This window comes from Njordella aestuarii, from assembly GCF_056494165.1.
In genome coordinates this window covers 3,632,127-3,747,469 of the sequence record NZ_CM151397.1, presented here as the reverse complement: position 1 = coordinate 3,747,469, position 115,343 = coordinate 3,632,127, and the positions used below count along the sequence as shown (strand labels likewise).

Here is a 115,343-nt window from a genome sequence, read left to right as displayed (position 1 = left end):
GACTTTGAGCAATCCTCGCGTTGTGGACCAACCTTACAACAACATGCCCTTTTGGAAGCAGATGAGTTTGCAAGCAACTTTTCATGGATATGTTGAGGCAATTTCACGCCATGAGATCTGGCCCAAGCCAACTTTTCGTTCGCAGTGAAACAACAGCAGTTCAGCCAACAGTTCTCAGCGCTCCCACATCCGCAATGGTGGGTGGCACATGGATACGCATCATCGACTGACGATTCTGGCGGGAAGTATGTACGCGGATACCCAATGGTCGCGAGTAGAAACGCAACCAAGCAAACGAAAACGATCCGACGTCGGACACGCGTCTGCTTTTTTGAATAATTGTGGAAAAATCTATGTGAGTCCATGGAGGCACACTGCCTGCGACTCGTCCCTCGTCAATGATGATGCTACGCGGCAAAGATTTTATGTCAAGCGTGTGATCGCCAAAAGTGTATAGTCATCAATGTCGCACCTGTTGACACAGATATTGTGTATATGGACTTGCGTTTGTCCGGGCTCTTACCGATTGAGTCCACTACTGCCACATGCGACTTAAGGTTCTGAATAGTTCAATCAAAAGTCGACCCCTTCAATATACTGACCCGTTTCCAATATTACTGTGCGGCTGGGACCAGAGCTCCAAGCAAATCGGTGCGCCATTGCTTGTTCTCGAGATCGAAGGCGCCGAAACCGGCTCCGAATTCCCAATAGGCCCAGCTCATACCTAGGGACTCGCAAGTTCGAGCAACGGTTTCTGTCCACTTCACTCGGCTTGCTTGCGGAGCCATGCTGTAGGCGCCAAACTCGCCAACATAGATTGGTACGTTACGCTGCTTGCCCCAGTCCGCCGCGTCTTGAAGCTCTTTCTTGACCTTCGCAATCTCTTCCTCACTGCCGAACTCGCGATCGCGAATCGCTCGCACTTCCGGGTTGCTCCACGAAGCTCCCTGGTGCGTAAACTCGTGAGGATTATACATGTGCACGGTTACGATCAAATGTTTGTCGTCTGGCAACTCGAGCTTTGGAAGAGCCCAGATTCCATTCCAGAACGGAGGGCCAATGATCACCGGCCGAGTAGGATTTGTTTCGCGCACCGCCGCTAGGCCAACTCTCAACACGTTATTCCATTTATCATTTAAGGCTTCGTGCGGTTCGTTGTTAAGCTCAAAATACAGAAACTCGCCGCGGTCTTTATAGCGATTTGCAATCTGCTTCCAGAGTGCTTCGAATCGATCGACATGTTGGTCCGGCTCAGTGTCCAAGCCATCGTAATGATGAATGTTTAACACTACGTTTAGCCCAACTTTTTCCGCTTGATCGACGAAAGCGTCGACACGTTTCGCAAAGCTCTCTTCGATGGTATAAGGTGCCAAGTTTCCTGCGTAGTCCGACCACTTAACTGGCAGTCGGATTGAATCAAAGCCTGCGGATTTTATTGTTGCGAGATGGTCGGTTTGAATGTCGACTCCCCACGTCTGATCGCGTGGCACTTCGAGGAAGTTCCCCAAATTGATACCCCGGCCCAAGCGTTTGTTTGCTTCAAACATGTCCGCCTCAGTTCGGGATTCCGACGCCTGAGCTAGCACATCGGTGGCATGGAGGCCGACCAATGCTAGAGAGGCAAACAAAAGTGTGATGTAGATTTTCATTTCAGACAATTCAGCGTTAGGAGTAATTTATTTGAGAGCCGCGTTGGCGGTGTGGGTGCACGCATGTGCCGGCCAACTGCTACAATCATGTCGCTCAAAGACGACTTCGCTGCTCTCATTTTAGCCGAATTTGGAAAATTGTAATGCCACGTTGGTGTCCGCTGAAAATACTGGCCATTGCGATCTTTGTGGTTGCCTGCATTGGCAACCCGTCTGTCACAACAGTGATCATGGAGATCCGTCCTTTCAATAGCTCGCTCTTAGTTGGTTTCTTTTGCGTGGGTTTTCTCGTCTGCGAGATTGCGCTATTGGGATTCCTGCTGACCTTTTGGAAGGTACATTTTTTCCAACGGTTGGCCACGGTTGTTGTAATGCTCGGTGCCGCCATCAGTCTTTGGATCTATTCGCTGACAGACTATGGTAGTGAATCCATTCCGGTGCAAGTTCTTTTAATTTTGTATAGCATTGCCTTCGTGGGTATTGCGTTACAATGGGCTGCGCTCAAAATGGCTAGTCGAGTTTACCGAAAGCTAATTACGCGTACAAGAAGTGCTGGATCTCTACGGCCTAACGAAAGTGAATCGCTTGAGAGAGTTGCCGACCCTTCACCGCCAGCATCGGAACGTCGCTTCGGTATTGGGTTTTTACTTGCGCTCGTTACTTCATTTGCATTCTTAGCAATGCTTCATAAACAGTTTGAAATTGACAGACTGGAAGTTGCAGGCGTGGGTGAAACCATCCGGATCATTGCTCTCGCATTTTGTCATACGATCATTTCGGTCTACGCCTTTACATCAATCTTTATGGCCGCCGGTGTCAAAAATCCAAGGTGGTGGTTCATGTGGCAGATAGTAGGTACCATTTCGCTCGCGATCATTTTTTACAGTGTTGCAGCCACGCTGCTCGGCAGATGGTTCCATGATGGAGAAACCGCGAAGTTATTTGTTTCTTACTATGCGGGTGTCATCCTCTCCGGTTGGATGGCTTGCGCATTACTGATTTTGAGCGGCTTTAGCATTGCGCCCGAAACGCCCGCAACTGGAGTGTTGCGTGAATCGGACGATTCGCTTCCAAACAAAGATGTCGTTTGGTAAATGTCCCTTGCAGCAACCCGAGGTTCCGCTTCAAAGGCATTCAGTGAAGCAACGCAGCGGTGTCTAAGCGATGCCGTGCCACTTTGGACTACTCTTTTTGCTCGATTTGAAACAAACGGCGTAGGGCTAATACAAGGTCCGAGCCATTGCCTCGCTCAGTCTCCTGGCGAAGAGATTGTAATGGAGTGTTCAGTAGCTTATTGACCAAGCGGTCCATTGACAAACTAATTTCCGCTTCGACCTCAGGTGGCACCTTGTGCTGGGCAAGGCGGTTGGTCAGCCGCGTTAGTTCCGTGGATTTGATTGAATCAGAAAGCTCGCGCAACGCTTTGATGGTTGGGGCAGTGTGCCAGAAATTGCTGTCGGAAATGAAGCGGGTGGTCTCCTCGGCTATAATGGCTTTAGCTTTAGGGAATTGTTTTTGTCGGAAACTCATGTTGCGTTCGCACACCGCTTGTAGATCGTCAACGGAATAAACATAAACATTGGGAAGCTCGCCAATTGTTGTCTCAAAATCACGTGGGACGGCTAGATCCAGGATCAGCTGAGCGCTTTGTTTGCGACGCTTGGCGAGGATTTCACGATATACAACTTCCGTGACGATCGGAACCGTGGCCGAAGTTGTGCTCACAATAAGATCCGCTTCGCGAAGTTCTCCGTATAAGTGTTCCCATGCGACAGCTTCCAGATTCAAGCTGCCCCCAAAATCGATATTCAGCTCGCCGGCCAACGTGCAGGCATGCTCAAAGGAGCGATTGATGAGCCGAACTTGTTTCGCTCCCGCTGCCTGTAGGTAACGTAAAGTTTCGGTGCCCATTTCGCCGCTGCCGATAACTAAGATTCGTTTGTCGTCGAAATGCTCAAAGAAATCTCCCGCCACTTCGCTGATCGCGACACTAGGGATCGATACGCGTTTTGAGTGCACTTCGGTCTCGTTGGCGACTCGTTTGGCAACGTGGCTGGCCCGCTGAAAAACGGCGTGGACGATCGGACCGGCAGTATTGATATGCCGTGCTGCTTCGTAGGCGTCCTTGACCTGCGACAAAATTTGGGATTCTCCAACCACTAGGCTGTCCAGCGAACATGCGACTGTAAATAGGTGCTCCACTGCGCGTTCATCCGCGCAGCCTACAACATGGGACAAGTATTCTTCGGAAGGTAAAGCGTGAAAATCGAAAACGAAATCACGAAGCTGCTCGACGGTTGGCAAGTCGGCGTCGTGTGTTGCGGCCGCGTATAACTCGACACGATTGCAAGTGCTCAACAATGCGAATTCGGCATCGGCATATTTCGCCCGAAGTGCTCGCAATGCGGCCTCGACCTGGTTAGGCATGAAGGCAATCTTTTCCCGCAGTTGCACCGGAGTACGGTGATGGCTGCAACCGATCATCCGAAATTTCATAGCGGCCGCCCTTCCGTAACGACTGCCGCGGGCTCAACTGGCGAGACGGCGCTTTGGCTGTCGGAGTCGCGTCCATGACTGTTCAGCAGGACTACCGAAATCGCGATAACGGTTGCGAAGAAGCTGACCATATTTAGAAGCACAGCTTTGGAACCTCCGCGTTTGGATGCATTCGATTCTATTACTAATGCGACAAGCATCCAAACCAAAAGGCCGCAGCTGACGACGATCCCAGGTTCAACCCATGACACCGATCGCAACGTCGCTGCGTTCATGATGACGCCTCCGATTAAACCCGTTGCAATGCAGGCGGTCGAAGCGATCAGGCAAGATCGACCAGTGCTGTCAAGGTATTCTAAGGAAGGCAAACGTATAGGACCGCCGATGCCGCGCTTCATTTTTAGGCGATACTGCTGCCAGATTCGCATGATCGCAACGACGAAACCAAGGCTCACAGACACGACAGCAGCGCTCAAGCCACCTCCATGAATGTAACCCCATAAACTATTAAAGTTGTCACCTCGTTCAAACGGTCTGCCGCTGCGCATCAGCATGGCTGCCAAGATGATACTGATAACAATCGGGAGCAGAAAAATCCCGAAGATGCTATTGGGGCGTCGAATGATCAGTATCAAATACGCCAGCGCCAATCCGAACGCAGCAATCTGGCTCCAGTCGAAAAATGTTGCCGGAATGCTCCAGTGGCCTTGTTCGATATAAGTTAGCCGTGCACGATCAAATAGAAACAACGCGTGCGTAAGTACTGCAACTGTTGTGCAAACGATCAACAATGCCGCGCGCCACGGAAGCCTAAACCACAGTCGCGATAGTTCGAAAGCCCACAACGTGAGATAGCTAAGCAAAAAACAGCCGATAGTTACGCCGGTCATGGGTTTCTTTTCATTCGATATTCCATTAATTGCTCACGCTGAAACGTTGTGCGAACCTCTTATTATGATCGCCAACTGCGATTTCAGCAAACCCGCACACAAGTTCGATGTACTAACGCTTTATCCAGGCATTAATCCAGTAGCCCGAGCGACGCGCACCTTGCCGCCAAGGAATTGTCCTGTAACAAAATACCGAAATCTTAACCCGCATGCGTCAGCGAGGAATAGCACTTCACCCGCAAAAAAACCTCGCTAGCGCAATTCGGGTTGTGATGTCCGCTTGCTCCGAAGGCGGAAGTTATTGCGGTACAATTCCAAGGGTATTAAGCGCCACGTCCGCTGGTGTCGATTCCTTCGAACAAGGTCGAGCCGATGCGAATAATCGTTGCGCCATTAGCAATTGCGATCTTAAAATCGCCGCTCATACCCATCGAAAGTTCATCAAGGGGATGAGAATCATCGGAAAATTTGAGTCGAAGGTCTTTTTGCAACTCCCTAAGCGTAGAAAACTGAACCGCCGTTTGCGATTCATCTGCCAATTCGCTTGCCATGCCCATCAACCCGCAGATGCGAATCCCCGGCAACTGTTGACACTGCTGAATCAAATCTGCAACTTGCCCGATCGCTGTGCCCGTTTTTGCCTCTTCGCCCGAAATGTTGACTTCGATCAAGCAATCCAGAGTGCGGCTTTGGGCGATCAGCGTTTGCGATATCGATTCTGCCAACCGCACTGAATCCAGCGAATGGAGCACAGTGATCAGCGGCACTGTACGAGCTACCTTGTTGCGTTGTAAATGGCCTATCATGTGCCAACGCAAATCGGCAGCTTGAACCGTTGCGTGCTTTTTCCAGAGCACTTGCGGCCGCGATTCTCCGAGTTCCACACAGCCAGCGTCGACCAAAAGTTGAGTGGTTGCTGCATCGACATATTTGGTGACTCCCACAATACGGACAGAGTCCACGGGCCGGTTGGCTAACGCACATGCATCGCCGACTGACTGTTGAATCGCTAGCCAGTTTTGTTTGATCTTGCGGGCGGTATCGATTGTTTCACTGTCGAGCATCGTAAAGATCGCAATGTTTTTTGGGTTGAAAATCACGGACAACCGGTAGTGTACCAATTATGGTAAAAAGGGCGTTAAGCTCGTCGAAGTGAAAACGAGTTTACGCTTGTACGCGTTCCTCTCCTAGTTCAAAAGCTAATCGTCCAAGAGCTACTCGCCCCATGTCTTCACAATTTTCCGGTCAGGCTTTCACTGTTTTCCTTCGCGGGTTGCTCCTATGTGCAGCCGTGAATCTACTCGCAAGCACATTCAGCCCCAGATGTGTTCTTGCACAAGTACCAGAAGTTGCAAGCAGCACTCTGGATGAAGGTACAACGAGCGACAGTTCCGACTCGATAACAACTGCAAATACAGCCGAGAGTCTGACGGATGTGGAGCAAGCTGCAACGACCGCTGCAGGTGCGTCGCCAAACTCAACGTCGGTGGCACCGGTCAAAGAAATCATGTACTTACCGCTCGTTGCTATGGCAGCCGGAGTTCTAACTGTCCTCATTCTGATGTTAGGTTTGCGATGCAATCCATTTCTCGCGTTGATAGCCGCCGCGCTGGTGGTCGCTGTTATAGCCGGTATCGGCGGGCTAGATCCGATGAAAGATATTAGTTCCGCGTTAGGGAGCACCGCGGGAAGTATCGCCATCTTGATAGCCATGGCTTCGATCGTCGGAAAATGCATGCTGGATAACGGTTCGGCTGACGCGATCGTTAGTGCTGCCGTGAAAATCTCTGGTGAGAAACGGGCTCCGGTCGCGTTGATGGGCAGCGGCTTTTTGCTGTCGATCCCCGTGTTCTTTGATACAGTTTTCTATCTGTTGGTCCCTCTTGCCCGCTCGCTGTATCAGAAGACAAAACAGAATTACTTGCTATACGTCATGGCAATCGCTTGCGGTGGTGCAATCACCCACACCCTTGTCCCACCAACTCCTGGTCCCCTTTTGGTAGCGGCCACGTTGGGTGCAGATGTTGGCTATGTTATGATTATTGGCATATTGGTAGCGATACCAGCGGCCTTTTCAGGCTTGGCATTTTGTTATCTGATGAACCGTGTTCTTTCGATACCGATGCGCCCCGTTGCTGGCGTTAAGGCTGATTCGCCTGCGAATGATATCGCTGACAGTCAGGCAAGCGAACTTCCAGTTCGGAGTGTACCGTTGTGGTTGGCGCTTGCTCCTGTACTATTGCCAGTTCTGATGATAAGCCTCAGCACTGTAGCGACGACAGTTGCGGACGGGGAAGATCGAGCCAGAATTTTACCCAGTGATATCCTCAACGAAGCAGCATTCGATTCGCTGTTTTCTAATGTCGAGGATTCGTCGCGCACGCCAGAGGGGCGAATTGTCGCCAGTGGAAAACTTTCGGATCAGGAGCGGCAAGCACTCCAGTCGCCAGAAACCGCTCTGGAAACTCGGGTGCAAGCTCTCAATCGCGTCCTGTTAGATCCTAAACTATTTGTTCCTGCCGCATTCCGTGACGTCGAAGTCTCCGAAGCTTTACGCGGAAAATTACTCGCAGATCAGTTGAAGACGAAACCAGTCGACATGCGCCGTATGAATCGCGAACTTTTGGAAGCAACCTATCCAACCATAATTGACAAGCACGATTGGAACAGCAACGCTCGTATTTGGAGCGATCGACTGTCGGGCTTGGGAAACGCGAGCCTGGCTCTTTCGATTTCGGCACTCATCTCCATCGTAACACTCTCGTGGGCAAAACGTCGTTCGCTACGTGCTCTGGGTGGTGACATAGAGGAAGCTTTAATGAGCGGCGGATTAATCATCTTGATCACAGCAGCCGGCGGTGCTTTCGGCGAAATGTTAAAGCGAGCTCAGATCAGCGAAGCGATCCAGGGCATGATCGATTTGCAAGGACAAAGCGGTTATGCCGTGTTGCTGTTAGGATTTTCAATCGCAGCTCTGCTCAAAGTTGCCCAGGGCAGCAGTACCGTTGCGATGATTATCGGCGCTAGTATGGTGGCGGCGATGGTAAACGTCGAGCAATTGCCTTATCACGCCGGTTATCTTGTGACCGCGATCGGTGGCGGATCGTTGATTGGAAGTTGGATGAACGATAGTGGCTTTTGGGTCTATGGTAAGATGAGCGGCCTGACCGAGTCGGAGTCGCTGAAGACCTGGACGCCGCTTTTGTGTGTTCTGGGAACAACTTCGCTGCTCGCTAGCTTGCTTTTTGCAACAATCTTGCCGCTGAAGTAGTGATCTAATTGCTGTTACACAGCGCGAGCCGTTCGCTCACGGTCGCGACTGCCACGTGTTGAGTCGACGTCATGGTCCTCGGCTACGAATTGCTAGGGCACGCTAGTTGCACAAAGGTTGTGGGAATACATTTCCAACACTCTAGCTAAAGGAACACAACCAATGGCAAAACAACCACTCGCCGGCAAAAAAATCGCATTCCTCGCAACGGACGGCTTTGAACAAGTCGAATTGACTGAACCGTGGAAGGCAGCAAAGGATGCCGGAGCCGAAACCCATCTAGTTTCGCCTAAGTCAGGCAAAATCCAGGGCATGAACCACGACGAAAAAGCCGATCAGTTCAAAGTCGACAAGTCGATCGATGAAGTGAACGCAAGCTCGTACGACGCACTTGTGCTACCAGGCGGCGTAGCTAATCCAGACTCATTAAGAACCTGCGAAAAAGCCGTCCAATTTACACGCGACTTCTTTGAGCAACACAAGCCCGTTGCTGCTATTTGTCACGGTCTATGGACCCTGGTCGAAGCTGATGTGCTGCGTCATCGTGAAGTTACTTCCTGGCCGAGTTTGAAGACTGATATCGTGAATGCAGGCGGAAAATGGGTCGATCAGGAAGTCGTCTGCGATAACGGTCTTGTCACCAGTAGGAATCCGGATGATCTTCCGGCGTTCTGCAAGAAATTGGTTGAGGAAGTCGCTGAAGGTACGCATGTCGGCCAAAAGGCATAACGAGGGAGTGCGCTCGTAGTCTAGCGATTTACTGAATGATCATCCTTGGGACCCAAATAAGATAACCGTCATGTTGAAGGACGTTTGCCGACTCACAGCCATTCTCGGTGGCACAGCGTTCGCCACTGCCTTCACGGCGAAATATTTACTACGCCAGAAGCGGTGGTTCGATTGGAAGGGCAAACGTGTTATCGTCACGGGCGGGTCCCGAGGTCTTGGACTGGAAATAGCCAGAGCGTTGGTCGATCAGGGCGCAACAGTAGCCATATGTGCTCGTTCGAAAGAAGACTTAGATGTTGCCGAACGAGAATTGTCGGATCGCGATGCACACGTGCTTGCCTCGACTTGCGATGTGCGCGACAGAAATGCTGTTGAGGCCTTCGTAGGCAAAGTTGCGGAAGCATTCGGCGGTGTAGACGTACTGATCAATAACGCTGGCATCATCGACGTAGGCCCCTGGGAATCGATGTCACAGGATGATTTCAAATCGACGTCGAACACAAACTGTTGGGCTTGTCTCTCGACAATTTCCGCCGTTGTGCCGCTCATGCGTCGGCAAGGATGGGGGCGAATTCTCAATATAAGCTCGATTGGCGGTCAGCTTTCTGTTCCGCACATGGTTCCGTACTCGACATCGAAGTTCGCGCTAGTCGGGCTATCGACCGGCCTGCGTGCAGAGCTTGCGAAAGAAAACATTTTAGTCGTGACTGCTTGTCCTGGCTTAATGCGAACCGGAAGTCCGCGGAATGCTACGTTTCGAGGCGACACTGAAAAAGAATATGCTTGGTTTAGCATCAGCGATTCGCTGCCTATCTTATCGATTGACTCGACTACCGCCGCGCGAAAGCTTCTGCGAGGCTGTCAAGGCGGTGAACCGCTAATCTCTTTATCGGGGCCATTTAATTTGCCGAACACACTGAGTCGGCTTGCTCCGGGACTCTCGATCGAAGCAATGTCTGCTATCAATCGATTTTTGCCCGACAATCGGAATTTGAGGCAGCGCAAGGCGAAAGGCTTTGAAAGTCAGTCAACTTTGTCGCCCTCATTTTTGACCGCACTGGGCGATGCTGCAGCGGTACGCAACAACGAAATATAGCACGGATCGAGTCTGGCTCAACAAAATGTTTGGGCGCGATAATGACGTTTTGGTTTTAGACTCAGGTCAGCCGCGGAAGATCGTTTCAAGTTCCGAGATTGTCTCCTGCCAAGTGTCACCGGCCTTTTCGAAATCTACTTCCATGAGTTTTAAGGATTCCGCATCCTCAAAATGGTCTGACAGCTTCGCCGCGGGCCACAAATTGAACTGTGCAGCAGCGCCCATTGTCAGTCGACTGGCTGTTTCTTTGCTAAACAAATGATTGGCCAAGTTTCTTGCGGCCACGGGATGCGGGCTATCCTTAAGGATCGCTACAGTGCTTGGAATGAGAAGTGTTCCGACGCCCTTCTCTGCTTGATCGGGAAAAACGATTGCAACATGTCCGCCATTGTCGCGCTCAATAAGTGCATCGTCCGTATCGGTCAGTCCCCACGTTAGGTCGCCGCGACTTACGGCTTGAGCAATCTGCTTGTTGCCTGAGAGAACAATGGCGTTTTCTTTGACTTTGACAATCCAGTCACGATAGCTGGCGTTATTCTGACTCTTGAGCACTGCCATATGAGTCGAAGTTGTCCCAAACAGCGGTGATGCAATGCCGCACTGACCTTTCCACTGTGGATCCGCAAGATCCTCGACCTTGGTCGGCCACTTCAGCTCGTCTGCAAGCTTGTCGGTATTAACGAGCAAGACACGAGCACGAGCCGTGATGGGAGCCCAAGTACCATCACTAGCAGTTAAGTGACGCCGGAAGCCGTCCGGAAAATCGTAAGCATGTTTTTGCAGCAACCCTAGCTTTTGCAGCCTGATGGTCTGGAGCACTTCACCATTCCAAAATACGTCGCAACGAGGTGTTTCCGCCTCGGCCACAATTCGATTGGCAAGTCCAACTGCCTTTGTCGATTCGACGTCGAACTGCGCGGCGACTTCAATGGGCGCGTTGTTTCGCTCGTACGCATCGAGAATAGGTGAAGCGAACTCGCGATCAACCGAGCAGTAAATGACAACCTGCTCCTCACTACGCTTAATGCACCCGAGGCTTTGGGCAAACGCGATAAACGCAAAAAGTGTGAAGCTATTTCGAATTGCAGATTTGATCGACGGCATTGTCATGGGCTTTGAAGTAATAAGCGCGAAAGATGTCAACGCAATCTTAACCATTCATCAATTGCTGCACAAACCTATTCATCGAACTTGTTTTTGGCGTCGCTGATGAGCGGGCTGAAGCAACGGCGCCGAATTCGAAATGGATGAATATGAACGCACTCGCGAGATAAAATGCCGTGTAAACGGCGCGTCGCTGGGTTTGCTTTTTAGAGTCTGCTAATACCATTGGTAGGTGTATGTTTGCATTACATGCAACGCTTGTTTTCGCTGGGCGGGGCTATCAACATAGGGCTGCAGTTTACCCATATTTACTTCCGCCAGCGAAGCGAACTGCGATTCGGCTAGCTGAAAATCTGAACAATGTTCACCTTTTACGTGGCTACGAATGCTGGCGTGTGCGGCGAGCAACGCGCGAACGCCGTTGCGAATACGGCTGTCTTCATGATCAATTAAGGCGAACAAAGGCAACATTCCATCAACGCCAAACACTTGTTCGGAAATCTGAACTGACGGAGGCAATTTGCCAGACTTAACTAGGTGGGCATTATAACGATTCGCAATCCAGTCGACCGGCAAAATTGCATATAGAGCCAACGCGAAACTTGCCGCCCAAAGCTGGTGATTTACCAACCATCCGAAGTTCTTTGCGACCGCGATCTTGTAGACGACTAAACTGAATCCTGCGGCAACGGTGGCAACGCCAATCATGCCGACAATCCTCATGTGCGTCAGACCATTAAATCCTACATAAATCGCAAGTCGATTCAGTGCAGCCAGCGCTAGTAAAAAATTTAAACCTGACCAAATCCACGCTGGCAAACGAAGCGTTTGGATGCGATGGTCAGCCAGCATAGGAGCAGAAAAGAGGGCGGAAAGCACAATCGTTGCAATTGCCAGAGCAGCCGTCAGCCAAAACGCACCCTCGTGCGCATACCCCGCATAGTAAAAGCCGACTGGGAATTCACGAAACCACATCGTGCTGAACTCAAACAGCAAGTACGCTGCAAAAAGTACAACGACCGACCAGAGCGTGGCTCGCGCCGGAGCAAACAGGGGGTGCAAATCTGAATATCGCGTAACCGAAGAACTGGTGACGTCTGGGGAATCGACTTTCCGGAACAACATCGGAAGCAAAAGGCCTAAACCGACAAATGCGCTGAATGCAATAAAGCATAATTCGCTGAATCTGACTTCAGCTATGTAGCTTTGCACCCTCGTACTCCAGTCACTATAAATCACCCGGAGATTGGGGTTGGCTAACACAAAGAAGGTTCCGAACAGAATAATCGCTACCACGGGGGAGAATATGAGCAGGAAACGTTCCCAGCCTCGGCTATTGATCTTGCCCTTCACCGATTCAGCTTCATTCCGAAGAAGGTTTGACTGCTGATATTCTACTAACTTTTGTAGAGGTCCCATGGCGATGCGAACCGGTACAAAAAGCGCCTGCGGAACGGTATTTGGCAAATTGTGCCACATGGCAATATACGTCCAGAGTACCGCTGGAGTGATCAACATTAACAATGGCGTTCCGTGCCACATCATTTTGACGGCACAAAGCATGATTGCTGCCACGAGAAAGGAAGTCCACAGATAGCCCCGAGAGAGTCTTGATTTCCCTAGTAGCAAAACGAGCGGTAAGAGTAGAGTCAGGATAGCTGCCGAAAACCACCCAGCGAAGCGGTAGATCAGGAGGTCACAAGCAACCGTCCAAATAACAATGGCTACGCTCAAGCGAATGCGAGTTAGCGTCGCAACGCCCGAGGTTACATTTAGACTATTTTCTCCATGTGGCTCAATGGGCAACTCCGCAGAATTTAGCTCACTTGATGCGCTCGACATATTGGATCGACTCACATTTTATTAGGGGATGCAAGGTGATGTGAACACTACCAGAGAAAAGAGTCGCTACTATGCGAGCGCGTAAGCCGAGGAGATACAACGCTGCCCGCAATTTTACGCTAGCTACGTGCCTACGGTTTACCAGATTTCTGTCGACCACCCAATTTGCCAAGAATGTGGTTGTTCACTTGGTTGTAAGGTATTCCACGGAGAAGAACTGACAGAGCACTGCACATCTGACAACTCCAAGAGTCCTCTAATCGTGCGAACCGTCAGGACTCAAGCAATTGCGGGCGTGAATCGAGGAATTTAATCGCAGATGCTAGGCTCTGCACTCTACATTGTCCGATGATGAAAGCAGGACTCCGAACGGCTTGGCTGCGATTTAGCCCCGCAGTCAGTAATCGGTGACCGGTTGAAAATGGGTGAGGGTGGTCTATGACGGACCGCCCTTTTTTATTTTCTAACCAGTTCAGCTAAGTTCGTTGGCAGTGAACTTCGCACACCAAGGGATGCGCACCCGGCCAAGTTAGTGAATGCGACGAGGCGAAAGAGAACAGAAATCGCCGCGAGCTACTTTCGATTTATGGATGTCGCTGGGGACTCGGCAAAACGCCAGAGGCTCGGTTCAGCAGTACCGGTTACGGCTTGCAACCACTTGCGCTGCGGTGGTGGTTCGCCAAGTTCAATAAGTGCACGGATGTCTTTCATCAGGTTCGACTGGCTGCCGTAGTACGAATGACCAAGCATGCTGGTGTCCAACTCGGAAACATCTACGCTGTCGATACCCAAGAAAGTCGGCATGCCTTCAAAAGTCAAACCCAATCGTTTGTAACCATGGACCGCCATTGACGCAAGAAGTGCCCGATCGCCCTTTGAAGTATACAATGTCACTCGACTAGCCGCTTGCTGGATAGCGGGCTTGTAACGTGATTGAAACTGAGCAAGATCGACATCGGGGGCTGCCATGATGACCTGCCCGAGCATCGGCTGCATCGTGGGATATCGTAGAGAAAGCCTTTCGGCCGCTCCAAGCAAAACACGATTCCCCATACTGTGAACGATTACGTGGATTTGTTCCGTCTTTGTGCGTTCATGCAGGTCCAAAACCAATTGCTCCAAATGCAATACACTCCAATCAACAGTGCCTTCGTCGGTGGTATACCCCGTCACAGTTCCAACGGATGGCCAAGAGTACAGCATGGGAACGCCATCGTATTCGAGGTCAGAAGTAAGTTGCGCCGTGCGAAGCAACGCGTCTTCGAATCGGACGTTGTAGCCATGAATGAACAGCATGATGGATTTCTCGGCCGCTTCAGTGATACTTGAATCAACCGAAGCAAAGAATTCATCGCTATTGAGCTTCGTAACGGTACGAATCATAACATGTTTGTCAGGCGACTCTTTGAATTCGAATTTCAGCAAGCTCGGTCGTTCCACTTTGCCCACTGTGTGCGTCGGCGGCAGTGTAACTCTTGCCCGGCCAAAGTTTAGGATTTCGGAACTGTCAGAAGCTAGGTTTCGCTCGCCGCCATAAAAGACACCACCGAGGGCGGTGAGTTGAGTCGCTTGATGATGACGCGCAACAACTTTCAATCCCATCAAACTACATAGAACGACGCAGCCAATCGTTGCTAGTCCCCAGAGCCACTTTATCCGGGATGTCATTAAGCCACCAACGGCAACGAGTGTTCCGAAGAGAATGATGACACTGGGTACAAGGTGGGACCACCAGAACGCTAACGAACTCGGATCGATCATGCGCCGGTCGGTTGCGTAGTAAACGTCGACTTTAGTACGATCGACTGGAGACGAGGCTACGGACGTGTTAGGTAAAGAAAGGGAATCTTCAGATTCGCTCGAGTACGTATCAGTATTGGACGTTGGCTCCGATTCAAATTGATCAGTTATTCTAGCAGATGACGGGATACTTGGTTGCACTCCTGGAGCAAAGCCGAGGTCCGAAGGTGAGCTCTGAGGCAATGCTGACGACGCTGTTTCGTCGCTGATGTTACGATGAACGATAGACGGAAATTCGTGGGCGGACTTCGGGAACTCCGTTGCAATCGGAGGTGCAACTGGAGTCGATGCGTACGGCTCAGGTGTAGACTGTACAGAACTATCGGTGGCGAACGGCACGACCATGCCACCAACCGCGGCGGTGCCAGCGGCGGCGGCCACCCAAATCAAAGACACTCGGCCAACCCTGCTGGCAATGCTAGCCTTTCGGGGGTGAGTCGGCTGATGCAAAGCCAAGCTATTTGAGATCCTTCTCATAGCAACTGTCATTTCCGCACAAGTAATCGTGGACTGCGACTGCAGGAAGCGCAGACTGTATCGATTATGTCGGTTATGGCGGCCGGTTTAGATCAACCTTGATCGAAAATTATCCAAATTATTAAACTATTTGGAGTGACGTGTTGTGGCATTCGAACCGTCCGGCCACGCCGCGATACTTGCGAAGAAGTAGCGTGATTTGCAAAAGGTTTCCCATAAGAGGCCGGGTGGGAGATGGCCTCTCAGACGTGTAACATCGCGAACTGGCAGTCTGCTGGCTTCGATATGAAGCCAGCCAAACGAAGCAGTTACCGTGCATAAAGATTAGGATGAGAGGCTGGCTTCGTTAACAACTTCTGCGATCTTCGAAAGCTTCTCGTCCGTCAACTCTTCTTCGTTCAACGTCTCTTTCAAAAGCGCCAACGCGTTATCGTATCCAAGTGCTTTTGCCCAAGTGCACAGAGTACCGTACGAGGCGATCTCGTAGTGCTCCACCTTTTGTGCGCATGCGATAAGAATCGCATCCATCACCTCCGGCGTAGCATCTTCGCTCATCATCTCTTCGGCTTCTACGATCAGCCCTTTCATCGCTTCGCATGTTTTCGCGCGAGCAGCCTTGCCTGTGTCTTCGAATGCTTTTGTGACTCGTTCCACTTGTTCTTCAGTTTCTTCCAAGTGTGCTTTGAAGGCGGCAGCAAGTTGCTCGTTGGTCGCCTTCTTTGCCATTTTCGGCAACGCTTTCAATAACTGTTTTTCGGCACTCAAGATGTCACGAAGTTCATCGTAAAACAAGTCAGCAAGTGATTCTAAAGCCATTTTCATCATCCTCATGTCATGAGTTTCGCAGTATGAAGCGAACTAAAGGTCGTTCGCATGTCGTCGCTGTCATAATGCGAACCCCATGCCAAGTTTCAGGATGGTCGATAAATGCACGCTTAACTTTAGAGGCCCTGCGATGCGACTTACCGCGAGTGGCCGAGCATGCTTAACGCAGGCTTGAACTAGATTAGAGTGCGCCGCCGCATAGCCGCATCCTGCGTTGGATACTTGTATTCGGCAACAGCAACAAACTGGCCATGTGGCTGGTCGTATGCAAAGACTTCCCCGGTTTCGATTTCGTACACCCAACCGTGTAAATGGAGATCGCCGCGCTTGATTCGCGATGCAACTGATGGAAGAGTCTCGAGGTTTTCGAGCTGCACGAGTACGTTTTCCTCAATAGCGGCTTGTAGCAGGAGTTCTCCATCCAAGTGACTATAGTTGTCCTTCATGATGCGACGAGTAGTTTCGGCGTGTTGCAGCCACGAGCAGACCGCTGGGAGTCCTTCGACATACTCTTTTTCCAACACACCCTTCATCGCTCCGCAATGCGAATGCCCGCAGATAATGATGTCGCGAACGCCCAGGCCTGCGACTGCGAATTCGATAGTAGCCGCTTCGCCCCCCGTGCCTGCACCATGCGGTGGCACGATGTTGCCAGCGTTCCGGAGGATAAATAATTCACCTGGGTTTGCTTGCGTAATCAAGCAAGGGTCAATCCTCGAATCAGAGCAGGTTATGAACAGCGTTTCTGGTTTTTGTCCTTTGGCCAACTCTTTAAAAAGTCCTTCCAGTGGTCGGAACTCGTCGTTACGAAAAGAGTGTATCCCATGGATCAATTTCTGCATCTGAACTGTGCCTTTTAAAAAACGGTGGAACGCATTGTTTATTCGTTATGATCATAGAATAAAAGTGTCGTTCAGAAACCCACGCTGCTGAATCTACCAATGCGCGGACAATGCCTGTTTCCTCTGGGTATTCTCAGTTGCTCCTGATGTTTACTTGACCAGGTATCCCGTAAGCTTTAGAGGTAGAGTCCAGCACAAGCACCCAGTCGAGAAGTTCGCCATGCGTCGGCGTGCGAAAAGTATGTTTCCCTTTTCGCTCCAACGGTTCGTCTAGCTTTGTGGCAACTCCGGTGCGTGGGTCGAACCACCAAGCGACGATCGATGGTCCCACTAGACTCTCTAAATCGATTATTACTGCTCTTCCAACGGGGCAATATACAAACGCATAGGTTCTAGCTGTATCGCGCGTTGCGACAAAGGCCCGTGTACCGGTGCCCGGGATCGATGTTGGAATGTTAGTATTCGCGACGACGTCGTCTGCTGGAATTCGGTCGAGGTAAGGACGTGAGAGCACTAGATTTTTGCAGTGCTGCATTTGGGCTGCACCCGGTTGGTCGATGGCTTCGTTCCAGGGCATCAATGGATTATTGATTGGGTCTTTGTTCGAGCTGTACATTTGCCAAATTGAGTGATGCCCATAGGTATGCCCACAAGCTCCGCTGAACACGTTCCAGTAAAGCGGACGACGCACATCGGCAGACACCGAATGGCCGAAGATACTCGCCTTAAACGCAATGGGATGGTCTTCGTAGATAGGCTCGCCGTCCAGTACAGGTTTAATCGGCGTCAAGTTGAAGTCGTTCCGAGTATTCGAATAGACGTTAGTGAATTCGAGCGAGTGCCCGTTCTGGCGCATATTAAAGTTAAGCCAGTCGGCGTTGTGAAAATCTTTGGATGAACCGGAGCCGCCGCGCGGATGGAAAGTGATCAGGTGTTTCCCTTCGTCGCCTTCACGCAGGCCTGCCGCCATTGCTTCAATTATCTGCCTCTGGTTGTCGGTGTCGACTGTGCGGTCGCCACCCAGAATCCAGATTAGGCCCTTGTCACGGTAACGAGCGCCTAACCACTTCGCATATTTTCTAGCATTCTCAGCGTCGAAAAGTACTTTGCCCTCGTGCGTTTCTTCGTGCCAGTACGATCCCCAGGTTGGTAAAAATCCCACATACATACCACGCTTGTTGGCCTCATCGACGATCCAATCAACGTGGTCCCAGTAATCATTGTCGGGCCCATCCTTGATTGCTATTTCGGTCGGATTGAGATTCTTGAACGGCAGATGTCCATAGGCATTGGGGGCAGCGGGGCCATTCAACTCGGCAATGGCGACGGCTTGAATGACATTGAATCCGAGCCTCTGTCGCTGATCGAGATAATGCGTCGCGTCTTCGCGATTGAGTCGATGGAACAGCTCCCAAGCGGTATCGCCTAACCAGAAGAATGGCTCGTTGGCCTCAGTTACAAGAAAGCGATTGTTGTCACTAACCTTTAGCTGCGGCAAATCTGCAGCGCATGCGGCCGTACCAATGATCCAAACTGCTAACAAAAATAAGACGCGCATGAGTTTAAGCTCCGGTTGAAAATTCGAAGTAAGAGAAACGAAATTGTTGGCTATCTGCTTAGCAAAAATTGACGGCCATAGTTCAAGTGTTCACGCATCAGAAATGACACGTCTTTGTGCGAAGGATCGATGATCGCTGCAACCATTTCGTAGTGGTCCTGGTAACTTTTTGAAAGTCTGCCAGGAACAAGTCGATTGATCCTCAAGATTGAGCGATGGAGTCTGTCAAAGCAACGTTCTAGCCACTGAATGATTTCTTGATTATCCAGAATCTGGGCGAGGAGTCGATGAAATGCGACGTCAAGATATGTCGCTGCAATGGCATCCTCATTTTTGACCGCCTTCAACTGGTCGGCTAGATTCTCTTTAAGTTGCTTACGTTCTTCGGTGGTGAGGCCGCGAGTTGCCAGTTGCGAGATTGCAAAAGGTTCTACCGCCAGTCTTACATCAAACAGTTCACCGATCTCGCGTGCAGAAAGCTCGCGTACCAGAATGCCGCGCTGCGGTGCAACTGTAACCAAGCCTTGACGCTCGAGGTTCTCGAGGGCTACGCGAATCGGAGTTTTGCTCATCCCCAGTCGGCTGGCTAGTTGTCTTTCAGACAGGGCTGACTGCGGTGGAAATACGCCCGTCTGAATCAGTTCTTTGACGCGTTCGTAAGCTTGCTCCTTCAGCAGTACTCGATCAAGCTCCTGCGCAGTTTGCACAATGGATTGAGTCGGAGTGCGGGCGCGTTTGGCTGGCATGGGCTGCGTTCCAAGGCGAATTAAAATTCATAACGCGTCACAGCGGACCGTTGCAGTTTATCTGAGATCTCAGTAAGATGTCAACTAGTTTGCCAAGTTTTCCACAACGCTTTTCGGCTCTGTGTAATTGAAGATGAAGAACACAAGACTTGCTATTGTTGGGGCCGGATTTTGGGCGCGGTATCAGGTGTCAGCTTGGACGGAAGTTCCGGGATGCGAAATTGTTGCGATTGCGGACGAGGACTTTGCGAGAGCAAAAAGTCTGGCGGCGCTGATTGGAATTCCTAAGGTCTTTGACGACGCAGAGCTCATGCTTCGCGAGTTGAAACCGGACTTGGTCGATATCATCACCACCTTGGAGTCGCACGAGTCCTTGGTCAAGCTGGCGGCTAAATATGGCGTTTCTTCGATTTGTCAAAAGCCATTCGCGCCTAGCGTGGAGATTGCGCGGAGTATGCAAGAAAGCTGCGCCCGAGCTGGCGTCTCTTTAGCGATTCATGAAAACTTTCGTTGGCAGCGACCGATCCGAGCTCTTGCGGCCGTCCTCGAATCGAACGTAATTGGTGATGTCTTCCGTGCTCGGATTGATTACTGCAACAGCTTTCCGGTTTTCGACAACCAACCAAATCTCAAATCGCTCGACAATTTTATCATCGCCGATATGGGTAGCCACATTTATGATATCGCTCGGTTCCTCTTTGGCGAATACCAGTCGATTTTTTGTACGGCCTATTCAACGAGGAAAGACATTCGTGGTGAAGATGTGGCGACGAGCATGCTGCTGGCGGATTCGGGTGCGACGGTACTTTGTAATATGAGCTACGGTAGTAAGCTTGAGCATGATCGGTTTCCTGAAACGATCGTTTCCGTGGAAGGCACGAAGGGCAGCGTACTCCTAGATTATGATTACTGGTTGAGTACCACGACCGAGCAAGAGACGGTGCGACGAAGAATCCAGCCCGACTATTACTCGTGGGCCGATTCTCGTTATGAAGTCGTGCATAGTAGCATGGTTGCGTGCAACAGCAATATACTGCAAGCCTTTCAACGCAACATCTTGGCGGAAACACATGGGTTGGATAACATCAAGACGATGCAAATGATCGACGCTGCGTATCAATCGGTGCGTTCCAGGCAGCTTGTGCCACTAAGCTAAGTTTGCGTGATTGTCGCCAACGCCTGAGGTCGTCTAGGCCGTCGATTCACAAAATCGATCATGCGATTTTGCTAGATTCATCGCGCTCAGTTGCTCTTTCTATGCGCATCTGATATACCAAACAGTCAAGAGTCCAACAGTCCTTTTAGGTTCTATTGCAATGTCAGAAACTATCTTTACACGCATCATCAATCGGCAGATACCCGCTGAAATAGTCTATGAAGATGACAAAGCTCTTGCGTTTCATGATATCTCTGCCAAAGCTCCGGTGCATGTTTTGGTAATTCCAAAGAAGCCAATAAAGTCGCTTGCCGATGCAGACGAGGATGACACGCAGCTATTGGGGCATCTACAAATTGTCGTGGCTTTGGTTGCTCGTAAGTTGGGGATTGCGGAAACTGGTTATCGCGTCGTCACCAATATCGGAACCGACGGAGGGCAATCCGTGCCGCATTTGCACTACCATGTGTTAGGTGGCCGAGTGCTTGATTGGCCTCCTGGCTAATGGGACGGTTTCGCAGTGTGTTCTCGGGAATTTTATGGCTACCAAGCACAGACGAAGTTGGCAGCTCGTGCATGGTTTGGCTGAGGGTGCTGAGGTTTTGACAAAATGATTGAATAGACGGCTAGGCCGCAGCGCGTTAAGCTACTCCCACTGGTCGGAGTAACATGTCCAGCAGCGAACGATTATCGATGATGCAGGCTTCTGGCTGCCGCTTGCGGTTTGCAACGATAGGGTCGGCTGCTAGAACGATTGACTAGAAGGTCTTAATGGCCGGCACTTCTGCCTTTAGATATTGCCGAGATTTTGCCCTGCCCCACGCAGAACTATTCGTTGCGCATACTAATTCATGGCAAATTCTGATTCGTCGCTTGTCGATCCAATGCTGCGGGATAGCCCACTGTCGCAGCCTGACCCTCATCAGTCTTCGGCTATTCGAATCGCCGGTATCTACTTGATTGCGGGGATTTGCTGGATCGGGTTGTCCGATCTGGTTTTGACTTTGACTGGAGGCTTAACATCCACCGGTGTGCTTGTGTCGGTGATCAAAGGAGCGATCTTCGTCGCGTTGTCAACGGTCATGGTATTTTGGCTATGTCAACGAGAGTATAGAAACGCCGCGCGATCCACTTCGCTTCTTCGAGCTGTCGTTGAAGGGACGACAGACGCCGTGTTTGTGAAGGATCGCGACGGTCGGTATGTGCTCGTTAATTCCGCGAGTGCAAAGTGCATGGGCCGGTCAGTTGCTAACGTGCTCGGGCGCGATGACAGCGAGTTGTTCGATGGAACCGACGCAGAACGGCTGATGGCAAATGACCGTGATATCATGGCCGGGGGTAAGGTTGTCACTCTCGAAGAGACTATTAGGTTTGCAGGAGGCCTTCAAACGTACGAGGCCACCAAGGCTCCGTACTATGACGCCACAGGAGCGGTGGCTGGATTGATCGGCGTCAGTCGCAACATTACGGAGCGAAAGCAATTTGAGGCTGCCTTGCGTGAAACCGATACGAGGCTTCGCGAGGCACAAAGGATCGCTCGACTAGGCAGCTGGAGTTGGGAGCCGCCGACAAACCGAGTGTGGTGGTCAGATGCCGAATTCGAATTGTTTGGTGTCGACCCCATCGCGGTTCAGCCAAGTTTCGAATCGTTTCTGGAATTATTGCATCCAGAGGACCGCTCAATTGCAATTGCTCGAGTCAAAGCCATGTGGGAAGGTGCCAACGAATTTGCTGACGACTTGCGAGTCGTCCGGGCGGATGGTTCGAGCATGTGGATACACAGTCAAGCTCGTGCAACGCGAGATTCAACAGGGGCTTTGATTCGAGTCGAAGGAACTGACCAGGACATTACGTTACAAATATTAGCGCAGGAAAAAGCGCGGGAGAGTGAGCGGCGCCTGCAGGCGGCCGTGGAAGTCGCAGTTCTTGGCGTCATTGTCATCGATTACGAAGAGCAAACGGCTGAGTTTTCACGTCGGGCAGCCGAACAGTTCGGATTCTCGCCCAATACGAGAGTGAGTCGCCAAGAACTTAGGTCCCGTTGTCATGAAGGGGATCAGGAGCAGCTTGCCAAGGCGATTGAAGTTGCACTAAATCCTGCAGGCTCGGGTGAGGCTGCTTTTGAACACCGCATAGTGCGACCCGACGAGACCATCCGCTGGCTGAACGTACGCATCCAAGTCTCATTCGTCGATGGGCGTCCGGCGGCGGCTGTTGTGGTTACCGCGGACGTGACCGAACGGAGAAACGCTGAGGCGCGTCTTCGCGAGCAAGAGATGTTAGTGCGCGAGGCGGCGGAGCTTGCGAAGGTCGGAGGGTGGGGATTTGACCCGGTAACCTTGCAGCCTGACTGGACTCCCGCGGTGGCCCAAATGTATGGCCTAGATCCCGACTCGCCACCACCGCTTACTCTTGCACTTGATTTCTTCAGCTGCGAACAAAGGGCGGCGCTTGAGGAGGCGCTAGCAGCTGCAATACGAGATGGGATCCCTCATGACATGGAGTTGCACCTAACTGCGGCTAATGGGGAGCAACGCTGGGTTCGGACTATTTGCCGTCCGATCGTCGAAAATGACAGAGTCGTTCGCGTTCGGGGATCGCTCCAAGATATCACCGAGCGAAAACGAGCGGAAGCAGAACTGCGGGCAAGTGAAGAGCGGTACCGACTGCTATTCGATTCGAATCCTCACCCGATGTGGGTATATGATGTGGATACTCTAAAGTTTCTGGCGGTGAACGACACTGCAGTGCTCGCATATGGTTATACACGCGACGAATTTCTTGCGATGACCATCCGCGATATACGACCGGCTGATGAAGTCGAAGAGTTAGAGCTAGTAGTCGGACGTGCTCAGCGCGGCTTAAGTCGATCGCAGCAGTTTAAACACTGTCGCAAAGATGGAACGGTGTTTGACGTGGAAGTTTCCAGCTATGACCTGCCCGATGATCAGGGGCATTCGCGTCTGGTACTGGCGCTCGATATTACTGACCGCAAACGGGCGGAAGCGGAACTCTTTGCAAGTGAACGACGACTCCGATTAGCGCTTGAAGCGGCGGGCGCAATCGCGTTCGTATGGGAGATTCCTACAGACTCAGTGACCAGATATTACAGCACCGAGTCGGCTTTGCCTATCACGGTCGAGCGGGTTGGAAATCTCGACGAGGTACGCGCACGAGTTCACCCCGATGATCTGCAACAGTTTAACGCAAGGCTTTCGCAATGCCTTACAGATGGCTCAGATTACAAGAACGAGTATCGTGTCGTGAGGTACGACAATACTATAGCCTGTCTAGAAGACTATGGGTTCCTTGACCGGGCTGCCGATGGATCACCGCTTTTTCTAACAGGCATGGTATTGGATGTCACTGAGCGGGTTAAAGCCACAGAAGCACTGCGACTGAGCGAGGCTCGGTATCGTCAATTGGTCGATATGTTGCCGACCGCAATCTTTGTTTATGCTGAAAACGCGATCATGTACGGAAACCCAGCGTTTGAAAGGCTGATGGGGACTGAGAGGCCAGATGATTTGATGGGACGCAGCCCTTTCGATATATTCCATGCGACTTCCAACGATAGTTTGCGTCGATGGCAGGAAGAGATGGCGCGCACTGGTACAGTGCTCCAGGGTTGTGAAATGTTGGGATTGCGATGCGACGGTCGTTCTGTGCCTTTACACGTGGTTGGCTCTCGAGTTGAAGGGTACGGGCAGCCAGCAACTCTGGTTGCACTATCGGACCTGACTGAGCGCGAGCGTTCTGCCGCACTGCTAAGGTCTGTCGTCGACAGCGTAGGCGACGCCATCCTTACGATCGATGCGCAAGGCGTAGTGACATCTGCCAGTGGAGCAATTGAGCGACTTTTTGGCTATATCGAGTCGGATCTGTTGGGCCAGAACATGCGAGTCCTAATGCCTGAAACGCATCTTGGGCAAAGCGAACATTTTTTAGCCGACTATCTTCAAACAAATGCTCCTAAAGTCACAGGTGTCGGTCGTGAGGTTGAGTGCCGGCGAATCGACGGAACCGCCTTTCCAGCAGAGCTTACGATCACAGAGTTCTTACGTGACGGTGTGCGGGAGTTTACTGGAGTGCTTCGGGATATTACCGCGCGGCGACAACTGGAAGAGCAGTTTAGGCAATCGCAAAAGATGGAAGCCGTGGGACGTTTGGCTGGTGGAGTCGCACACGATTTCAACAACTTGCTGACCGTGATCAACGGGTACGCCGAGCTTGTTCTCGCAAGCCTGTCGCCAGACGACAAGACGCGCGTGCCGCTAGCTGCAATTCACGATGCTGGTGAACGGGCCTCTCGGGTAACAAACCAACTTCTGGCACTTAGCCGCCGATCGATGGTCGAGCCGCGTCTAGTCGACTTAAACGAGCTCGTGGCGGAATCGGCCAATCTGTTCCGAAGATTGATCGGTGAGGACATTGCTTTGATAGTCTTGAGTGCCTCGTCTCCGGTGCGCGTCGTGCTCGACCCCGGGCAGCTTGAGCAAGTACTAATGAACTTGGTCGTAAACGCGCGCGACGCTATGCCGACCGGAGGACGGCTGACTATTGAGACATGCGAAGTAGAACATGATCCGACATTGGATCGTGCTTTTCCGGATTTGTCGCCTGGGCGATACGCGTCATTGCGAGTCACAGATACAGGATGTGGCATGAGAGGAGATGTAAAGGACAAGATTTTCGAGCCGTTTTTTTCCACTAAGGGCGTTGGCAAGGGAACGGGGCTTGGGCTGGCAGTTGTGCACGGTGTCGTCAAACAGTCTGGCGGGGCGATCACTGTCGAGTCCACTGTTGATCTTGGGACGTCTTTCAAAGTCCTTCTCCCGTCTGCGACTAATTTGACGAATGAGAGTGCGATCGAGGAAAACAACGCGGCTACCTTTGGTGGCGAAACAGTCCTGATTGTTGAAGATGAGGCTTCAGTGCGAGCTCTTGTTAAGCTTGTGTTGGAAGGGCACGGCTACACCGTTCTCACCGCGGCGGGAGGCTTGGAAGCGCTTGACGGTCTTCGACGATGCTCAAGTCGAGTCGATCTGCTGGTGACCGATGTCATTATGCCCGGAATGAGCGGGCGCGAGCTAGCCGAGATTGCTAGATATGAACGTCCTGGGTTGCGCGTGCTATACATGAGTGGGTACACCGATGACGCGTTAGACCGGCACGGTTTGCAAGGTACGACCGACCAATTCATTCAGAAACCGTTCACGCCGCAGGGGCTGGCCGGCCAAGTCCGCGCAATCCTCGACCAAACCTAATAAAGCAATTGCTGAGCAATCGAATCGCGCTCCGAAGAGCATACTCAAGCCTAGTAAAGCGACGTTATATTACCAATAGATTTTTGCGGTTGAAATCGCTAAGATGGGTCGCATGGACCGATTTCTTTGCCTAATTTTGATTCCGATTTTTGTGCTAGGTAATGCTGTACCTCGCTTACACACGGGCTGTGGTCTAGTTGAATCGCCAGGGGAAGAAGTGCAACCCCATGTACACTTAAACTCTCATCACCACGATCATGATCACCATGGCCACTCGCACCATGGCCACTCGCACCATGGCCAAACGTATCGTGGCCACGCTCACTTGGTTGTCGATGACGAACAAGCGGAGAGGGTACTTGTCTGTGCAACGACAGACCACGACGCGGACGCAATTTATTTGACTTCCGTTTCGTACTCGATGTCGGTCGTTTCTCATCTGAGTCTGGTTCCCGGGCAAGTGGTCAGTTGGCAAGTGGTTTCTTCACTTTCCAACCTACGAAGTGAACTTCAGTATGCCGCTGGCGTTCCGCCGGACAAGCATGCCTCGCTTCCGATTTTTCTTCTCACTGCTGCGCTTCGGTTGTAGCGAGTTTCTGCGCGTTTCTCTCAAGCGCCGAATACCCTTCTGCATTTGTTGCTCGATCGTGTAACAATATTTTTGTTCGCGACCGAAAAGTCTCTTTTGCATTGGTTAGACAGGCTGAGATCTTGCGCGCAAGCCAGAAACAACGCGTATCCTTTGGGTATCTAATGTAGGGAGCAAAAAGAGTGAATCGAACTGGAAATTTGCTGACGTTCTGCGCGGTTGTCGCCATTATTGGCGCAGTTTGGGTCTATCGCGCCAATATCTCTGTTGAACAGACAGGCAACGCATCGTCCGAAGACGAACCAAGTTCTACCTCTTCGGAACCATCAAATGTACTTGAGATTAGCAGTCAGGCTCGCAAGAATTTGAATGTAGTTACTTTGCCCGTGCGACCTCAGACTTATTGGAGATCGGTGGCGATTCCAGGCGCAATTGCCGATCGGCCTGGAATGTCGGACCGCGCCGTAACGTCGCCTGCGGTCGGAGTTGTAACTGCGATTCACGCTTTCCCGGGGGACACACTGCCCTCCGGAAATCCGCTGATTACGTTACGTCTATTTAGCGAATATCTCCAAAATACGCAGACGGCTTTATTCAAAGCCAGTCAAGAAATGGCGATTATTCAGGAGCAGATTGATAGGCTTTCCAGTTTGGTCACTTCCGGTGCGGTTTCGCAAACGCGGTTAATCGAATTGAAAGCCGATATGAGCAGACAGCGAGCAAGCATCCAGTCGGCGCGGCAGGACCTCCTTACGCGCGGATTACTTCCAGAACAAATCGAGCGCGTAGAACGCGACGGAGAGTTTGTCTCGACGATCGACATTGCCGTTCCACCCGTTTTGAATAGAAATAAACCCGATCAAAATTCAACCGACCTGGACCTACAACAAACCAACTCGGGTGCAGACGCAAGGTACGAAGTACAAGAGTTGAGTGTCGAGATGGGGCAGCAAGTCCAGGCAGGACAACTGCTTGCCAAATTAGCGAATCATCAGTCGCTATACATCGTCGGTCATGCTTTCAAGAAGGAAGCAGCCTTTTTAGAAGCAAGCGTCAAAGAGCATCGACCTGTTAAGATCGAGTTTGCGGATGACAATGAAAAGACTTGGGGTGACATCAATCAAACCTTTCATGTTCGATATCTCGCCAATTCCATTGACCCTAACAGTCGTACGTTCGATTTTTTCGTGCCTCTAAGCAATCAGTCGCATGCGTATGAAAAAGACGGAACGCGATTTTTTGTCTGGCGATTTAGACCCGGTCAACGGGTAAGGATTCACGTTCCCGTAGAAATGTTCGAGAACGTTTTTGTGCTGCCTTCGGAGGCAGTCGTGCGGCAAGGTCCAGAGGCCTACGTCTTTCGTCAAAATGGCGACTTATTCAAACGTTTCTCTGTGCATGTGGTGCATGAAGATCGGCTGGAAACTGTGATCGCCAACGATGGTAGTATTCCGAACGGAAGCTATCTGGCACAAAATGCAGCGGCGTCATTAAATCGTGTATTAAAAGCACAAGCGGCAAGCGGTGTTCAGCCGGGCTTTCACGTACACGCCGATGGAACTGTGCACGCGGCTCATTAATGCACTCACCGGTCGATTTGCAGACCCTCGAGCTTCATTGACGTCCGACCAGCACTCTCAAATTAAAAACAATATCGCTGATGCTAAATTCGATCATTAAGTTTTCACTTCGCTACCGTACGTTGGTAGTCATTCTTAGTTTGGTCGTCTTGATCTACGGATCGTACATTGGTGCGCAGATGCCAATCGACGTATTTCCTGATCTCGACCGTCCCCGTGTGGCAATAGTTACCGAAGCACCTGGTTTGGCGACCGAGGAAGTTGAAACTTTGGTCAGCCATCAAATTGAGATCGCAATGATGGGATCGAGCGGCGTACAAGCTGTTCGCAGTCAATCGACGGCTGGCCTTTCCGTGATTTATATCGAGTTTAACTGGTCCACCGAAATACGCGCCGCACGTCAGATCGTTCAAGAACGCCTAAATATACTCGAGGGCGTTTTGCCAACGGGGATTCGTCCGCAGATGACGCCGCCTTCCTCAATTATGGGGCAGATTGTTGTAGCGGGAATCTATCGACGACGCGGTCCGAATGATGGGCAACTCGCACAGGTTGGTAATACCAACATGATGGCCGAGCTTGTTGAAGATGCGAGCGACGCACCGCAAATTAAAGTTTGGTTGCCAGTAAATCGACACGATGTCGGTACGTGGCGTCCCGTGGAAACCACGAGCGTTCAATGGACGAGTAACTCGCTTGAAGACGATCAAGAAGAAGTTCTACATGGGACTGCAGCAATCGATATTCGTGGACGAATATACGAATCAATCTTCTATACGGAAGTAAAACAGCAGCTTGAACTTCGATCGATCTCCGACTGGATAGTTCGACCGCGTTTGTTAAAAGTACACGGCGTTGCCGAAGTATTTATGTTGGGAGGCAACCGCAAGCAATATCAGATCTTGATCGATCCGACCGCACTGATTGAATACGATGTCACATTACAAGACGTTGAACTTGCGATGCGGATGAGCAATATCAACACGAGCGGTGGCTTTGCAGTTACTGGCGAGACGGAAAGGCCGATCCGAATTCTTGGCCGGTTGGGGCCAGAGTCACGCGACGTGATCAACGATCTCAAAAAGGTACCAATCGGCAAGAATCCTACGCGATCGGTACTTCTGGAGCAAGTCGCTAGCGTGACGGAAGGCTCTCAGTTCAAACGTGGCGATGGCAGCATCAATGGTCAGCAAGGCGTCGTGTTTACGATTGTCAAGCAACCTCAAACTGATACGCGGGAGTTGACCGAAAACGTTGCCAAGGCGTTCCGCGAAGTTGAAGCCTCATTACCTGCGGATGTTGTGATTAACAGCGAACTTTTCCGACTCAAGAACTTTATTGACCGCGGCATATTTAACGTGGCTGAAGCGCTCGTGATTGGTGCTGGGTTAGTCATAGTGGTGTTATTCCTGTTTTTGCTAAATTTTCGCACCACATTTATAACGCTTACGGCGATTCCGTTATCTCTCGTCTTGACCACGCTCGTGTTCCGAATGATTGGCTGGCTAAGTAACAGTGAGCTTTCAATCAACGTGATGACGCTAGGTGGAATTGCTGTCGCGATGGGCGAATTGGTCGATGACGCGATTGTCGATGTGGAAAATATTTTTCGCCGACTACAACAGAACAATGCTCTGCCGGCGGAGCATCGTTCTTCGTCAATTTTAGTCGTGTTTGAAGCAAGTCGTGAGATCCGCACTTCGATTGTCTTCGGCACTATAGTCGTAATACTTTCGTTCATCCCTTTGTTCGCTTTGACCGGAGTTGAAGGTAGGCTCTTTACTCCGCTTGCGTTTGCATACATCGTAGCGATTCTCGCATCTTTCATTGTGTCCATAACTGTTACGCCTGTGTTGTCGTACTACCTCTTGCCTGCGTCGAATGCGACGCATCGTACAGGGGACAGTTTCGTACTGAACGGCTTAAAGAGGCTATTCGCACCATTTGTCAAATTCAGTATGCGCATGCCTGTCGCACTACTTTGCCTGACATGGATTAGTGTGGGGATTGCAGGTTGGCAAATGTCGAGACTTGGTCGAAACTTTCTGCCACCTTTCGACGAAGGAAGTGTCCAAGTCAATGTAACGCTGCCGCCCGGATCTTCTCTTGACGCATCAAATCAAGTATCGAGCACGATCGACTCCATTTTCCTTTCCATGCAAAAGACGCCTGACAATCCTGCCGGGGAGATTCTGTACTTCGTTCGCCGAACTGGTCGTGCTGAAATGGACGAGCATGCATCACCAGTCAATGTAGGCGAGTATATCCTCAGTATGAATTCAGAATCGGAGGTTGATCGTGACGATACAATTCGCCGCTTAAGAGAGAAAATCAGCAACGAAGCGCCGGGAGTTGATATCGAGGTAGAACAACCACTTGCGCACTTGATCAGTCACATGATCTCGGGCGTTTATGCTCAGATCGCAATCAAGATTTATGGGGACGATCTTGACACGCTGCAACAGGTTTCGGCGAGAGTGAAAGACATTATCCAAGATGTTCCGGGGATTACTCCACCGATTGTTGAACCAATTCAAACGTCACCGGAACTGCATATCAAGTTGCGAACAGAGGATTTGGCACTTTATGGGCTGACGAGGGCATATGGAGCAAACGTCCTGCAAACTGCATTGCAAGGCGAAGTGGTTTCTCAAGTGTTGGAAGGGCAGCGGCGTTTCGATCTGTTAATACGGCTGGAAGAGCAGTATCGCACGGACTATGCAAATCTCAACAGGCTACGCATCGATCTGCCACACTTGCAGGGGGAGCCCGAGCGTGGGCAAATTGAATTGCGCGACGTGGCGGATGTAATCGAAGGCACTGGCCCGAATTCGGTAAATCGCGAAAACGCGCGGCGAAGAATTGTTATAAGATGCAACACAGAAGGTCGTGATTTAGCCGGCGCTGTAAATGACATAATGCGAGTCGTCGAAAATGAAGTTGAACTTCCAGTTGGGTACTTCATCGAGTATGGCGGTCAGTTTGAAAGTCAGCAGCGAGCCACGAGGCTGCTTATACTGTTAACAGGTGTTTCCGTTGTGGGAATGTTCGTAGCGCTGCTGATTTTATTTCCGTCAGTGCGTATAGTGTTGCAAATCCTAAACGCTTTACCTACTGCGTTTATTGGCGGTGTTGTTGCGCTCGTGGTTACCGACCAGACGCTAACAGTTGCGAGCCTTGTGGGTTTCATTTCGCTCGGTGGCATCGCTGTGCGAAATGGTATCTTGTTGGTAACGCACTACTTCTACCTCATGAAAGTAGAGGACGAAGATTTTACGAAATCGATGATACTTCGCGGGAGCATGGAACGCCTCGCACCAGTACTCATGACCGCTCTGACGGCTGGTATTGGATTGATACCGCTTGTAATTGGAGGCGAGGCGCCCGGACGAGAAATCTTATACCCTGTCGCAACAGTTATTCTGGGCGGTTTAGTTACGTCTACATTTTGTGAATTCCTGATTCACCCTGGTATGTTTTGGAAATTCAGCGGTCAAGACGCCAAGCGTTTGGCGGTCGCTGAGGATATAGACCTTTTTGGAGGAAAATGACGATGAAATGTTGGAACTCTACTTTGCTATTGGGATGCGCTTTAATGGCTAGCGGATGCAATAGATCTAGCGAGCCGACACCTGCGAATACCGCAGTATCGACAGCCGAAACCGGCAGTAATCGCAGCGATCTAGACCACAACACAGCCGATGCAGCTCATGATCATAGTGTTGCTGGGCATTCACATGGGGCGGGGCCGCACGGCGGGACGATCGCGGACTGGGGCGGAGGCAAGTATCATATCGAATTCGTTGTTGACCATGAGACGCAACAAGCGACCACCTACGTCTTAGGAAGCGACGAAAAGACACCTTCACCAGTTGGCGCTGAGAGTATTGAGCTCAGCATCAGCAATCCAGAGATGCTGATCACATTACAAGCGGCACCGCAAGAGAACGATCCACAAGGGACTGCATCGCGATTTATCGGTACGCATGAGAAACTGGGTATTGTGCAAGAGTACTCCGGAACTATTACGGGTCTAATTGACGGTACTCCGTACTCTGGTGATTTCGCTGAAGAAGCCCACAGTAGTCATACTCACTAGTGGTGCGTCAACGTTAGAAGTTAGGTTTAGTAGTTTTGGTGCGCGGGCGTCTCGCCCTTTTGCAACCCCACATCTCTTTTGACCCCTACGAACTTGTTTCGTGAGTGAATAAGTTTGGCAAGCTAGAAACCGAAGCTCACCCAATCCAGCGCGTTTAACTTGGAAGGTTGCGCAATTGCATCTAGCTTGCCAAACTCGGCTTCATGCCAGACGAGCTGGCAGGGGAGCAATACTTGATGACTTGTGAGGTTAAAAAAGGCGCCCCGCTCGCATTTGACAAAAAGCTTGGTTAACTGAAAAGCTGGTAACCAAACGACATGATGACCGATTGCGAAGTTGTTTGTCGCTATCGAAAATGGAAAAACGCTGGTGAGAGGGTTTGATTTAATGTTGAGTCGAGTACAACCGACTCTTCGATACGTAATCTCTAATGCCATGCACCGTGATTTGAGAGTAGTGAAAAACCAAGCGAGGTCGATAAATAGATGGCGAAAGAAGAAAACCATATCCAAAATGTCGTGGCTGGGACTTGTCTTGGTGCAATAATCGGTGCAGGGATTGGTCTCGGAGTTTGCGTTTTCTGGTTCGATGATCCACCGTTCTTCGCCGGTGACACGATCTTAATCGGTGCGGTCGTCTGCGGTGTGCTCGGGTTCTTTCTTGGCGAAGGTTTCATTGAATGGTTAAAAGATAATTGGTGGCATTTTTGGTGATTGCCAGCAGTGCGATCAACGAACTCTTAGTTATCGGAAGGTTAACCTGGGTTCAAGCTAACGCCGGAGCGAGGAAACAAGATTTATCACAACAAAAGCTTTGGCATTAGTCGCGGTATCGAAAGCATATTCGGCCATTGCGAAACTTTGGAAATGTCAGGGTGAAACTTGGTATCAAGTATGGGAACGGATGAAAAGCGCAATCGCGTTATACTTATTCACGGATTTGCGACACCTTCTTTCTCGATGGCACTTTTGGCATGGCGTTTACGCAAGAAAGGGCACCAAACGATCTGCTGGAATTATCCATCGTTCCGGCTGCCCATCGGCGAAATTTCAGAACGATTCATCGATTTCATTGATCACGAGCTCAAGCATAGCGAGACGGTTAGTGTCGTTGCCCACAGTCTTGGGACAGCAGTTCTGCGGGCGTCACTGACTCATGTTGAAGCGTCTCGATTCTCGCGTGTGATATTCCTCGCGCCGCCCATCATCGGAACTCCGCTGGCGGATTATGCGCCCAAGCTTCTCTACAAACTTATGCCGCCGCTGCGACAACTGGTTCGCGACAGAGATGGGTATGTTGCGAATCTGTCGATGGACTTTGAAGAGCTCGGAATCATCGCTGGTCGACTGGACTTGCACGTACCGCTCGCATGTACACGTTGCAACAGTGCTAGCGACCGTGTCGAAGTGTGGCATACTCACAATTCGTTGCTGTTTTCGCGAGCCGTTGCAAAACTGGCCGACCAGTTTTTGACTTCGGGAACTTTTGGAGCGGAGAAATCCGGCGAGTAGCTTTACGACCGTTGCCGATTGGCTGAACTCCGCTTAATTCGGTGTCTGTAAACAAGTGCCAGGGCCACGGAGGCAAACAAGGAAACACTCTTCGGTTCCGGAACGGCAACGCTATTGAGTATTCCAACTCCATTGCCCATCCCTAGCCGAAAGTCAAAGCCACCGCTACCGTTGGTTAGCCAATTATCTCTGATTGGATTTCCTTGACTATCATTGAAAGAGCCATCACCAGGTATATCTACCAGCCTTAGGAACTGAGTATTGTTCAAATCGCGCAGACCGTTGAGCACGAGTGGATCAGCGGTAAGGTCGTTTAGATCGAACGGCGTGCCGAAGCCTGAAGCAGGTTGTACGCTCAAAGTAGTTGCTTGGCCTTATCTCAATTGACCTTGAACTCGTAGCCGTTTGATGTCATTGACAAAAGTCAGCGCTGACCGCGCAAGGCGAGAGATGCGACCGCTGCTCTACGGACAGGCTCCTGGTCAGATTGTGATAACTGCTCAAGCGTAGCATCGATGGCGGGTGAGTCCTTAGAGGAAAGTCCAAGAAATTCGAGTGCAAGAACAGCAACGTCCATCTCAGTCGCTTTTGCCAATTCAATAAGTTGGGGTAAGGAAGTATCACTGGGTTCGACCTTGCGAAAAGTGCGTAACGATCGATTGACTCGATCCTTCATTTCCGGTTTCTTTACAAGCGAAATGACTTGAGGCAACAATGTCACGGCATCCTTTCCCATGCGGCTAATTACGCGCAGTCCTTCGGAGCAAAACGCTTCGTCGCCAGAGAGTAGAGCTTTCGTCAAATACGGTTCCAGAGTGACAAAATCTTGCTCAATGGAAGCGATGGCAGCGAGTGACGCAGAGCGGACGGCTGAGTCGGGATCATCAAGGCTGGGAATCAGCGAGTTTAAAGCGGGTTTTGCGGCAGAACGCATTTGCATTATTGCATTGATCGAAGCGACCCTTATTTCCGCTGACGGGTCATCCAACATTCGCTGAAGTACTGGAAGGGAACTTGCCGATCGTGGACCATGGCTGGCTATAAACGCCGCCGCGGCCAATCGAACGTTGCTTGGTTCATCGTGCAAGTAGTTCGATATTACATCAATGGCAGGCACCGAAATTGGTCCGAGTGTTTGCAGAAGGTTAATTGTGTGCAACTGCACGTTATCGTCCGAGTCTGCAGTCATAGATACAAGTAGATCAACCAATTGGTCATTGCGTGCAGAAACTTGAAACAGTGTAGTCGCAGTTCTGTGACGTACTTCCGGCGATGGATGATTTATTAACGTTCGCAATGAATCTACCGTGTTTTTTGCATGAGGCCCAAGTCGCCCGAGCGCAGTCAACGCATCAAGTTGAACGGAAGCGTCGCCATCCATCACAGTAACAGAAAGTGCCGCGATAGATTCGGCTTTAACCGGAACGACGTCGCCTAACGCTAAAGCTGCTGCGGAACGTACATTGGGATTCTCCGCTTGCGTTGCAGCGATCAGTTGTTCTGTAACCGTGGGACCAATTCGAGCGAGTGAAGCGCCGAGTATATCGAGATGCCGGCGGTCACGTTCGACTACGCTTAACAATTCGGGCAAAACACTCGCTCCAAGCGTTGTCAAAAGGGTCGCGCAGTCTTTTACCACGCCACGATCAGAAGACTCGAGGAGCTCTAAAAGTTGGGGGCGTATTGCATGCACTACGGCGGGACGCTGTAAAACCGTGTCGATCACAGCGTGGCGCACGGCGTCATTTTCATGAGCGACTGATGCAAGATAGATCAAATAGAGCTGTTCTTCTTTCAAGTCACAGCGCGATACTAACTTGACCGCGGCGCTTCGTAGCTCGATTTCCCCTGAGTCGGTAGCTTCAATTACCAATATTTGAAGTGGAGCGGGCAAAGTATCCCAGGAAGAAGCGGCACGAAGGATTCCGACTTGTACCCTGGCGCTTTCACTTAAATATTTACTGGCTAGGATCGATGCTGTACTTGGACCAATCAATCCTAGAGCCAGTGACGCTTCCTCTCGGACAAGCTTGTTTTCATCAGCGAGCATGTTTGCAAGTCGCTCGATCACTTTGGGGGACTCGCACCGCATGAGGCCCAGAGCCATGGCGGCATAGGCCCTCACATGTTCTTTTTCATTGTCAAGTATCTCCGCAAGTCCCAGTTCTGAAGGCTGACCGATTTCGGCTAAAAGCATGGCGATGCGATAATCTTGGTGCTGCTCTTCTTTGCCCGCCTCCACCTTCTTGTCTTTTAGGCAGTTTAAGAGAACCTGCGTCGCAGGTTCAGCTTCGGACTTGAGGGGTTGCAGAGCTTCCAGTAGAGTCAATCTGACTTGGCTGTCTTTTTCTTGATCGAGTGACTCGATAATGGAAGGGAGCGACGCTCGCTTTTGTTCAAGGTCCGATCGCAAAATTGTTTCTGCAGCCAGACGACGAACTTCTACTGCTTCGTCGAAAAGTTCTTGATCGAAAGGCTCAACGCCATATGCGTGTTGCGTAGTGAGTGTAGTGCAAAAAAATAAGATTGCAGCTAACGGGTATTTTGCTGGAGCGAATAGATTTAGATTCAGACTAACCATTCAGTAGTAGCCCCGGTAATGGTTCCGTACTATCGCCAAACTGGTCAATCTTCACACCCGCAACCTGTAGCATCGAGAGCAAGAGATTGGACATGGGCGTCTCTTCGCGGTGCTTTAGAAATTGCCCAGACTTCAAGTTGCCACCGCCTTTACCTAATAAAATTACTGGCAAATTGATGTGGTCGTGTCGATCGCCGTCACTAATGCCGCTGCCGAACATAACCATAGAATTGTCAAGTAGGGAAGAACCATCTTCTTCCTCGACAAGCATCATTTTTTCGATCATGTAGGCCAAAAGCGAGATGTGGTAGCGATCGATTTCGCGAAGTTTTCGATTTCTCTCGAGGTCGCCCCCATGGTGGGACAACTCATGATGACCGTCGGTAAACCCGAGCCAGGGATAGTTTCGATCCGTCGCTTCTTTGGTCACCATAAACGATGCTACGCGAGTCGCATCCGTCTGGAACGCGAGCACCATAAGGTCCGCCATCAGGTGCAAGTGGTCGTGAAAGTCTTCTGGGATTCCTGCAGGCCTGTCTAGTTCGACGCCCGTCACGTCCAGGTCTGGTGTGGAGGACTGTATACGTCGTTCAATTTCACGCACACTTGTCATATATTGATCGATTTTGAGTTTGTCTTGTGCGCTGGAGCGACTCGTTAGGCGACGAGCGTCCTCCATAACATAATCCAAAATGCTTTTGCGATAAAAGTCTCGGTCGCCGAGCGTTTCCTGCATCAGGTTCGATTGCTTGTTCGTGAACAATCGATCGAATACGAGCTTGGGATTTATTTCGTAGGGGGCTGGGGAATTGGCGTTGCGCCACGAAATATGTGTCTTATAAGTTCCGCTGAATCCAAATGCGTTGCCCGAGCGCGCCGCTTCGCAACCTAGTTCTATGCTTGAGAGTCGTGTGGCATTTCCAAGATGTTGAGCGTAAACTTGATCCGCTGACTGACCAACACGAACGTTGTCCTGAGTGCGGTACGCTTGCGCACCGGTCAAGAAGCTCGCAGCACCCTGCCCGTGGCCACAGCCGTCAACGTCACCGTTAATCCTAGCACGATTATGAGTGAGCCCCGAAAAACAGTTTAGATACTCACGTGCGAATGACAGTGGCCTTAATGTGTCGGGAAGATCGATAAGAGAACCTTCGCGTTCAGGGAACCAAGTCGGCAAATGAACACCATTGGGTACATACCAACAGCACATGCGAACTGGCGGTTTCACGTTGGCTGGCGTCGATGCTCGTGCAACGCCGCTCGAACTTTCCAGCCAAGGAAGTGCGACAGCTGCTCCAAGTCCTTGAAGCAGCGTTCGACGAGAAAAACTTGTTTCCATGAGTACCCCTTGAAGGTCGGACTTTTGCCAAAGCACTTTGATTATAGATTATTGTTGACTCGCTGCGTGCGCCGAAGTTCCTCGCGATTGAAACGTTCTACTGTGGACGATTCCGAAGATGAGGCTCTGAAAACGGTAATCATCAAGTTCCCATTTTTTTCGGATCTCTTCCACTGTACTGATGTCCTGCAGTTCTAGTCCGCGACCGAGGGAGTAAGTCATAAGATTCTTAATGATCGACCGACCGAATCGTTTCCGGCCAATATCAGTCAGCTTTTGTTTGAAGCTCTTCCCGTCCTCGAAAGCAATTCCCCCGGGAAACTCACCTGAAGCATCGATGGGGAATTGAGAATCGATCGTTCTCCATTGTCCGACCGCATTGTAGTTTTCTAATGCAAATCCAATGGGATCCATTTGTGAATGGCAGGAGGCGCAGGCGGGATTCTCTCGATGTTGGACGAGTCGTTCTCGAAGCGACGCTTCCTCGCTTGCACTGCTACTTTCGTCAAGCGTTTCCACCAGCGGCGGTGGCGGCGGAGGCGGCGTACCGAGGATCTGCTGCAAGACCCATTTCCCGCGTTTCACTGGGGAAGTTCGATTTGGATTGGATGTGACCGTCAGCACGCTGGCATGCGTGAGGACTCCTCCGCGCTGGCCATTGGAAACAGCAACCTTTACAAATTCTTCCCCACTGAAATTGTCAAATCCGTAGTGTGTGGCAAGCAATCGATTTACAAAAGTGTAGTCTGAATCAATGAACTCGAGCGCACTGCGGTTGTTCTGCAAGACATACGCAAAGTACAATTCGGACTCTCTTCGCATAGACTCGCGGAGTTCATCGTTGAAGCTCGGGAACAATTCCTGATCAGGTGAAACTTCGTCGAGCCGACGCAACTGAAGCCATTGTCCGCAGAAAGATTCGACGAAAGAACTGCTTCTGGGATCCTGGATCATCCGCGCGAGTTGTTCATCAAGGTTCTTTCGGAGATTCTCTTCGTCAGCCAAACGACTAAGTTCATCATCTGGCATGGTACTCCACAGGAAGTACGAGAGACGAGTAGCTAATTCGTGCTCACTGAGCAGATCTCCGGCGAGATCTCGATTGTTTTCATGTATAAACAAGAACTGCGGCGAGACCAACACCGCTGTAAGCACTAGCTGCATTGCATGTTGAAAACTCTCACCTTTGGTAACGGCGATGCGATAGATACTCATCAGCCGATCGATCTCTTCATCCAATGGTGGTTTGCGGAACGCACGCCGGAGGAGCAATCGCAGATTGTCTTCTGCAGCCATCTCCCGAGATTGATCGGTTAGGTAGTTAGCGGCTGCGAACGGCAGATCGGCGAGGCTTGGACCAAGGGCCGCGTTCTCGTTTGTCACAGGACCGCGCACCACCATTGAATCGACATGAAGACCAAAGCTATTGCCGTAGCGTTGGTCGCCGCTGACTGCCCTCGTCGAAGCTTCGGCATTTTCTGCAGCTCCGAACTCGCTGAGCACTCGGACCGTAACCTTGGTGTCTCCGTTCATTACGGAGATCCAGAATCTATAGACAACTGTTTCGTCTTGGACACGAATCGCAGCGACATTGCGGCGATCCTGCCCGAAACTGATTTCCAACAGTGGCGGCGTGACCGTTTCTGCAATGCCGACACGGACCAAGCTGAACTCGGTTAAATACAACCCCGGTGCAAGCGTGTGGTCGAATTCAACCGGCGCTTCCTTAGAAAGTGGGTACGTCTTTAACCCAATCAGCTCGATCGGTGGAAAGCCTTCTGCATCAGGTGTCCATATTGCTGCTTTCGCCGCTTGTTCGGCCGCAGACAGCAGCTTTTCAAAATGAACAGGCGATGTACTCAAGACTGTGCCAATATTATCGAAACCGTATCCAATCTCATCCGGCGGAAATTCTTTGGCTAGATCGATGTCGATGTTTAGCAAGTCTCGGATCGTGTTGTTGTATTCTGTTCGATTCAGTCGACGTGCGACCGGGGCTGTCGGTTGGCGATCCTGCTGCGAGAGAGACTGAACAAAATCGGTTTCAATCCAGTCAACGATGGCTTCAGTTTCTGAGATGTTTGGCTGCGGTGCATCTGGAGGCGGCATGCTTCGGGACTCTAAAACATCAAGGGCTTTGACCCAAAGTTCCCCGGCTTGCAAAGCTTCTTGTTCACTGGAATATGAATCGAGCGAGATACCCGCTTCTTCGCTGCCTTGCGAATGACATTCGATACAGTACTTCTGCAAGAAAGGACGCACGTCGGCTGCAAATCGGTCCGCAGCTTCATCGGCACGTGCATTACTAAAAGAAAGGACGCACGGCAGGATGGTGCAAGCGATTGCGGAGGGGAGCCATGGGTGCCAAGCCATTGTCTAGTTCTTTCAGGAGGGAAGCACAGTCGGTTTTTTCTAAACACCTTAGTTGTGCAAAAGGTGCGAATCGCTTCGAAACCGGTGTACTGTTGTGCCTTTGCGCCCTTGGATCAAGGGGCTTGGGCGCAGTCGGGGGATGTTGCGTCGTTTGGCTAGCTGCACATGATTTGCAAATAGCGATTGACTTGATGCTTGCTAGCGGATTCCGGTCTCGTTATGTCGAGGCCAATCACGCTCGGCTACTTTAGCGAAATGGCTAGCCTACCAAGGGTGGGAATTGGGAAGTTTGTCGTCTGGGGGAGCGTCACTGAGTATAAGGTTTCTCCGTCGAGTTGCAAAACTTAAAGTTTGAGCTTTTTGAACTGGCCGAGTTGCTAAAAGGATTGTGTATTTCTAGACTTGAGCCACAAGGTAGCTGGAAACTTGGGCATCGGATGGTTAGAAGTGACAGTTCTATGCTTTTGACGCATGGGGTGGTTGTTCTTCCTGCGCAGTTGGATGTTTTGTAATAAAAATCATGAATTCAAAACTAACTCACAAAGTTCATGGTCCAAGTTTTGTTGAGCTTAGGCGAGCGAGGGGTTGGTCGCAGGAGGAGTTGAGCCGGCGGGCGGGCTATTCGGAGCGAGTAATCCGCAAGGCGGAAGCGGGGGGAACGCTGCGGACAAGTACATTATTGAACATCTGCGAAGCGTTCTCGGAAGCTCAAGGATCGGTGACGATTGAAAACTTGACCTGTTCCATCGTGACCGTTGCCAAGTCGGTTGTCGAAGCTTACGACAATCATGGCCGTGAAATGTTAAAGTACTGCGGAGCCGATTTGACGGAAGACTTCGTTTATACAATTCATGCAGACCCGACTCGGGTGCCTTATGGTGGAAGTTGGCATGGTCTCACGGGCATGCAACGGATGCTCGACATATTTTTTGACATGTTTACGCGTCGCCCCGGCACTTTGGATGTTGCGTATTTAGTCGGCACGAATCGAGTTCACGCCCGATTTTTAGATCAAGCGATGTTCAAAGGCGAAGAAACTCCTCCCATTATCATCAACTTGCACTTAGAGTTTCGCGGCATGAAGGTATGCAAAATGGACAACGAATTCGACTCCGACCTTACCGTCAACACTCTTACGAAGATCGAAAACGCCACCTGAAAAGGTGTCAGGACTCGTTTTCACATCCTGTCGCACTCTGTTAGCCGTAAACTTAAGTTAGGTGCCTAAAAGTGCCTTCGTTGGTTCGAATATTTTCATACGCGATGCGATGCCGGCGTTTTGTGAGGCGCGTCAAGCCGTAGACGTTTGGTTGGTGCAGGCGTGAGTCGACGCGATTCGCTTGTGACTAACTGAGAAATAGACTCGTAATATTCGCACCAGGGAAGACTTCGTCGCATACCCGGCGAAATTCCACCCCCGCCGACGACAACTCGAACGCCCTCTGGCAGTTCCGCTTTTAACACATGATGTGACTCGAGAGCTGATTCGACGTCATTCACGTGAGTATGTGTTACCCAAACGAACTGAACTTTGAAATCTCTCGCAGCTTGTGCCAAAGACTCCGGTGGCAGGGAACTGCCGAAGTCTAGAGATCGCAACCCGGCGATTGCGAGACACAACGATACTAATTTTGACGAGAGAGATTCGCTGTTGGGCGCAAGGGCACAGCCGACTGCGATTATCGGTGCATTCTCTTCTTCAGTTTTAAAATGTGCGCGAAGCGTGTCGATAGCGCTGAGCGCCGTGTTCGTGCAAAGATGCTCTTGGTAGATTTCGATTTTATCGTCTCGCCATTTTTGCCCCAACCGCCACAAGGCTGGTATCAAATTCTCCTCAAGTGCTGCAATTAGCTCGAACGGCGTTTTAGAAGAGCGACTAAATAGCTTGGCAATCTCGAATGGCCTGTCTTGCAACATAAGGTCGTAAATTGCATCTGCGCTAATGTTCGACTTAAGCGCTGACCGTGGACTGGAGCTTTCTTGAGTTCGAAGAATCTTGGGGGCAAGTCGGTCAAGATCCATTCGCTCGATACGTCGATGTCCGCCAGGCGTTCGTACTATGGGAATTGATGCGGTATCGCACAGTCGTTTTAAAGTCGACGAGCTTACACCCATTAAGTCCGCAGCCTCTTGTACCGTCAGAAAGGTTTGTCTCATACGTTTGAGCTGTCTGCTACCGACGTGCGGCCTGTCGAAGAATTGAACGAAATAATCAGCATCGTTGTTTTAGTTTTAATGCATGTTATCAAGCAAATCGGCGGTCGACCCACACGGCTCTAGATAGGTATTCAACGATTGCGCGATTCAGCATTCTTTGCAGTTATTGCAGCAGCAGCATACTCACCAGCCAGATTGCCAGAGATCGCCCTACTATCATCACAACGCATCCTGACGGTCTTGAACGGTTTACAAACTGTTGAACTCATTGAATCGTTCAATTCCATGATGTGCGAAGCTTGAAATCCGTCAAGCTGATCGAGTGTCATACGATTGCACTCAATTTATTTTGCTCGAATCCCAATCCCAACGCATATATCTTGGCCAATCCAAAAACTTAACGCAAATGCTACGTCCGATTGTTTGAGCTCAACAAGATGACTATTGAAGATGACGAACTACTGAAAGAATTTGTGATCGAATCCCAGGAGCATCTCGCAAGTGTGGAGACTCAGCTTCTGGAGCTCGAATCCGAGACCGAAGGTGTGGACGTTGGAAAAGTCAACAATGTCTTCAGAGCAATACATTCAATCAAGGGTGTCGCTGGATTTCTTAATCTAAAGACGCTCGAGAGTCTAGCGCACCGCGAAGAAGAAGTACTCAACAAATTACGCAACAGCGAAGTGCGACCGACAAGTGAAGTTATCAATACGCTTTTGCGAGCGTCGGACTGCTTGAAGAGTTTGCTCGATACAATTGAGACATCGAACGAGCAAGATGTTTCCAAGCATATTCAAGCACTTGAGAGGTTGATGATCAACCCGACAAACTTGTTCAAAGGCTATAGCACGCCGCTCGTCCCCGATTTAAGTTCGCCGGGACTTGTGGCCGACCTTGAAGAAATGCAGGAAGGTGAGTCGCAAGACAAGACTCTTTCCGCTGACGTGCTTCGTGACTTCATGATCGAAAGTCATGACAATTTACAACAGTTCGAATCCTATCTCGTTGCTCTTGAGCAGCGGCCGCGCGATGTAGACCTGCTGAATTCAATCTTTCGGTCGGTTCACACGTTGAAAGGATCCTCGGGATTCTTGGGATTTGCAAAGCTTGAAGCGATCACGCATGCGGCGGAAAATTTGCTGAGTGAGCTTCGCACTGGTAGTCGAGTTCTGGATGCAGAAATTACGACGGCGCTGTTCAGCACCGGTGATCTCGTGCGTAAGCATCTTGAAAACATCGAAAAATGCCAGACCGAAGGCAGCTTTGAAGCTGACGAGTTGATCCGACTATTGACCACCCTACAAGTTACTCCAGCCGCTTCCCAAACGCAAAAGACTGAATCGGACATTCAAATGTTGGCTACGGAACAGGCACCTACGATTGTGGACGAAGTCCCGTTTTTGGCGCCGTCAACGCAAGAGGGTGCACCAGTGGAAGTGCAAAAACAGAATCCTGCACAGGAAGCATCCACCGTAGTTGGTGCTGCTGAGAGTACGATACGCGTCGACGTTGCTCTTCTTGACAAGCTTATGAACCGCGTCGGCGAGCTTGTGCTTGCACGCAATCAAATTCTTCAATGTTCAAACACGCTAGCGGACAACGATCTTCAGAGCGCTACGCAACATTTGAACCTCATTACAACGGAATTGCAGGAAGGAGTCATGAAGACTCGCATGCAACCAATTGGTAATGTTTGGAGTAAGTTTCCGAGGTTAGTGCGTGACCTTGCGACTATTTGCGGCAAGAAGGTTCGCATCGAAATGGAAGGTAAAGAAACGGAGCTTGATAAGACCATTATTGAGGCTATCAAAGACCCGCTGACTCACCTAGTCCGTAACAATGTCGACCATGGAATCGAGTCGCCGGAAGTTCGAATCGCCAATGGAAAGGACGCAGAAGGTTGCTTATCCTTGCGTGCCTACCATGAAGGTGGCCAGGTAAACATTGAAATTTCTGATGATGGAGGCGGGTTGAACTTGCCGGTCATCAAGCGGAAGGCATTAGAGAAAGGGCTGATCACGGCGGAGCAAGCGTCGCGAATGCAAGATGGTGATGCGGCTCAGTTGATCTTCCTTCCGGGATTTTCGACGGCAGAAAAGGTCTCCAATGTTTCTGGACGAGGCGTCGGGATGGATGTCGTCAAGACAAACATTGAGAAGATCGGAGGTACAGTCGACATAACGACGCGATCGGGCGAAGGCACATCGATCAAGATTAAGATTCCCTTAACTCTTGCCATAATTCCTGCGCTCATTATCTCCAACCACGGGAATCGATTTGCAATACCGCAGGTCAACCTATTAGAGCTCGTGCGCATTGAAACAACAGATGAAAAGCCTGGGATTGAATGGGTCCAGGGCGCTCCAGTGTATCGCCTACGGGGCCGTCTACTTCCGCTGGTTTACTTGAGCAAGATTCTAAAATCCAAACATCCTTCCGAAGCGATCGAAGGCAGCATGAACATTGTCGTGTTACGTGTTGACGACGGCCAGTTCGGATTGGTTGTTGATCGGATTCTGGATACAGAAGAAATCGTTGTAAAGCCAATGGCAAAACAGTTGAAGGGTGTTCCTGTTTTCGCGGGGGCAACGATCATGGGCGATGGAAAAGTCGCTCTGATTCTAGATGTTCTTGGACTAGCAAATAGTTCGCAGGTTGTGTCCAAAGATCGCAATCGATCGCTGATTGATTCCAGCGGTCGCAAAAAAGAAAGCAGTGGCTTTATCCAACAGCTACTCGTCTTGGGAGTTGGGTTGCAGCATCGACTGGCGTTACCGATATCGCAAGTTGCGAGGCTCGAACAGATACCCATTAAGACGATCGAATTCACGAATAAGCGAGAAGTTGTTCAGTATCGCGGACAGATTCTTCCGCTGGTTCGTCTCGCAGATGTCTTTGGCATAGAGGAAGAAGAGGTGCCGCCTCCTGTCGAATCATCGTTTGAAATGGAATTTGGCGATCCACTCGCGTTTGGAGAACCAATTGAAGAACTTGAGCCGTCACTCAACATCGTCGTATATGTCGAAGACGACCACAGCTACGGACTAGTAGTTTCGCGCGTTATAGATATCGTCGAAACCGAAGTTGCCGTATCGACCGAGGGGCAATGTGACGGACTGATAGGTTCCGCGATCATTCATGATCGAGTAACTGATTTGGTCGACCTACCAGCAATTATCAAGCAGCGTCGATTCAATTCCGAACATACCAAACAATCTACGTTATAGAGGAGTTCTCCATTTTGGATACTACACGACAGGTTTGTACGTTCTATCTCGATGACCAGATGTATGGCGTTGATGTTCAGTCCGTACAAGAAGTGATTCGCTACCAAGAGATGACGGAGATCCCTCTGGCGCATGAAGCAGTTGTTGGACTCATCAATCTTCGCGGCCAAATCGTTACTGCGATTGACATTCGTAAGCGGCTATGCCTTCCAGAACCGCCTGAGTCTCAGTTGCCGATGAATGTTGTGGTGCGGAGCGACGACGGTGTAATCAGCCTTTTGGTTGATCAGATTGGCGACGTGCAAGAAATTGATCCAGAGAATCTGGAACCGCCCCCGAGGAATCTTCTCAACGGCTCTCGCGAGATGATCCTTGGTGCGTACAAGCTAGCTGATCGACTGATCCTCATTTTAAATACGGAGCATGCGTTGAATGTGAATTAACAAGTGCTCGCTGATTCATCTACCAAAAAACAACAACCATTTCTCGTACAATTCAATAGTCACAAACTCCTGATTCCGATAGGCAAAAACAATGGCAACTGCAACACAAACCAAAAAACCCGCTTCCAAGACTGTGGCGAAAAAAGTAACGGCGACTACTAAGGCACCTGTAGTACGCAAGAACAACGACGCGGAGCTTGAGAGTTTCAAAGCCCAGATCGATAAACTCAACGAAGAACGTGAAGCGATGCTCGCGGAGATCAACGAGCTGCGCGTGCGAGTTGATATCGTCAACTTAACAAGCATCGTTTCAGAATCAGATCTCAAGGGCGACATTGTTTCGATCAACGACAAATTCGTCGAGATATCGAAGTACAGTCGCGAAGAACTGATCGGCGCACCTCACAGTACGACTCGTCACCCAGACATGCCGAAGGAAGTGTTCAAAGAGTTGTGGTCGACGATCGGTCGTGGTAAGACGTTTCGAGGTGTGATCAAAAACCGAGCCAAAGACGGAACTCCGTACTACGTCGACGCTGTTATCGCACCTGTAATGGGACCCAATAACAAGCCTCTGAAGTATATCGGAGTTAGGTATGATATTACCGACGCAGAAATCGAACGCCAGAATGCCAAGGGAATTCTATCAGCAATTGACAATTCGTTTGCCTACAGCGAATTTGATGTTAAGGGCAACATTCTTACGGCGAACGAGAATTTCCTCAAAGTAATGGGCTACAGCCTAACCGATCTTGTCGGAAAGCATCATCGGGTGCTCGTCGAAAATTCATACGCGAACTCCAATGCTTACCTTGAATTTTGGAACGATCTTAACGCAGGACTAAGCAAATCATCTGTATTCAAACAGATCGCGAAAGATGGTCGCGAAGTATGGACACAGTCAGTTTACGCGGCCGTCAAAGACGAAATGGGACGTGTGGTGAAGATCGTTGCAATCGCGACTGATATTACTGCAGATCGTTTACAATCTGCTGACTTTGAAGGACAGCTTGCTGCAGTCAGTAAATCGCAGGCAATCGCGGAGTACTCGCTTGATGGCACAGTGTTGAAATCGAATGATAACTTCATCGATACGCTGGGCTACTCTTTCGAAGAGATTAAAGGCCGTAACCACAGTATGTTTGTCGACGAGGCCGAACGTCAAAGCCCAGTCTATCGCGAGTTTTGGGCAAAGCTTAAAAAAGGCGAGTTCGTATCTGCCGAGTACAAACGAGTGGGCAAGGGTGGCAAAGAAGTCTATCTGCAGTCATCATACAATCCGATTCTGGATCTCAATGGCAATCCGTTCAAGATTGTTGAGTTCGCCACTGATTTGACTGAGCAAGTTGCTTCTCGCAATGAAATGCGGAAAAAAGTCGACTATCTTCTAGAACTCGCTTCCAAAGGCGACTTGACTCAAAACATCGAAGCAACTGGAGATGATGCGATCAGTCAGATTTGTCGCGGGTTAGGCGAATTCTTTGGCGAACTTCGCAAAACCATCTCGTCGATGGCTGACAACGCGGCGGCTCTATCTGGTGCATCGGAAGAACTTTCGTCGGTTAGTTGTCAGATGAGCTTGAATGCAGAAGAAACTTCGGCGCAAGCCAACGTTGTTTCTGCTGCTTCGGAGCAAGTGAGCCAGAACGTCAAGACGGTTGCTACAGGCGTCGACGAACTGAATGCAGCAATTCGCGAGATCGCTATGAACGCTGGCGAAGCAGCCAAGGTGTCTCAACAAGCTGTTTCAATCGCGGCAACTACCAACCAAACCATTTCGAAGCTCGGTCAAAGCAGTTGCGAAATTGGTAAGGTTGTTAAGGTAATCACGTCGATCGCGGAGCAAACGAATCTACTAGCTCTTAACGCTACAATCGAAGCGGCGCGAGCCGGTGAAGCTGGTAAGGGGTTCGCTGTGGTTGCCAACGAAGTCAAAGAACTTGCCAAAGAAACTGCGAAGGCAACGGAGGATATTAGCAAGAAGATCGATACGATCCAAAGCGATACTCGCGGTGCAATCCATGCCATTCGGGAAATCAGTGATGTGATCACCTCGATCAATGACATCTCGAATACTATCGCAAGTGCAGTTGAAGAGCAAACAGCGACTGCGAACGAGATGGGACGCAACGTAGCCGAAGCGGCTAAGGGCACCGTCGAAATTGCTCAGAACGTAGCGAATGTTGCTGTTGCGGCTGACAGTACGACTCAGGGTGCAAACAATACACAGCAAGCTGCCGCGGAACTGGCTCGTATGGCCACGGAGCTACAATGCTTGGTTTCCCGCTTTACGTACTAAACTTAGGTTGACCAAAGTTAGCCCGAGAATGTAAATCAATAGAACGGTCGTCAAGTATATCGCTTGACGGCCGTTCTTGCATTTACTGAAGGTGCACTTGAGCAACTTCCGACTGGTCCGTCAATCAATCTCTACGATTTTGGCGGCGCGGTTGGTTTTTCTTTTGCGCGTACTCGGCGACGTCTTTCGCTGCTTTAGTTTCTGTGCCAGCTTCTTCGAGAAATCCCAGGTCTCGAATCCAGTTGATATAAGTTTCCGGCCAAGTACCAAATGGAATACCGTTTCTTGCACCGATAGAACCGCCGTGACCTCCTCTTGCGTAAATATGCATTTCCAAGTTTGGTACGCCTGCTTTCAACATTGGATTAAAATAGTCCGCAGCCCAAATGGCGTGCACGCGATCGTCGGCTCCGGCGCAGACAAGATAAGAAGGCGGCACATTCTCTGGGATCTTTGTCTCGGGCGCTTTCGTAAATGGTGTTGGACCAGGGTAAACCAAACCTACAAAATCTGGGCGAGCTGACACTTCACGAAGTGGGTCGGCTTCGTCCTTATTATCGTTCTGGAATCCATCAAAAAATAATGCTGCAGGTGCGACAAGCTCCGCTCCGGCGGAAAACCCAAGTGCTCCAATTCGATTTGGATCCAGTTTCCACTCGGCTGCACGTGATCGCACTATACGGATCGCTTGAAACATATCATCAACGGCATCTTTCGTTGGCTCGTAGCCATCAACGCGCAATCGATTGCGAAGAACAACGGTAGAGATACCTTGCTTTGCAAAAAACGGAATCATATCGTATCCCTCGGGGCCGACCCAAAGAATGTTGTGTCCGCCGCCAGGAGCAACAATTACGACAGTACCGTTCTGTTCACGATTGTCGGCTAAATGCACTTCAATCGACGGGTTGTGGATGTTGATTGTCGTTAAAAGTTTAGTCGCGTCGGCGTTGGTCGAGTTGTATCTTTCCGCCTCATGAATCCGGTCCTTGTTCAATTTGGACGAATCGGGTGCATATAATGGCAATACAATGCCGCCATCGACTGCAGGTTGCGGAACAAAAGGACCATCGACAGTACTTCGTTCGGTTTCTTGCGCGTGGCAAGCGACCCCGCTTAAGAGAAGTAAGATGCTGGCGATTTGGTAGAAGTGAGATGAACGTCGAAGCATGTGGAAGGATTCCTTTTCGGGAGTCTGTTTTGAGGATTCAGTGGCGGGGAGCTAAGATTGTAATCAACTTTTGATCCTTGCGTGACTTGGCTACGGTCGCCCACTACCCCGGCTAGCCATTAAAATAGTACTTTGGACAAGTGAAAGTTCCGTGGAAGCTTTGGAAGCCCACTGGCTCGAGCGGTAGACTTGGGTTCAAATTTGCAGACACATTGTTATCTAATTGAGAGGTTGATTATGCGTTATCTATGCAGTTTATTGTTCGTATTTTCGCTGGTCGGTAATTTATCGGCTGAAGTCCAAACAAAGTCAGTCACGTATCAGGACGGTGATGTCCAGTTGGTAGGCTTCGTCGCTTGGGATGACACTAAAGCATCGTTGGACGGTGCTCGAAAAGCCCCAGGGATACTGATCGTGCATCAGTGGCTAGGTCTCACGGATTATGAAAAGAGCAGAGCCCAGCAGCTTGCTTCCCTTGGTTATGTAGCCTTTGCCCTCGACATTTACGGCGAAGGCAACAAGCCGGCGAGTGTTCAAACGGCCGGCGCAGTTGCTGGAAAATTTAAAGCAGATCGAGACCTTTTCCGACGACGACTGAATCTTGGGCTCGAACAGTTAAAATCGCTCAATGCCGTTAACTCGACGAAGGTGGCGGCGATCGGTTACTGTTTCGGAGGTACGGGTGCTATTGAGCTAGCGAGGTCTGGCGCTGACATCCGCGGCCTTGTAAGCTTTCACGGTGGACTAGATTCGCCAAATCCAAACGACGGCAAGAACATTCAAGCGAAGATCTTAGTTTGCCATGGAGCTGATGATCCATTTATGACCGCGGCTGATATTGACGCCTTCAAGGGCGAGCTGAATGAAGCTGGAGTCGATTGGCAGATGATCTATTACGCCAATGCAGTGCATTCCTTCACGCAGCCAATGGCTGGCAATGACAACTCTAGAGGCGCGGCTTATAACGAACTGGCGGACAAGAGGTCATGGGAAGCAATGCGAGTGTTTTTCGACGAGATTTTCGCCGAGTAAACTTCAGTTCACGTCGCAGTGCATACTTGTTAGCAGCCTGATAGGTAAACTTACTGGCTGCCGAGCTTTTGCGAGACAAGTGACAAGATTGAATCCGCCGAACTCATTTCGCCGACAGCAGTGGAGCTAGGGAAAAGAAGCTTCGGGATTGCACCGGAGCCAGCACGGCTATAAAGTTGGACATTCTTTTCGATGTATTTGCTCGGCAAGCCGCTTTGTAGTTGTTTCTGCAATTCCTCTTCACCAACCAGGCGTGCAGCTTCTTCTCTTGCCGCAGTTGCGTCTGTGCTATGCTCGAATAGCCAGTCATGAAAAGAGGTGAACTTACCTGAATCAATTCGCCAAACAGCAATTGCTAGTTCAGCGAGTTCGCAGGCTTGACTATGCTGCGCAGCGTTTGATTTAACAGTCGAGTTGCATTTCGAGTTCATGGGAACCGGCAGTGCAACGACTGCAAGTTTGCCGCCGCTTCGCTTCATCGCTTCCTTCAGCGCCACGTGGGTCTTTTGGCAATGTGGACAAGTGTAGTCGTACAGCTCCGCTATGATCTGCTCCGCTTCAGGATCTCCAACTACGGGCCATTTGGAAGGCTCAAGCTGCAGGCTATTCAGAACAGTGATCGTGCGGGGTTGATCATTCTCGGCTGCGACCTCATCGGCTGCCGTTGCCGAAGCGTCGCTGACTTGTGAGTTGATCAGCATTTGCGGCGAGATTAACGTAATCGCAGCGATTTGCCAGTTTGAATCAGATAGTACGGCGGCGGTTGGCGGTTCGAACAGATTGTCTGATTCGTCATTGGAAATCTCAGCATCATCCGACTCTGGTGCGCCGAAGAGAAAAGGTTCAGACTCTGGGCTATCTAGTTGTGTATGCGTTGAAGATGGCACATCGTAATCGATAACTTCGAAGCTAGCGGGTTCGGGCGCCAAAATCTGCGCAGTTGCTAGACCAGATGTTAGGACTACTGCTGCTGAGGCAAGTGTAATAAATCGAACCAACGAGAGTTTCTCGGTCGAGAGCATCGTGGCGGCAAAACCAAGTCCGCATGCGTGCGCGACCAGGCAATAGGGGCATAAGTGTTCGAGCCAGAAAACTTGCAAGGAGATAAACCAAAGAGCAGCTAGTCCCGCGCAGAACGAAGCACCGATTAGGAGGTTGTTTCGGAACCGAATAGCCATGCTGTTGGAACTTGGTAATGCAAGAGCGAGAAGCACAGTCGCGTAGAGGGCGATGGACAGAATACTGACAGGCACCCCGAGGATGCTTGAGAATTTACTGTTAAGAACATGCCCGCAATCAAAAACATCACCTCCGCATCCGGCAACCTTGGATGAGGTCAAACTGGCCCACGCAAGGTATCCGCTAACGCTCAACGCAACAATACTTAGCAGTGCGACGATCCAATTTCTATCAATTTGACCGAAAAAGGTGCGGGACCTCGAGTGGACGTCCGCAGTTCTCGCGCCGGCCGACTTGCCCAGCGTGATTGAGTGAGTGTTCAAGTAGGCTGAGTTGTGCGTGTGAGACATCGAATGTCCTTTTAAAAAGGGAAGCGGTTACATCATGCCGCTGAGCAATCCTCATGCCATGCTCCATTTGGATGAATGTTATTATCCGTATCTCGATTGCAGTCGCCCTTACGTGAGTAGGCGGCGTCCGGCCGATCTTGTCGTGCACTGCTTCCTTTTGCACGGCGGAAATCGCAACAAGGGCTCTTTGTTCATTGGTAACACGTGTTAAGTTAAAAGGACAAACAAACTAGGTACTTTGTTCGTTAACGCTTGTCTTGGGAAAGAATCAATATGTCGGAATCCATCAAATCGCTCATCAGCACGGGCACCAAGCTATATCTTGATTCGGTCAAGCCGGAGCTTGTCAAACAAAACATTGAGTGGGGGGCGGTAGGTGCGACTAGCAATCCAATCATCATTTCAGAGCTTATCAAAGGTGGAGCTTATGATGATGAGATTCAGGCGATGATTAGCGAAGGTAAGTCCGATTACGAGATCTGCTGGGCGGTCAACGACAAGATCGTATCATCGGCGCAAGATGCTTTTTTGCCGATTTGGAAGAAGACCAAAGGCAATGCAGGTTGGGTGAGTTTTGAGATCGATCCAATCTTGGAAGATGTCGAAAATGAAATCGATCACAACAAGCGTGTTTCCGAATACGTCCGCTTAGGAAGTCAGTGGTCGGAAAAGCAGGAGAATCGGATGATCAAAATTCCTGCAACACCAGCAGGTATTGAAGCGCTTGAGCATCTTGCTCAACAAGGCGTTACGCTGAATGTGACATTGATCTTTACGCAAAGCCAGTATGAAGCAGCTCGCGACAGCGTTTGGCGTGGAGCACAGCGTGCCGAGAATACCGACAACTTCAAGAGCGTGTACAGTATCTTTGTGTCACGAATTGACCAATATACTGCCAAGCATTGTGCGGGTTTAAGTGAAGAAGCGCAGGGAATGTATGGAATCCTCAACGCCAAGCGTCTCTTTGCGATGAATGAAGAGTTTTGGAGCCAGCATAAGCTGCCGTTGGAACAAGAAATTATTTTCGCAAGCACAGGAACCAAAGATCCCAAAGATCCACCTTGGAAGTACGTTGACGCCCTGGCCGGTGATGGCATCCAGACGAACCCTCCGGCCACTAACGAGGCGATTGCAGAGAGTGGCCGCAAGTTCGAAAGTCGCGTTCGTGAGCTGCCATCAAAAGCGATTCAAGAGGAACTAGATGCGGCAATTAACGTGCAACACTTGGAAGAAACGCTGATGTCGGAGGGACTTGAAAAGTTTGCGACACCGCAGAAAAAACTACTTGAGGCTGTCGCCAAGGCTCGTGGGGAACTGCAAGCTCGCTAGGCTTCTGCCGATAGCATTTCGAAGACCAGCGGGACCTGTTTGGTGGCAGGTCCTATGTAGTGCTCGTCAAATGCTGAACTAATCTGAGTCTGTTCGGCGTTGATTTCAATGCGTCGACAGTCGGGGCGTGTTTCTGAAACAAAACCGGCAGCGGGATAAACATTCCCCGAAGTTCCGATCGCCACAAACACATCGCACGCTCGGATTTTGGATATGATGCGGTTCATATGAAGTGGCATTTCGCCGAACCACACGATGTTGGGGCGAAGTCGACCTTTTGACAGAGGATCTTCGGGATGAGGCGTATACTCGTCAATGTCACCGTGCCATGCGTAGGTTTTGCCCGTGTCCAAGCAACGCGCCGAGAGTAGTTCGCCATGCATATGCAAAATCTGCCTACTGCCAGCTCGCTCGTGTAAGTTGTCTACGTTTTGTGTGACCAACAAGAAGTCCGTTGGGAAACGATGTTCAAACACGGCGATGGAGATGTGAGCTGAATTCGGCGCGATCGATGCCTCTTGCAACTGCCGCCTTCGCTGGTTGTAAAAATCGTATACCAGCCTTGGGTTTCGCTCGAACGCTTCCGGGCTACAAACGTCTTCAACACGATGGCCTTCCCATAGACCGTCAGCGTCACGGAAAGTCTTCAAACCGCTTTCTGCGCTCACCCCGGCACCGGTCAAAACGACAATCTTCATCTTACTCCCGCGTTTCTTCTTGAGCGTGTTTCGAAAGATTTTCGTCGATGATCTTTCCCCAAATTGCGTAACCCTCTGCATTCAAGTGGAGCAGATCCTCTTGGAAATATTTTGAAATCGGTAATCCCTTTTCGTCGAAATAGCGGTCTCGAGTCGGGATGAAATGTGTGTTAGTTAGTTCTTTCGTGAGGGAAGCGATGCCGTCATTCGCCTTAGCGATTGTTTCCCAAACCGAGAATCTTTTGGGAGTCGGCGTGATCTCAATGAAAAAGATCGGTGCAGTTGGAATCGCGATCCGAATCCTTTCAACTACATAGCGTGAAATTCGGACAACTTCTTCTGGTTCTTTATCCTTTTCGTCGTCTCCCGAGATATCGTTTGCAACAAAAATGACCACTGCTTGCGGGTCGTGTCCAGCTATCAGGCGATCAATGTAGACAGCCAAGTCGCTGAAACGAGCTCCTCCATAACCTCTTCGGACCGGTTTGTGATTGGGCAGATCTTTTTCGATTGAATCCCAAAGTCGAATGCTTGAAGAACCAAGAAAGAGTACATGTTCTTGCGTTGCGACTTGATCGTTGTTCTGGGCTTCTAGCTTCGCAATGTCAGGCTCCCACTTAGTCGCTTCGTCCCGATAAGCGGCGATTGGATCAGCTTGCAGTTGAGCGACGAAGAGCAGTGTTGCGAGAGCTTTTAGTAGCACGATGACCTCTTGAGGCAGGTTCGTTGAAAGAAACTTGGTTGAGCAGGTAGTTCAATTCTGGATAAGCTAGTTTAATCGAAGCCGGTGAAGGGATCGACCCGGAGGAACCAGAATGATTACTCTCGTTTCCAGCCCAGACTCGTTCCCAGGCTCCGCCAGGGAACGCACTGTCTTCGAGGCTCTGCCTCTCTTTTGGCATAAGGGTTAACCGAGCACATGCGCAGGCAGAGCCTGCAGTGCAGTGGGTTACCAGGCAGAGCCTGGTAACCAGTATTTTCACTCGTGCGGAGCTCGGACTCGTTCCCAGGTTCCGCCTGGGAACGCACTGTCTTCGAGGCTCAGCCTCTCTTCAGGTACAACGGTTAACGGAGCAAATGCGCAGGCAGAGCCTGCAGTGCAGTGGGTTACCAGGCAGAGCCTGGTAACCAGTATTTTCACTCGTGCGGAGCTCGGACTCGTTCCCAGGTTCCGCCTGGGAACGCACTGTCTTCGAGGCTCAGCCTCTCTTTTGGCATAACGGTTAACCGAGTAAAGTCGAGCTGCCGAAGTACTAGAATGTATCTTCGCTGATTGTAAGTTCAGCAAGGTGCGGTAAAACATTGCACAAAGCAACTGGCGGATTTCCGTACGGTGATTGTCTACCTTGGAAACAACTAAATGGCATCCCTATCCAAAGTACTACTTTTCAAACGCAATGTTGCCTCGGATGTAGACGACACTCGTTTGCGCCGCGTGTTGGGACCCGTCCAGCTAACGCTGCTAGGGATTGGGGCCATCATCGGCACGGGAATCTTTGTGCTGACAGGTACTGCGGCTGTTGGATCCGCTGGTCATCCCGGGGCGGGGCCTGCAATTGTTCTGTCTTTCATCATAACGGCGATTGCCTGTGGTCTAGCTGCCGTTTGCTATGCCGAATTTGCATCGATGGTTCCTGTGTCTGGCAGTGCTTACGCTTATGCATATGCATCGTTCGGCGAAATATTTGCTTGGATCATTGGTTGGGACTTGGTGCTCGAATATGCCGTTGGTAACGTAGCAGTTGCGATTGGCTGGGCAGATTATATGCAGACGTTATTACATTACATTGGCGTAGAGTTTCCGGCTTGGCTGTCGATCGATCCGATGAGTGTTCGTCACATCTTAGCGGAACAAGCGACTCATACAGCGGCGCAAGTTGAACTTGCTAAAGCCGCAGTGGCCTCGGCACCACATCTTGGAATACCGATCATTTTTAATCTGCCAGCGTTCTTAGTGGTATTCATCATCACAGTCCTCCTCATGATAGGTGTGAAGGAATCCGCTACAGTCAACGGAATCTTGGTCGCACTTAAAATAGCTTTGATTGGAATGTTTCTTTATTTCGGGCTCAAGCATGTGGACTTTGATACTCACTGGCAAGACTTTGCACCAAATGGAGTCAAAGGAGTCCTCACTGGATCGGCCTTAATCTTTTTCGCTTACATCGGTTTTGATGCCGTATCGACGACTTCTGAAGAGTGCAAGAACCCGCAACGAGATGTGCCAATTGGAATGTTTGCTTCGCTCGCGATTTGTAGCATCTTATACGTCGCTGTAGCCGCAGTCTTAACTGGAATGGTTCCATTGCAGATGCTTGATAACGCAAGTCCGGTTGCTGAGGCGTTGAAGGCCGTAGGAGAACATCGAGTAGCCCTGATACTTTCGTTGGGCGCCGTGCTGTCGATGTTCAGTGTATTACTGGTTCTTCAGTTTGCTCAAAGTCGCATTTTATACGCTATGAGTCGCGATGGTCTGCTTCCGAAGTTTCTGAGTTCGACTCATTCGCGGTTCTCGACTCCAATATGGGCCACGATTGTGACTGGATTGATGGTGGGCATTCCGGCTGCGTTTATAGACATCGCTTTGGCCGCAGAGCTAACTAGCATCGGAACGCTATTCGCTTTTGCGTTAGTCGCGGGCGGCATTTTGATTTTGCGAGTGGAACAGCCAGGGATTGAGCGAAAATTTCGCGTGCCGTTCGCTTACTTTGTGTGCCCAGCATGCATCATCATGTGTGTCGGCCTGATGCTGCAGCTTCCAGCTGCAACGTGGTGGCGATTCGTTGTCTGGATGGCTGTTGGCATGTTCTTGTACTTTGGTTTTGTTATTCCTCGTCGTATGGCAGCGTAATTTTATGGACGTTGGTTTTCCCGCTCTTGAAAAACCGCTTGATATGCTCGTTGTTGCCCCGCATCCCGACGATGCTGAACTCGGCATGGGCGGAACTATAGTTAAAATGTTGCGTGCTGGATGGCGAGTTGGAATTCTTGATCTGACTACGGGCGAACCAACGCCACATGGAACGCCAGAGCTTCGCATTGAGGAAACTCAACGAGCGACCGAGCACCTGCAACTGACGTGGCGACATAACGCTGGCATGCGCAATCGGTTTCTAGAGCCTACTTTAGACAACCGCGCGGTCCTAGCTAATATTTTTCGAGCAGTCAGACCGCGATGGTTGTTTGCTCCGTACTGGGAAGATGCCCATCCGGATCATCTTGCAGCAACGCAGCTGGTGGATGGCGCGAGATTTTGGTCTAAGTTGAGCAAGAGTGAATTGCTCGGTGAGCCCTTTCATCCAGAACGTATCTTCAACTACTATTGTGTGCATCTGAAGCTAACGCCACAGCCGGCATTTATTGTCGACATTACAGCGGAATGGGAAGTAAAGAAGGCGTCGATCGCAGCCTATCAAAGCCAGTTCGTGGCAGGTCGTAGTCAAGAGTGGCCGACCTTTCTGGACCGAATGGAGCACGAATCGCTCTACTGGGGGAAAGCGATCGGCAAGACTTACGGCGAACCGTTCACATCTCGCGAACCTATCGGCCTTATGGATCTCCAGTCTCTGATCTAGCGCACTTCATTTTAACGCGCCGATTTGAATAACCTGTATGGTGCTTTTAGAGCGGAAAAACGCCGAAGACGACGCAGGCGATAGTCATAACGACGGAAGCGAAAAACAAGTAAGGTATCGTAAATCGCTGATGCTGCCAAAGTTCGATTCCGGAGAGACCGACGAGCAGAAATGTGGCTGGCGTCAACGGGCTGACTGGAAAACCGGTGGTCATTTGTCCTAGCAAAGCACCTTGAGCAATCTGCGTGGCTGGCACTTGCGACTCAACGCCAATGCTTGTTAAGACTGGGAGTACGCCAAAGTAGAATGAGTCAGGGTCAAATACGAGGCTCATCGGCATCGATAAGATACCAAGAGTGAACGGCAAATGTGCCACTGCATTTTGTGGGAACAACGTGACTGCCGCCTGGGACATGGCGTTGAGCATGCCAGTTTCATTGAGTATACCAGTGAACGATCCAGCAGCGAAAAGGATGCTTGCCATCAGTAGAGCCGTTTTCGAATGAGCCTCGATAACGGCTTTTTGGTTCTGAACTGTCGGGTAGTTTATAAGCAGTGCGATCGCCGTACCCAGCATGAAGGCAACGGCTGGGTGAGCATAGCCGCTGATCAATGCCGTCAATAAGACTAATGTGATAGCTGCATTGAGCACGACGAGCTTAGGACGACGTAAGAATTTTTGTCTTTCATCAAGCGAAGGCAAGTGAGCAGTTACCTCGATGGGCGCGAGCGCCGCTCCGTCAAACTTCAGTCGTTTCTCCTCTCTCCTGCCGAGCCAGAATGCGACTCCGCCCACGTAGATTAAGCCGACCCCTAGGACCGGCAGCAACGGCATGAAGATTTCAGCTACCGGAACTTTCAAAGCCGCCGCGGCGCGAATCGTAGGCCCGCCCCACGGCAACATATTCATTACACCTGCAGCCAATGAAACCACGCAGGCTAGAACACGAATATCCATGCCCAAGCGTTTGTAAAGTGGTAACATGATCGGGACGGTCGTCAAAAACGTGGTAGCCCCCGATCCGTCTAACATTGTCAACGCCGTAAGTACAGCAGTGCCTAACGTTATACGGGATGGTGAGGTGCCGACAGCCTTGAGGACGCGATGAACGATCGGATCGAACATGCCTGCATCGGTCATAATTCCGAAATATAGTATCGCGAACATGAACATCGCAGCAAAAGGTGCAATGTCCTTTACTCCCTTAAGAACGAAGTCTGTTGTCTGCAAGCCAAAACCAGCAACGAGAGATGCGACCACTGGAACAGAAATCAATGCGACCAACGGCGACATCCTATTGGTAAGGATGAGCAGTAAAAGAGCGGCAATTGTCGTTAAGCCTAACGCAGCAAGCATATGATTAAGCCTGTCGGTCTGTGTTAATTAAACTACGGAGTTCGGTCGGCACTTCAATTTCCGCATCTAACATCAGAAACGATAAGCACTTACCGTGTGTATCCAGCCCCAATGATTCGTTGACGCCTCCATCTAACGCGCCGTCAATTACGAAGTTTAGAGCATGAAGCTTAGTGAGTACGAATCGTTGGACACGAGCGGGCTTCCGATAGCTGAAGATCTCCGCGACTCGGTCAACGGTTAACTGTTCGACGAGCACTGGAAAGAATTCTTCTCGGTAAGCAATAACACTTATATTGGCCGTGTCACCTTTATCACCCGACCGTCCGTGTGCTAATGCGTGAATTTTGACACGAGTCTTAAGTTCAGTCATAAAGCTACTCCAAAAAGCCAAAGGACGACGAAACTTTGTCTCGCGGCACAAGGCACGAAACGGAATGAAGTCTCGACCGAATCGCAGTCCGAACGCCTCCGCCGCCGGCGGGTCCACACGTGTAAAGGGCGGTGACCTCACGGAGCATTTGTTCGACGGTCGATCGATCAGCATGGCTGCCTGCTATACGGAGGCGGACATCGTTCGAGGTGATTTGTGATTTATGTGTTTGAGCGCGATTCTTGTCGTCCCCAAACACGCTGATAACTCCAATAAGGTCGAAGCGTAGCTCGAGTTCGCTGCCTACTCGACGTTGGACAATGTCGGCCGCCAACCTAGCACGCATCTCAGCGTTGGGGCCTGCGAACGAGATTTCTCCTTCCCCCAGCCATCCTCCGTTGTAACACACTAGTGCCTTTAAAGTGTCCGTGCGAGGATGGCCTTCGACGTCATGTAGAGCAACACGATTCTCTCCAAGCTGCGTCACATACGCCTGAGAAATATCTGCAACGACGTCCGGAGTAACGTAGGCCGCCGGATCATGAACTTCGTACAACAATTGCTCTTTTACAGTGCGCAACGAGACTTCGCCTCCGGTTCCATCGGGTTTTGTAATTATTGTGGTTCCGTCTGAATCGATTTCGGCTATGGGATAGCCGACAGCGTGTAAATCGGTAACAGTTTTAAAGGGTGGGTCGGCAAAGTAACCGCCTGTCACTTGAGCACCACATTCGAGCAAATGTCCAGCCATGGTTGCACGCGCTAACCTTTGCCAGTCGTTTTGCGACCAGTCAAAGTGAGCGAACGCTGGCCCCAGAACCAGCGATGGGTCCGCAACTCTGCCAGCAACGACGACTTGTGCACCTGCACGCAGCGCGTCGGCAATGGATTCGGCACCCAGATATACATTTGCACTCACAAGATCACTGGGGTCTATTTCTTCGTCGATGAATTCGTTCAAGATCTTTCTGCCTCGCGGATCAGAAAAATCATCACCGTGAATGATGGCGATTCGCAATGGTTGTAGACCTAACTCATGTGCAATCGATTGAATTTTTACAGCAGCGGCCGTTGGGTTGGCGGCACCAAAATTACTAACGATAGGAATCGAATGCTCAGTGGTTCTTTTAAGAATAGGTCGGACCATCGGATCGAGAAGTGGCGCGTAGCCTTTGGTGGCGTCGTTGCGACGGTCTAGTTGCGACAATGCGAGAGTACGTTCAGCTAGCATTTCGAAGACAAGAACACCAGACTCACCACTCTTGATCATCGTTTCGACGATCGGACCTGCGCTATCGGTCCGGTCTTGCCCGAAGCCAGCGGCACATCCGACAAGAAGCTTCTTCTTCATATGTTCGTCTTTCGATAAAGTCACTGTATTTCGGCAAACAAGCGTGAGTGCACGCGTTGTCGAAGCGTTCGTCTGAAAGGACTTGTGATATTGGATTCGAGGTAAAATGAGAGGGTTAAACGGATGCTCGAAGTTTTCGGCGCATTATTTTGTTCGACTCCGTTCTAGGTAAAGAAGAGACTATTCGAATTTCTGATATGTGAAAAAGCGGATTTAGCTGGGAGCTGATCATCTTCTGTAGAACAGGTTTGAGAGACTCAGCGGTATCATCTACCCCGGATTTCAGTACCAGGAAAAGAATTAACCGAGAAGGGCCGCCTTCCGGTGGACTGCAAGCAATCGCGGCGCTTTCCATAACGCCGGTCAATCGATTCACGACTCGTTCAATCTCAGCACAACCGACTTTTATACCGCCTAGGTTCATGGTGTCATCGCTACGGCCCACTACCCGGAAATAGCCGTTTGTCATTCTGCAAAGTTCATCGCCGTGCTGCCGCAGACGGACGCCTTTTTCGTCGACAACGCCTCTGCCAAAGTATATGTCAGCATGATCGCGATTGAGCAAACGCGAAGAAAGTCCGATTGATGCACCACGAAGGAACACCTCACCTTGCTCTGCTGGTTTATCGTCATCGCCGATCAACAGCAAATCAATTCCGAGGGCCGGCGTGCTGAACGTTGACGGAATGCAGGGCTGGACAACTGTTCCTGTTACATATCCGCCACCTATCTCTGTCCCACCACAATACTCAATGACCGGTCGGTATTTTGCAAGGTGCATTAGATAGACCATGTCTTCGGGGTTCGAACACTCTCCGGTAGAACTAAACGCATTAATACCCGACCAATCAAACTGGCGCATGCAGTCACGCTGACGCCACGATCTCACAAGGCTTGGTACCACGCCCAGCATAGTCACGCGTGCATTCTGGACGAAGCGGCCAAAGTTTTCATCCGTGGGCGCTTGTGGGTATGTAGCTATTGTGCAGCGATTAATCAGAGAGGCAAAAATCAACCACGGTCCCATCATCCAGCCGAGACTCGTTGGCCAGCAGGTGACGTCTCCGGGTTGCAGATTATGATGAAAGTAGGCATCCATCGCACACTTGATTGGTGTCGTGTGATCCCATGGGATGGCTTTAGGTTCGGCAGTTGTTCCGGAAGAAAACAAGATCTGAATTGTATCGTCTGGTTTGCGTGCCGCGTATCGCAACTCCGAATTGTTCGAGAGAAAGGTCGACAACTCTTCGTCGCCTGCTCGCAGGTTTACTGACGAATGGTTAGTAACCACAATCGCTCGAGCACAGTCAAAAGTTAAGATCTTTTCGTATACTGGCATTCGTTTGCTTCCCCATTCAACGAAGTCTTGAACGAAGACGCGTCGGACGTTAGCAATTTGAAATCGCAATTCGATTTCTTGCGACGCAAAGCTATCTGCAACCGATACAACGACGCAACCAGCGGCTATGATTCCGAGATATATTGCGATGGCAGTCGGTGTCATTGGCATCACAATGCCGATAGCATCACCTGGTTCAGTACCGCTTTCGATTAACCCATTGGCAACTCGGGCAGAGATCCGGCGAAGTGTCTCATAAGTGACTTCTTCATAGCCGAAATCGCCTTCTTTCGGGATGAAATTTCTGATCGCAATGCGATGATCGAACAGCGAATCGAAGCAACTCTCAACGATATTCAGTCGAGCACCGACCAACCACGACGGACTGACCGAGAAGATGTCGTCAACTATGCTTTCGTAGCGCGTATCGAAACGAATATTAAGTGTTCGGATTACATGACGCCAGAACGATTCGCGATCTTCAATAGACCAGCGGTGGAAATCGGCATAACTTGCGAGACCAAGCTCTTTCTGACTGCGTGCGATATTGCTTTGGTCAACGGAGATTGGGCTAGGAGTCCAGATAGGTTGGTCGAGCGATGTTGAGAGTTGGAAGCATCGACGGTACAACTCGAGATGGAGCTTGAAATCATGCTTAGGCGTTAGCACGTGTTGTGATAGTTTAGTCCAAGTTCGAACTGCATCTTCGTGAGTCTGGATTATTACGAGCGAGTTCACAACTTGGGCGGCTTCCGTCTCAAGTGTGCCACCATCGATAAGTTTCTGCGTTACTTCTGTTGTTTCCATTATTCGCGCCTCTGTTGCTATTGAACTAGCTATTGTTCACTAGCTCAATTGCCATTGCTACCGCTTCACCACCACCGATGCAGAGTGCTGCTACGCCGACTTTCGCGTTACGTAATCGCATTGCGTTGACAAGCGTAACCAAGAGTCGGGTACCGCTTGCTCCAATTGGATGTCCAAGTGCGATCGCGCCGCCGTTAACGTTAAGCCTTTCATGCGGTATCGAAAGTTCTCGCATCGCAGCGATAGGAACGCAAGCGAACGCTTCGTTGATCTCAAACAAATCAATGTCATTTACTGAAAGCGAGAGCTGCTTCAAAAGTTGTTGGATCGCCGCAATAGGGGCCAGAGTGAACCATTCAGGCTCTTGAGCAACCGATGTGTGACCAAGGATCTTCGCGACGCAAGTTGCACTGGTTTCTCTAGCTGCTGATTCGGACATCAGGACGACGGCGGCTGCCCCATCATTAATCGATGAAGCGTTTCCGGCTGTGATTGTACCTTCAGCTTCGAAAGCAGGCCGTAGTTGTCTGAGTTTAACTTCGTCAAAGCGCTCCGGCTCTTCATCTTTGCTGAGCGATGTGCCGTTTTTGCCTTTCGCTTCGACAATGACAAGTTCATCTTCAAATTGCCCTGAAGCAGTCGCCTCTCTGGCGCGACGGTAGCTTTCAACCGCGAAATCGTCTTGCAGAGCTCGGCTCAGACCATATCTTGAAGCGCATCGCTCAGCAAAAATGCCCATATGCGTCTGGTCAAAGGCATCGGTCAGACCATCGCGTAATATTGAGTCTGTCAACTGCACGTGCCCGAGGCTTTGGCCAGTTCTCATGGAATCGGAAATAAAGGGAGCGCGGCTCATACATTCCATGCCTCCGGCAACAACAACGTTCGCATCACCGCATCGGATTGCCTGATCGCCCAGCATCACGGCTTTAAGCCCCGAACCGCAGACTTTGTTGATGGTTGTCGCGCTTACATGCGTCCCAAGTCCAGCGCCGAACGAAGCTTGCCGAGCAGGGTTCTGTCCTAAGCCTGCGGACAGAACATTTCCCATCAGCACCTCGTCGACAGCGTCGAGCGGAATCTGTGATCTAGTCAAGGCTGCTGCGATCGCAAGACTTCCTAATTCGACGGCGGGAATCGATGCGAGCGAACCTCGAAAACGTCCGATGGGAGTGCGTGCTGCGCTGGCGATAAATACTGTTGAGCTCATGAATGAAAATTTTGATTAACTGGCGGGTACTTAGACTTCAATGTTCAGTGTGGTGTGAGTTGGCTAGACAATCCAATTGCCTTTGCTCGTCGAAATGTTACTGTCCCTTAGTTGCGTAGGGTGCATTGCGCTGGTAGGAACTTATGTATCACGATAAACGTGCATGTCTGAATTGTTGGTTATGCGGAAGGTGTCCAATGTACCGATCGACTTTGGCTTGGGTAAGCGGTGTCTATGTACTTCTTGTTTTTTGTACTTCGGTGCAAGCGGAAGTTACGAGTATTCAGATCGATTCGCGAGAAAGTCCGACCTTTGAAGGCAGGTCGTTTGGAGAAGCCGGAACTTATGAAAAAGTTATTGGACGTGCATTCGGTGAGCTTGATCCTTTCGACTCGCGAAACGCCATTATCCATGACCTTGAACTTGCGCCGCGAAATGAACGTGGAAGAGTCGAGTACGTTGCAACCTTTACAATGATCAAGCCGGTCGATATGAGCAGATCGAGCGGTGTGCTCGTATACTCTGTCCCAAACCGTGGCAACCATCTGATGGCTCAAGCGTTGCAAGGCGGAGATCCCGGCGATGGGTTCCTTTATAACCGAGGTCACTCGATTCTTTACAGTGGTTGGCAAGGAGACTTGCCAGCACGTCCCGGATCCGAAACCATCACTGTTCCAGTCGCAAAAAACGAGGACGGTTCTGCGATCACCGGTAAAGTCCTGCATCGTTTTTTCGATCATGCTCGGAATGCAAAGTCGTTGGTAATTCCCAGCGTCTATCCACCTTTTTCGCTGGATACGAGACAAGCTTTGCTGACGCGACGTACTAGCGACGATAGTGCTGTGGTGCCAATATCGCCTGACGACTGGGCTTTTGCAAACTGCGATTCTGAGCCATTTCCGGGAGTTCCCGATCCAACGCGGATCTCCATTCGTGGTGGAATTGACGAGACGCAGCTTTACGAAATCGTTTATACCGCTAAGGACCCACTTGTGTTGGGGATCGGTCTTGCAGCGACACGCGATATCGTTTCGCATTTTCGGTACGGTCGAGCCGAGGCTGAGAATCTGCTCGAGAATCGAGTCACCCATGTGATTGCGCAGGGGATTTCGCAGGCAGGTAACTTCATCAAAACTTTTCTGCATTTGGGATTCAATGAGGACGAATCGAGCCGCATTGTTTGGGACGGCGCAAACCCTCATATTGCAGCTAGGCAGTTGCCGATCAACTTTCGTTTCGCTCGACCTGGAGGAGCGGCGTCGATGTACGAACCAGGTAGCGAAGGCGTTCTCTGGTGGGGGAACTATAGCGACAGCGTACGCGGTTTGAAAACTGGGAGTCTGCTCGATCGTTGCAATCAGGCCAACGTTTGTCCGAAGGTGTTTGAGACCTATGGAAGCGCAGAATACTGGGGGCTTCGCATGTCGCCTGGAATTGTGGGTACCGAGGCCGATGAAGATATCCCTTTGCCGGATGCCGTTCGACGCTATTACTTTCCGGGGACAACGCACGGTGGAGGTCGTGGTGGCTTTGATTTGGAGTTGAGTCGCAATCGGACGTTTCAACTGCCTGGCAACCAGAATCCGCAAACAGAAACGATGCGAGCTCTCTTCGACGCGCTTGTAGCATGGACTGTTCGTGGAGAAGAGCCGCCGGAGAGCCGTTACCCATTGCTCTCTATTGGCGACCTCGTCGGTCCGAATGCAGAGTCGATGGGATTCCCGCTGATCCCAGGCTGGCCCTTGCCAAACAATTTGTTGAATCAGTTTCTCGACTACGACTTTGGACCAAAATTCGATGCAAATACAATGAAAGGCGAGCTTCAAGTACCGCCAACTATTCGTCGCATCATCCCCGGCTTGGCTCCACGTGTCGATCGCGATGGCAATGAAATCGGAGGTGTTCCCTCGGTGCAACACTTGGTCCCGCTTGGAACGTACCTTGGATGGAATGTTAAAGAAGGAGGTTACTACCACAATCGCGCAAGCGGATTTTTCGGCGGCTTTATACCATTTGCCGAGACGAAAAAAGAGCGAGAAGAACGGCAGGATCCAAGGCTCTCGTTGGCAGAACGTTACGAAAATCATGCAGGCTTTGTCGATCGTGTTCGAATGGCTGCGACCAAATTGGTCAACGAGGGATTTTTGCTCGAAGACGACGCCGAACGGATTGTTCAAGAGGCCGACGCAAGTTCGATCCTGTCCAATTAGGCAGTGAGGGATAGCTTGGTACCAGAATTTTGTTAGGGGTGGCTTCGCCATTTGGCTAAGTGCCTGATGGCTTGTGCCGACCTTCGACCTAGTTTGCATCATTTGTTAGATACCGATCCGCGGTGCCTGCGACGTGACCACGTGGATGCGCCACAGGCTTGTAGCTTTCAGGATTCTCTGGAGCACCGTCGGTATAGTGTGAGAACAAAGGATAGGGGTAGAGAGGTCGTTGTGCACGAACTCCTTTGCTAGGATCGCGAGCGTCATTGAAGCTGGTCGCTATAATCTGCTCAGGTGCTACGCCTTGTTCGACCCAAGCCATGAGGGCGGCAAGCAAATCATGTTCAGGATCAATCGGATGATGCTCATCTAGATTCTGGCCGATCACACTTGGTCCGTCTGATCCGTTAACATGTGAAAGTCCAGGGACGACGAAAAAGCGGAAGAACTTCTGAGCTTCTTCGAGACTTCCGCATCGATCGATAACTCGATCGTAGTAGTGTATGGCATCTTGATAAGGAGTTATGCAATCGGCGGTACCAGCAAACATGATGATCTTCAGATCACGTTGTTGTGCGCGAATGAGGTCAGCTTCAACTGCGTTAAGTTGGTTCGCGAGAATTTGATTGACGCGGTCAAGCCCCTTATCGAGTTCAAAATTGAATGCGTCAAATTCATCGGCTAATGCCCAACGGAAGATGTAAGTGCTTCGTGGCTCCGTCGGTACCGAATTGATCGGCATATTGAGTTCGCTTCCAAGCGGAAGTCCTGTATAAATTCTCTCGCCGGTCGTTGGGTTGAGCGGTCCAGCGTAAAATTGCTTCAGGACGTCAATTTGATCGGACGTGATTTTTACCGAAGATTCTGCCTTTGCCAGCAGGGCATCCAATTCAAAATCGATAATGCGCGGGTCTGTCAAAAAATTGTCGGTCGGAGCTCCACCATCTTGCCCGACATGCGCCGCAATAATCTCTTTATGCAGCAACTCAATTTTATCTCGGGGGATTGCGCCCGAAGGTGTTGTTTGTAAAGTGAGCCAGTTATGAAAGAACATCGCGTGCAAGTGGGTACGGTTATTGCCTGGTGCTCCTGCGACGACACCATCGTAGTCTTCGGGGTAACGTTGGACTTCCATCAACGCCTGATGGCCGCCTGTGGAGTTACCTAAGAAGTATGCGTGCTCTGGAGACGCACCATAGTAGGCTTCGATGACCTGCTTGGAGACTCGCGTCATTTCGTGTGTAGCACGATTCCCCCAGTCAATTGCTTTCTCGAGATTTCCGACTGGTCCTTCACCGCGCGGGGACGTACCTAAATCCGTATTCGCAGTTGCGAAGCCGCGCTTCAGTCCGTTAGCCAGTGAACCATAGACAATGCTGCCCGCCGATCCACCGTTACCAGTACCCAGCATTCGCCGATTCCATGCATCAGGTTCTGGCAACCAGATTTCGATCTTGATATCGGAACTTGGTGATGGTGACAGCGTAGCCGCAACGCGACAATAATTCGGCAGATCGGGTGCACCTGCCCTTCTGCCACCGGCACCGCTGCCATCTGAAACGAAATTGATCGTTGTAAACTGGACCGATGGCAGATCGAGCTGTCGAATACGCTCGATCCGCTGTTCTACCGATTGAACTATCGCCCGCTCCTGCGCATAACCGTTTCGAGCAGGAACATTCAACAGAACTAAAACTGCTGACAGCAAAGAGCAGACTTTGTTTATCGTCATCGTTCTGAAAGTACGTTCCGGGGATAGTTCAAGGTTAGCTATGCACAATCAAGGAACTTCGTCGAACACTACTCTTGATAAAGGTGTGTCTCAAAGAAAGCCTTCATTTTCGCTGCGTAAGGGACACCGTACTCTGCGAAAGTTGCTTTGACTCGATCGTTAGGTTTCCAGTCAAAGAAAGCGTGCCCTGCCCCTTCGATCTGATCATAGACGACGGTCTGTCCCTTTTCTTGCAAAGCAGTAACGTACGATGAGACCGCTTCATCGCTGATTAAGTTGTCGAGAGTTCCGCGAGTAAGGTATTGCGGAACGGATCGCTTGGAAGCTTCGGGAATATGGCTCTGCGGAGCAGTGGCACCGGCCGCATCTTCCGACATGCCTCGTTGAAACCCACCCAATGACTGAGTTGAAAAGACGCCGTAACTAGGAGCTGCGGCTTTAATGGCTGCGAGCATTTCATCACGTACGTTCTCGGCAGTCTTTGATTTTGGCAGATAAGTTGGTTTGAACTCGTAGACTCCTTCTGTTTCTCCAAAGCCGCCAGAGCCGATCTTTTCAGTTAGCATGGCTGCGGATGCTGAAAGATGACCTCCCGCGCTATCGCCGGTAACTCCGATGCGACTTGCATCACCACCGTAATCTTTTGCATGTTCCATAATGTGTGCGATTGCGCCGAAAACATCTTCGATCAAGTTTGCCATCGAGTTTGGTTTTTCATCTCCATCTCCATTTCCGACCCATCGATAGTCGATGCTGCACACGACAAACTTACCACCCTTCGTAAGCTCTCGAGCAAGGCCACGCATGATGTCTTCATCGTTGCTCGACCAGCCACCGCCGTGGATGATGACGATGATCGGAAGATTGGAAGCGTTCTTTGGCGAGTAAGCGTCGTACTTCAACTCTTTCGCACCAGGTTTCGCATATACGATGTTATGCTTGACGGTCAGATGATCGACCTCTTCGGATTTGATAAACGAAGCACCAATACTCTTATCCTTGTCGATGGTGATCTTTGCTTCGGGAGTCAACGATTCATGGAACATCGAGCCCCAGCGGCCAGGAATTGCGTAGTAAACCGAGTCGACAGCATAGCCCGCTTCAGGTTTGGCACGGGCCGTTACAACGGTCCCTTCTTCGTACTTTCCATCTTCTGGTAATGCAGGATCAAGTTCAATTGCTCCATTTACGATAGGATCTAGCTTGACGGTAAACGATTTTTCTTGGGCCATAGAAATGCCGGTTGATAATGAACTAGAGGCTGCGATTGCCGCCACAGTAAAAATTCGAGAGAACTTCATTTGCAGATTTTCCTTTTTCAAGATTTGATAAATCGAAACACTGATGGTAATCCGAACAAAGCGATGTTTGTTCGCGGGAAGCTGACATAACTCGCTAGTCGTTCCACCTGCCCCATACTTTGTCCGCCTAAATTTTAGGCAGAGAACGTTACGCAAACCTGCGAAGTAGCTGTAGAGGCTGACTTCCACACGCTTCGCTCTCAAGGCCAGCCAAACGGTCTGATTACGTACGGCTGAAATTACGCATACGTACTATTTCAATAGTCGGCTATGTGAAAGTCAAGGCGGGAGAAGTTAGTTTTATCCGATTGAAGCGGGTTTGTGTTGTGAATGAGAATTCGTTTTTGATAAGCAACTTCCGGTTTAAGTCCATCGCGCCCAGCGAGTTTGTTAAAATGGAGGCGTCTTGGGGCTGGAAGATAGTGCGACAACTTCAACGAAAAGCTGTTTCAGATGGAAAGCGGGCCGCGATTTATTACGATCATGCTTATACTGCACTGCGTGGTAATGCCTCGCTTGGGCTTGTCGCAAGACTCTATCGAACTCAGTTCGGAAATCGAGGCGACTCCGCAGACGATCGACGAATTCCTGCTTTTCTTTCCAGAGAAGTACCCATCGGGGAATTGGCAACCCAAGGCTCTAGATTTTCGCGACGTCTATTTCACCGCTGAAGACAACACCAAACTACATGGTTGGTTCTGTCCGAGCAGCGATCCGCGGGGAGTACTTTTAGTTTCGCATGGGAACGCTGGTCATGTCGCCAGCCGCGCGGGTTGGTTGAGTTACCTGCAGCAACAAGCAAAACTGACGGTATTCATCTTCGATTACCGTGGCTATGGACGGAGCGAGGGAACGCCAACGGTGGAAGGAGTCTTACAGGACGCACGAGCCGCACGAGCAAAATTGCGTGAACTAGCGAATGTCAAAGATTCCGAAATGCTCTTGATGGGAGAGTCGCTCGGAGGCGCAATCGCCGTACAGTTAGCATCTGAGTCTGCGCCCCGAGGACTGATCCTGCAGAGCACTTTTTCGTCGCTGCGCGATATCGCAGACGTTCACTTCCCCAAGGTCTCTTGGTTGGTAGCAAAAGACAAGCTCGAATCGACTCGACTGATCGCACGATATCGCGGTCCTCTGCTGCAAAGTCACGGCGGTAGTGATGGCACTATTCCGATGTCGCTCGGTAAAAAGCTTTTCGCTGCCGCTAACGAGCCGAAGCAGTTTTTTACGCTTGAGAATTCTGACCACAACGATTGGATAACTAGCGAATACTTGAGAGTATTCAACGACTTTATTGACAATGTTCCTCGAGGAAAATAGTCGCCTTTCGCATCGCAAAAGTGCGCCGCCTGCAACACATTTTTGCAGAGCAAAAGACGACTATGATAATTGTCGCAAAGACGGTTACTCTGTTGTCTCGCGAGTACCGGTAAACTCGGTAGCATTCTCTTGATCACCGAGCGAAGTCGTAATGGTGCCTGAAAGTTCATCGCCCTTCAAATTCGCTGTATAGCTGATAGGAAACTCTCCCTGGTCGGAATTGAAGACTACTTTAAAGTGCATCGCCCCATCCTTCAGTTCAATGTCTTTGAGCTCTGAATCTCCGAAGAAACCGCTGTGATAGACGCCTTTCGCCTTATCGTTTTCGACCGTCAAATCGAATTTTGATTCCATCTTGTCGCCATTAGGGCCTTCGAAGGCAATTTTCCATTTTCCTGCGTATGCTTCGAGCGCAACGCTGCGTTTAGGATTCCATTCGAATTCTTGTGGGCCGTTGCCGAACTCCATTTCTTGCTTGCCGGAAATCGTGTCGCCTTCAATTTTGCCAGTGAAATGAACGACAAATTCATTCTCGTTGAATTTCCGAGTGACTTGGAAAGAGATCTTGTCGCCGTCAAGTTTCCCTTCTTCAATTTCTACCGGATCGTTTGCACCCGGGAACGCTGACCCTTCTGGCCATTTGCTTTCGAAAGTTCCTGTCAATTTATCGCCTTCCAGCTTTAACTTGACAGACAATTGCACGGTCCCATTGTCGTTGTCACGTTGCCATTTCCATGTGCCAGAGGGATCAGCTTTTTTGGACTCAGCAGCCTTTGGTGTTTCTGTAGCCTTCGGCGTGTCAGCGGCCTCCTGAGCAAACGATGTTGTGCAAGTAGCAATTGTCAGAGCTAGCGAGAGAATTAGTCGCTTCATGTTCGTTTCCACCTTTGAATAAGAGAAAAGGACCAACGATACCACTGGGAGTCGGCCGAACGATTTATGCAGATCGCGCAGCGCTTTCTTTCGTCTTTGCGATAGCGATCGAGCCCGAGCGGTAAAGATACGGAAGGAATATTATATCACCTGGATATCCACAATGTGCGGCCTGCTAAAAAAGTTGATCGACTATTGAATACTTCGCCGTGGTAAAGTGTGCGGCGCTGTTTTCTAATCGTTACAATGAGTGCTAAGATCGCGCGCACAAAAAGTGCTCCGATCCGCTTTTCAAGGCAAATCTCACGCAGGCGAAATCATGTTGAAGATTCTGAAGGCAGGGCTGCTACTCACAACTCTAACTTTATTGGGTTGTGATTCTGGCAGCGGTGTGAACAAGGCTTCGGGTATCGTGTCTGATCGCGCAAGCTCCAGCGCGTATGGCGGTGCCAGCGGTGGCTATGGTTCCGGTTATGGAGCTGGCGAGAGTGGCTACGGCAGTGCAACGCCGCCAGCAGAGGCTTCGAATCCACCCGGCAGGTTTACTCAGGTGCAAAGTGATGCTGTTGAGGCTACTCGCGACCAATCAAAGCCCGCTGCAAATCGAAAGCTAATCTACAATACGACACTACGTTTAGTTGTTGAGCGGTTGGACGATTCGTTGGAAGAACTGACGGGAATTTTGAATCGTAGCGGCGGATTCGTCGCTTCGAATGATCAAGATAACGCGGTTCAATCGACTCGCCATGGAACGTGGGTCATACGCGTTCCAGTTGATACATACAGCGAGGTTTTGCAAGAAGTCAAGTCATTGGGACACATCGAAAAGATCGCAGAGAAGACGCAAGATGTCACCGACGAATTTGTAGACATTGAAGCAAGGCTAGTGAACTCACGGAAGCTTGAGGAACGGATCATTGCATTACTTGAAGATCGCAGTGGAAAACTTTCTGACATCCTCGAAATCGAACGCGAGCTTGCACGCGTGCGAGAAACGATCGAACGAATCGAAGGTCAACTACGTCTTTTGGGCAATAAGACATCTTTGGCAACCATCACGATTTTTCTTCGCGAACAGAAGGAGTTTGTGCCGCCCGAACCAGTTACGTACGCCAGCATGACTTCGGCAGCTTGGGGGAATTCGATCCAAAACGTGAAAACATTCCTAACAAACGTATCAGTAGGTGTGATATCATTCCTGCCGTGGCTCGTAGTGATCGGTCCGTTATGCTTTGTGACGTGGATCGTATATCGAATTGTCCGCCGACGAGCCTATAGGAGGTATAAGCAAGCGTCCATGCCGGCCTAGCTCTCCTCGTTATTTGGTCTCATTACGATTGCATGAGGTTCATCAACCATGTTTACTCGCTCATCATCTTTACCTGTCGTTGTCGCGGTCGTCGGTTTCCTGGCAAATGTCGTCGCATCTCAAGAGTCCTGATTCGACGATGGAACTATTTACGAGACACGTAAGATTCGCATCCTCGACGAAGATCAAAACCCATCGCTCGCGAGTGGTTCGCTCGCATTTCTCAGAACGAGGGAGCCGAAGCTCGCGCACGAATTCCAGTGCTTTTACTTCTATTGTTGACGATGCACTAATTGCTCTTTTTGTTCTCCTGCGCAAAATCTAGTATCTCGCCGGTTAGTTTCAACTGGTCGCCGGAGTCTTCCAGTGCAAAGTAATGGACTCGCTCTGTTTCGCGGTTCGGCTGGTGAATTACAAGCACTAGTTGTTCCGAGAACGTTTTAAAGATCATGCCGTGGCCGCCGTCCTTTTTGAATAGCGGCTCTTGAATCTGCTCCCAAGGTCCGTTGATCTTACCGGTGGTTGAAACCGCCTGTCCCACTGCATATTTCTGTTCGCCATAGCTGGACCAGATCATCAAAAGCTTGTCAGTTTTGGTCCGAAATAAAAAGCATCCGTCTGTTATGTAGGCATGATAGCGCTTACCTTGATACTTTTCGCCAATGTCGCCACGGCAGCGAACCCAGTCTGCTTCAGAAGCGTGGAAGAGTGTCTTGGTTTGTCCAACAGCTTTAGAAAGATCGTTGGTCAACTGCACAAGTTCCATCGATCCGTCGGTTATTTGAATCCATTCATGACAGAAGACCATCCATGGCGTATCGTCTTCCAACCAAAAAGTACCATCGAGCGACATCCAGGACTCGGGAGTTTGTGGCTCGTTGGCAAACGTTTGAAAAGGCCCGACGGGGCTATCAGCAACCAAAATCTGTGTCCCGCGTTTTACATTCGGTGGCCGTCCAACGGGTGTTTCTAAAGGCTTGTCCGAAGTGAAGGTAACGAACATATAGTACTTGTCGCGATACTTATGAACCTCTGGAGCCCAAACGGCTTGGTCGGCCCAGAAGTTCTCAGGCAACTCGAACGCGTTCATTGGACCTGTCCACATCTCCAGATCTTTGCTCGAGTAAACGTCGACGCCTTGTTGTTCGACGCCCAACTTAAGAGCTTCAGTTGTGTAGCGATTCGCCGTCGAGACGTACAAGTAATAGGTTTGCGACTGCTCGTCGGCCAAAATGTACGGGTCGCGAACCCGTATCTGACTTCGATGCTGAGTTGTGAGTTGCTCGTCTGCGCAAGCTGTGATCGAAGCGGAGACCAAGCAAAGCAATACGCAGACGCGGAAAAAAGCGACGCTCATGAACAAGTCGTTTCAGAATAAGCTGTGAATTCGTGACGTGCGATTCAAATATAGATTAGTACTTCGAAACGCATGTCTAAATTTTAGTCGTCGCAAGCACTCCTTTCAACGATACTGGTATTGGAGTGAAGCAGACTGCAGTGCACGAAATTATGCTTGATGAAAATCCATACGCTTCGGCAAAATCACCTCACCTGGGGATGCGTGCACGAAAACGCACTATCAGCAATTTCCGCAATCGTGGCCGTGTTTGCGATGCACACGTCGAACCTTGGAGAGTCTGCAATTCGATTCGTGTCCACCGATGTTCCGTCTGTAACGTACAGTTGTGGATGGAGACAAGTACTTTCATTTCGGTTATCTGTACGTCTTTGCCGCTTGTCTTGATCAGCGTCTGGTATCTTGCCCTCCCACGGAATACAATCTTGCTCTGTTGTGCGTTAATAGGAATGGGTTTTCCTTTTTAAAATTTTGCGTTCGCATTCTGTTCGGTCACACTGTCGCAAGGGGTCCACAAGCGACTGGGAAACTGGACACTGCGACCGATCAGCGCGAATTGAGCACGTACAAACCGATGGATCTAGGCCGCTTTCCGATGGGAACGTGGCTGAACACCGCTCGATTATCGATATCCTTTGCCAACGTTGTATAGAAACTGCGACAACTTTAATGGCCACCGAAACGCGCGAAGATTTAAACGTAAGTGTTGTGAAAACACGAACGTCATTTCACGTGGCTGCTTTTTTGCTAGGTGTTTTCTTCGTCGCAATGGGTCTGTATCAGTTGCTTGGCGATGCGGAAGATTGGTTCAACTTCGGGTTTGCAATAGTAATTACTCTTACTGGTCTGAAATTCGTGTTCTCGGCGTTTTCTGAGCAGTGGAACTCACCCTTCGCATGGACGAGAACCAAAAAGGTCATACAAGCGCCTGCACGATTTCTTTTCGTTGAACCGGTTTCTTTCGGGATCGCGGAAACGGAAAAGGCTCGTTCGTCCTATTCGCAAAAATTGGTTGTTAATCCATATTTGCCGCCAAGAATTCCAAGAACTACACCGGAGGAGCAACTACTTCCAACGCTGGAGTTGACGCTTGAAACATTGACTCAAAAATTCCTCGATGGTGAGCCCTTCATTCACTACGGCGTTGTGTTCTTCCTCGAAGCGAATGACGAGCATGCGATTCACGCTGCTCTTCCGCTCCCGTCTTCATCAGACCTGCTGGTGGAACGAAATACGAACGAAGCATGTCGTGTCCTGCCAGAGTTTTTGAGTACCCTACCAAATGTAATTTCAGCGGTAAATGGTCGGAATCTCGTTGTTCGGATGATTCTATCATATGATCACTTTAGAGATGACGTCTGCACTCGCGTCGTCGTCCCATGGTCTACAATTCACGCTAGCGATGCTCAACCCCCTAATGAACCGAAGCAGTAGTAGCTGGGTGACCCGCCAAAATGAACATTAAGACTCACAACTCGGTTATTACAACTACGTTCTGTCCGTAAATGAATATCTCGCGCCGTCAACAACTTTTTGATGCATACGACGCCGACCAACTCGCGACGGTTGTAGCCTTGGCAGATCTCGTACTTATTTCAAACGAAGACGATGCCCCGGTGCTGGTGCGTGTTGGTACAGTTCAAGCGGCCTTAGCTCAATACGAGAACGCTTACGATCTTTTGAAAAGAGCGCTGCGTCACACACCCGATGACAAAAAATACTTCGTACTTACACTTCTTGGTGATCTTTGCAAGAGTCGGGGTGAATTGACCTCTGCATGTCAGTACTACGAAGACGCATCTCGTCTCAGACCCGATGATGCCACATACCACATTTATCGCGGCGCGGTGTTGGCTCGGTTGGGTCGTCTTTCCGACGCTGAGGCCGCACACCGAACAGCAACAAAATGCAAAGACGGCTGCATTGACGAAGCATTCCACAACCTCGGCCTGATTCTGCGGTCGCAGAGACGTTTGGCCGAAGCTCGACACTGCTTTGAACAAGCGCTCGCGCTCGACGCTGAATATCAGGACGCAAGAGACGCGCTGCAAGACGTGACTAAAGCACTCGATATCCTTAACAAAAATGCCCCCGAACGAGGCATTGGGCATTGAGCGAAGAACAATTCCTGTTCAGATTATCATTGGCGATTCAAGCATAATTGGTAGCGATACAAAATCGTTTATTACCCTTTGCCGATCAAAATACTTCTTCTCAGGAGGCCTTCGGCTACCTTGTCTTAGGATTACACTTTTTGCGACTTGCTGATTTTACAAGCAATCTGAACATCGCTGGCTCTGGCGAATCAGATATCATGGTCCACGGTCTCATGTTCGGGCTTACATTAATTGGCATCGGATTGGCCGCGAAACTTCGCTTGCTTTTCAACCGCACACTTGTCGTTCCGGAATGATGGAAGAACTGTTATTGATGAAATAACTGAACCATTGCATAGTAAACGAGACCGTCGGGGTACGAAGCGTTGCACAGAATTTCGACATGGTGCACTTTGGAAATAGAACTACTTGGCGGCGTCTAGGTGATTGAAAGCGATCTCTGCTAAACACAACGGAAACATCATTACCATGACGACCACTCGAATATCCTTGGCTAATCTGCGAGTCCCGGCGACGAGGGAAGAATCGCTCGGTCTTGCGCTCGACACAATTTGCAGTGCGGCGACTGGCGGAGCAAGCATCATTTGTTTTCCGGAGTGTTACGTGCCCGGCTACCGCATCGGAACTACACTTCAACCTCCGGACCAAGACTGGCTCGACATTGCATGGTCGCAAATCGATGCTCATGCCGTCAAGCATTCGATAACGGTCGTCCTCGGTACTGAGAGACTTGTTGATGGCATTTTACGAATAACAGCCCGTGTCACAAACTCCGACGGTAGTCTCGCCGGCTTTCAAGACAAGGTGCAGCTCGATCCATCGGAAGAATCCATCTACCGTGCTGGCTCAACACGGAAAATCTTTCAGTGCGGTGATTTTAAGTTTGGTGTCGTAATCTGTCATGAAGGCTGGCGATATCCAGAAACAACACGATGGGCGGTCCGAAACGGTGCCAACGTCGTTTTTCATCCACACTTTGAAATTGTCGAAGATGCTGCCTATATGCCGATGAGCTTTGCTGATCCAAGTAATTCATTTCACGAAAAGGCCATGCTCTGTCGCGCTGCAGAAAACACTTGCTACTTTGCCTCTGTGAATTGTGCACTCAAAGGCAGCAGCACAACTTCCGCTGTTGCCGATCCCGATGGCAAGCTAGTAGCACATCAACCCTATGGTAAAGAAGGCATCCTTTACGCGGATATCCAGGTCGATAGGGCAACAGGCTTTCTTGCCAAACGTCTGTTAGCCGAACCTGGGATTTGAAGCCGCTACGCGATCAATGGCGTAGAACAACGTTTTGGCCACGAGGCGCCGATAACCACCGACGATGCCGTTACCGTCGAACGAGACAATGATGAAATGATAAGATCGACCATGAGAACAGAATCAGCTGCTCCAAATAGTCCCCAAAGTGCGGCTTCTGCCGTTTTAACTACAAAATAGGTCAATGCCATTAGTTCATCTAGCTGATAAATCGGCCATTAGAACTTGTTTAGATGAATTCGGAACCATGGACGAGCCGCCAGAAAACAACGTAGAAAAATTGAAAGCATACTGGGATAAGTGCGACGTGCGTGGCTTGATGATTGAACAAGCGGAGTGCTTCCGCAACCGTTGCGTAATATCGTTTGGTGAATATCTTCTGCTCTGCGATGGCGTCTCCGATTATGAATCCGATGTACAGACACTTCCTACTGCTTTGTTGGAGACGAGCATTGTTTGGGACGAAGGTCGAGCGAAACTGCGATTTACAACGCTGAACGGTGACTATTACATTTCCTGTGGCAAGGTGCGACTATTCGACAGCAAAAACAAGACCTTGGTGGTCGGGTAAGAAGACCAGGGTAGACTAGCCGCATCTTGTGTGTTAATTGACATCGATGGAAACTGGAATTGATTTGGAGTGGCGATAGATTCGAGCATGCCTGCAATTCTGCTTGATGATTCGTTATCCGGACTGCATTTTTTAATTTGCGGTGAGCACGATTTCCTTGTGCGTCTCAGATCGCCACCAGTCCGCGGAAAGAACTGAAGTTCATCTGACAATAGAAGGTCTATACTTACACCTTCTTTCTTGCCTGTTGAGCGGACGCAGGTTCATTGCCCATATGTGGCAAACGAGAAAGGAGGTCGACAATGTCGACTCACAGTTTACCGGACCGCCCTCACCTAGATCATCTCAAGCAACAGGCTAAGTTGTTGCTGAAGGAAGCCAAGGCGGGTGAAAAGTCTGCCTGCGAGCGTATCGCAGCGAAACAGTCTAGCAATTCAGCAGAGTTCAATCTAGCGACAGCGCAGCATGCAATTGCTCGCGAGTACGGATTTGAATCTTGGCCAAAACTCAAGTTCCACATCTAGTTGAGGAGCAAAGATCTGGCGGAAAAAACCGCCATGTTCTTAGAAGTTGCCTGGCACCGGGGCGATCGAGCTCGCGCTCAAACGATCGTGACCGACGAACCGACCGTCACTCGAACCTCACTGTACGCGGTCGCTGCTTTTGGAGATGTTGAATTTCTTCCCCTGCGGCATACCCGAGTTCGACAGCATTTTAAGTAGAGCCATTAACGGATGAATACCAGTATTCAGCACGTGTCTAAATCTCTTTAATCCGTGCTGGCTCCTTCATCCTTTGTGCAATCCTGAATAAAGTGCCAGATGACTCGTAGAACGTCTGGCGCTAGATTTGAAAGATCTATAACTGGGTGCAACTTTCTTTGTTCATCGCAGTCATGTATCTTTGTAGTTTGGCGGAGTGACTTTTCGGAAAACTCGAGTTTGCTTTTGGATACTGGAAAACACAATGACAAAAGTGTTACTACTTTCCGCGTTGCTTAACTTTAGCATCTGCACAGTCTTGAAAGCTGAAACCCAGTTGCCGCCGGTGCGAGTATTTATTCTTGCAGGCCAATCGAACATGGAAGGTCATGCACATATCGATACGTTCGACTACATAGGTGACGATCCAAAGACTGCACCCATGCTCGAACAAATGCGACGTGAGGATGGGAAGTCGACAGTCTGCGACGGTGCGTGGATCTCATATCTTACTGCGGGTGAAAAAGACAATTCCATCGTCGCGGGCAAGCTCACCGCTGGTTATGGATCACTTTGGGGTGTTTCTCCCGGCATGCTGGGAGAAAAAATTGGACCGGAGTTTACTTTCGGCCTGACCATGGACGCCAAGTTTGATGAGCCAGTGCTGATCATCAAAACAGCCTGGGGAGGCAAGAGTCTACATACCGATTTCCGATCGCCAAGCGCGGGAGAGTATCAACTTAGTTCTTTTCAGAAGGAGTACTATCCCAAGCAAGAAGGTCATGGCATCCCAGAAAACTTCGAACAGTGGAAGGTTGAAAAGGCTGAAACAACGGGCGTTTACTATCGATTGATGATCGAGCATGTAAAGAAAGTTTTGGCAGATCCTAAACAGGTGATCCCGAGTTACAACGCCGACCGGGGTTATGAACTTGCCGGCTTTGTGTGGTTTCAGGGATTTAACGATATGGTCGATGGTCATGTTTACCCTGACGATACCTCGCCCGACCGCTTCGCACTCTACTCAGAGTTGCTATCACATCTCATTCGCGATGTACGCAAAGACATTGCCGCTCCCAACCTTCCATTTGTAATTGGTGTGATGGGAGTTGGGGGGCTTAACAACAGTTCTACCGATATGTTAGCTTTCCGAAAGGCAATGGCTGCACCTGCAAATATGCCAGAATTCCGCGGCAATGTACTCGCTGTCGAAACGGCGCCGTTCTGGTCGAATGAACTTGGAAACATTGATGAGAAGCGCGAGAAGATCGCTCAGATGCAATACTTCCTGGATTCAAAGCACGAGGGGCACCCGAATGCAGATGGAAGCATGACAGAGCGGCAGAAGGGTGAATACCTGAAGCAGTACGAAGCGGAACTCATATCGCCCACGGAAGTAAGACTCTGGCAACGCGGCGCGTCCAACGCAGGTTATCACTACCTTGGTTGCGCGAAGACCTTTGCATCGATGGGCAAAGCGTTTGCTGAGGCCAATCTTCAAATGCTGAACCGATAGAAAACTATTTTCAACATCGAAGGACCAGAAATATGGTTGTCCGTCTACGCGCGCTTGGATTCGCAATTCTCTCGCTCCTATGCTTTGGAGGTCCACTTCTGGCACAGGTGCACTATTTCGATAGTTTCAGTCCTTGGGCTCAGCGAGCCGACTCGGGGCCGGACTCCGAAGTGCCTGGCTGGTACCTCAACCTTGGCCTCACCGGTCTGCGAGCAGAACTGGTTGAAGAAGAGCCGAAGTCGTTGTTGATACGGTATGTCTTTCCTCATTCTCCAGCCAGCCATCACATCCAGGCGGACGACTTAATCATCGGCGCAGGCGGGCAGTTGTTCAAGGAGCCTCATCGCAATGGCTACGGTGAAAGTGTGTTTGGTGCCGACGGCCCGGTGTTGGAAATGGCGAATGAGCTTGAGCAATGCCAGAGCAGTGATGGCGACGGAAAACTGTTGCTCACCATTCGTCGTGGAGCAGAAACAAAAAACGTGGTGCTCGACATTAGTAAAGGGTACGGAGCTTATTCTGCAACGTATCCTACTGATTGTTCGAAATCAGACAAGATTCTCTCTGAACTGTTGGAATACATCATCAAGCAGCAGTCAGAAGACGGGTCGTTTGGTGATCCAGTGCACAACACGTTTGCACCTCTAGCGTTACTTGCGAGTGGAGAGAAGAGGTACATGTCGGCCGTGAAACGCAATGTCCAGTTCCATTGTCGTGAGACGGTGTCAAAGGACAAGGATCGATACGGGCTAGTGAATTGGAAATACATGAGCGCGGCGATCGTCGTCAGCGAATATTACTTGGCGACAGGGGAAAAATGGGTGCTAGCAGAACTGCAGGAGGTTCATGATCAGCTTGCAAAGGCTCAGTATCTACACATGTCCCAGATCAATCCAAAGGCGAAAGACTCGCACCCAGACTCATATCCGACCGGCCCTGAAAGTTCTCACGGCGGCTGGGGGCATAATCCAGGCTTTGAGGGTTATGGCCCCATCGCGATGCTAACTGGCCAAGGTGCGATTGCTTATTCGCTGCTGCAACGCTGTGGTATCGAAGTCGATCGCGAAAAGCACGAGGCCGCCTATAAATTCCTGCGCAAAGGAACCGGTCAAAACGGATATGTCTGGTACGGCGACTCTGTTGGTGGGCCGCCCGACGGTTGGGCCGACATGGGGCGCACCGGTGCTGCCGGCATAGCCAACTTTCTCAGTCCTTTCGACGACCCGATCTACCGTGAGCGTTCCATGCTCCACGCGAAGGTGATTGGCGAGCATCCACAGAGCTTCCCCGATACTCATGGCTCGCCACCAATGGGCATGGCGTATACGGCTCTAGCCGCAAACATCGATCCTGTGAGCTTTCGCAAGCTAATGGATGCGAATCAATGGTGGTTCACGATGTCACAATGCACCGATGGGACGTTCTATTATCAGCCCAATCGCGACAACGCCGGCTACGATTCCGATGCTCGTAAAACCGCCTCGTGTGTTGTCGCATTTATCTTTGCAATTCCCAAACAGAGTCTGGTGATCACGGGAAAAGAGCCCCGACTTCCTGCAAAGCGGTGAGTTTCACTGCCACTGTACCGTCGGATCGTCGCCTACTATCGGTTGATCTTCTATCGCGTGAAGACTCATGACGGAATTAGAAGTAGGGCCTTCACGGTGCACACCTGTCAATCTTTTTGTTTTGCTGACGGGCTAATCGAAGTTTTCACGCCTAATAGATGCCCTTCTTATTCTCGCTTGGCGAAACATCGCCTTGGCAATTTGGTCTATCATGCATCATGCCTCACCGACGGTACTCGCCTGAATACCAGACAAACTACGATCGCTTGTTACCTAAGTCTACTAACGTTTGCGATGCGATTCGTGAATGTTTCCGTAAACAAGGTTTATCGAATGCAAGGATCCAGGTAGGTCAGCAAGATAATGCTCGCTTGGTGATAAGCGTCAATGAGGCACTTGCGGAGTTTCATTTCGATGTCGTCGCCATCGGCGACAAGTGGAACATGAAGCTCAAAAGCTATGCAATGGGATCGCTAAGCAACAAACCAGGGATCGTACTAAACGAATGCATCGTCAATGAGGATGAATCGACAACGATAGATGGAGGCTGCTACCAATTCATTCTTGATGGCCAGCGCGTTGTCGAACATCTGGTTGGGCCACTCATTGTGAATGAATAACAAGTGAACATTCCTGTTCACTTGTTTGTGTGATGTTGATGGAAGGTAAGGGAGCACGTTGACCTGAGATTCAGGACTGTTTTTGGCGATGGATATTCGAAATCTTTTTAAACAAACCGCTGACTATAGCTACAACTTGTTATCAAGTGGTTGGCAGATGTCTGGTGCTGGTGTGGGTTACGTTTCTCAGATGATTGGGAATCTGAAACTGTTCGGCTCGACATCGATCGGAGATGCTAGCCAAAGCTTTGACGAACGACATTACTTTCTCATTCCGGATAAACGTTCGTGCGATGGATACGTCCTTCATATTTCTCGCTGCTTGCCCGACGGTGTCCCGCCAATCAATGAGTTGCCCAAACGACGGATACTTCATCTACCCAATCCTGACGCCGAGGCTATGTTACGCGACCTGTTGATCAAGCAGGCACGTGCTACAGAACTAGCCAAGCCATCTGAGCGGAAGACATTGTCAGAACGGACAAAGGAGATCGCCGACTATATTGATTCGCTGGATGACAAAGTATTTGGCGGAGTACTTCTAATTGGTGGTCTGGTTGCAGTCTTTAACCCATTGGCGGGAGCAGCGATTGCCGCCAAATCACTCATCCCTTCGTTGGGCATGTTTGCATCCAAGTATGGACTGCGAATCGCCGAAGAATCGCTCAGTCATGCTGAAATGCAACGTAGGGTTAAGCAAGCGGAGAAAGATGTCCGCACGCAATTTCAGGGATCGGAGACTGAATGTTTTACAAACCCAATTCTGACGATTTTAGCTCGGGCGTTGGCTACGACCGAAGATCAGTTCGATCCAATGTTAGAGCTTCACAGCTATATCCAGTCGGAAGTGTCTGATGAACATCGCAGATGGCTATCCCTAACAAGTTCGGCAATCTTAGATATCTTTGACGAAGCCACGAAATCGTCAACGGAAGCAAGCCACGCCGGGCTTGGGAAAGAAGATCTCCGGTTCATCGAAGTTCTACGTGCTATTGCAAAGTAACAAGTTGCAATACCGCAAAGAACTAAAGAGAGTTGGCAACGTTTAACGCATGCTTTGGCCTGAGTGCGATCGGCTGCATCCTGTATTACGTTGACCACGCAATGGGACGGATAATTCTTAAAATATTGTTCGTACATGTTGGCGTGAGTTGCCGCTTGACATCGATTTGTTGTTGTGATTCTATAAAAATGAACGATCCATTTGAACCACCAAGATCGACTGTTCCGACAACACATAGGGAACGTACATTGCCAGTAGTGTTTCGTGTACTGAGTTTCACGATCAAGACAGTAATACTCGGTGGCATGGTCGGAGTCGCGATCGGATTCGCATTTTGTTTTATACTCTCTGGTGGAACTACCAAGGGTCGCTTTTACATCGATTATGGAATGTTCTGCGGTACTATTGGTTTAGGTGGAGGTCTTTTGGCAGCAATTGTCTTAGGCTCCGTTCGGTTTGCGACGCGGAAGGCATGATCAAGATTCCGTCGTCGCGATGTGCGCTTTAAAGGTCTGGGCCGTCGGCTGGAAATGGGTGAAAAAGTGAATTGACGAAGGTGAGATCAGAGCTTTCGAGACATTGCTCTACCAACTGAGCTACAACACATTTGCAGTATCGGTGAGATTCGAACTCACGACAGATGTACTCCAACCAGGGCAGTCAATTCATCGTAAAGTTGCGACGAAGCATTGAACCAGACTTTGTTGCTGAGCTACCTACAACCCTTGCGGCTGTGGACAGGCCTTGAACCTGTGACCTCTTCATTTGAAGTGCTCTTACCATGTAGTCTGAATCGGCAGTCGCAATATTTTCGCTTAGTCCTTTTCTCTAAAAGTATTCATCGCGATTGGAGCCGTCAAAAGCGGCCGGAACGCAAGCAACATTTCCTGTAGCGTTTCCCACTTCCGCACGCACATGGATCGTTGCGCCCGAGTTTTTCCTCGAGCAACTTGTCGCCATGGACGATGCGGACGCCGCGTTTGACTTTTGTTTCCGATGGGAAGCCGCGTTTGCGCTTACTCATTGGCTCGAAAGCAGGAATCTTCGTATGTATTGTCGCGCATGATAGAGCTCCTTACTGGTAATCGATGACGGATAAAAAATGACTCGCCGCGTCCTTTAGACAGCAGCAAGTCAAAAGTTTCGTTTGAACGAAATGATGGATCAGACGTTTCGCTTTCAATGATGTAGTCCAAACCGGCAGTTCAAACTTCAGAGCTGATGACCGGATTTGCACCGGTCACGAGCTTTGGGCTGCGAAAAATAGAGAGCAGCGAAAGACCAAAAGTTCACGCTTTTGGCAAAAACCTTACCGCTGACAACTTACTCCCTCGCCAGAAGATAAAATTGATTCAGACACTTTCGATCAGGGTTGGATTTTCATAATTACTGCCTGGTCGGGAGCGAAGAAGTTCTAGACATTCCTGGTCGAATCACTAAGAATAAGAGTGACTTCTTAACGAGGCAACTTTGCGCCTGCGATGAAGTTTTAGCCCCAGTTAATATACTGCCAAAGTCGCTGGTGATCGGTCGGCAGTGCCAAACAACGAATGGCAGCAGCCCGCCGCTGCTTAAGGTGATTCGAGTTTGCCGTCCCTGTGTGGTTGAATACTGAACTTTTGCGTTCAGCCAGAAGCGGCCTTCAAAAAGAGAGGTGCCATCCACGGAGGCCCTTGCACCAGTTGACCCCGGATGATCGGCTGGGACATATTCGATATGCGTTCCGGCACTCGAGCGCGACGCTTGGCTTGCATGGGCTACGGGTTGCGTTTGAGAAGTTCGTGCGTTTTTGCAAGCGATTGCAAATGCTGCTGGCAACAATTCATAGGAATTAGTTCTTCAGACTCTTTATAATCGCTGACAAGCATTTCAGACTTCTATTCAACGTCGGCGACAATCTCAGGAAGAATGCGATTGACGAATTGCCAACGGCATAAATGAAACGCGATCAACGGTAAGCATTGGCGTGAACTTGTGAGGGCGGTTTGTGCTTTTGCCGAGCTTAGTCCCCTGTGCGAAGACAGAACTTCTAACTCGTCCTGCATGGTCCGTGATCCGAAGCATTAAATTTGGTCAGGTTGGGAAAAACCCAGGCGTGACGCAATGTCAGTGACGCGTTAGACTTGTCACTATCCCGTTTTGACTTTGGCGAGCAGAGTCAGCCGCGAAACAGGTAATCGTGAATGCTAATATCAAATACGTGGACCTCAACTTGTCACGGTAAAATTCTGTATGGATCGGTCGAATAAAGAGCTTGGCAGAAAATCTTGGTTTATTACGAAACGCTGGCAAGCTTTTGAAGGCGAATTGCGGGTCGCTCTTGTGCGCATCGTCCTCATCGCGATTTTCTACGCATTGCATCTGTTACATCACTTACAATGGTCCGCCGGTACAGAAAGCGAACTTCTCTTTCATCGCCAAGTCACTGGGGTCGCTGTCGGTGGACTTTGCGTTTCGCTGATTGTTTTGATCGCACTTGGGCAGCGATTCTACCCAGCCGGTCTAAAGTATTTGACAACCCTTCTGGACTTATCGCTGGTGACTGGAGTGGCGGCGCTGAGTAGCGGCCCGGCGAGCCCGATCGTGACTTGCTACTTTGTAGTTATTGCTCTATCAACGCTACGATTCAGTTTGCCACTCGTTTGGCTAGCCACGCTCGGATCAATGGCTAGCTACGAAATGCTAGTAGGACTCGTGGACGACACATGGTTTAACGATTCACATACGACCCCACCCATCCTGCAGCTTATGACACTCGTAAGTCTGGCAGCTGTTGGGATCGCGATGGGGCAACTTGTGCGCATGGTACAATCTGCAGCAGAACAATTTTTGTCGCGATACGAGCACTTGGAAAAATTGAATCTTGCAAATGAGGAGCAACCTCGATGAGTGACAATGCGAAAGCGAGCCACCTTGCAGCTTTGCCAGTTGCTCGGATTCTTCGCCAATGCGAAGTTTGCGGAGCCGATTGCGATACCGATAAGAACGTATGCTGGATGTGCCGTTCGCGACTCAACAAGATGGATCCCTATGCGGCCATGCCTGTACCACAAGTTGGTTCCAGCGCTCCGAGAGCGAGTTCGCCTTATGATATAATTTTCACCCTGCTCCTTGCGGCGTGCATGATCGTCGCAACGCTGCTCGCGATCGGCGTTGCCTCCATTTCTCCGGGTTTGCTGTTGGCCTATGGAGTGTTATTTGGCCCAGCCTTCTTGATCACAGGAACGCGTGCACTGACACAGCTAGGGACCACAGGCGATTTCAAACCACGAAGCTTATTCGTAACATTGATGGCGTCCTTTGCAATCACGGTAGGTGCGATTGGGATCCTCGCGATTGCAGCGCTCGCGTTACTGGCGGCGATGTGTGCCAATGCGATCGTGAAATCCTAAACAGTTATGGAAATCGTCGCGGGCTCAATTTATCCATTGATAATGCTAACTGCGGTGGCGACAGCTGCCCTTATGCTGCGTCGCACGCAAAGATCGCTCCAGTTAACGAATCGACATCGATTCGCGTTGGGGATGTCGGCATTTGGCGGTGCCATGTTGGGAGCAAAACTCCCGTTTGCACTTTCGGATTGGCCGGGACTTGTCGATGGTAGTGTCTGGTTTTCGAATGGTAAGACAATTGTATGCGGCATGGTAGGAGCGTACTTGGCGGTGGAACTCGCCAAGTGGACGCTGGGCATAAAGGTCAAAACTGGAGATTCGTATGTAGTTCCCATTGCGACGGCGATAGCCATCGGCCGGCTCGGCTGCTTGCATGCTGGCTGTTGTTATGGCATCGAGAGCAATTTGCCGTGGGCAATGCGTTGTTCTTTTGCGGACGATGTGCTGCGGCACCCGACGCAACTTTATGAGTCCGCGTTCCATTTTTCAATGGCGCTGCTGGCAACGATTCTGATTCGGCATGAGATTTACAAAGGGCAGATTGCGAAATTGTATATTCTTAGCTACTTAGCGTTTCGCTCCGCAACCGAATTTATACGGCCCGAAGCGCATTACCTTCTGGGGCTCACGGTCTATCAATGGTTTTGTTTGGCAATGATGCCCGTCTTCATCGTACTTTGGTATCGCGACGGCGCGAGCGTAAATCGAGCAACCGTGAATACGAACTAGCCGTTGTAGATGCGGAGGTTTGGAATAGCTCGTTCAACCGCGATTGGCATGGGGGTGGTCTTCTTCGGCTCACGAGCGATCTTGTCAACCACGTCTGCGACTACTTCGTCATCGCGTAGAGCTACTTTCTCACGTGGCGGTGTCCATGTTTCCGAGCCCATGCCGACCAATGCAACTTGATCGCCAGGATTCGCTTCGCGGATAGCCAGTTCAATCGCTGCCTTGCGGTTGGGCATGATTTCAATTTCCGCTGGGCGATCGCAGCCATCTACGACTTCCCAAGTCAAACGCTGACCCACATTCAGTGATGTGCGCGACTGTGTTAGGATAACTCGGGAAGCTGTTCGGCTAAGCACTCGTCCAAAGGCAGCTCGTTGCGCTGCTGTAGCAGTATGGGGAATTTCTGCGACGGCGATGATGCGGCTGCCTTGGTTCTTCAGAGCGTGCATGGAAACGGCCAAGCGGTCTGCTTGGTCCGCGCGGTCGATGACGACACGGCGAGTTTCATCAAGCTGCACAGATTGCATGCGGCCGGGAATCTTCTTGAGTCGTTGAACACCGCCGATGACTTCGTTGGGTTCTAAGCCAAATGCGTAACCTACGGCAACGGCTGACAACATGTGACGAGCGATGTGCTCAGACTCGGGAGCTTCCATCGGCATTAAAGATCGACCGGCTGAAACCATGATTTGAGTTTCACCGTCGAACGTCTTCATGTACTTGCCTTTGACGCAACAATCAGCCTTCAAACCATAACCAAGGCTTGGTATATCATTGCGTTGGATCCAACGGTTAAGCCTAGCGTCGTCGGCGTTGTAGACCACCAAGCCATGCGACTTAAGTTGTTTGCAAAACTCCAGCGTCGATTTCTCTAGGAAGCGCGTTGTTTCAAGATCGTATCGCTGATTCTCTCGCAGGCTGGGAATCAAAATAATATCAAACTCAAGTGCGCTGGCGGTTTTGCACTGCAGCATGGTGTCGCTGATTTCGATAACTGCTGCGGGGCAACCAGCCTTACTTGCTTTTGCTAACCATGTTGTTAGGTATTGAGCGTCGGTCTCGTCCTTCTTGACTTCCGTCTTGCCGTGATTGGTGGAACCGAGTGTCGTCCAGTAAGCGATGGAACCGCTCAGGCTCTTCATCATTGACGCAGCATAAAGTGCTGCCGTTGTTTTGCCGTGCGATCCGATAACACCAATCGTCAACATTTTGGTCGACGGGCGATCCTGCAATTCGTGACACAGTTGTGCGTGTGAGGCTGGGACGTCAGCGACGATGCATTGTGGAGCGGAGATCGGGAGAAGGCGATCGGTCAAGATCGCCGTGGCGCCTTTGGCCAAGGCGGCTTCCGCTTCTTCGCCCGCATTGGAACTGGCATCCGTGCCAGTCACGTAGACGTGGTGTCCGGCATGATTGCCAGACGTATGCGGTCGAACTCGACGCGAGCAACTCTTTACCAAGATATCATCGCCGGCGGCAATGATCGCTTGGGGAAATAAACTTTGAAGCGAAACAATATAATTGCGTGACTTCCGAGAGTGACTCATGGGCTGGGCCTCCGTGCCTTTAACGCCATCCTACGTCGATTCACGAACCAATGTCGACTTGCAATCTTTGCATTCGCCAGTGGTTCCAACGGCAGCAAACTTCGGTTTAGACGGTACGGGCCGTCAACAAAAATCTGCTGTCGTTGATCCAGATGCATCCTGCTGCCAGATGAGCAAAAGATGTCCCATTCCGCATATCTCGTCAAGACGGATTTACACCAGATACAACTCTTATCGCACCGCCAATTGGAATACTTTGAGACGTCACCTATGCTGGACGCCGTCAGTTACTATAAAATCATTGGCTCGCTGCTTTGCTAGCAAATTTGCAGGCGGTAAGCGAAATCTTTTCCATTTTTTTCAAGGCCCGTAAGACACTCAGATGCAGTCAGTTCACATACGTGACTTTAAGATCGGTAATGCTTCCCGTCCGGTGATCATTGCTGGCCCGTGCGTAATCGAAAGTTTAGCCCTTACGTTAAGTATTGCGGAACGGCTTAAGTCGATCACTAGTAGCTTGAATGTCCCCTTTATCTTCAAGGCATCCTTCGACAAAGCGAACCGCACCAGCAACACGGCCTTTCGAGGGCTGGGAATCGATGAAGGGTTGGAAGTTCTGGCGAAAGTTTCGCGCGAGTTTGACGTCCCAGTCACCACCGACATCCATCTTCCCGAGCAAGCCAGCGGTGCCGCTCAAGTCTGTGATCTGTTGCAAATTCCTGCGTTCCTCGCACGACAAACCGATCTGCTGATCGCAGCTGCTAAAACGGGACGGCCGCTGAATGTAAAAAAGGGGCAGTTTATGGCTCCCGGCGACATGCAGTACGTAGTCCAAAAAGTTACCTCAGCGGGAACTGGTGGACTATGCTTGTGCGAACGCGGGACATTTTTCGGTTACGGCCGGCTTGTTAATGACATGCAGGCATTACCGATCATGCGTTCGATGCAAGTGCCGGTGATTTTCGACGCAACGCATTCCGTGCAGCAGCCTGGCGGCTTGGGCGGTGCGACCGGGGGAAATCGAGCGATGGTCGAACCGATGGCCCGAGCAGCGGCAGCCGTGGGTGTCGACGGATTCTTCTTTGAGACGCATCCGGACCCCGATAGCTCGCCCAGCGACGGTGCAAATATGCTATTCCTCGATCAGTTTGAAGCCGTCGTCGGACGAGTTCTGAAGATTTGGGAAACCAACGCCAGCTTTTCTGCGTAACTGTACGGTCTTTTTCGCCTAACATTAATTTTGTTCCCATGGTCCCAGTGACAGCCAAATGCCCTTCCAGCCGTTCCCCAAAGCCGTCTGGCTATCGACTCTCTAGCCGGCTCGGCAGCCGTACATGGGGCGTGCTGCTCATTGTCTGCGTGGTCGCGATCGGCTGTGAGCGAAAGTGGGATAACGCGTCTCGCCCACGAACTTCGCGATCTTCCGCAGATCAATCTTCCTACGCTGTTGGCGAAGCGATGAAGTATTTGCCGATGCTCATGCGGCTGGACCGCTCTGTTGCCGTAAAAGAAGTAGTCTTTCAATTGAACAGTTGGGCACAAGGCAAAACCGTGCCGCCCAATGAGCGGACAGCTTGGTTGCTGTCGACTCTTCCGGCTGACAGTCTTAAAAATCCGGTTCTCCAAAATTTGAATCAAATGCGATTCGGTGAACCCGAGTCCGAGTATTTGCTGCAATGTCAAATGATGAAGCAAGTTAGCGGCTGGATCCTGGGCGAGCCCTATCGAGATGGTCTTTTCAACGACTGGCTTCAAGAGACAGGCAGCAAGCTATCGGATCAAGACCGACGCAAGTTGGAGGCGACATTAAAGTTGTTTGATTGGACGGTGCGTAACGTTGCATTGGAAGGTGTGCCGGCTGACATCGAGACGCTGACGCCTAACCCAGAGTTTCCGATCAATGATGCGGGCATCGGCTACCGTCAGCTTCCGTGGCAAACGATGATCTTTGGTCGCGGGGATGCGTGGCAGCGCATTCGAGTGTTCAACCAGTTGTTGCAACAGGTTGACGTTACGGCTGCCGTGTTTGCGTTTCCAAGCGACTCCGAGGACGGTCCATTGTTATGGGCGGTGGGCGTGCCGATCGCTGGGGAAGTTTATCTGTTCGATCCCAAATGGGGGCTTCCGATACCAGGGGCGAATCAAAAAGGAATCGCTACATTCAAACAAGCTAGTTCGGACCGAAACATCCTGCGACGCGCTAAATTGCCCGGACAATTCGAATATCCCGTCGATATGACTGATCTCAGTAACGCAATCGCACTGATCGATCTAGAGCCATTTGCCATCGACAGTTCGATGGAGCAGTTAGAAAAATCACTGGCGGGCGAAAATCGCATGAACATCTATGTTGATGCGGCGGCAGCGGCCGAGCCCTTCGTGAATGCTCTCGACGAAACGCGTGTTAAGCTGTGGACGATGCCTCTGCTAGCTCAGACCTACAACGCTTCAGTGCGCGGAAGACTTTTTGATCAGTCTCCGTTTTCATTGCGATACTTGGCGGTCTACGGGCCATTCTTCACAGATACATTGCTCAATTCGGCACGGCAGGATCACTTTAAAGGACAATTTCAGTCGACGCTCGACAAACCTGGTGCGCTCAAGAATTACATGGGTGTTCGCGTTGATGACGAAACGCTTAACAAACTCTCATCTGATTTGGATACTCAGCGGGCGATGCAGGTGGTCAAGGAACTGGACGAGTCGCGTGAGCAATTTGCAGCGCGTGTCGAACAGGTGAAAGGATTTTACAGAGCAGCCAAATACCACACGTCAACTTTCCTCGGCATGGCGCAGTTTGATCTCGGTAACATCGACGCTGCTATCAACTGGTTGGACGAACGGACTTTGCAAGTCGAGGGAACGGACGCTTGGCACCCTCATGCCACCTATTTGCTCGCTCGCAGCTATGAAATTAAAGGCGATACGGAGAAAGCGATCGAGTATTTAAAGTTGGACGATGTACCACAGGAAGCCGGGAATCGTATACGCGCGAGGTTATTGCAAAGCATCTTACAGCCGGAAATTGCGGAATAATCCGAATAATCGGCACTTACCGGAAGGTCGGCGATCAAAGTCTTGTCGTGCCGATTGAAGCAAGCGGCGAAGCAATTAGTCTAGAACTGAATCGAACAATAAGCGTGACGGCGAATTAACTTTGTAAGCACTCGCAGTTTCGCAACTAGCACTCGTTCAGGTCCGACAACTATGAAGAAGATTTGTATTGCATTAGCCGCATTGGCATTCTGCGGCTCGCTCGCAGGGCAGAGTAAGGCATTTGATCCGGCGTACGGTTTTGGATACGGATCGGTGTTCGGTCCCACATTTCAGTTCCGCAATCGGCTTCCTACGCCACCGTACTTTGCCATCTATCCGCCGGTGTATTACGGCGAACGATACCAGCGTCCTTATGGAGCGAGCCCTTTTGCCGCTTTACCGATGGTGCATGCCGGTGACGATTACCGCGTCCAGTTGAAGACTGACCACGCGACACTTCCCAGTGCGCACTGCCCTGCCTGTGCAACACGAATGCAAACGACTGTATCAGAGAGCGTGATTGCTGTTGAAACTGGCAAATCGACTTGGATCGATAACCCTTATGTTGTCGAAGACAGCCAAATCGCACGCAAGTAGGCTGGAGCAGACGGCCAGGACGAGGCTACATCAAGATTCCGCGAAAACGAAAGACGATTGCTCCCAAAGGCTATCGTCTTTTTTTATTTCGCAAGTTTGTCTAATGCGATTTTCGCTCGTTGCACGGCTGACTTAGCCGACGGTCGGTCTTCGTATAGTGCGATTACGCTTCTATAGAAGTCCGCTCGGCTTGCCTCGTCTAATTTTACAGCTGCATCGAGCTGTGATTGGAGGAAGTCGGCGACTTTTGAATCGACCATGACGGAATCTTTCGTCAATCGCAACTTCTCACTCCGAGCGTATTCGACAAGCTCTCTTTGCGAAGGAGTCAGTAACGACTGATCCTGGAACACGACCAACATGCTCGATATTTTTTCAATGGCAAGCTCGGGCGCATTATCACGCAAGCTCATCGCTTCGACAAATGCAAGTTCAACTGGATCAAGGCTCTGTTCCCCGCCGCGACGCAAATGTCGCGATAGCGAATCGACTCGACGCTGCATTGAAATCTCCGCCTGGATTCCCGCAAATTCCTCGAGCCTTTTATCGTCCGGATAGTTTGCCTCAAATTCTTCAAGATAGCCTTCCATGGTTTCTAACGAAGCGTCTCGTTCCAATGAGTTTGCTACTTGCTGATAAAGTGCATTTGCGGAAGGTTTCCTTGTTGCATAGAAGATTCCCGCGATGCATCCAACGAGTGCCAAGCTGAGTGCGGCGATGGAAACATAGCTAGTCCACGAGACTTCATCTTCCTGTGAGTGCTGAAAAGTGCTGCTACGGCGCGGCTTGGAGCCTGGGGCGACAGCTGTAAAGTGCGATTTGCCACTAGCTAATTCATCTGATTGTGAGCCGCTGCCTGGCAGTTCAGACAGGTGTGTCGCAACGTCCGTCGTGTGACCCATGTGCGATGCCGCGATAAGTTCATTACTAGCTAACGTGACATCGTAGCTTTTCTCTGAAGGCTTTTTAGTGCGATTGTTTAAGTCAACAGCTCTTGTTTCAAAACCAGGAGTTGTACTAGGACGTTTAAGGTCCTCGTCCTCAATCAGCTCAGCAAGATCGTACGAGTCATCGAGCTGTGATTCTTTCCGCTGCCGTTCCCTGTTCGACATGCGTTCAAGCCCCAACTGCATGGCAGACAATCGATTGAGTACGACCAGCGCAGTTGGCGGACGTTTTTTGGGGTCTTTCTCGAGCAGTTCCAAGATCAAGATGTCAAGTTCTTTGGGGACATCGAATCGATCGCGAAGTGAGTCAGGCACTTTGTAGCGAACATTGTAAAGAACTTCCGGTACGCTTTTGGCCGCATGCGGTGATTTCCCTGACAAACAGACGTACATGAGAGCGCCCAACGCGTATAGATCACTTCGCGAAGTAACTCGGTTCCCTTCAGCCTGCTCGGGCGGCATGTAATCCGCAGTGCCAAGGACCGAACCCATCGCCGTTTCTTCGCTGCTGCCATAGAGTTTGGCAATTCCAAAGTCAGTCATCTTGATCGAATCTTGCTTTGTAATCAGCAAGTTCGCAGGCTTTATATCGCGGTGAATCACGCCGATGTCATGTGCGTGCTTTAAGGCAGCGCATACTTCTCGGGCGTAACGCACGGTGGTCTGCCAGTCGAGTCTCCCATCGCGTTTGATCTTCTGATGAAGACTTTCGCCATCCACGAACTCCATTGAATAAAACAGACGCCCTGCTTCTTCGCCGAATCCTATCAACTTTACAATGTGTGGATGTGTTAATCGTTCTAGCGTCTCAACTTCGACGGCGAAACGCCGACGGAACCGTTCTTGATTTGCAATCGCATCAGCAATGATCTTAATCGCAACCGGCTCGCCAGTCTTCGCGTGATGGCCGCGGTAGACCTTACCCATCCCTCCTTCGCCGAGAGTCGATTCTATCTTATAGGGACCGAGATACTCGGGCAGCATTTCTGGTGACTTCAAAGGACTGTTCCTGCGGAAGGCAATTTTGCTCTTGCCATTAATTCGTTCTAGCTACATGAGCGAGCCGCTAGTCAGCTTGCTCTACATAACCATATTGTAGTTGAACTGCAGGAAGTCAGCCGAGGGGACGCATTCAATTTCTCTAACCACCGCTTATTTGTTCAAGCCCGCTAGAAACTCATCGGCATCAATACCGTAGTTTTCAAGCACAACCAATAGAAGGTCGCTCACATGCTCGGTTCGATTGCGCCGACCAGCTGTCGAAACGGTAGATTTGGACGCAATCAGTTCGTCCATTGGTTTTGCAGTGGCTGCAATCGGTGCCGCACGCCTGACGGACGGTTGAACTGTTTTCGAGTTTGATCCAGACGTTGATTTCAACGCTAGAGGAGCAGGCGAAACCGACGCAACGTTCGAATCGTCTACCCACCCAAATGTCATCTGACTTGAAAAAGTGCTACTCATCATTCCACTCCACCCTATGGTTTTCAGCGAACCAACCAACATTTCCGGCACGACATGTAAAACAATTTCGATGTCGCTATAGAATGATCCGTTGGGGGTGTGACACGTCTGGTCACAGGTGGAAAGAAAACTTCTGCAACGTATTTTTCGCCTGCATTAGGTTCGCGTTCAGGAGATCGCTCGTCTCTATTCCCGATGCATTCGCGACTTGTGCGAATCTGATTGAACAACCCCGGTTAAGCAATTTCGTCGAAAGGCTGTGGCATGAGCAACCGGCTGTCCTAGCGACGAATGATCGAACCAGATGCGGTAAGTTCGCCATGATCGCGCGCAGTGGAGCGACAAATGCGACGTTTTCTTGCTTCTGTGTCACCGCTCATAGACGAAGCGAGCAGGTTTATATCCGTTGAGTCTTAGCATCGCACGGAGCGAGATTATTTGTTGCTAACCACTAGGTTCAGCAAATCGCCTATGTCGCGATGAGCCTCTAAAGAATGGCGAAGAGGAATGGCCGTATTCACGTGGTAGTGATTCTTGCGACCGATCTTTTCCCGGCGTATGTAACCTTCAGCTTCTAGGTCCTGCACGATGCGCTGGACGCCTCGTTCCGTGATTCCGACTTTCAGCGCGACCTCCCGCAGAGACGCGTCTGGGTCGTTATATACCACAATCAATACGTGGGCGTGGTTGGAAAGAAATGTCCAACGGTTTGATTGGCTTTCGCCAGCCGCCGAGGTTGCCATGCCCACTGGGAGAGATCGGGCGTGTATCTTGGCCATTCTTATGTCTCGAATAGCGGGCTAGAGGTCTGTCATTCCTAATTCCGACCGTCTCGTACTTGAAACGTGTCGCAGGAACAAAGCAATTATAGCGCCAATAATCGTGAATGTAAATTCGCGAATTCGTCTGTACTCTGGCCAGCCAAATTCCAGCATTCTCTGGTCTTTTCCGAGCTTTTCTCTGCTTTCCGGCTATCCCCGCTAAAGAAGATCGTCGTTTTCTGACGAATTACAATTGACGACAGTTGTGTCGGGTATTACATTTCGCGTATAGTAAGCCGCTAACTGGAGTTCATGCTATGATGAATGAGATCGCAATTCTTCTGACCTTACCTGGTGCTCTATTATTGGGAATGATTTGCCTGCCAAACCGGGGGGCAAACGTTCAGGTCCGATTTTTTCGCCAGTTTGTGACGGGGATGGCCGGATGTCAGTTCCTGGTCGCTGTGGGGTTCCTAACCGCGTTTATGACTGGCTGGCTGCCTGAATTCGATGCGGTGTTCTATCGCTCTGGCGGCGAAGTGCCGATCACGCTGAGCGTCTTTTACGATGGCGTGTCTGGACTGATGTTTACTTTGGTCAGTTTCGTCGGCTGGATCGTGTGCAAATATTCGATTCGCTACCTTGATGGCGAAGCGACTCAAGGGCGTTTCTATCGTTGGACGGCCTTTACGCTTGGGGCCGTATCGCTGATGGTGATCTCGGGCAATTTATTGATGTTTGTATCGGCCTGGATCTTGACCAGCTTGGGGCTCCATCAGTTGCTGATGCATTACGGCACTCGACCCGCAGCGGCCCGCGCAGCCTGGACTAAATTCGTAATCAGTCGAATCGGGGACGCGGCGTTAATTGCGGCGGTAGTCGTGATCTACCGACAGTTCGGCACGCTTGAGTTTTCCGCTTTATTTTCATCTGTTGCTAGCCTGGAGAGCGTTCCTACGGCGCTGGTGGTCGCAGGTTTTTTGCTAGTGGCGGGTGCGGCAACCAAGTCAGCGCAATTTCCCTTCCATACTTGGTTACCACTTACGCTTGAGACACCTACCCCAGTGTCTGCTTTGATGCACGCAGGGATCGTCAATGCCGGCGGCTATCTAATCATCCGCACCAGTCCGCTGGTATCCCAAGCATCATGGGCGCTAACCGCATTGGTGTTGATTGGAGGTTTTACGGCGTGTTTCGGGGCCATGGTGATGCTGACTCAAACAAACATCAAGAAGTCGCTGGCCTATTCGACGATTGCTCAGATGGGCTTCATGTTACTGCAATGTGGACTGGGGGCCTACTCTGCTGCGATGCTCCACATTCTAGCGCACTCGCTATACAAGGCATTCGCATTCTTGAGCAGCGGAAGTGTGATAGCAGAGCGATCCTCAAGTCTAGCTGCCTTGCCATCGAATCGCTCTGTATCTGGGATAAAGCTTGCGATTGTCGGTTCCATGATGCTTGCCGTCTTAAGTGCTTCGCTCGCGCTGTTCGGCATCAACCCGACAACGAAGGCGGGAGGACTTGTGTTAGGTGCAGTTTTGTGTTTGGCACTGACGCACTGGATTGGGCAAGTTATGCGGAGTGGTGATGCAAGCCTTGTGACGCGTGCCGTTTTAATTGGAAGCGGGCTGTGTGTTGTTTATTCTGCCAGCTTTTTCATGGTGGACTGGACAATCGCGGCGAGCCTGCCGGTAGCGAGCGGCCCCAAGTTGTTGTGGGGAGTTGCAGTATTCGTCGTGGTCGGTTTCGCGGGACTGTTCGCATTTCAATTTCTCTTGGCAAGCGAAAGATGCGCTGGAGCAATGGCCAAGTTGCGTATACATGCTTCGAATGGTTTTTATGTCGAGAGTATTATCCGTCGCGTCTTCGAGCCTTTAGTCAACTGTTGAGAATCATCGATCTCGGTCACTTGCAAAGAATCAATCATAAGGGAGTTTCACAATGTCAACCGCCGATATCCACATACGCAAATCTTATATTCCGCCAATTGACTATTCTGAACATTTATCCGAAGTGCTTGCCGAAGCAATTGGTGAAGTGACAGAAGTCATCGCGCCAGTTTGGCCGCTCCAGGATTACGTGGCCGTCAATCCTTACGCTGGGATTGCCCATCGCCATTTCATGGACGCTCGCGCCTTCCTGCGAGTGTTCTCCGACTGTGAAACGTTGATGCCGATCGATTATTACGCATCAGAGTTTCGTGAGGGTCGCTTTAACATCGAGAACATCGAGTCGGCAATTGCTGAAGTCGCTGGGAATGGAATATTTCTCGATTTGACCGCGCCGCAAATCGCCGAAAAACTTCGCACGGCAAGTTCGATGGATGTTAGCCCTGGTAGCAGAGCCATCGTAACGAATGCAGCTCGCCCGATTAAAACGATCGCTGATTATGCGAAGGGAAAGAACGAAATCAATTGGACGGAAGCGTTTGTGGAGGAAATCTCCAAGCATTGTGCAGCACACTATGATCGCGGCCAGTCGATGTGGGCTAGTCCGTCTAAAAACCTATCGCTCTATCAATCGTGGCGGACAACTGCGGAGCATGATTGCAATATCGAATTGCTGGGATTGCGAGGTTTTCGAGACTTTGCGGCTAGCCTGCCTCACACTCCTGAGTCGGCGATTGCTTACATGCTGCTGCGGTTGGAGGTGCCCTTCAATCTCTGGCCAACTTATTTGCTATGCCAGGCGTATTCAATTCCCGGTTGGTGTGCTTGGACAAAGTACCACACCCATTGGACTGACCAAGACGGCGTGACCAGTGACGATTTGACTGGTCTTCTGGCGATTCGGCTTGCTTATGATACAGCACTGGCTGAAGCGAAAGCGTTACACGTCAACTGGGTATCATTTCTCGATTGCGAATCGGTGTCGTTTCGGCCGCACGTAAACGCCTGGCGAGACGATGCTACCCTTCGTTATGTCCTATTGCGAGCGAGCGAAATTGCTTTTCGAGACCAGTTCGTGAACTCACTCGCCATAGCAGCCAACAAAGAACCGGCCGTCGCAGTTGACCGAAGACTGGCGCAAATGGTCTTCTGCATCGATGTGCGATCGGAACGGATTCGTCGCCAGATTGAATCACAGTCCAGCGACATTGAAACGTTTGGTTTCGCCGGTTTCTTTGGTATGGCCTTCGAATATGTCGAACTGGGCGAGTCGTCCGGAAAATCGCAGTTGCCAGTACTGTTAAAGCCACAGTTTAAGATTCTCGAAGGCCTGCATGGTCAAGTGCATCCAATAGAGCTCGAGCTAGAACTTTTCGCAGTACACAAGTCGCAACAAAATCGCTCGTGGCAAACGCTTTGGAAGCATTTTCAAGCGTCGGCGGTAAGTTGTTTCTCATTTGTGGAAACGACGGGCTTATTCTATGGCGCGAAACTTATAAAGCGAGCGCTTGGCTTTCAGTCGCAAACCACTGCATTCAAGAATATTGGAATGTCGGAGGAAGACTCCAATAAGCTTGGGCCCACGTTGCGTGCCTTGAATCAACAAGGGATTACGACTTCACGTCAAGTCGACATGGCCGAAGGAATGCTGAGGAATTTGGGCCTAACATCTAATTTTGCACGACTGGTCGCGTTTTGCGGACATGCGTGTGAGACCGAAAACAATCCGCTTGCGGCTGGGCTGGATTGCGGCGCGTGTGGTGGTCATTCTGGAGAACCGAATGCCCGCTTCGTCGCGATGCTTCTCAACCAAGCTTATATTCGCAAGGCACTAGAAGATCGGGGAATTCAAATCCCTACCGACACTCACTTCATTGGTGGGTTGCATAACACAACGACGGACGAAATAACGTTCTTTGATGTCGACGAAGTGCCAGTTGAACTTCAATCCGCCTTGCAAGAATTGATCAGCAGTTGTGCCGCGGCATCGCAGCAAACGCAGACGGAGCGTTTGCCGATCGTTGCGAGCAAGTCGCTGGCAGAACTTTTAGCAAGGGCTGGCGATTGGTCTGAAGTGCGACCCGAGTGGGGATTGGCGGGCAATGCCGCCTTCATCGTTGCGCCTCGCTCGTTAACGAAGAACGCCAATCTTGATGCTCGCTCGTTTTTGCATAGCTACGATTGCACGCAAGACGAACAGGGCACGGTATTGGAGACGATCATGACAGCGCCGATGATCGTCGCTAACTGGATCAATATGCAATATTACGCATCGACGGTAGACAATCATCACTTTGGTAGTGGCGATAAAACGATTCACAACGTAGTCGGACGGTTCGGCATCCTCTCGGGCAATGGAGGTGACTTGAAGACCGGTTTGCCATGGCAATCGTTGCACAACGGCCAAAAGTATCAACACTTGCCAATGCGCTTGCAAGTCGTGATTGCCGCGCCTCGAGCGTCGATCGACCGTGTAATCGCCAAGCATGAGGTGGTCGCGAACTTGGTCAATGGTGCGTGGTTGCACCTGATCGCGATCGAGGATGGCCTAGTATACCGTTACAGTCCGGTTGGCGATTGGGAACAACTGTCTGGAACTCGAATTGAAGACTTGAAGGGAGCAATTTAATGACATTGATGGTTTCGAACCCAACACTTTCGTCTCAAACGCAACGCTCGCCGCATCTGACAAGGCTGGAAGCGGAGAGTATTCATATTCTCCGGGAAGTGGCGGCCGAATTCGAGAATCCGGCGTTGTTATATTCGATCGGCAAGGACTCGTCGGTAATCTTGCATCTTGCTCGAAAAGCTTTTTATCCGAGCAAGCCTCCATTTCCTCTGTTGCACATCGATTCAACTTGGGAATTTCGCGAGATGATCGAATTCCGCGAAAGTTACGCACGACATGAGCTTGGCCTGGAAGTAATCGCCTATATCAACGAGGAAGGGGCGCGTGACGGAATCAACCCGTTTGATCATGGCCGTGTGTACACAGATGTTATGAGAACACAGCCGCTGAAAAAGTCGCTAACAGAATACAAGTTCGATGCGGCGATTGGAGGTGGTCGGCGGGATGAAGAGAAATCGCGAGCGAAAGAGCGGATTTTTTCGTTCCGGGATCGTAACCATCGGTGGGACCCTCGAAATCAAAGACCTGAATTGTGGAACGTGTTTAACACATGGACGCACAAGGGAGAAAGTATCAGGGTTTTTCCGCTTTCGAATTGGACTGAACTGGATGTATGGCAGTACATTTTGCAGGAGCGTATTCCGATCGTTCCGCTGTACTTTGCCAAACACCGACCCGTGGTGCGCCGCGGAGACGACCTGATTGTCGTCGATGATGAGCGCATGCGTCTTCAGCCCGGGGAGAAACCGGAAATGATCAAGGTGCGTTTTCGGACGCTCGGTTGCTATCCGGTTACTGGCGCGGTTCTTTCGGATGCTGAGACGATTGAAGACATCGTGCATGAGATGCTGACGACGAGAGTTTCTGAACGTCAGGGGCGCGCGGTTGACCGGGAAGAAGCGGCTGCTATGGAACGCAAGAAACGGGACGGGTATTTCTAATGAGCACTATGAGTATTGAAGTTTCACTCGCCAAACACAACGCCAAAGACTTGTTAAGATTCATCACGTGCGGAAACGTGGATGACGGCAAGAGCACGCTGATCGGACGTTTATTGCTCGAAGCAGGAGCGATCTATGACGACCAAATCGACGCCCTGCGGAATGAATCGGAGAAGCATGGGACGGTCGGAGATCGCATCGACACGGCATTGCTACTGGATGGACTTGAGGACGAACGCCAACAAGGCATAACCATCGATGTAGCGTATCGTTATTTCACGACTTCCAAACGCAAGTTTATCATTGCAGACACTCCGGGCCATGAACAATTTACGCGCAATATGGCGACTGGAGCTTCGACGGCTGATCTGGCGATCATACTTGTCGACGCTACCAAAGGAATTTCTACGCAAACCCGGCGACATGCTTATATTGTTTCTTTGCTGGGGATCAAGCAAATCATTCTGGCGGTAAACAAGATGGATTTGGTCGGATACGATCAGGTTCTGTTTGACCAGATTGCCAATGAGTTCGCCACGTTTTCAAGTAGGCTGGGGCTCGACCACGTTTGCCCAATACCACTATCTGCGCTCGAAGGAGACAACGTTGTTGCAACCAGCGCACGCATGCCTTGGTACTCGGGGCCAACTCTGCTACAACAACTGGACGATGTAGGAATTGGATCAAATTTGGAACGCCGACCTCTACGGTTTCCAATACAGTGGGTAAACAGACCCGACGCGACTTTTCGCGGATTCAGTGGAACTGTCGTCTCAGGAGTTTTGCGAGTCGGCGATCGTGTGGTCGTGCTGCCGTCACAGAAGTCAGCTCGAGTAAAATCGATTGTCACAATGGATGGCAGTTTTGATCAAGCGTCCGCTGCTGATTCGATCACTGTCACGATGGACAACGAGATCGACATCACGCGCGGGGATATGCTGGTTAGTCCAGATGCAATGCCGACACTTGGTCGACGCGCTGAAGCGACTTTGGTATGGATGTCAGAACAGCCGTTGGTTCCGGGTAAGTCGTACTGGTTCAAACATACGACGCGACGGACTGCCTGTGAGATCGAATCAATTCACTTTCGTACGGATGTTAATACTCTGCAAAGGGTAAATGCGTCGTCTCTGGCGCTGAATGAAATTGGTGGCTGCCAGATCAAGTTGCGGGACCCGGTAATGTTCGATCCTTATTCGATGAATCGGGAGACTGGGTCGTTCATTTTGGTCGATCGTATCACCCACGAGACGGTCGCGGCGGGAATGTTCAGTGAGCTCAGTAGCGATCCGTCAACTGTTGGCAACTGGAATGTGCGATCGGTGATGGTGGCACCACGTCCAGCGCAAAGTCGCGTCTCTGCGCAGGAGCGAAGTGCCCGCTACGGCCAGAAGCCAATGACGATACTGATCACGGGCCTGAGTAGTTCCGGAAAAACGAGTGTCGCGATGGCGTTGGAAGAGCAACTCTTTAAAGCTAATCGTACGTGCATCGTGCTAGACGGACAAAGTATGAGGTTGGGAATCAGTCGCGATTTAGGTTTTTCGGCCGAGGAGCGATCTGAGAATCTGCGTCGAGCGGCGGAGATTGCGAAATTGATCAACGATGCGGGGCAAATTTGCATCGCTGCGTTTGTTGCACCTAGCGCTTGGGTGCGGCATAAAGTTCGAGAGTTGATCGGAGAAGACCGCTTTTTCCACGTACATCTTTCGACGTCGACCGACGTTTGTCGTAGCCGCGATCTCACTGGTCAATATCTTGCTGCAGACAAAGGAGAGATAAGTAGTTTTCCTGGAGTGACATTCGACTATGAAACTCCCCTCGATGCCGATATCTTCTGCGATACAGAGAAAACTTCCGCGGAAGAAGTCGCCAAACTGATACTCGCGAGAAGTGCGCAGTTCCTGAAATGAAGACATTCGGTCAAAGTAAACTATCAACGAAAATACGCAACGATGGAACAGATCAAACAACCAGAGCTTCGCAGTGAGATTCGTTATCTCGGAACGATTTTGGGTGATACGATTCGCGAGTTGGAAGGCGAAGAGGCGTTTGGCATTGTCGAGGAATTGAGGAAATTGGCTTGGGATCGTCGGACAGGCGTCGAGAATTCTGAGCAGAGGATGACTGAAAGGATCGCCAGCCTAAGCGTCGAACAGCTATTTATCACGACGCGGGTTTTCACGGTCTTTTTGGACCTGCTGAACATGGTTGAGGACCGTCGACGTGTGCGGGTGCTTGGTGAACGGGCACGCGGAGTCTATCCGCGACCTCGCAATGAATCGATCCGCGATGCGATCTCACAACTGCATAGCTCGGGAACGACTGCCGCTGAGCTTCAGAAGTTGGTTGATGGCTTGCACATCGAACTCGTCTTTACTGCACATCCTACTGACGCAAAACGTCGTTCGGTCCGCAGCAAGTTGTCGGCGATCCGAAGTCTCTTGACGGTCTTGGACCACGATCCGCTTCCAGAACAACGAGATCGCACGGAGCAAGAGATTCGTACCGAGATCGCAAAGCTTTGGCAAACCGACTTCGTTCGTCCATGGCGACCAACCGTCATGGAAGAGGTCGCACGAGGGCTATCGATCAAACCCGTGTTATGGGAAGAGATTCCACGTTTGGCCGAAGAATTTCAACGTGGCATTGCGGAAAATTACGGAGATGCTGTCAGGTTGAATCGACCGTGCGTCACCTTTGGATCGTGGATCGGTGGTGATCGCGACGGGCATCCGGGTGTTACGGCTGAAGTAACGCTTGACACTATTCTTTGGCTGCGAAGGGAAGCGGTGGCTTTCCATCGCAAGACATGTGAAACGCTGATTCACTCAATGAGCCTTTCCGAAAGGCAGATTTCATTGTCAGGCAGTCTCGGGCACGCAATTGCCGGCGCGGAATCGCGTTTTCCTGAATTGAAGGAGACGCTTGCTGCCTTGCCACCTGGCGAATTATGCCGACGCTGGCTGACCATCATTCGCTGGCGACTCGATCAGTTGCAGCAGTTGTTGCAAGCTCACTCGGTCAACCTCCAAGTTTCAACAGCTCCTACTAACGCAGCATATCGCGCTGCCAGTGAATTAGCAGAGGATGTTGAAGTACTCGTCGACGCGTTAGAAGCGACTCCCGCCGGTAAGCATACGACCGCCCCAATTCGCAATTGGCTCGCGCAGATTGCCACTTTCGGTTTCCACTTGGCTCGTTTGGATGTTCGTCAGAATGCGAAGGTTTACACCGATGTTATGGACTCGTTGCTGAAACGTAGCGGCCATTGCGAAAGCTGGAAAACGCTTGATGACGCTGCGCGCACGTCTTTCCTAAAAGAGACGCTGAATGTCAAGCTCCCGCTCAGTTGCGGTGACGAAGAAGCGGACGCGATGACTCGTGAAACCCTCGCGATGTTCGGCATGTTGCATCAAGTCTGGCACAGTTACACTGGTTCAGCCCTTGGTGCGCACGTAATTAGTATGGCTGCGGCTCCGAGTGACGTGCTTACGGTACTATGGTTATGGCATCAGACTGCGCCGGAGCAGAGTGCAGCAGAAGGCGGTAAAGTTGGACTGCCAATCGCTCCCTTGCTGGAAACAATCGCCGACTTGCAGCGCGGGCCGGCGATCCTTGCCGGAATGCTAAGTATACCTGCATACCGCGAGTATCTTCGGAAACAAGGGGACCATCAAGTTCTCATGTTGGGCTATTCGGACAGTACCAAAGACGGCGGCTATTTGACCGCTTGTTGGTCGCTGTATCAAGCGCAGCAGAATCTTGTGAGAGTTGCCGCGGAGTATGATGTGACGCTGACGTTTTTTCATGGACGAGGTGGTTCGCTCGGACGCGGCGGTGGACCGGCGGCAAGGAGTATTATGTCGCTTCCAACCGGATCGTTCCGCGGTTCAATGCGGCTTACCGAGCAAGGGGAAGTGCTCGCCGAACGCTACGATGATCCGGCAATTGCGCATCGTCACTTGGAACAGGTCATTTGGTCGTCGCTATTAGCGGCAGGCAATCCGACTCAACCGCCAGCAGACGAGTGGTTGAATATGATGGACACAATTTCAGAAAGCTCATTTGCTCAGTATCGAGAACTATTGGAGCAACCGCGGTTCGTCGAATTCTTTCGTTGCGTCACACCGATCTCGGACATCGAACAGCTTCCAATCGGCTCGCGGCCATCTCGGCGCGTTCCCGGTGGTGGATTGAGCGACCTTCGTGCGATACCATGGGTATTCTCCTGGACCCAATCTCGCTGTCTGCTACCCGCTTGGTATGGTATGGGCAGTGCGATGAAGCCGCTGCTTGAAGACATGCATCAGCAAGGCATCTTAAAGGCAATGTACGAGAAATGGCCATTCTTTCGGGCGCTGATTGATAACGCCGAACTGGCGCTCGCGAAATCGGACATGCAGATCGCTTCGCACTATGCAGCCCTCGCCGAGGATCAACCAGAGCTCCAACCGCTTGCTAGCAGGATAGCCAGCGAATTCGAACAGTCTTGTAATGCTGTACTTTCGCTTACAGGACGAAGCGATTTGTTGGGCAATACGCCGTGGCTGAAGGAGTCGATTCGCGTTCGAAATCGTTTTATCGATCCCTTGAACCTCACCCAAGTCGAATTATTGCGCAGGAGTCGTGAATTGGAGCTCGATGAACAACAGAATGACGAACTCAGGCAGCTCACGCGCCTTACGATTAGTGGTATCGCAGCCGGTATGCGCACAAGCGGATGACGGCTTGGTGATTCAAAATTGTGTTCCTTCATACGGAAAAAATACATACGGACAAAATAAAACAGCCGGTGCGAAGCCGGCTGAGATTTTGAACGGATGAGGCTGAGATCGATTACTACCTCAGCCAATCCGTAAAACTTTGGATCGCGCTTTGCCTACCAAGGCTTTAACTTCCAACCGACAAAGAATCCGGCCATAAAGATTACGCATGCAACCGATGCGGGTTGGTTTTTGCTATAAGCGACAACAGCTTCAGTAATTTCCGACGTCATTTTTTCAAGATCGGTCGACGGTGTGAGCGCCTTATGAGCGGCGCTGCTTTGCTGTTGTTTCATCGGAGTTGTTGCTGGTTTAGTTTCTGTAGCCATTTTGCATTACCTCTTAAAGTTGTTTAACGTTCAAAGTAGTCGTCTTGTACGGTAGGGGTTATCGGACGTGGCTTGCCGACCATCTGGCGGAGCCACCGCAGGTTAGCTTCAAATTCGCGTTGGCTAGCGTTGAAGGCTCGGAGCGAGCGGACCGTAATCCTAGCTCCGATGTACGCCATCAAACCCGCCAAGATGAAAAAGGAGCCCCCAACAATCCATTGCCCCCACAGAGCTGAGATCTCAAAAACTTCAGCGATCGTTCCCGCTAGCGCCAATGCAAGCACAGGCAAACCGGCTAGAAACATGCCAATTGCAACTGGAATCATGATGACTGCATACAAGATGCGATGGCGAAACTGTCGAAAATCGCTGCGCAACATTGCCACTTGAAGTTCAGTCAGTTCGAACGCATCGCCACATAGATTGCCTACGTTGCGCGACACCTCTTGCCATGGAGTCCCATTGCTCATTGGACTGATCCTGTTCGTTTGTACTGAGTTCGGATTCATCGCCATCGCCGTAGCCCCAGGGCGAGTAACGTGCCAAGGCCGGCAGCTATCAGCAACGCAGATCCCGGCTTGCGTCGGACAGCGTCTTCGAGCGCCTTTATGGTGGGCTGAGCCTTGATTGCAAAGTCAGAAAATGACTCTTGCAAAGCGTCTTTTGCTTTAACGGCCTGCTCTTGCGCAACTTCTAGTTTAGTATGGCCGTTTGAGCTGGAATGATGGACCATTTGCTATTCTCGACTCTTTAGTGCATTTTTTAGTTGATTTGAAACGTACTGTCGTGCGAATCCGAGTGCCATTGAGCCTGCCATCGCCCCGACGGCTGACAATATGCCGGTTTTAGCAACAGCGTCGTCCCTTTCGTCTTCCGCACGGCTCTTCGCGTTAACCTTGCGGATCGGTGCCGCAGGTTTGGTCAAAGAACGCGTAACTGCAAAGCATACCACTGCGCTGGCGATCACTGCGGGAAACGGATGCGCTCGCACATGTTCGCGCCAGTCCCCCAGTCGATTGACACCGACTTTCAGTTCGTAAGCATCAAGATGACCACGTTCGCGAACGCCCTGCATGCGTCGAGTGATCGTTTCTTCATCTTCAATTGGGCTGATCATGATGACTATCTTCGACGCGAGCTGAGCGTGATGGCGGCGATAACCCCGGCTGCAAGACCGAGACCGAAAGCGGTCAGGACGGATTCCATCGGCCTCCGATAAACCATATCGCGGGCGGATTCGACGCCTTCCTGTACTCCATGCGAGACGCGGTCATACTGGCCACGAATTTCTTCGGCAGCCACTCCTGCGTATTCGCTTGCTTGGTCGTAAACTCGGTTCACATAGCCGGAAGTACTAGCCCCTGCTGTTCGGATGAAGTCTTCAATTACTTCTCGAGTTTCACCAGTTTTCTTTTGGATCGTGCCGATAAGTGCTTGGATATTGCCCTCGGCTTTTGAAATATCGTCGCTGGTGATTTGACCATATTTCTCCTTGATTGCGCCCGCCACGTTATTCCACGAACCTTTGAGCTCGTCGCTATTCATCGTATTACTTCCCTATAAAGCTTGACTTGGTACCCGCCAATCGCGGTACTGTGATGTCCGACGTGACTAAGCAACCTTTGTGCCAATCACCAGACCCAATTCGTTCAAGTTCTGATATCCCGGTTGGTTGGGTTATGTGATCGCTTATCGAGCATATGACTGAATTGCAGTCCATGACGCGAGCTTGAGAGGCTGTCGAAACTGATGAGCTAGCGGAAGACAGAGGATTCTGTGGTAGTGAAGTAGAGCAGACGGCAAATCGTCGGTCATCACCTACGGGGCTACAGACGCGTGTTGACATATCGTGCAGCGGTTTAGCGTTTTCACTGCGCGAATACCGAGCGAATACGAATATAAACGAAGTAACTTCCGCGGTCGTCGTAAGTCTTTGTATCTTGGCACAGACAATGCGTGGAAGTATCGGCGAACCGGTCAGTTCAAATGATGGAGCGAGCAGAACGAAAGCGAAAAATTCTTATACTAAGCATTTCCTAACAAGGAGAATTACTCATGTTATCTTGGGCACTGACTTTTTTGGTAATCGCATTAATCGCGGCAGCACTCGGATTCGGAGGATTAGCCGGCCCAGCGGCAACGATCGCGCAGGTCCTGTTCTTCCTCTTCGTTGTGATGTTCATTGTTTCGCTGATCTTCGGTGGAACACGTCGCTCGAACATTTAGATAACTTGATCGCTGGCGAGGGCAGCAGCATGTCCCAGGCGCTGAACACAATTACCAAACGGTGGGTTGAAGACGAATGTTGATCGTCATTTCAGCCCGCCTTTTTTTGCGTATAACCATCTTATGGTGTCGCAGTAGGCTGTTAGATAAAACCTAAACGTCAAATATCGCAGGTCCATCATGGTGGTGGGCCGATTACCGCAGCAGATGGTATCTACGACCTTGATCAAATTAAATTCGTCGACCGAGCGTCTTAACTACAATTTCGGCAAATGTCTCTTGATCGCGAAAGCGGCGCACCCTTCGTTTCAACTTATTCAACATGCCATCAGAGCTTCTGGAAGCGAAATTGTTGAACTGGATATTGAATGCGATGACGGTGACAGGATCGCGAAATGTGCCGCCGAACAGTTTCAAGATGAAGCTTGTGATTGGATCTTCGTTGGCGGAGGTGACGGATCACTCAATCTGGCAATTAACACAATGTTTTACTTGGGCAACTTCGTGCCCCTGGTAATTTGCCCGTTAGGCACCGGCAACGATTTTGTCCGAAACCTAGTTATTGATCCAACCCTTGCATACACTCCCGACTCAGAATTCCAACCAGATTTCAAGCTCATGGACGTCGTTGCTGTAAGGATTAACGACGGCGAGCAAGAGAAGTTGTACGCCAATATGCTGTCGGTGGGTAATGGCGCGGAGAAAGCAGATCAGATCACAGAGGATGCAAAGGCGGCTTGGGGTACGCTAGTGTACATCATGCAGTTTTGGAAGACTGTCACGGATATTCAAACTTTTGAGGCCACACTTTACTGCGACGACGATGCACCAGTGACGATGACGCTTTCAGATTTATTCGTTGCGAATGGTCGAACGTGCGGTGGTGGGCGATGTGTCGTCCCCGATGCCAAAGTCGATGACGGACAGTTCGAGTTGGTAGCGATTCGCGAGGGGGACAATCTCCAAGGGGTGCATTTGGTGCAAAGCTTCTTTGCGCAACAGCACTTGAAGAACGAACTAGTCTATTTTCGAAGATTGAAGAAACTTGTCATTGATTGTGGGCGAGAGGTGACGCTAACAACAGACGGCGAACACGACTTAGGTACGCGTTTTCAACTTGAGTCTATCCCTAGAGCTGTGCCGGTGATGGTTTGCCAGCCGCATCGCATGAACGGAATGATATCTGCAATATGCAAGGTGCGTGCCTCTCAAAGTTTGAGTCCAGAACGCCACGAGGCGAATTTATAGCTGTCGGAGATAAAATCATGCGTGTTTTACTGGTTATTGTTTTGCTCATAGTCGTTGTTGTAGCGCTCGGATACGTTACCATGTCACGCGACGGCAATTCTGCGACAGTCACAGTCGATACGGATAAGGTTAAATCGGATACGACGGAAGTACTCAAAAAGACAAACGACGCACTAGACCGCATGGTAGACGGCGCCGCGGACGGACTTCAGCGGGACCCCGACGTCGATGCTACCGTCGATCCCGAGCCGGTGACTCCGTAACTGCTGCAAGATGCAAGCATTGCTGGTTTGCTATGGTATTTGCCCTCGATCGCTGCGGTAATCGGTTCCCGTAGACAAACTTACCTGTGGGCCGCGTCATTCTGAGTCTCCTTGCGGTTAGCTGTAAAGAAATCATGGCTTCCCGCGTGGGTCGCAGGAATCCACAAACCTTGGGCAATTTGGTCCGAGTTTTGCGTATTTCACCATAACTTCTCCAAATTGACATTTTGTCAGATAGATCCATGAATTACACTGCCGACAACTTGGTTGGAAGATCCTACGGTTTCATTTCTAATTGCAGATCCGATACAGACCCAAATGGCCTCGCGAGATTTTACAGTCGACGAACTAGCTGCTTACTTGCATGTGACACCACAGCAAGTGACCAAGCTCGCTTCGCGCGATAAGATTCCAGGCCGTCGGATTAAAGGTGAATGGCGGTTCTCGGATGCGGACATCCATCACTGGCTGGAAGATCGTATTGGGGAAGGCAGCATAGAAGACCTAACCAAAGTCGAAGAGCTGCTGCATCGCGCTCAGAAGGATGTCGAACAAGTAGGTTTGGCCGAGTACTTTTTCTTGGATGCGATTGCCAAGCCACTTCAAGCTCGAACGCGTGGTTCGGTTATCCGAAACATGTGCGAACTCGCGGCTCAAACTGGCCTACTTTGGGATGCCGCAGAGATGGCGGATGCAGTCGCTGCTCGTGAGCAACTTCACCCGACCGCTCTAGAGAACGGCGTGGCGATGTTGCACCCTCGGCGACCACGCGGGACGATTCTTTCACAGCCACTGATTGCTCTAGGGATTTCAAGCCAACCAATTCCGTTTGGTAATCTGGCTGGACATCTAACCGACGTATTCTTTTTGATTTGCAGCACCGATGACAATGTGCATTTAAAGATCTTGGCAAGACTCTCGCGGCTTGTGGCTGATGCGAAGTGGCTTGAACAGTTGCGTAACAGTGAAGATCCAAAAGCGATTTTGCAATTGGTCCGTGAAGCGGAATTATCTCTCACCGTCTCTTGTTAGCTCGCTAATTTGTTTCAATAAGCAAGCTGGCGCGCCGATTGACGCAATGTCGACATCACCGGTCCAGTCAGACGATCCTGCTTTAGCGAAGCCTTGTTTCATCGCTGCAAACGTCACCGTGTAGTGCGCTCGAAAGGTCGTTTCATCAACGGCCCCCGTGTCACAGTCCATCCCAGTCGGCAAGTCGATCGCAACTCGGATACAATCGATTGCATTCACAGCTGTGATAGCTTCGCTAAAAGGGCTCCGTACGGGGCCACTTGCTCCCGTTCCCAGCATAGCATCCACGACGATCGGCCGTTCTTTCGCTTGAGAAACCAAATCTGAAATAACTGCTGCACCATCGGTATGAATCGTCAGCTTTGATTTTCTTGCAATGCAAAAATTGAACAGTGAGTCACCGCTAAGTTTAGATTCGGGAGTGAGCAAAATGATCTGCACATCGCGGTCAAACAGTTGGAGGTGCCGAGCGATAACAAAACCATCTCCGGCGTTGTTTCCTGAGCCGCAAAGAACGAAAATTGCGCCTTTCTCGTAGCGGTGATGGATTAGTTTTGCTGCACCCGCGCCTGCGTTTTCCATTAGTTGAAGTGAATGCATGCCGTAGATTTCGACTGCGTCGCGGTCGATTTGGCGGAGTTCTTCGCGACTTGCAAACCAAGCAGAAATTGGCAGACTCATTTTATGAATTCAAAGACGAGTGGAAATTTGTAGTGTGCAATCTATCATGAATGTCATTCGCAGAAAGATTCTTTGCAGGTAATTGGAATGCCTAGTCAAGATAGCATTGAAAGTTCAGTTTTCGAAGTTCACTTCGTTGGAGTGAATCGCTGGAATTTGCTGCGCTGGAAGCTAGCGCTGAATCCAATCGCCAATTGCAACTGGACAGCATCTTATCTTACTAAATCAAAATTGAATTCGCAGGCAAATGACGTCGGCAAGCTCGGGAATAGCGATTTGTTAGGCCGTGCAGTCGCCGATTTAACAAGCTCAAGTGCCGGGAACGATCATGCTCGGCGGTGCTCGATCGGTTTGATCGATCTTGAGGGAACCGATTTTGGGCCGGATACGCTGGCCAATCTCCACGCGATTAGAACGATTTGGAAACAAGCATCGCTGCTCGACGAACAAGTTCTAAACTCAGTTGATCGCGCAGCCTTAAGGACGGAGACGGTTGTTGTGGTCGCAGTTGATCGCGCCTTCCTGAAGGCGGCGACAATGCTAACTGCATGTGGCGCGGATCTCGTACTGGCTAACGACCAATCGTTGGACAAGATCAGTCGAAAGATTATTGACCAAGCACCGGTCTTTCCGCAAGCCGCGCACCCATGGCTGAGCGAACTAAAATACTAGGGAATCGATTTCACACATCCGATTGTTGCTGCGTACAGCTTAGGCCCACAATCGCAAAGCTAAGAAGCGGGCTCGAATTCGCCTAGAATCAATGGATCCAGCGGCGTTTCGTCAATTTGTGGTGGATAGAATACGGGATGGGCGGGAACCGGGTGGAAGCGTGGCCACGGTGGCGCGGCTTTGGCTTCTTCGTGTTCAGCGATCGCTTGGGTCACAAAGTTGTTGTGAAGTTTGTCGCTGACCCGCGCACGAACGTTTCCGGCCAACTCTCTTCCCGGAAATGGGCGTTGCAGCAAATGAGGAGGATAATTCGCTCTGGGGAGGACCTGAGAACCCATTAGATCCGGGCCGCAAGCAGCCTCGCCGGTCGGGAAACTGCCAGCTGGAACGCAATAGACGGAGTGGCAGCCGGTAGCGCTGGCCAGCGAGATTACGCTCACAAGCAAAACACATAATTTTCCGGCGTAATTTCTTACCACAATGATTGCACTCAGTACGCTTGCCAAAGATAGCTTAAGGCTTTCCAATTGAGTCGGCAGATAACGGTTCGCATGTTTAGGGGAACTGTAGGGGGAGGCAAAAATACTCTAAAGTTAAGGTTCGTTGATCGCGTTTCAAGTTTTTTTCAGCCACGAAGGTTTGCTAGGTAGATGTCCGACGATGAATTAATGCAAGCAATCGACTGCCAAGTTGCTCATCTCTGGATGGTCCGAACTTTCCTGAAGCATTCCGATGAAGCGACCGAGGATGAAGAGTTGGCGGAAGTGCACCGAGGGCTTTACGACTTTATGCTCGCTTTGGGACCAGCTTTGGATGCGAAGGATGCCAAGAAATACTTGCACATCGCGAAGAAGAAGTGGGCCAAGCTGCGTAACACGGTTGAGCTGTTTGTTGAGATCCAGCCGGAAGTGTCTGGGCATATGAATTACAAGATGGCGGCGCGGTCGACCGTCATAGCTTACAATCAAATCGCAAACTTGCTTGGGCAAGAGTTGCTGGATGCTGCTGGTGTAGAGTCCCAGGGCTAGTTTCAAGCACGAGAACATCAATTCAAGAAAAGTCGCGACTGTAGATGGATTCGACTAGTAGTTCAGTAATCGAAGTACAGGATTTAGCCAAAACCTATCGCAGTGGCTTAATTTTTCGCAGCCGAGTTCATGCGCTCAAAGGGATCAACCTGAGAGTGAGTCGTGGGCAAATATTTGGACTGCTGGGTCCAAATGGAGCGGGGAAAACGACGCTCGTTAAGATCCTTTTGGGGATCATTCGACCGAACCAGGGCAGTGCCAAACTATTTAACGAGCCAAATTGGCGGCAGTCTGTCCGTCAAAAGATTGGCTATCTACCGGAGCATTTCCACGTCGCCCGACACCATACCGCAGTGACGTCGCTGTATTTTTTGGGGCGATTATCACGTATGCGGGACAGCCAAATTCATGCTCGAATTCCCGAATTGATGGAGTTGGTGGGACTGCGGGGACGTGAGAATGAGCTCGTGCGCACTTATTCGAAGGGCATGAAGCAGCGTTTGGGGCTTGCGCAAGCTCTCTTGCACGAGCCAGAGTTGCTCTTCTTAGACGAACCGACCGATGGTTTGGATCCTCTCGGTCGCCATCATATCCGGCAGTGTATTGAACGCTTGCGCGATGCGGGAAAAACGATCTTTGTAAATAGCCACATCTTGCAAGAAGTCGAACAGATGTGTGATCAGTTTGCCATCATGGCCAAAGGGGCGGTTTTGGCTGATGGAACGATCGACGAATTGTTAGTCAAGCTGAATGCAGATCAAGTCGCTGTCACCTATATCGAAGCGTACGGGAAAGAGCCGCAGCTTACTCAAGTGCAAATGGAGTATGGTGCTCCGACGTTCGAGTATCAACGTATGAAAGTCGACGGACCGCGATCAAACGGTATTGCTTCCACTGGCGATTCGCCAACGGTCATGGCAAAGGACGAATCTGCGAACGGCGACCTTAGTTGGCAGCTGAAGCTGGCGAGCAATGAGCAGGCTGACGTCGATCGACTAGTAGACCTTCTGCGGGCGAGCGGCTTGAGCATCATCAATATGGCGAGGCGGCAGCCTAGTCTCGAACAGGTCTTCTTGCATTTCGTGCAACAATCTGAGAGTGAACAGGCGAGGCAGGCAAGTTAATGGGTCCATACTTTGCAGTTATTTACGATTCGTTTTACGAAGCGATCAAATCTAGAGTGCTCTGGATTCTCATCGTCGGCTGGACCATCATGCTGGCCGCCTTGGCTCCATTTGGTTGGGTGACGGGAAGCCATTTTGATTTCGTCTCGGAAAGTATTGTTAATCGCGACCGGTTGGCTCGTGAACTTCTTGCGGCAGAAGCTGGGGGTGGGGATCTCAAACAGCAGCGTGTGTGGGATCGAATCGATCAACAAGCCAAAAAGCATCTACAAGAAGTCGCAGCCGATCCTTCCAAGGGTCCGGTACGGATGGGCATACTCGCCGACGGACTGAATTCTGCGTTGGGAGATTCGAGTCTCTACTCGGAGGAGGCTTGGCCGACGGCTGGCAAGCTAAATGAGATTGCAGCAGAGCTTTCAGGAGGCAACACTGAGTCGCTAAATCCAGAAGATCTTGCCAAGGTCAATCGGCGGCTGATTGAATTGGCGTTTCCCGCTAGCTTGCGTACTAGCGATGGGAATTCGATTTGGGTTGGTTACGCCGGATTAAAAATCGGTGATCCGCTGCTGGTGCCACGCGATCAACTGACGCCCTTTATCGAAGGCGCCATTATGCCGGGCATACTTCAATTGTCCTTGGGAGTCATTGGAATTTTAGTGGCCGTGGTGGTAACCAGCAACTTGATCCCAGACATGTTCGCCCCCGGTTCCATGTCGCTGTTATTAAGCAAGCCTATTTCACGAAGTGGATTATTGATCGCGAAATTTGTTGGCGGCGTAGGCTTCATTGCAATCAACGTGATCTATCTGCTGGTCGGGCTCTATTTCTTGTTGGGTTGGCGACTACAAATTTGGAACTTCG

Annotated in this window: 95 protein-coding genes (1 of these 95 only partly in view); 53 read left to right on the top strand and 42 right to left on the bottom strand. The window is 50.5% G+C overall.

Annotated features, from left to right (window positions below; genetic code table 11):
- Positions 1-614: 614 nt before the first annotated feature.
- Entirely contained in the window at positions 615-1,649 is a 1,035-nt protein-coding gene (locus SH451x_RS15000; RefSeq protein ID WP_479357798.1) for a glycoside hydrolase family 5 protein, read from the bottom strand.
- Positions 1,650-1,792: 143 nt separating this feature from the next.
- On the opposite strand from SH451x_RS15000, the gene SH451x_RS14995 reads away from it, so the two are divergent.
- Complete coding sequence (locus SH451x_RS14995; protein ID WP_479357797.1) at positions 1,793-2,743, top strand: hypothetical protein; 951 nt, start codon at positions 1,793-1,795, stop codon at positions 2,741-2,743.
- Between the two features lie 88 nt (positions 2,744-2,831).
- On the opposite strand, the gene hemA is transcribed toward SH451x_RS14995, so the two are convergent.
- The 3 genes from hemA to SH451x_RS14980 form a co-directional block, all read right to left on the bottom strand.
- On the bottom strand, positions 2,832-4,145 hold the full coding sequence (gene hemA / locus SH451x_RS14990) for a glutamyl-tRNA reductase (RefSeq protein WP_479357796.1): 1,314 nt from the start codon (positions 4,143-4,145) through the stop codon (positions 2,832-2,834).
- Positions 4,142-5,035, bottom strand: coding sequence for a hypothetical protein (locus tag SH451x_RS14985; RefSeq protein WP_479357795.1), 894 nt, complete (start codon positions 5,033-5,035; stop codon positions 4,142-4,144). The genes hemA and SH451x_RS14985 overlap by 4 nt, the downstream gene beginning before the upstream one ends.
- 323 nt (positions 5,036-5,358) lie before the next feature.
- On the bottom strand, positions 5,359-6,099 hold the full coding sequence (locus tag SH451x_RS14980; protein WP_479357794.1) for a YggS family pyridoxal phosphate-dependent enzyme: 741 nt from the start codon (positions 6,097-6,099) through the stop codon (positions 5,359-5,361).
- Between the two features lie 161 nt (positions 6,100-6,260).
- On the opposite strand from SH451x_RS14980, the gene SH451x_RS14975 reads away from it, so the two are divergent.
- From SH451x_RS14975 to SH451x_RS14965, 3 genes are all read left to right on the top strand, one after another.
- Positions 6,261-8,306 (top strand): GntP family permease, encoded by a 2,046-nt coding sequence (locus tag SH451x_RS14975; RefSeq protein WP_479357793.1) that lies wholly within the window; start codon positions 6,261-6,263, stop codon positions 8,304-8,306.
- 162 nt (positions 8,307-8,468) lie between these two features.
- On the top strand, positions 8,469-9,035 hold the full coding sequence (locus SH451x_RS14970) for a type 1 glutamine amidotransferase domain-containing protein (protein WP_479357792.1): 567 nt from the start codon (positions 8,469-8,471) through the stop codon (positions 9,033-9,035).
- Positions 9,036-9,105: 70 nt separating this feature from the next.
- Complete coding sequence (locus SH451x_RS14965) at positions 9,106-10,131, top strand: SDR family NAD(P)-dependent oxidoreductase (RefSeq protein ID WP_479357791.1); 1,026 nt, start codon at positions 9,106-9,108, stop codon at positions 10,129-10,131.
- 66 nt (positions 10,132-10,197) lie between these two features.
- On the opposite strand, the gene SH451x_RS14960 is transcribed toward SH451x_RS14965, so the two are convergent.
- The 7 genes from SH451x_RS14960 to SH451x_RS14930 all read right to left on the bottom strand — a co-directional run bounded on the left by SH451x_RS14960 (position 10,198) and on the right by SH451x_RS14930 (position 19,325).
- Positions 10,198-11,235, bottom strand: coding sequence for an extracellular solute-binding protein (locus SH451x_RS14960; RefSeq protein ID WP_479357790.1), 1,038 nt, complete (start codon positions 11,233-11,235; stop codon positions 10,198-10,200).
- Between the two features lie 216 nt (positions 11,236-11,451).
- Positions 11,452-13,077, bottom strand: coding sequence for a DUF4153 domain-containing protein (locus tag SH451x_RS14955; RefSeq protein WP_479357789.1), 1,626 nt, complete (start codon positions 13,075-13,077; stop codon positions 11,452-11,454).
- A 573-nt stretch (positions 13,078-13,650) separates the two neighbouring features.
- Positions 13,651-15,273: an alpha/beta hydrolase gene (locus tag SH451x_RS14950; RefSeq protein ID WP_479357788.1), complete on the bottom strand. Its 1,623-nt coding sequence runs from the start codon at positions 15,271-15,273 to the stop codon at positions 13,651-13,653.
- A 405-nt stretch (positions 15,274-15,678) separates the two neighbouring features.
- Complete coding sequence (locus SH451x_RS14945; RefSeq protein WP_479357787.1) at positions 15,679-16,170, bottom strand: ferritin-like domain-containing protein; 492 nt, start codon at positions 16,168-16,170, stop codon at positions 15,679-15,681.
- A gap of 185 nt (positions 16,171-16,355) precedes the next feature.
- A complete protein-coding gene (locus SH451x_RS14940; RefSeq protein ID WP_479357786.1) occupies positions 16,356-17,021 on the bottom strand; it encodes a carbonic anhydrase in 666 nt (221 codons plus the stop codon).
- A gap of 133 nt (positions 17,022-17,154) precedes the next feature.
- The gene (locus SH451x_RS14935) at positions 17,155-18,579 is read right to left on the bottom strand and encodes a glycoside hydrolase family 140 protein (protein WP_479357785.1); all 1,425 of its coding nucleotides are present in this window, start codon (positions 18,577-18,579) and stop codon (positions 17,155-17,157) included.
- Between the two features lie 50 nt (positions 18,580-18,629).
- Positions 18,630-19,325 (bottom strand): GntR family transcriptional regulator, encoded by a 696-nt coding sequence (locus SH451x_RS14930; protein WP_479357784.1) that lies wholly within the window; start codon positions 19,323-19,325, stop codon positions 18,630-18,632.
- A gap of 133 nt (positions 19,326-19,458) precedes the next feature.
- Between SH451x_RS14930 and SH451x_RS14925 the strand changes: the two genes are divergently transcribed.
- From SH451x_RS14925 to SH451x_RS14885, 9 genes are all read left to right on the top strand, one after another.
- Positions 19,459-20,481, top strand: coding sequence for a Gfo/Idh/MocA family protein (locus SH451x_RS14925; protein WP_479357783.1), 1,023 nt, complete (start codon positions 19,459-19,461; stop codon positions 20,479-20,481).
- A 160-nt stretch (positions 20,482-20,641) separates the two neighbouring features.
- Positions 20,642-20,986, top strand: a complete 345-nt coding sequence (locus SH451x_RS14920) for a histidine triad nucleotide-binding protein (RefSeq protein ID WP_479357782.1) — start codon at positions 20,642-20,644, stop codon at positions 20,984-20,986.
- Between the two features lie 346 nt (positions 20,987-21,332).
- Entirely contained in the window at positions 21,333-25,748 is a 4,416-nt protein-coding gene (locus SH451x_RS14915; RefSeq protein WP_479357781.1) for a PAS domain S-box protein, read from the top strand.
- A 112-nt stretch (positions 25,749-25,860) separates the two neighbouring features.
- Positions 25,861-26,337, top strand: coding sequence for a hypothetical protein (locus SH451x_RS14910; protein ID WP_479357780.1), 477 nt, complete (start codon positions 25,861-25,863; stop codon positions 26,335-26,337).
- Positions 26,338-26,519: 182 nt separating this feature from the next.
- Positions 26,520-27,917 (top strand): efflux RND transporter periplasmic adaptor subunit, encoded by a 1,398-nt coding sequence (locus SH451x_RS14905; protein ID WP_479357779.1) that lies wholly within the window; start codon positions 26,520-26,522, stop codon positions 27,915-27,917.
- 80 nt (positions 27,918-27,997) lie between these two features.
- Positions 27,998-31,468, top strand: a complete 3,471-nt coding sequence (locus SH451x_RS14900; RefSeq protein WP_479357778.1) for an efflux RND transporter permease subunit — start codon at positions 27,998-28,000, stop codon at positions 31,466-31,468.
- 2 nt (positions 31,469-31,470) lie between these two features.
- A complete protein-coding gene (locus tag SH451x_RS14895) occupies positions 31,471-32,016 on the top strand; it encodes a hypothetical protein (RefSeq protein ID WP_479357777.1) in 546 nt (181 codons plus the stop codon).
- A 485-nt stretch (positions 32,017-32,501) separates the two neighbouring features.
- A complete protein-coding gene (locus tag SH451x_RS14890) occupies positions 32,502-32,729 on the top strand; it encodes a hypothetical protein (RefSeq protein WP_479357776.1) in 228 nt (75 codons plus the stop codon).
- 180 nt (positions 32,730-32,909) lie between these two features.
- Entirely contained in the window at positions 32,910-33,527 is a 618-nt protein-coding gene (locus tag SH451x_RS14885; RefSeq protein WP_479357775.1) for an esterase/lipase family protein, read from the top strand.
- Between the two features lie 2 nt (positions 33,528-33,529).
- Here SH451x_RS14885 and SH451x_RS14880 read toward each other — a convergent pair whose 3' ends face one another.
- From SH451x_RS14880 to SH451x_RS14865, 4 genes are all read right to left on the bottom strand, one after another.
- Positions 33,530-33,886 carry a hypothetical protein gene (locus SH451x_RS14880; RefSeq protein ID WP_479357774.1) on the bottom strand — a complete coding sequence of 119 codons (357 nt, stop codon included), beginning with the start codon at positions 33,884-33,886 and terminating at the stop codon, positions 33,530-33,532.
- Between the two features lie 65 nt (positions 33,887-33,951).
- Positions 33,952-36,108 carry a HEAT repeat domain-containing protein gene (locus SH451x_RS14875; protein ID WP_479357773.1) on the bottom strand — a complete coding sequence of 719 codons (2,157 nt, stop codon included), beginning with the start codon at positions 36,106-36,108 and terminating at the stop codon, positions 33,952-33,954.
- The gene (locus tag SH451x_RS14870) at positions 36,101-37,447 is read right to left on the bottom strand and encodes a DUF1552 domain-containing protein (RefSeq protein ID WP_479357772.1); all 1,347 of its coding nucleotides are present in this window, start codon (positions 37,445-37,447) and stop codon (positions 36,101-36,103) included. The genes SH451x_RS14875 and SH451x_RS14870 overlap by 8 nt, the downstream gene beginning before the upstream one ends.
- 48 nt (positions 37,448-37,495) lie before the next feature.
- Positions 37,496-39,820, bottom strand: a complete 2,325-nt coding sequence (locus tag SH451x_RS14865; protein WP_479357771.1) for a DUF1592 domain-containing protein — start codon at positions 39,818-39,820, stop codon at positions 37,496-37,498.
- 520 nt (positions 39,821-40,340) lie between these two features.
- Here SH451x_RS14865 and SH451x_RS14860 point away from each other — a divergent pair.
- Positions 40,341-40,979 (top strand): helix-turn-helix domain-containing protein, encoded by a 639-nt coding sequence (locus SH451x_RS14860; protein WP_479357770.1) that lies wholly within the window; start codon positions 40,341-40,343, stop codon positions 40,977-40,979.
- A gap of 95 nt (positions 40,980-41,074) precedes the next feature.
- On the opposite strand, the gene SH451x_RS14855 is transcribed toward SH451x_RS14860, so the two are convergent.
- Together SH451x_RS14855 and SH451x_RS14850 are read right to left on the bottom strand one after the other, a co-directional pair.
- A complete protein-coding gene (locus tag SH451x_RS14855) occupies positions 41,075-41,977 on the bottom strand; it encodes a MerR family transcriptional regulator (protein ID WP_479357769.1) in 903 nt (300 codons plus the stop codon).
- Positions 41,978-42,108: 131 nt separating this feature from the next.
- A complete protein-coding gene (locus tag SH451x_RS14850) occupies positions 42,109-42,306 on the bottom strand; it encodes a hypothetical protein (protein WP_479357768.1) in 198 nt (65 codons plus the stop codon).
- A 108-nt stretch (positions 42,307-42,414) separates the two neighbouring features.
- Here SH451x_RS14850 and SH451x_RS14845 point away from each other — a divergent pair, with 108 nt between their 5' ends.
- From SH451x_RS14845 to SH451x_RS14835, 3 genes are all read left to right on the top strand, one after another.
- The gene (locus SH451x_RS14845) at positions 42,415-45,204 is read left to right on the top strand and encodes a chemotaxis protein CheW (protein WP_479357767.1); all 2,790 of its coding nucleotides are present in this window, start codon (positions 42,415-42,417) and stop codon (positions 45,202-45,204) included.
- Positions 45,205-45,218: 14 nt separating this feature from the next.
- On the top strand, positions 45,219-45,647 hold the full coding sequence (locus SH451x_RS14840; protein ID WP_479357766.1) for a chemotaxis protein CheW: 429 nt from the start codon (positions 45,219-45,221) through the stop codon (positions 45,645-45,647).
- Positions 45,648-45,738: 91 nt separating this feature from the next.
- Positions 45,739-47,946 (top strand): methyl-accepting chemotaxis protein, encoded by a 2,208-nt coding sequence (locus SH451x_RS14835; protein WP_479357765.1) that lies wholly within the window; start codon positions 45,739-45,741, stop codon positions 47,944-47,946.
- Between the two features lie 124 nt (positions 47,947-48,070).
- On the opposite strand, the gene SH451x_RS14830 is transcribed toward SH451x_RS14835, so the two are convergent.
- Positions 48,071-49,117 carry an alpha/beta hydrolase gene (locus SH451x_RS14830; RefSeq protein WP_479357764.1) on the bottom strand — a complete coding sequence of 349 codons (1,047 nt, stop codon included), beginning with the start codon at positions 49,115-49,117 and terminating at the stop codon, positions 48,071-48,073.
- A 237-nt stretch (positions 49,118-49,354) separates the two neighbouring features.
- Here SH451x_RS14830 and SH451x_RS14825 point away from each other — a divergent pair, with 237 nt between their 5' ends.
- Entirely contained in the window at positions 49,355-50,149 is a 795-nt protein-coding gene (locus tag SH451x_RS14825) for a dienelactone hydrolase family protein (RefSeq protein WP_479357763.1), read from the top strand.
- A gap of 50 nt (positions 50,150-50,199) precedes the next feature.
- Here SH451x_RS14825 and SH451x_RS14820 read toward each other — a convergent pair whose 3' ends face one another.
- Positions 50,200-51,678, bottom strand: coding sequence for a vitamin K epoxide reductase family protein (locus SH451x_RS14820; protein ID WP_479357762.1), 1,479 nt, complete (start codon positions 51,676-51,678; stop codon positions 50,200-50,202).
- A gap of 273 nt (positions 51,679-51,951) precedes the next feature.
- On the opposite strand from SH451x_RS14820, the gene SH451x_RS14815 reads away from it, so the two are divergent.
- A complete protein-coding gene (locus SH451x_RS14815; protein ID WP_479357761.1) occupies positions 51,952-53,007 on the top strand; it encodes a transaldolase family protein in 1,056 nt (351 codons plus the stop codon).
- On the opposite strand, the gene SH451x_RS14810 is transcribed toward SH451x_RS14815, so the two are convergent.
- Positions 53,004-53,705: an NAD-dependent deacylase gene (locus tag SH451x_RS14810; RefSeq protein WP_479357760.1), complete on the bottom strand. Its 702-nt coding sequence runs from the start codon at positions 53,703-53,705 to the stop codon at positions 53,004-53,006. The two genes, SH451x_RS14815 and SH451x_RS14810, sit on opposite strands and share 4 nt — an antisense overlap.
- A gap of 1 nt (position 53,706) precedes the next feature.
- Complete coding sequence (locus tag SH451x_RS14805; RefSeq protein ID WP_479357759.1) at positions 53,707-54,408, bottom strand: GDSL-type esterase/lipase family protein; 702 nt, start codon at positions 54,406-54,408, stop codon at positions 53,707-53,709.
- A 657-nt stretch (positions 54,409-55,065) separates the two neighbouring features.
- Here SH451x_RS14805 and SH451x_RS14800 point away from each other — a divergent pair.
- Together SH451x_RS14800 and bshB1 are read left to right on the top strand one after the other, a co-directional pair.
- On the top strand, positions 55,066-56,556 hold the full coding sequence (locus SH451x_RS14800) for an amino acid permease (RefSeq protein WP_479357758.1): 1,491 nt from the start codon (positions 55,066-55,068) through the stop codon (positions 56,554-56,556).
- Between the two features lie 4 nt (positions 56,557-56,560).
- Positions 56,561-57,280, top strand: a complete 720-nt coding sequence (bshB1, locus tag SH451x_RS14795) for a bacillithiol biosynthesis deacetylase BshB1 (protein ID WP_479357757.1) — start codon at positions 56,561-56,563, stop codon at positions 57,278-57,280.
- Between the two features lie 46 nt (positions 57,281-57,326).
- Here the strand turns inward: bshB1 and SH451x_RS14790 are convergent, their stop codons facing one another.
- From SH451x_RS14790 to SH451x_RS14770, 5 genes are all read right to left on the bottom strand, one after another.
- Complete coding sequence (locus SH451x_RS14790; protein WP_479357756.1) at positions 57,327-58,637, bottom strand: CitMHS family transporter; 1,311 nt, start codon at positions 58,635-58,637, stop codon at positions 57,327-57,329.
- 4 nt (positions 58,638-58,641) lie between these two features.
- Positions 58,642-59,010, bottom strand: a complete 369-nt coding sequence (locus SH451x_RS14785; RefSeq protein WP_479357755.1) for an AtuA-related protein — start codon at positions 59,008-59,010, stop codon at positions 58,642-58,644.
- Positions 59,011-59,014: 4 nt separating this feature from the next.
- Positions 59,015-60,361, bottom strand: coding sequence for an acyclic terpene utilization AtuA family protein (locus SH451x_RS14780; protein WP_479357754.1), 1,347 nt, complete (start codon positions 60,359-60,361; stop codon positions 59,015-59,017).
- 115 nt (positions 60,362-60,476) lie between these two features.
- Positions 60,477-62,507 (bottom strand): AMP-binding protein, encoded by a 2,031-nt coding sequence (locus tag SH451x_RS14775; RefSeq protein WP_479357753.1) that lies wholly within the window; start codon positions 62,505-62,507, stop codon positions 60,477-60,479.
- A 25-nt stretch (positions 62,508-62,532) separates the two neighbouring features.
- Entirely contained in the window at positions 62,533-63,717 is a 1,185-nt protein-coding gene (locus tag SH451x_RS14770) for a thiolase family protein (RefSeq protein WP_479357752.1), read from the bottom strand.
- A gap of 197 nt (positions 63,718-63,914) precedes the next feature.
- Between SH451x_RS14770 and SH451x_RS14765 the strand changes: the two genes are divergently transcribed.
- On the top strand, positions 63,915-65,927 hold the full coding sequence (locus tag SH451x_RS14765) for an alpha/beta hydrolase domain-containing protein (protein ID WP_479357751.1): 2,013 nt from the start codon (positions 63,915-63,917) through the stop codon (positions 65,925-65,927).
- Between the two features lie 88 nt (positions 65,928-66,015).
- On the opposite strand, the gene SH451x_RS14760 is transcribed toward SH451x_RS14765, so the two are convergent.
- A complete protein-coding gene (locus SH451x_RS14760; RefSeq protein ID WP_479357750.1) occupies positions 66,016-67,659 on the bottom strand; it encodes a tannase/feruloyl esterase family alpha/beta hydrolase in 1,644 nt (547 codons plus the stop codon).
- Between the two features lie 68 nt (positions 67,660-67,727).
- On the bottom strand, positions 67,728-68,960 hold the full coding sequence (locus SH451x_RS14755; RefSeq protein ID WP_479357749.1) for an alpha/beta hydrolase: 1,233 nt from the start codon (positions 68,958-68,960) through the stop codon (positions 67,728-67,730).
- A gap of 453 nt (positions 68,961-69,413) precedes the next feature.
- Here SH451x_RS14755 and SH451x_RS14750 point away from each other — a divergent pair, with 453 nt between their 5' ends.
- Positions 69,414-70,280 (top strand): alpha/beta hydrolase, encoded by an 867-nt coding sequence (locus SH451x_RS14750; RefSeq protein WP_479357748.1) that lies wholly within the window; start codon positions 69,414-69,416, stop codon positions 70,278-70,280.
- 84 nt (positions 70,281-70,364) lie between these two features.
- Here the strand turns inward: SH451x_RS14750 and SH451x_RS14745 are convergent, their stop codons facing one another.
- Positions 70,365-71,153 (bottom strand): DUF2147 domain-containing protein, encoded by a 789-nt coding sequence (locus SH451x_RS14745; RefSeq protein WP_479357747.1) that lies wholly within the window; start codon positions 71,151-71,153, stop codon positions 70,365-70,367.
- 319 nt (positions 71,154-71,472) lie between these two features.
- Between SH451x_RS14745 and SH451x_RS14740 the strand changes: the two genes are divergently transcribed.
- Positions 71,473-72,462 carry a DUF4349 domain-containing protein gene (locus SH451x_RS14740; RefSeq protein ID WP_479357746.1) on the top strand — a complete coding sequence of 330 codons (990 nt, stop codon included), beginning with the start codon at positions 71,473-71,475 and terminating at the stop codon, positions 72,460-72,462.
- Between the two features lie 289 nt (positions 72,463-72,751).
- Here the strand turns inward: SH451x_RS14740 and SH451x_RS14735 are convergent, their stop codons facing one another.
- Complete coding sequence (locus SH451x_RS14735) at positions 72,752-73,819, bottom strand: glycoside hydrolase family 43 protein (protein WP_479357745.1); 1,068 nt, start codon at positions 73,817-73,819, stop codon at positions 72,752-72,754.
- 708 nt (positions 73,820-74,527) lie between these two features.
- Here SH451x_RS14735 and SH451x_RS14730 point away from each other — a divergent pair.
- The 10 genes from SH451x_RS14730 (at position 74,528) to SH451x_RS14685 (ending at position 83,654) form a co-directional block, all read left to right on the top strand.
- A complete protein-coding gene (locus tag SH451x_RS14730) occupies positions 74,528-75,253 on the top strand; it encodes a hypothetical protein (RefSeq protein ID WP_479357744.1) in 726 nt (241 codons plus the stop codon).
- A gap of 71 nt (positions 75,254-75,324) precedes the next feature.
- Entirely contained in the window at positions 75,325-75,933 is a 609-nt protein-coding gene (locus tag SH451x_RS14725) for a tetratricopeptide repeat protein (RefSeq protein ID WP_479357743.1), read from the top strand.
- 471 nt (positions 75,934-76,404) lie between these two features.
- Positions 76,405-77,199 (top strand): carbon-nitrogen hydrolase family protein, encoded by a 795-nt coding sequence (locus SH451x_RS14720; protein ID WP_479357742.1) that lies wholly within the window; start codon positions 76,405-76,407, stop codon positions 77,197-77,199.
- A 184-nt stretch (positions 77,200-77,383) separates the two neighbouring features.
- A complete protein-coding gene (locus SH451x_RS14715) occupies positions 77,384-77,770 on the top strand; it encodes a hypothetical protein (protein ID WP_479357741.1) in 387 nt (128 codons plus the stop codon).
- A gap of 302 nt (positions 77,771-78,072) precedes the next feature.
- A complete protein-coding gene (locus tag SH451x_RS14710; protein WP_479357740.1) occupies positions 78,073-78,294 on the top strand; it encodes a hypothetical protein in 222 nt (73 codons plus the stop codon).
- A 442-nt stretch (positions 78,295-78,736) separates the two neighbouring features.
- Positions 78,737-79,987, top strand: a complete 1,251-nt coding sequence (locus SH451x_RS14705; RefSeq protein WP_479357739.1) for a sialate O-acetylesterase — start codon at positions 78,737-78,739, stop codon at positions 79,985-79,987.
- A gap of 32 nt (positions 79,988-80,019) precedes the next feature.
- A complete protein-coding gene (locus tag SH451x_RS14700; protein ID WP_479357738.1) occupies positions 80,020-81,555 on the top strand; it encodes a DUF6288 domain-containing protein in 1,536 nt (511 codons plus the stop codon).
- Between the two features lie 218 nt (positions 81,556-81,773).
- Complete coding sequence (locus SH451x_RS14695) at positions 81,774-82,175, top strand: hypothetical protein (RefSeq protein ID WP_479357737.1); 402 nt, start codon at positions 81,774-81,776, stop codon at positions 82,173-82,175.
- Positions 82,176-82,263: 88 nt separating this feature from the next.
- On the top strand, positions 82,264-83,178 hold the full coding sequence (locus SH451x_RS14690; RefSeq protein WP_479357736.1) for a hypothetical protein: 915 nt from the start codon (positions 82,264-82,266) through the stop codon (positions 83,176-83,178).
- Between the two features lie 188 nt (positions 83,179-83,366).
- Positions 83,367-83,654, top strand: a complete 288-nt coding sequence (locus tag SH451x_RS14685; protein WP_479357735.1) for a hypothetical protein — start codon at positions 83,367-83,369, stop codon at positions 83,652-83,654.
- A gap of 380 nt (positions 83,655-84,034) precedes the next feature.
- On the opposite strand, the gene SH451x_RS14680 is transcribed toward SH451x_RS14685, so the two are convergent.
- Positions 84,035-84,202, bottom strand: coding sequence for an SEC-C metal-binding domain-containing protein (locus SH451x_RS14680; protein WP_479357734.1), 168 nt, complete (start codon positions 84,200-84,202; stop codon positions 84,035-84,037).
- Between the two features lie 1,208 nt (positions 84,203-85,410).
- Here SH451x_RS14680 and SH451x_RS14675 point away from each other — a divergent pair.
- The 3 genes from SH451x_RS14675 to SH451x_RS14665 are packed head-to-tail and all read left to right on the top strand — an operon-like array spanning position 85,411 to position 87,299.
- Entirely contained in the window at positions 85,411-86,067 is a 657-nt protein-coding gene (locus tag SH451x_RS14675) for a hypothetical protein (RefSeq protein ID WP_479357733.1), read from the top strand.
- Positions 86,064-86,570, top strand: a complete 507-nt coding sequence (locus SH451x_RS14670) for a hypothetical protein (RefSeq protein ID WP_479357732.1) — start codon at positions 86,064-86,066, stop codon at positions 86,568-86,570. Before SH451x_RS14675 ends, SH451x_RS14670 begins: the two co-directional genes overlap by 4 nt.
- Before the next feature lie 6 nt (positions 86,571-86,576).
- Complete coding sequence (locus SH451x_RS14665) at positions 86,577-87,299, top strand: prolipoprotein diacylglyceryl transferase (RefSeq protein ID WP_479357731.1); 723 nt, start codon at positions 86,577-86,579, stop codon at positions 87,297-87,299.
- Here the strand turns inward: SH451x_RS14665 and SH451x_RS14660 are convergent.
- Entirely contained in the window at positions 87,296-88,846 is a 1,551-nt protein-coding gene (locus SH451x_RS14660; protein ID WP_479357730.1) for a Mur ligase family protein, read from the bottom strand. The two genes, SH451x_RS14665 and SH451x_RS14660, sit on opposite strands and share 4 nt — an antisense overlap.
- Before the next feature lie 382 nt (positions 88,847-89,228).
- Between SH451x_RS14660 and kdsA the strand changes: the two genes are divergently transcribed.
- The 3 genes from kdsA to SH451x_RS14645 all read left to right on the top strand — a co-directional run bounded on the left by kdsA (position 89,229) and on the right by SH451x_RS14645 (position 92,479).
- Entirely contained in the window at positions 89,229-90,056 is an 828-nt protein-coding gene (kdsA, locus tag SH451x_RS14655; RefSeq protein WP_479357729.1) for a 3-deoxy-8-phosphooctulonate synthase, read from the top strand.
- Positions 90,057-90,094: 38 nt separating this feature from the next.
- Positions 90,095-91,882: a tetratricopeptide repeat protein gene (locus SH451x_RS14650; protein WP_479357728.1), complete on the top strand. Its 1,788-nt coding sequence runs from the start codon at positions 90,095-90,097 to the stop codon at positions 91,880-91,882.
- A 171-nt stretch (positions 91,883-92,053) separates the two neighbouring features.
- A complete protein-coding gene (locus SH451x_RS14645; RefSeq protein ID WP_479357727.1) occupies positions 92,054-92,479 on the top strand; it encodes a hypothetical protein in 426 nt (141 codons plus the stop codon).
- An 83-nt stretch (positions 92,480-92,562) separates the two neighbouring features.
- On the opposite strand, the gene SH451x_RS14640 is transcribed toward SH451x_RS14645, so the two are convergent.
- From SH451x_RS14640 to SH451x_RS14630, 3 genes are all read right to left on the bottom strand, one after another.
- The gene (locus SH451x_RS14640) at positions 92,563-94,425 is read right to left on the bottom strand and encodes a serine/threonine-protein kinase (RefSeq protein WP_479357726.1); all 1,863 of its coding nucleotides are present in this window, start codon (positions 94,423-94,425) and stop codon (positions 92,563-92,565) included.
- Positions 94,426-94,578: 153 nt separating this feature from the next.
- A complete protein-coding gene (locus tag SH451x_RS14635; RefSeq protein WP_479357725.1) occupies positions 94,579-94,890 on the bottom strand; it encodes a hypothetical protein in 312 nt (103 codons plus the stop codon).
- Positions 94,891-95,324: 434 nt separating this feature from the next.
- Positions 95,325-95,669 carry a helix-turn-helix transcriptional regulator gene (locus SH451x_RS14630; RefSeq protein WP_479357724.1) on the bottom strand — a complete coding sequence of 115 codons (345 nt, stop codon included), beginning with the start codon at positions 95,667-95,669 and terminating at the stop codon, positions 95,325-95,327.
- A gap of 299 nt (positions 95,670-95,968) precedes the next feature.
- On the opposite strand from SH451x_RS14630, the gene SH451x_RS14625 reads away from it, so the two are divergent.
- The 5 genes from SH451x_RS14625 to ppc are packed head-to-tail and all read left to right on the top strand — an operon-like array spanning position 95,969 to position 105,840.
- Positions 95,969-97,543, top strand: coding sequence for a proton-conducting transporter transmembrane domain-containing protein (locus tag SH451x_RS14625; RefSeq protein WP_479357723.1), 1,575 nt, complete (start codon positions 95,969-95,971; stop codon positions 97,541-97,543).
- Between the two features lie 52 nt (positions 97,544-97,595).
- Positions 97,596-100,172 (top strand): YbcC family protein, encoded by a 2,577-nt coding sequence (locus SH451x_RS14620; protein WP_479357722.1) that lies wholly within the window; start codon positions 97,596-97,598, stop codon positions 100,170-100,172.
- Entirely contained in the window at positions 100,172-101,113 is a 942-nt protein-coding gene (cysD, locus tag SH451x_RS14615) for a sulfate adenylyltransferase subunit CysD (RefSeq protein ID WP_479357721.1), read from the top strand. Before SH451x_RS14620 ends, cysD begins: the two co-directional genes overlap by 1 nt.
- An 8-nt stretch (positions 101,114-101,121) precedes the next feature.
- The gene (cysN, locus tag SH451x_RS14610; RefSeq protein ID WP_479357720.1) at positions 101,122-103,026 is read left to right on the top strand and encodes a sulfate adenylyltransferase subunit CysN; all 1,905 of its coding nucleotides are present in this window, start codon (positions 101,122-101,124) and stop codon (positions 103,024-103,026) included.
- A 42-nt stretch (positions 103,027-103,068) separates the two neighbouring features.
- The gene (gene ppc / locus SH451x_RS14605; RefSeq protein WP_479357719.1) at positions 103,069-105,840 is read left to right on the top strand and encodes a phosphoenolpyruvate carboxylase; all 2,772 of its coding nucleotides are present in this window, start codon (positions 103,069-103,071) and stop codon (positions 105,838-105,840) included.
- Between the two features lie 155 nt (positions 105,841-105,995).
- Here ppc and SH451x_RS14600 read toward each other — a convergent pair whose 3' ends face one another.
- Genes SH451x_RS14600 through SH451x_RS14580 form a run of 5 tightly spaced genes read right to left on the bottom strand, consistent with a single transcriptional unit; the run spans position 105,996 to position 107,753 of the window.
- A complete protein-coding gene (locus tag SH451x_RS14600) occupies positions 105,996-106,208 on the bottom strand; it encodes a hypothetical protein (protein WP_479357718.1) in 213 nt (70 codons plus the stop codon).
- A 23-nt stretch (positions 106,209-106,231) separates the two neighbouring features.
- Positions 106,232-106,678 carry a phage holin family protein gene (locus SH451x_RS14595; RefSeq protein WP_479357717.1) on the bottom strand — a complete coding sequence of 149 codons (447 nt, stop codon included), beginning with the start codon at positions 106,676-106,678 and terminating at the stop codon, positions 106,232-106,234.
- A gap of 35 nt (positions 106,679-106,713) precedes the next feature.
- Positions 106,714-106,941, bottom strand: coding sequence for a hypothetical protein (locus tag SH451x_RS14590; protein ID WP_479357716.1), 228 nt, complete (start codon positions 106,939-106,941; stop codon positions 106,714-106,716).
- A 3-nt stretch (positions 106,942-106,944) separates the two neighbouring features.
- A complete protein-coding gene (locus tag SH451x_RS14585) occupies positions 106,945-107,325 on the bottom strand; it encodes a hypothetical protein (protein WP_479357715.1) in 381 nt (126 codons plus the stop codon).
- 5 nt (positions 107,326-107,330) lie between these two features.
- Entirely contained in the window at positions 107,331-107,753 is a 423-nt protein-coding gene (locus SH451x_RS14580; RefSeq protein WP_479357714.1) for a CsbD family protein, read from the bottom strand.
- Between the two features lie 510 nt (positions 107,754-108,263).
- On the opposite strand from SH451x_RS14580, the gene SH451x_RS14575 reads away from it, so the two are divergent.
- The 4 genes from SH451x_RS14575 (at position 108,264) to SH451x_RS14560 (ending at position 110,977) form a co-directional block, all read left to right on the top strand.
- The gene (locus tag SH451x_RS14575) at positions 108,264-108,434 is read left to right on the top strand and encodes a DUF1328 domain-containing protein (protein ID WP_479357713.1); all 171 of its coding nucleotides are present in this window, start codon (positions 108,264-108,266) and stop codon (positions 108,432-108,434) included.
- Positions 108,435-108,656: 222 nt separating this feature from the next.
- Positions 108,657-109,682, top strand: coding sequence for a diacylglycerol/lipid kinase family protein (locus tag SH451x_RS14570; RefSeq protein ID WP_479357712.1), 1,026 nt, complete (start codon positions 108,657-108,659; stop codon positions 109,680-109,682).
- Positions 109,683-109,699: 17 nt separating this feature from the next.
- Positions 109,700-109,945 carry a hypothetical protein gene (locus tag SH451x_RS14565; protein ID WP_479357711.1) on the top strand — a complete coding sequence of 82 codons (246 nt, stop codon included), beginning with the start codon at positions 109,700-109,702 and terminating at the stop codon, positions 109,943-109,945.
- A 318-nt stretch (positions 109,946-110,263) separates the two neighbouring features.
- Positions 110,264-110,977 (top strand): PTS sugar transporter subunit IIA, encoded by a 714-nt coding sequence (locus SH451x_RS14560; RefSeq protein WP_479357710.1) that lies wholly within the window; start codon positions 110,264-110,266, stop codon positions 110,975-110,977.
- Here the strand turns inward: SH451x_RS14560 and SH451x_RS14555 are convergent.
- Positions 110,954-111,658: an NAD(P)H-hydrate epimerase gene (locus SH451x_RS14555; RefSeq protein WP_479357709.1), complete on the bottom strand. Its 705-nt coding sequence runs from the start codon at positions 111,656-111,658 to the stop codon at positions 110,954-110,956. The genes SH451x_RS14560 and SH451x_RS14555 overlap by 24 nt on opposite strands.
- Positions 111,659-111,745: 87 nt before the next feature.
- On the opposite strand from SH451x_RS14555, the gene SH451x_RS14550 reads away from it, so the two are divergent.
- Entirely contained in the window at positions 111,746-112,330 is a 585-nt protein-coding gene (locus tag SH451x_RS14550) for a hypothetical protein (protein WP_479357708.1), read from the top strand.
- Positions 112,331-112,389: 59 nt separating this feature from the next.
- On the opposite strand, the gene SH451x_RS14545 is transcribed toward SH451x_RS14550, so the two are convergent.
- Complete coding sequence (locus tag SH451x_RS14545; RefSeq protein WP_479357707.1) at positions 112,390-112,809, bottom strand: hypothetical protein; 420 nt, start codon at positions 112,807-112,809, stop codon at positions 112,390-112,392.
- 171 nt (positions 112,810-112,980) lie between these two features.
- On the opposite strand from SH451x_RS14545, the gene SH451x_RS14540 reads away from it, so the two are divergent.
- The 3 genes in view from SH451x_RS14540 to SH451x_RS14530 are tightly spaced (at most 44 nt apart) and all read left to right on the top strand, a layout consistent with a single transcriptional unit that may run on beyond the window.
- Positions 112,981-113,358 carry an amidohydrolase gene (locus tag SH451x_RS14540; protein ID WP_479357706.1) on the top strand — a complete coding sequence of 126 codons (378 nt, stop codon included), beginning with the start codon at positions 112,981-112,983 and terminating at the stop codon, positions 113,356-113,358.
- Between the two features lie 44 nt (positions 113,359-113,402).
- Positions 113,403-114,482, top strand: a complete 1,080-nt coding sequence (locus tag SH451x_RS14535) for an ABC transporter ATP-binding protein (RefSeq protein WP_479357705.1) — start codon at positions 113,403-113,405, stop codon at positions 114,480-114,482.
- A protein-coding gene (locus SH451x_RS14530; protein WP_479357704.1) for an ABC transporter permease crosses the window boundary here: on the top strand, positions 114,482-115,343 show its beginning. 1,484 nt of this gene lie beyond the right edge of the window; 862 of the gene's 2,346 nt are visible here — the first part of the coding sequence; the start codon lies at positions 114,482-114,484; the stop codon falls past the right edge of the window. The genes SH451x_RS14535 and SH451x_RS14530 overlap by 1 nt, the downstream gene beginning before the upstream one ends.

Excerpts from the sequence above, each read along its gene's own strand:
- SH451x_RS14690 (WP_479357736.1), top strand. The coding sequence starts at position 82,264 with ATGGATATTCGAAATCTTTTTAAACAAACCGCTGACTATAGCTACAAC.
- SH451x_RS14890 (WP_479357776.1), top strand. The coding sequence starts at position 32,502 with ATGGCGAAAGAAGAAAACCATATCCAAAATGTCGTGGCTGGGACTTGT.
- SH451x_RS14945 (WP_479357787.1), bottom strand. The coding sequence starts at position 16,170 with ATGGCTTTAGAATCACTTGCTGACTTGTTTTACGATGAACTTCGTGAC.
- SH451x_RS15000 (WP_479357798.1), bottom strand. The coding sequence starts at position 1,649 with ATGAAAATCTACATCACACTTTTGTTTGCCTCTCTAGCATTGGTCGGC.
- SH451x_RS14740 (WP_479357746.1), top strand. The coding sequence starts at position 71,473 with ATGTTGAAGATTCTGAAGGCAGGGCTGCTACTCACAACTCTAACTTTA.
- SH451x_RS14780 (WP_479357754.1), bottom strand. The coding sequence starts at position 60,361 with ATGAAGAAGAAGCTTCTTGTCGGATGTGCCGCTGGCTTCGGGCAAGAC.
- ppc (WP_479357719.1), top strand. The coding sequence starts at position 103,069 with ATGGAACAGATCAAACAACCAGAGCTTCGCAGTGAGATTCGTTATCTC.
- SH451x_RS14935 (WP_479357785.1), bottom strand. The coding sequence starts at position 18,579 with ATGCGCGTCTTATTTTTGTTAGCAGTTTGGATCATTGGTACGGCCGCA.
- SH451x_RS14620 (WP_479357722.1), top strand. The coding sequence starts at position 97,596 with ATGTCAACCGCCGATATCCACATACGCAAATCTTATATTCCGCCAATT.
- SH451x_RS14750 (WP_479357748.1), top strand. The coding sequence starts at position 69,414 with ATGGAAAGCGGGCCGCGATTTATTACGATCATGCTTATACTGCACTGC.
- SH451x_RS14700 (WP_479357738.1), top strand. The coding sequence starts at position 80,020 with ATGGTTGTCCGTCTACGCGCGCTTGGATTCGCAATTCTCTCGCTCCTA.
- SH451x_RS14745 (WP_479357747.1), bottom strand. The coding sequence starts at position 71,153 with ATGAAGCGACTAATTCTCTCGCTAGCTCTGACAATTGCTACTTGCACA.
- hemA (WP_479357796.1), bottom strand. The coding sequence starts at position 4,145 with ATGAAATTTCGGATGATCGGTTGCAGCCATCACCGTACTCCGGTGCAA.
- SH451x_RS14550 (WP_479357708.1), top strand. The coding sequence starts at position 111,746 with ATGCCTAGTCAAGATAGCATTGAAAGTTCAGTTTTCGAAGTTCACTTC.
- SH451x_RS14585 (WP_479357715.1), bottom strand. The coding sequence starts at position 107,325 with ATGATCAGCCCAATTGAAGATGAAGAAACGATCACTCGACGCATGCAG.
- SH451x_RS14760 (WP_479357750.1), bottom strand. The coding sequence starts at position 67,659 with ATGACGATAAACAAAGTCTGCTCTTTGCTGTCAGCAGTTTTAGTTCTG.
- SH451x_RS14725 (WP_479357743.1), top strand. The coding sequence starts at position 75,325 with ATGAATATCTCGCGCCGTCAACAACTTTTTGATGCATACGACGCCGAC.
- SH451x_RS14980 (WP_479357794.1), bottom strand. The coding sequence starts at position 6,099 with ATGCTCGACAGTGAAACAATCGATACCGCCCGCAAGATCAAACAAAAC.
- SH451x_RS14920 (WP_479357782.1), top strand. The coding sequence starts at position 20,642 with ATGTCAGAAACTATCTTTACACGCATCATCAATCGGCAGATACCCGCT.
- bshB1 (WP_479357757.1), top strand. The coding sequence starts at position 56,561 with ATGGACGTTGGTTTTCCCGCTCTTGAAAAACCGCTTGATATGCTCGTT.
- SH451x_RS14560 (WP_479357710.1), top strand. The coding sequence starts at position 110,264 with ATGGCCTCGCGAGATTTTACAGTCGACGAACTAGCTGCTTACTTGCAT.
- SH451x_RS14900 (WP_479357778.1), top strand. The coding sequence starts at position 27,998 with ATGCTAAATTCGATCATTAAGTTTTCACTTCGCTACCGTACGTTGGTA.
- SH451x_RS14580 (WP_479357714.1), bottom strand. The coding sequence starts at position 107,753 with ATGAATAGCGACGAGCTCAAAGGTTCGTGGAATAACGTGGCGGGCGCA.
- SH451x_RS14800 (WP_479357758.1), top strand. The coding sequence starts at position 55,066 with ATGGCATCCCTATCCAAAGTACTACTTTTCAAACGCAATGTTGCCTCG.
- SH451x_RS14810 (WP_479357760.1), bottom strand. The coding sequence starts at position 53,705 with ATGAAGATTGTCGTTTTGACCGGTGCCGGGGTGAGCGCAGAAAGCGGT.
- SH451x_RS14540 (WP_479357706.1), top strand. The coding sequence starts at position 112,981 with ATGTCCGACGATGAATTAATGCAAGCAATCGACTGCCAAGTTGCTCAT.
- SH451x_RS14940 (WP_479357786.1), bottom strand. The coding sequence starts at position 17,021 with ATGCAGAAATTGATCCATGGGATACACTCTTTTCGTAACGACGAGTTC.
- SH451x_RS14855 (WP_479357769.1), bottom strand. The coding sequence starts at position 41,977 with ATGAGACAAACCTTTCTGACGGTACAAGAGGCTGCGGACTTAATGGGT.
- SH451x_RS14835 (WP_479357765.1), top strand. The coding sequence starts at position 45,739 with ATGGCAACTGCAACACAAACCAAAAAACCCGCTTCCAAGACTGTGGCG.
- SH451x_RS14650 (WP_479357728.1), top strand. The coding sequence starts at position 90,095 with ATGGTCCCAGTGACAGCCAAATGCCCTTCCAGCCGTTCCCCAAAGCCG.
- SH451x_RS14870 (WP_479357772.1), bottom strand. The coding sequence starts at position 37,447 with ATGGAAACAAGTTTTTCTCGTCGAACGCTGCTTCAAGGACTTGGAGCA.
- SH451x_RS14845 (WP_479357767.1), top strand. The coding sequence starts at position 42,415 with ATGACTATTGAAGATGACGAACTACTGAAAGAATTTGTGATCGAATCC.
- SH451x_RS14595 (WP_479357717.1), bottom strand. The coding sequence starts at position 106,678 with ATGAGCAATGGGACTCCATGGCAAGAGGTGTCGCGCAACGTAGGCAAT.
- SH451x_RS14825 (WP_479357763.1), top strand. The coding sequence starts at position 49,355 with ATGCGTTATCTATGCAGTTTATTGTTCGTATTTTCGCTGGTCGGTAAT.
- SH451x_RS14910 (WP_479357780.1), top strand. The coding sequence starts at position 25,861 with ATGGACCGATTTCTTTGCCTAATTTTGATTCCGATTTTTGTGCTAGGT.
- SH451x_RS14685 (WP_479357735.1), top strand. The coding sequence starts at position 83,367 with ATGAACGATCCATTTGAACCACCAAGATCGACTGTTCCGACAACACAT.
- SH451x_RS14660 (WP_479357730.1), bottom strand. The coding sequence starts at position 88,846 with ATGAGTCACTCTCGGAAGTCACGCAATTATATTGTTTCGCTTCAAAGT.
- SH451x_RS14925 (WP_479357783.1), top strand. The coding sequence starts at position 19,459 with ATGAAGAACACAAGACTTGCTATTGTTGGGGCCGGATTTTGGGCGCGG.
- SH451x_RS14625 (WP_479357723.1), top strand. The coding sequence starts at position 95,969 with ATGATGAATGAGATCGCAATTCTTCTGACCTTACCTGGTGCTCTATTA.
- SH451x_RS14860 (WP_479357770.1), top strand. The coding sequence starts at position 40,341 with ATGAATTCAAAACTAACTCACAAAGTTCATGGTCCAAGTTTTGTTGAG.
- SH451x_RS14955 (WP_479357789.1), bottom strand. The coding sequence starts at position 13,077 with ATGTCGAGCGCATCAAGTGAGCTAAATTCTGCGGAGTTGCCCATTGAG.
- SH451x_RS14985 (WP_479357795.1), bottom strand. The coding sequence starts at position 5,035 with ATGACCGGCGTAACTATCGGCTGTTTTTTGCTTAGCTATCTCACGTTG.
- SH451x_RS14970 (WP_479357792.1), top strand. The coding sequence starts at position 8,469 with ATGGCAAAACAACCACTCGCCGGCAAAAAAATCGCATTCCTCGCAACG.
- SH451x_RS14830 (WP_479357764.1), bottom strand. The coding sequence starts at position 49,117 with ATGCTTCGACGTTCATCTCACTTCTACCAAATCGCCAGCATCTTACTT.
- cysD (WP_479357721.1), top strand. The coding sequence starts at position 100,172 with ATGACATTGATGGTTTCGAACCCAACACTTTCGTCTCAAACGCAACGC.
- SH451x_RS14885 (WP_479357775.1), top strand. The coding sequence starts at position 32,910 with ATGGGAACGGATGAAAAGCGCAATCGCGTTATACTTATTCACGGATTT.
- SH451x_RS14645 (WP_479357727.1), top strand. The coding sequence starts at position 92,054 with ATGAAGAAGATTTGTATTGCATTAGCCGCATTGGCATTCTGCGGCTCG.
- SH451x_RS14895 (WP_479357777.1), top strand. The coding sequence starts at position 31,471 with ATGAAATGTTGGAACTCTACTTTGCTATTGGGATGCGCTTTAATGGCT.
- SH451x_RS14635 (WP_479357725.1), bottom strand. The coding sequence starts at position 94,890 with ATGAGTAGCACTTTTTCAAGTCAGATGACATTTGGGTGGGTAGACGAT.
- SH451x_RS14815 (WP_479357761.1), top strand. The coding sequence starts at position 51,952 with ATGTCGGAATCCATCAAATCGCTCATCAGCACGGGCACCAAGCTATAT.
- SH451x_RS14630 (WP_479357724.1), bottom strand. The coding sequence starts at position 95,669 with ATGGCCAAGATACACGCCCGATCTCTCCCAGTGGGCATGGCAACCTCG.
- SH451x_RS14930 (WP_479357784.1), bottom strand. The coding sequence starts at position 19,325 with ATGCCAGCCAAACGCGCCCGCACTCCGACTCAATCCATTGTGCAAACT.
- SH451x_RS14775 (WP_479357753.1), bottom strand. The coding sequence starts at position 62,507 with ATGGAAACAACAGAAGTAACGCAGAAACTTATCGATGGTGGCACACTT.
- SH451x_RS14915 (WP_479357781.1), top strand. The coding sequence starts at position 21,333 with ATGGCAAATTCTGATTCGTCGCTTGTCGATCCAATGCTGCGGGATAGC.
- SH451x_RS14705 (WP_479357739.1), top strand. The coding sequence starts at position 78,737 with ATGACAAAAGTGTTACTACTTTCCGCGTTGCTTAACTTTAGCATCTGC.
- SH451x_RS14755 (WP_479357749.1), bottom strand. The coding sequence starts at position 68,960 with ATGAAGTTCTCTCGAATTTTTACTGTGGCGGCAATCGCAGCCTCTAGT.
- SH451x_RS14735 (WP_479357745.1), bottom strand. The coding sequence starts at position 73,819 with ATGAGCGTCGCTTTTTTCCGCGTCTGCGTATTGCTTTGCTTGGTCTCC.
- SH451x_RS14820 (WP_479357762.1), bottom strand. The coding sequence starts at position 51,678 with ATGTCTCACACGCACAACTCAGCCTACTTGAACACTCACTCAATCACG.
- SH451x_RS14565 (WP_479357711.1), top strand. The coding sequence starts at position 109,700 with ATGCGTGTTTTACTGGTTATTGTTTTGCTCATAGTCGTTGTTGTAGCG.
- SH451x_RS14965 (WP_479357791.1), top strand. The coding sequence starts at position 9,106 with ATGTTGAAGGACGTTTGCCGACTCACAGCCATTCTCGGTGGCACAGCG.
- SH451x_RS14575 (WP_479357713.1), top strand. The coding sequence starts at position 108,264 with ATGTTATCTTGGGCACTGACTTTTTTGGTAATCGCATTAATCGCGGCA.
- SH451x_RS14720 (WP_479357742.1), top strand. The coding sequence starts at position 76,405 with ATGACGACCACTCGAATATCCTTGGCTAATCTGCGAGTCCCGGCGACG.
- SH451x_RS14875 (WP_479357773.1), bottom strand. The coding sequence starts at position 36,108 with ATGGTTAGTCTGAATCTAAATCTATTCGCTCCAGCAAAATACCCGTTA.
- SH451x_RS14670 (WP_479357732.1), top strand. The coding sequence starts at position 86,064 with ATGAGTGACAATGCGAAAGCGAGCCACCTTGCAGCTTTGCCAGTTGCT.
- SH451x_RS14590 (WP_479357716.1), bottom strand. The coding sequence starts at position 106,941 with ATGGTCCATCATTCCAGCTCAAACGGCCATACTAAACTAGAAGTTGCG.
- SH451x_RS14850 (WP_479357768.1), bottom strand. The coding sequence starts at position 42,306 with ATGACACTCGATCAGCTTGACGGATTTCAAGCTTCGCACATCATGGAA.
- SH451x_RS14695 (WP_479357737.1), top strand. The coding sequence starts at position 81,774 with ATGCCTCACCGACGGTACTCGCCTGAATACCAGACAAACTACGATCGC.
- SH451x_RS14995 (WP_479357797.1), top strand. The coding sequence starts at position 1,793 with ATGCCACGTTGGTGTCCGCTGAAAATACTGGCCATTGCGATCTTTGTG.
- SH451x_RS14555 (WP_479357709.1), bottom strand. The coding sequence starts at position 111,658 with ATGAGTCTGCCAATTTCTGCTTGGTTTGCAAGTCGCGAAGAACTCCGC.
- SH451x_RS14765 (WP_479357751.1), top strand. The coding sequence starts at position 63,915 with ATGTACCGATCGACTTTGGCTTGGGTAAGCGGTGTCTATGTACTTCTT.
- SH451x_RS14975 (WP_479357793.1), top strand. The coding sequence starts at position 6,261 with ATGTCTTCACAATTTTCCGGTCAGGCTTTCACTGTTTTCCTTCGCGGG.
- kdsA (WP_479357729.1), top strand. The coding sequence starts at position 89,229 with ATGCAGTCAGTTCACATACGTGACTTTAAGATCGGTAATGCTTCCCGT.
- SH451x_RS14785 (WP_479357755.1), bottom strand. The coding sequence starts at position 59,010 with ATGACTGAACTTAAGACTCGTGTCAAAATTCACGCATTAGCACACGGA.
- SH451x_RS14600 (WP_479357718.1), bottom strand. The coding sequence starts at position 106,208 with ATGGCTACAGAAACTAAACCAGCAACAACTCCGATGAAACAACAGCAA.
- SH451x_RS14790 (WP_479357756.1), bottom strand. The coding sequence starts at position 58,637 with ATGCTTGCTGCGTTAGGCTTAACGACAATTGCCGCTCTTTTACTGCTC.
- SH451x_RS14680 (WP_479357734.1), bottom strand. The coding sequence starts at position 84,202 with ATGAGTAAGCGCAAACGCGGCTTCCCATCGGAAACAAAAGTCAAACGC.
- SH451x_RS14665 (WP_479357731.1), top strand. The coding sequence starts at position 86,577 with ATGGAAATCGTCGCGGGCTCAATTTATCCATTGATAATGCTAACTGCG.
- SH451x_RS14710 (WP_479357740.1), top strand. The coding sequence starts at position 78,073 with ATGTCGACTCACAGTTTACCGGACCGCCCTCACCTAGATCATCTCAAG.
- cysN (WP_479357720.1), top strand. The coding sequence starts at position 101,122 with ATGAGTATTGAAGTTTCACTCGCCAAACACAACGCCAAAGACTTGTTA.
- SH451x_RS14675 (WP_479357733.1), top strand. The coding sequence starts at position 85,411 with ATGGATCGGTCGAATAAAGAGCTTGGCAGAAAATCTTGGTTTATTACG.
- SH451x_RS14715 (WP_479357741.1), top strand. The coding sequence starts at position 77,384 with ATGCCATTAGTTCATCTAGCTGATAAATCGGCCATTAGAACTTGTTTA.
- SH451x_RS14865 (WP_479357771.1), bottom strand. The coding sequence starts at position 39,820 with ATGGCTTGGCACCCATGGCTCCCCTCCGCAATCGCTTGCACCATCCTG.
- SH451x_RS14535 (WP_479357705.1), top strand. The coding sequence starts at position 113,403 with ATGGATTCGACTAGTAGTTCAGTAATCGAAGTACAGGATTTAGCCAAA.
- SH451x_RS14960 (WP_479357790.1), bottom strand. The coding sequence starts at position 11,235 with ATGCCGTCGATCAAATCTGCAATTCGAAATAGCTTCACACTTTTTGCG.
- SH451x_RS14770 (WP_479357752.1), bottom strand. The coding sequence starts at position 63,717 with ATGAGCTCAACAGTATTTATCGCCAGCGCAGCACGCACTCCCATCGGA.